Genomic DNA, 112,916 nt, shown 5'->3' on the forward strand with positions numbered 1-112,916 from the left:
GAGCCGCGCACCGCGCTGGCTGGTGCTGGCCACGCGGCAGATCGCGGCGCGGCCGGCCTTTGCGGTGCTGCAGGTCTCGGCCCTGGCCGTGGGCCTGCTGGCGCTGATGCTGCTGGTGCTGCTGCGCACCGACCTGATCGCCAGCTGGCGCCAGGCCACACCGCCCGACGCGCCCAACCGCTTCGTCATCAACATCCAACCCGACCAGGCCGAGGCCTTCCGCGGCACGCTGGACGGCGCGGGCGTGAAGAACTACGACTGGTACCCGATGATCCGCGGCCGGCTGGTGGCCATCAACGGCAAGCCGACCAAGGCCGACGACTACGCCGACGAACGCGCTGCGCGCCTGGTGGAGCGCGAGTTCAACCTGAGCCACAGCGCGCAGGCGCCGGCCGGCAATGCCGTGGTGGCCGGCCGCTGGGTGCCCGACGAAGCCGGCGGCCTGAGCGTGGAGGAGGGCCTGGCGCAGCAGCTGGGCCTGAAGCTGGGCGACACGCTGCGCTTCGACATCGCCGGCCAGTTCCGCGAGGGCCGCATCACCAGCCTGCGCAAGGTCGACTGGGGTTCGATGCGGGTCAACTTCTTCGTGATGTTCCCGCAGGGCCGCATGGACGACGTGCCGCTGACCTACATCAGCGCCTTCCGCGCGCCGGCCGCGGCGGCTCCCGCGGCGCCGGCCTCGGCACCCGCCGGCCCCAACTTCGACAGCCGCCTGAGCCGCGATTTCCCGAACATCACCAACGTCGATGTCTCGGCCAGCATCGCGCAGGTGCAGCGCGTGCTCGACCAGGTGGTGCGCGCGGTGGAGTTTCTCTTCGGCTTCACGCTGGTGGCGGGCCTGGTGGTGCTGTTCTCGGCCATCTCGGCCACGCGCGAGGCGCGCTCGCGCGAGTTCGCCATCATGCGGGCGATGGGGGCCGGCGGGCGCCTGCTGGCGCAGGTGCAGCGCACCGAACTGCTGGGGGTGGGTGCGCTGGCCGGGCTGCTGGCCTCGCTGGTGGCGATGGTGCTGGGCTGGGCACTGGCGAAATTCGCCTTCCAGTTCGCCTGGACGCCCTCGCCCTGGGTGCCCTTGATCGGCACTGCCGCGGGCGCAGTGCTGGCCCTGATGGCTGGCTGGTGGGGCTTGCGCGAAGTGCTGCGCCGGCCGGTGCTGGAAACCTTGCGCCGCGCTGGCGCGGTGTGAACGGGCCCGGCCTGCCGGGGCCGGCTCAGAAGGTTTCCCAGTCGCCGTCGTGAGCGGTGTCGGCGCGCGACGCGGGTGCCGGGGCCGGTGCCGCAGCGGGCGCCTTGGGCGCTGCCTTGACGGCGGCCGGGGCGAGGGGGGCAGCGGTCTGCAGCGCGGCGCTTTTCGCCTGGGCCTGCTTCACCACCGCACGCGCCAGTGCAGCGGGGGCCGCGGGGGCTGGCGCTGCTGCGGGGGCGGTCGCGGCCGCTTGCACGGCGGGGGACCTCACCGCAGGGGCAGCGGGGGCTGCCGGTGCCGCCGAAGCAGCCAAGGCCGGGGCTGCGGAGGCCGGCTCCGAACCGTTGCCCAGCGCGAAGCCCCCGACCACCGCCGCCAGTTTCTGCGCCTGCTCGCGCAGGCTCTCCGCGGCGGCGGCACTTTCCTCCACCAGCGCAGCGTTCTGCTGCGTCATGCGGTCGAGATCGGCCACCGCGCCGTTGATCTGGCCCAGGCCGCCGCTCTGCTCGTTGGTGGCGGCGCTGATCTCGCCAATGATGTCGGTCACGCGCTGCACGCTGGCCACGATCTCGGTCATGGTGCTGCCGGCGTCGGCCACCAGGCGCGTGCCCGATTCCACCTTGTCGACGCTGGCGCCGATCAGGCTCTTGATCTCCTTGGCCGCCTCGGCGCTGCGCTGGGCGAGGCTGCGCACCTCGGAAGCCACCACCGCGAATCCGCGGCCCTGCTCACCGGCGCGTGCGGCTTCCACCGCGGCGTTCAGCGCCAGGATGTTGGTCTGGAAGGCGATGCCGTCGATGGTGCCGATGATGTCGCTGATCTTGCGGCTGCTGGCGTTGATGTCTTCCATCGTGGCCACGACCTGTGAGACCACCTCGCCGCCGCGCTGCGCCACCGTGCTGGCCGAGCCGGCCAGCTGGTTGGCGGTGCGTGCGGCGTCGGCCGTCTGGCGCACGGTGCCGGTGAGTTGCTCCATCGAGCTGGCGCTCTGCTGCACGCGGCTGGCGGCCTGTTCGGTGCGGTGGCTGAGGTCGGTGTTGCCGCTCGCAATCTCGCGGGCGGCGGTGCCGATGTGGTCGGTGGCGGTGCGCACGGTCAGCAGCGAGCCGCGCAGCTTGTCCACCATCTGCCCCAGGCTGCGCACGAGATCGCCGATCTCGTCCTGGGCATCGCTGTGCATGCGGGTGTCCAGCCGGCCGGCCGCCACGCTCTCGCTGAGGCGCACGGCGCCTGAGAGCTCAGCGACCACGCGGCGTTGCAGCTTCCACGCGGCAAAGAGTGCGCCGCCGGTGGCCAAAAGCATCAGCAGGCCCAGGCCGATCGTGAGCCGCAGGTTGGCGGCGCGCGCAGCTTCGCCTCTAGCCTCTTGCAAGGTCTCGTTGCGTGCCACCAGGGTCTGCATGACCTTGCCGAGTTCGGCGTAGGTGTTCTCTGCCGCGCGCATGGCGCCGATGCCGATGTTGGGGTCGACCCCGCTGAGGTCGATGGCCTTGTCGGTCTGCTTTAAATACTGCTGCAGCAGTGGTGCTGCGGCCTTGACGCTCTCGGTCAGCGTGGCGTCGCTGCCGTCATTGGCGGGCATGGCCTCGATGACCCGCTGCACGCCAGTCACCTGCTGGCCGAGCTCGGTGCGTTTGGCCTTGACCTCGTCCTCGCTCATCGACGCGATCAGCGCCAGGGTGCGGAACACATCCGCCCGCACCTGCGACAGTTGCTCCGTGGCGTGGCCAACGGTCTTCAGGTTGTCGATGTCGGCCAAGCTGGCCTGGTGCAGCGCATCACGCTGGTGCCAGTCGATGGCAACGTAAAGACCACCGGCGCCCAGCGCCACAGCGGCGGTGATCAGCGGCGCGAGAAGGAGCTTGGAACCCAGTTTCATGTCGGTCTCGCGCTGGCTACAGGATCAGGGGTACACGCCCCCGCAGACGGCGGTCTCGCCGAGCTTCTCGCAGTACATCACCTTGGGCTCGACCTTCTTGCTCACCGGGTTGGTGAACTTGTACTCCTGCCACGCGCCCGTGGGCTTGGCCTTCACCATGGCCACGCGTTCCTTGACGAAGTACTTGCCGTCGATGTCGGTCAGGTCGATGAGATCGCGCCCGATCTGCTTCTCGTTGGCGCCGTGCGCCAGGCACTTGCCGTCCAGGCCGTAGACCACGAGATAGAGGTCGCGGTCGATGAACTGGCCCTTCTTGTTGCTGATCTCGGCGTAGCCCTTCTCGGTGCCGTTCGCCTTGATGAAGGCGATGCCCTTCTTCACCATCGCCACGGCGTCGGCCTTCGTGGCATCGCTGGCGTGGGCGCCGCCGGGGGCCAGGCACAGGGCCAGCAGCGTGCATGCAAGGATCTTGCGCATGTTCAGGGTCTCCGGGGTTCGTGAGGGGCGCGCAGGGGGTGCCGCGTCAGTCGTTGATGAGGCCCATGTCGGCGCTGCTCATCAGGCCTTCGATGTCCATCAGGATCAGCATGCGGTCGACTTCCTTCTCGCCGCTGCCGTTCTTCACGGTGCCGATGCCCGTGATGAAGCTGGCGTCGATGCTGGAGCTGAGCTCGGGCGCCGGCTTGATCTCGTCCTTCTTCAGTTCCAGCACGTCCGACACCGAGTCCACCACCGCGCCCACCACGCGGCCTCGCACGTTGAGCACCACCACCACGGTGAAGGTGTTGTACTCGGCACTGTCGCAACCCAGCTTCAGGCGCAGGTCGATGATGGGCACGATGACACCGCGCAGGTTCACCACGCCCTTGATGAAGGAGGGCGAGTTCGCGATGCGTGTGGGTTGTTCGTAGGAGCGGATCTCCTGCACGCGCAGGATGTCGATGCCGTACTCCTCGGCGCCGAGGCGGAACGTGAGGTACTCGCCGCCCTGCGAGTTGCGGCCGGCCAGCGCCGCGCTGACGGCGGCCGAGGCGGTGGCACGTTCGGCTTCGTGGCGTGCCACGTGGCTGGCTTCGGCGATCATCTCCATGGTGCTTCCTAAGGGTGTGGGGGCTGTACTGGGTTATCGGTGGCTACGAGCGGACCTGTAGGCTGGGCGCTGCCGGAAACAGTGATTTATGCGGCACGCAGCCGGAAGGTGGCCACCAGGCCGCCCAGGCGGCCAGCCTGGTCCTTGAGGCTCTCCGCCGCGGCGGCGCTCTCTTCCACCAGCGCGGCGTTCTGCTGCGTCATGCGGTCGAGATCGGCCACGGCGCCGTTGACCTGGCCCAGGCCGTTGCTCTGCTCGGCCGCGGCGGCGCTGATCTCGCTGATGATGTCGTTGACACGCTGCACGCTGGCCACGATCTCGGTCATGGTGCTGCCGGCGTCGGCCACCAGGCGCGTGCCCGATTCCACCTTGTCGACGCTGGCGCCGATCAGGCTCTTGATCTCGCGTGCCGCCTCGGCGCTGCGCTGCGCGAGGCTGCGCACCTCGGAAGCCACCACCGCGAAGCCGCGGCCCTGCTCACCGGCACGTGCGGCTTCCACGGCGGCGTTCAGCGCCAGGATGTTGGTCTGGAAGGCGATGCCGTCGATGGTGCCGATGATGTCGCTGATCTTGCGGCTGCTGGCGTTGATGTCTTCCATCGTCGAGACCACCTGCGCCACCACCTGGCCCCCGCGCTGCGCGACGGTGGCGGCCGATTGCGCCAGCTGGTCGGCGGTGCGGGCCGAATCGGCGGTCTGCCGCACGGTGGCGCTGATCTGCACCATCGAGCTGGCGGTCTGCTGAAGGGCGCCCGCGCCTTGTTCGGTGCGCTGGCTGAGGTCGCTGTTGCCGGCCGCGATCTCCTGCGCCGCGGTGCCGATGGACTCGGCGCTGAGCCGCACCTCGGAAATCGAGCGCTCGATCTGCTGCAGCGCGCTCACCAGCTTCTGCGCCTGCGCGTTGTCGGTCTGCACGTGCACGGCGCTGAAGTCGACGCTGCCGTCGGCGCGCACCAGCCGCTGGGCCATGCCGGCCAGCAACTCGCCCGCTGCAAAGTCGCGGCGTGCGCGCAGCGCCAGCATCACCAGCAGCACCGATTCGGCCACCACGTAGCCCGCGTGCTCGAGCACCTTGCCCAGACCCGGCTCCGTGAAGCAGACCGGGCCCCAGCCCCATTGCTGGAAGTAGTTGAAGCTGAGGTGGTGCACCGCGATGGTGGCCGCGGCCACGATGACGGGCAGCGCGTGGCGGTAGACCACCGTGCAGGCAAGAAAGGCGAACACCGCGAAGTGCGCCTCGGCGTGGCCGCGCGCGGCGTGGATGAGCAGGGCCACCATGGCCATGCCCAGCGCAGGCAGGCCGATCTGGCTCCAGCGGCCGCCCTGGCCCGTGAGTGCCACCCCGATGGCGGCGGCCATCAAGCCCCCGCCCACGAGCAGCGGAAGGCCCACGCCGGCGTTGGCCGCACCGTAGGCCAGCGCCGCCGCCAGCAGTGCGGCGGTGGCGAGCAGCATGCTCTTGTCGTTGTCGTTCAGGGCGCTCATGGGGGTTCCTTGGTCATCAGGGGCCGCCACGGGCTGGCCCCGGGGTTCAACTTCGTTGCAAACGGAAGGTGGCCACCAAATCGCCGAGGCGGCTGGCTTGGGCCTTCAGACTTTCGGCGGCGGCGGTGCTCTGCTCCACCAGCGCAGCGTTCTGCTGCGTCATGCGGTCGAGATCGGCCACGGCGCCGTTGACCTGGCCCAGGCCGCTGCTCTGCTCGGCCGCGGCGGCGCTGATCTCGCTGATGATGTCGTTGACACGCTGCACGCTGGCCACGATCTCGGTCATGGTGCTGCCGGCGTCGGCCACCAGGCGCGTGCCCGATTCCACCTTGTCGACGCTGGCGCCGATCAGGCTCTTGATCTCGCGTGCCGCCTCGGCGCTGCGCTGCGCGAGGCTGCGCACCTCGGAGGCCACCACCGCGAAGCCGCGGCCCTGCTCACCGGCACGTGCGGCTTCCACCGCGGCGTTCAGCGCCAGGATGTTGGTCTGGAAGGCGATGCCGTCGATGGTGCCGATGATGTCGCTGATCTTGCGGCTGCTGGCGTTGATGTCTTCCATCGTCGAGACCACCTGCGCCACCACCTGGCCGCCGCGCTGCGCGACGGTGGCGGCCGATTGCGCCAGCTGGTCGGCGGTGCGGGCCGAATCGGCGGTCTGCCGCACGGTGCCGGTGAGCTGCTCCATCGAGCTGGCTGCCTGCTGCAGGTTGCTGGCCGTCTGCTCGGTGCGGCCGCTCAAGTCGATGTTGCCGGTGGCGATCTCGCTGGAGGCGGTGCCGATGCTGTCGGTGGCCAGACGCACCTGGCCGATCAGGCCGGCCAAAGAGCGGTTCATGCCCTGCAGCGCGCGCGCCAGATCGCCGAACTCGTCGGCGCGGTCGACCGCGATCTGGGTCGTGAGGTCGCCCTGCGCGATGCGCTCGGCGGCCTGGATGGCGGCCGTCAGCGGCCGCTGGATCGAGCGGCCCAGCCACAGCGCGCCGCTGACCAGAGCCACCAGGATGAACAGCACGCCCAGTGCCGCCACCTTGATCGTGAACTGGCGTTCGGCGATGAAACCCTGCTTCAAGGCCGTGGCTTGGGTGTCCTGCAGCGTGACGAACTCGCGCAGCGAGGCGAGGTAGACATCGGCGGCGGGGTTGAACACCTTCAGCGCTTCGGTGCGGGCCGCCTCGGCATCGCCGGCGGCCTTGGCGGCGCGCACGCGCGCCAGCGAGTCGAGCACGGCCTTGCGCTCGCTGGCGATGCGCGCCATCAGCGCCTGATCGGCCGCGGTCAGCGGCAGCGCCTCGATGGACTTCTGCACCCGGCTGATGTCTTCGATGGTGCTGGCAATCAGCGGCTTGAACAGGGCCTCGACCTCGGCGTCGCTGCCCACGGCCGTGGCCTGCACGCGCGCGATGTTGGTGGAGAGCAGCGCCGACCAGCGCGCCGCCGCCTGCTGCTTGGCTTCCACCGGCTGCATCACCGCTTCGGAGCGCGCCGTCACGTTGGCCGACCGCCAGGCGGCATAGATCACCACCGCCAGCTGCGTGGCGATGATGAAGCCGACGAAGAGCCACAGGCGGGTGGTGATGCGGAGCTGTTGGAAGTTCATGGCGGTACTGCTTGGGGGGCTGTCGGCCCTCGGGCGGCTCAGGCGGCTTGCAGGCGGAAGGTGCCCACCAGCTTGGCCAGGCGCTCTGCTTCCTCGCGCAGCGATTCGGCGGCTGCCGCGCTCTCTTCCACGAGCGCCGCGTTCTGCTGGGTGGACTGGTCGAGTTGCGTCACCGCGCCGTTGACCTGGCCGATGCCCTGGCTCTGGTCGGCGGCGGCGGCGCTGATCTCGCCGATGATCTGGTTCACGCGCTGCACGCTCGCGACGATGTCGCCCATGGTGCGGCCGGCGTCGGCCACCTGGCGCGTGCCGGTCTCCACCCGCTCCACGCTGGCGCCGATGAGGCTCTTGATCTCGCGCGCGGCTGCGGCGCTGCGTTGCGCCAGGCTGCGCACCTCGCTGGCCACCACGGCGAAGCCGCGGCCTTGTTCACCGGCGCGTGCCGCTTCGACGGCCGCGTTCAGCGCGAGGATGTTGGTCTGGAAGGCGATGCCATCGATGGTGCCGATGATGTCGCCGATGCGCCGGCTGCTGGTGTTGATGTCTTCCATCGTGGCCACCACCTGCGCGACGGCTTCGCCACCGTGCTGCGCGACGCTGGAGGCTGACTGCGCCAGCTCGCTGGCCTGGCGCGCTGCGTCTGCACTCTGGCGCACGGTGGCCGTGAGCTGCTCCATGCTGCTGGCGGTCTGCTGCAGCGAGCCCGCCGCGTTCTCGGTGCGCTGGCTCAGATCGCCGTTGCCGCTGGCCACCTCGGCGCTGGCCAGTTGGATGATCTGCGACGAGGCGTGCACCTGGCTCACCACCGTGCGCAGGCTCTCCTGCATGCGGCTCAGCGCGGTGAGCAGGTCGCTGGCCTCGTCGCGGCCTTCCAGGCGGATGGGGCGCCGCAGGTCGCCCTCGGCGATGGCCTGCGCCACCGTGGCGGCGTAGGCGATGGGGCTGGTGATGGAGTGCGAGTTCAGCAGCGTCAGCGGCCACACCACCAGCACCACGATGGCCAGCGTGGCCAGGAAGGCCCACAGCACGTGCTTCATGGCGAGCAGGAACTCGTCCTGCGTGGCGCGCGCTTCGTTGCGCGTGATCTGGGCGATGGCGTCGATGTTCTTCTCGACCACGGCCACCTCGGCCTTGGCACGTTCGAGCATGCGGTCGGCCACGCGACCGGTGTCGTAGCCGCCGCCCTGGATGTTCTTCAGCACCGGCTCGCTGCGCTCGGCGTAGGCGGTCAGGCGTTCCAGGGCTTCGCGGGCGAGCTTGTTGTCCTCGTCCTCTTCGCCTTCCAGCAGCGACTTCATGGTCTTGGCGGTGGAGGCCACCTCGGTGCGCCAGGCCACGAGATGCTTCTCCACCGCCGCAGGGTCTTCGTAGTCGATGACCATCTGCTTTTCCAGCAGACGCACGCGAGAGATGTGCTGGCGCAGTTCACTCACGGTCTCGACCTCGTGGATCGAGTGCGACATGAAGTCTTCGTTCAGCGACTTGATCTTCCACCCCCCTGCGGTGCCCACCATCCCGATCAGCGCGAACATGCCGAGCACCATCGCGATGGCACCCCACATGCGTGTGCGGATCGAGAATTGCCGCAGGGTGTTGAGCACAAGCTTCATCGCCGGGATTCCTTGGGTACTGGGAAGCGTGTTGCCGACTGCGGGGATCTTTGCAGGGGCTTCGCCTTTCGCAGCTGGGCTGGTGGAGGAGCGGAGGGCTGGTTGCGCTTGCCGCTTCAGTGGCGCGAGCGGCGCACCAGCGAGCCGATGTCGAGGATCAGCGCCACGCGGCCGTCGCCCATGATCGTGGCGCCCGAGACGTCATCCACCTTGCGGTAGTTGCTCTCGAGGTTCTTCACCACCACCTGCTGCTGGCCGAGCAGTTCGTCCACCAGCAGGGCGACGCGGCCGCCCTCGGCTTCCACCACCACCATGATGTTGCTGACGTGCTCGAAGTCGAAGCGCGGCACCTGGAACACGCGTTCGAGGTCGACGACCGGCATGTACTCGTCGCGCACTTCCACCACGCGGCCGCTGCCGCCGATGGTCTTGATGGTGTTGGCCTGCACCTGGAAGCTTTCCACCACGCTGGACAGCGGCAGGATGTAGACCTCTTCGCCCACGCCCACGCTCATGCCGTCCATGATGGCCAGCGTGAGCGGCAGGCGCACGCGCACCGTCATGCCGTAGCCCTCGGCGCTGTCGATCTCCACCGTGCCGCCCAGCGCCGTGATGTTCTTCTTCACCACGTCCATGCCGACGCCGCGGCCCGAGACGTCGGTGACGACCTCGGCCGTGCTGAAGCCCGGCGCGAAGATGAGGCCGTAGACCTCGCTGTCGGTCATGGTGTCGGGCGCGTCGATGCCGCGCTCGCGGGCCTTGCTCAACAGCTTGGCGCGGTTCAGGCCCTTGCCGTCGTCGCGCACCTCGATGACGATGCTGCCGCCCTGGTGGCTGGCGATCAGCGTGATGGTGCCGTGCTCGGGCTTGCCCTTGGCCAGGCGCTCGGCCGGCATCTCGATGCCGTGGTCGCAGCTGTTGCGCACCAGGTGCGTCAGCGGGTCGGTGATCTTCTCCACCAGGCCCTTGTCGAGCTCGGTGGCCTCGCCCACCTGCACCATCTCGACCTTCTTGCCGAGCTTGGCCGCCAGGTCGCGCAGCATGCGCGGGAAGCGGTTGAAGACCATCGACATCGGAATCATCCGGATCGACATCACCGCTTCCTGCAGGTCGCGGGTGTTGCGCTCCAGGTCGGCCAGACCGGCGGCCAGCTGCTGGTAGAGCGCGGCGTCCACGCCCTTGCCGTTCTGCGCCAGCATGGCCTGCGTGATGACGAGCTCGCCCACCAGGTTGATGAGCTGGTCGACCTTGTCGACGCTGACGCGCAGCGTGCTGCTCTCGGCCGAGGCAGCCTTTTCGGCCTTCGGCGCGGCAGCCTTGGCCGGTGCCAGGGCTGCGGGCGCGGCCGCGGCAGGGGTGCTGGCCGCCGCGGCGGGGGCGGCGGCATTCGGCGCGCCCGGCGCGTCATCGAAGAAGCCGTAGCCCAGGTCGGCCTGCGGTGCGGCCTCGGCTGCCGGGGCGCCCGGGGCGCCTTCGTGGAAGCCATAGCCCGAGCTCAGCGGCTTCAGCGCGATGTGCTCACGCGCGATGTGGAAGCCGAAGAGGTCGATGAGGTCGTTGTCGCTGGAGCCCGTGGTCACCTTGAAGCGGCGCATGCCGTCGGCGGCGCGGCCGGCGTCCAGCGGCTCGATGGTGCCCAGGTCGGTGATCTCCTTGAACAGTTCCACCAGGTTCTCGGCCAGGCCCGGGTCGGGCAGCGGGCCGACGGTGAGCTCCAGAACGCGTTGGCCGGGCTTGGCCGGCGCTTGCGGTGCCGCTGCCACGGGGGCTGGCTTGGGCGCGGGTGCCGGGGCCGCGGCCGCGCGCGGCACGCCGGCGGTCACGGCTTCGCCTTCCACATGGCGGCGGATGGTGAAGAGCAGCTCGGTGGTGTCGATCGGCTCGGCGCCGTTGCCCTGGTGGCGCGCCAGCTGGGCCTTCAGCGCATCGCCAGAAGCGAGCAGCACGTCCACCATCGCGGCGTTCGGCGTCAGCTCGTGGCGGCGCAGCTTGTCCAGCAGCGTTTCCATCTGGTGCGTGAGCTCGGCCACATCGGAGAAACCGAAGGTGGCTGCGCCCCCCTTGACCGAGTGCGCGCAGCGGAAGATGGCGTTGAGCTCTTCGTCGTCGGGGTTCTCGATGTCCAGCGCGAGCAGCATCTGCTCCATGGAATCGAGGTTCTCACCGGCCTCTTCGAAAAAGACCTGGAAGAACTGGCTGAGGTCGATGCCGGCGGTGGCGCTGGCGTCGTTGGTCATTTCACCCATCGCGGTGACTCCTGCAGATTCGTGGGAAAGCGCCGCCGAGGCTTCAGCGGATCACCTTGCCGATGACTTCCACCAGCTTGGCCGGGTCGAAGGGCTTGACCAGCCAGCCCGTGGCACCGGCAGCGCGGCCGGCCTGCTTCATCTGGTCGCTGCTCTCGGTGGTGAGGATCAGGATGGGCGTGCTCTTGAACTTCGGGTTCTCGCGCAGCTTCTTGGTCAGGCTGATGCCGTCCATGCGGGGCATGTTCTGGTCGGTCAGCACGAGGTTGAAGTCGCGGCTGTTGGCCTTCTCGAAGGCGTCCTGCCCGTCCACGGCCTCGACGACGTTGAAGCCCGCGTTCTTCAGGGTGAAGGAAACCATTTGGCGCATGGAAGCGCTGTCGTCAACGGCAAGGATCGAGTGCATGGAAGGCTCTCCGGAGGTGCTTTTTGAAAGTGCGGGTGTGAGGGGGGCGGCGGGCGGGGTCAGAACAGCTCGACGGAGCCAGCGTCCATCTCGTCCTGGGTCACGGGGTTGGGGCGCAGCGGGGCTTCGGCGACGAGGGCTTCACCGTCCTCGTCGTCGCCCATGGTGTCGCGGGCCAGCCGGTCGGCGCAGTTGCGCAGGCGGCGGGTGGTGTGGTCCACCAGTTGCGAAGCCATGTCCTGGAACTGCATCGCGGTGATCGCGCCGGCCATGTGCTGCATCGCGTTGTGCAGTTCGGGCGCCTCGATCTCGGGGTGCTCGGCCACGCGGTGCAGCAATTGCTTGAGCTCGCCCGTGGCGCCGTAGAAGTGTGTGAGCAAGGACTCACATGCGTCGCCCAGAAGGCGCTGCAGGCGATCCATGTCGTTGCTGGCCACCATCAGGTGGTCCTGCAAATCGGCAGCGGCCATCAGGGGCATCGCGCCGGCAGCCTGAAAGGCATCGGGCGGGGCGTTCGACGGCGTCGGGGCGTCCTGAGCGAGCATCGGGGCTCCAAGGTGTTGGTCGGTATGGGGGCCTGCCGGGCCGACCTGGCCGCCGGGGCACGGGGCGCTGGGCGGGCCGGGAGGCCTGGCTTCCAACCCATTTTCGGCAGCGGGTGGCCGAACATTGAGCAGAAGATGAAGCCCTAACGGCGTCATTTCTGAGCATTGCGGCCGCGCACTGCCGGGCCTGCACCAGTGCGGGCAGCGCCTTTGCGATACTGGACGGCATGAATGGCACGCCTGCGGGCCCATCCCCCGACACCGACGCGCCCGCCATTGCCGGCAGCCCGGCGCGCGCCCGGCCCGGCGACACCCGCCCCTACCGCGTGCTGCACCTGGAAGACAGCGAGCCCGACCATGCGCTGGCCATCGCCTGCCTGCAGCGGGGCGGCACCCGCGTGCAGGCGCGCCGGGTGGAGACCCGCGCCGAGTTCCTGGCCGCACTCGATGAGCCCTGGGACGTGGTGCTGTCTGATTACCACCTGCCCGGCTTCACCGGTCTGGACGCGCTGCAGATGCTGTGCGAGCGCAGCGGCCCGGGGGCTCCGGCGCTGCCTTTCATCCTGGTGTCAGGCCAGATCGGCGAAGACACCGCGGTGGAAGCCATGCGCAACGGCGCGGCCGACTACCTGCTGAAGAACAACCTGGCGCGCCTGGCCCCGGCGGTGGAACACGCCGTCGCCGGCGCCCGCATGCGCCGCGCGCGCGAGGCGGCCGACCGCGAACTGGAGGTGTCGCGCCGGCGGCTGTCGGAACTGGCGCAACACCTGCAGACCAGCGTGGAGGCCGAGCGCCAGGCCATCGCGCGCGAGATCCACGACGATGTCGGTGGCTCGCTGACGGCGCTGAAGTTCGAACTCGACTGGATCCGCCGCCATGCCGAGAACCCGGCGATGCAGCAGCGCGCGTTGGCGGCGCTGGAGACGGTGACGCACGCCATCGAAAGCAGCCAGCGCATCATGCAGAACCTGCGCCCGGCCATCCTGGAGCAGGGCCTGGTGGCCGCGCTGCAGTGGATGACGAGCCAGTTCGAGAAGCGCCTGGGCATCGAGTGCGAGTTCCGCACCCACGCCGGCGACACCCGCGAGCCGCCCGCGCTGCCGCCCGGCGTGCCCCTGGTGGCCTACCGCACCGCCCAGGAGGCGCTCACGAACGTGAGCAAACACTCTCAAGCTTCGCGCGTGGTGGTGGACCTCTCGCTCACCGGCGGCGTGCTGAGCCTGGAGGTCAGCGACAACGGCCGCGGCCTCGGGCAGGCCGACCTGGCCAAGGCGCGCAGCTTCGGCATCCGGGGCCTGCACGAGCGCGCCTCCACCGTGGGCGGCTGGGTCGACCTCAGCAGCGGGCCCACGGGCACCTCGCTGATCCTCTCGGTGCCCCTGACGCCCCCCGGCACCGCTCCGGCCGGCCGGAGCGACAACACCGACCCCGACGACGCCGAAAACTCAGCCTGGACAGTGTTGTGAGGCCCCCAGGCTTGTCGCTACGCGCCTTCGCCACCCCCCAAGGGGGCTCTTGCTGCGGCCCGGCAGAGCCGGTTCCGCGCAAGGCCTTGATCGACCACCACCGCAGCTGCCCACACCCATGATCGAAGTGATCTTGTGCGACGACCACGCGCTCATCCGGCGCGGCATCCGCGACACGCTAAGCGATGCGCCCGACATCCGCGTGGTGGGCGAGGCCGGTGACTACGGCGAGCTGCGCGGCCTGATGCGCACGCTGGGCCAGGAAACCGGGCGCGAGGCCGGCAAGCCCTGTGACGTGCTGGTGCTCGACATCAACCTGCCCGGCCGCAGCGGGCTGGACGCCCTGCACGCGCTGAAGGAAGAGGGCAGCCCGGTGAAGGTGCTGGTGGTCAGCATGTACCCGGAAGACCAGTACGCCATCCGCGCTTTGCGCGCCGGGGCCTACGGCTACGTCAACAAGGGTGGCGACCCGCAGCTGCTGGTGCAGGCCGTGCGCACCGTCTCGCAGGGGCGCAAGTACGTCACGCCCGAGATCGCGCAGATGCTGGTGGAGAGCCTCACCGCGCCGGCCACCGAGAACCCGCACAACAAGCTGAGCGACCGCGAACTGCAGACGCTGGTGATGATCGCCAGCGGCAAGCGCCTGGCCGACATCGCCGAAGAGCTGACGCTGAGCCCGAAGACGGTCTCGGTCTACCGGGCCCGCGTGCTGGAGAAGCTGGCCCTGGCCAACAACGCCGAGCTCACGGTCTATGCCATCCGCAACGGGCTCGTCGGGCAGTAGCGCGCGCGGCGCCGAAAAGGCGCTGGACGACGCGGCGGGCATGCGCCGCGCCGGGCGCGAGCTGCTGTCTCTGGCGCTGCTGGACAGCCGCAACCACCTGCTGCAACGCCTGGCGCAGGATGAAAGCCCCGACGCGCTGCGCCTGGCGGTGCGTGCGGGCTGGTACCAGGAGCACTGGCTCTCGCGCCACGTGCAGCGTTCGCGCGGCGAGGCCTGCGACCCGGCCGGGCTGCGCCTGGCCGGCATCGAGCCGGCGGTGGACGGCTGGCTGCAGCCCGAGGGCCCGCTGCCCACGCCCGAGACCGTGCGCGCTTACCTCGCCGACACGCTGGAGCTCACGCTCGACCTGCTGGCCGCCCCTGGCGAAGCCGCCGAAGACGACGCCGCGCTGCACTTCTACCGCTGCAGCCTGCTGCACGAAGACCGACTGGGCGAGACCCTGGCGCAGCGCCTGCGCCCCGGGGCCCCGGCGGCGCGCCCCGCCCGCCCCGCGCTGTGGCTGCCGGCGCAGCGCTGGATGCTGGGCTCGGCACCCGGTGGTTTCGTGCCCCACCCCGAGCGCTGGGCCCACGAGGTGGCGGTGCCCGAATTCGAGATCGACGCGCAGGCGGTGGACTGGGCCGCCTATCTCGAGTTCGCCAGCGATGGCGGCTACGACCGCCCCGAGTTCTGGAGCGAAGCCGGCTGGAACTGGCTGCAGCGCGACGGCCGCCGCGCCCCGGGCCAGGTGGAGCAGATGCACGATGGCGTGCTGGTGGCGCGCGGCCATGGCGCCAGCGCCGGCTTGCGCCGCGTGGCGCTGCACCAGCCGGTGATGCACGTCAGCCGGCACGAGGCCGAGGCCTGGTGCCGCTGGGCCGGCCGCCGCCTGCCCACCGAACCCGAATGGGAACTCGCCGCCAGCCAGGGCGCCGGCCGCGGCTTCGTGTGGGGCGAGGTCTGGGAATGGGTGGCCGGCAGCGCGCGCCTTTGGCCCGGCGCCGGCAAGCCCGCACCGGGCTCGCCCGATGCAGCGCCGGCCGAAGGGCAGGGCGTGCTGCGCGGGGCGAGCTTCGTCACGCGCACGCGCTGGCGGCTGCCGAAGGCGCGGCGGTTCGCCGCGGTCGAAGACGACACGCTGTTCTGCGGCTTCCGCAGCTGCGCGCTGTAACGCGGCGGCTCGGCCTCAGCGCGGGCGCGCGGCGTCCAGTGTGGCGCCGAAGCTTCCGGGCGCCACGCCCGGCAACGCGTGGCAGCGCGGCGAGACGCGCGGGCTGCCCGCGGCGCAGGCTTGGTCGCGGTGCAGCGACCAGTGGTGCACGCCAGCCAGGCCCAGGCGCTGCGCAGCGGCTGCCACAGCCGCTGCATCGTCCACGCCCGTGACATTGCCAGCCACGTCGTTTTCGCCGGCCATCAGCGTCAGCGCGATCTGCGCATAGGGCACGCCGTGCGCACGGTGCAGGTTGTGCGCGGCCTGCAGCGCCGAGGCGGCCATGTCGCAGCGGCCTGCTTTCAGCACGCACCAGCGCGCGTCGGCCGGGCCGTAGTTCATCACCATCAGGTTGATCACCGCGCGGCTGCGCAGGCCGTGCGTGGCCACGGCGCGCATGACGTTTTCGCCGGTGGCGTTCAGGCCGCGGCCGTCGGCGCTGGCGTGCGTGGCGAGCGTGAAGCTCAGGCGCAGTTGCGGCCACTGCTGCGCGGCCCAGGCCACCTGCTGCACCAGCGCGTCGATCTGTTCGGCGGTCTGCTTCCCCTCGATGTCGAAATCCAGCCCCACCAGGCGCGGCGAGAGGTGGCGTTCCACGAAGCGGCGCATGCCGGCCTGTGTGCTGCAGGTGAAGATGCCGACCTCGCCGCCCGTGGAGACGGCGTGGTCGCGGCCCTCGGCCACGGCCTCGGCGATGCGGCGCTGCATCTCGCGCGCCTCTTCGGCCGCATCGGCGTGCAGGCTCCAGCGTTCCTGCCCGCATGCGCCGGTGGCAAAGGCCCAGGTGATCACGCGCCCTGGCGCTGGCGGCAGCCGCCAGGCCGGGGCGGGGCCCTGGCTCAGGTCTTGGTAAGGGCCGGCCCAGGGCGAAGGCGGGGGTGCGGAGGCTTGCGCGCCCGCGGCGCCGCAGGCGAACAGCAGCGCCGCCGCCAGCCCGCGCCGCAGCGCCCCACGCGCACTCACAGCTTCACGCGCAGCGTCAGGTAGTACTGGCGCCCGTTGTTGTAGACGGCGGTGGGCTGGCTGGTGTTGTCGGCGTAGTACTTGAGCACCGGGTTGTTGAGGTTCATGCCGTCCAGGCTGAGCGTGAAGCGCTCGTTGATCTTCCAGCCCAGGCTCGCCGAGAGCGTGGCCGTGTCGGCCTGGTTCTGCGCCGAGGCGCGGTCCAGCCCGTTGAAGAACTTCGAGCGGAAGTTGTAGGCCACACGGGCGTTGAAGGTGTCGTTCTCGAACCAGGCGCCGGCGTTCCAGGTGTGCTTGCTGTTGCCCACCAGCGGGCGGCCGCCTTGCTCTTCACCGTCGGCGTAGGTGTAGTTCAGGTTGGCACCGAAGCCCGCGCCAAAGCTCTGCTGCCAGCCGAACTCCAGCCCCTTCACGCGGCCCTTGCTGTTGACAGGCGAACTGATGCGGTAGGTGTCGAAGCGGCGGTTCTGTTCGTTGAAGTAGACGCCATCGCTCACGCCGAAGCCGACGTAGTTCTTCAGGTCCATCACGAAGAGCCCGGCCGAGAGCACCGAGCGTGGCGCGAAGTACCACTCCAGCGAGGCGTCGAGGTTCGTCGAGCGGATGGGCTCCAGGTTCGGGTTGCCGCCGCTGCCGGTGCGGTTGGTGTCGTCCAGACTCACCGAGCCGCCCAGGGCGCTGAAGTCAGGCCGCGCCAGCGTCTTGGCCAGTGCGAAGCGGCCCACGAGGTTCGGGCTCAGGTCCCACTTCAGGTTCAGGCTGGGCAGCACGTCGGTGTGCGTGTTCTCCACCAGCTTGCGGTAGAACGAGCCGAAGGCCGAGGTGGTGATGGCGCCGGGCACCGCGCAAGGCGCTTGAACCGCGCACACGCTGCCCGGGATGGCCACGTTGGTCAGCACGCCCACCTTGCTCTGCACCACGCGCACGCCGACGTTGCCCGACCAGCCCTCGCCGAGGAAGTTGCCCATCACGTAGGCGGCCAGGTTCTTCTCCTCCATCGCGAATTCGCCGGGGAAGTACTGGCGTTCCAGCGGGTCGCGGTTGGAGAAGCGGTTGCCCCAGGCTTCGAGCACACCGGGGTCGAGCTGCCACACGTTGCGCAGGAAGTTGCCGCTCAGGCCCTTGCCGAAATCAGACGGGTAGGTCTGCCCGTTCCAGGCCGGCAGGTTGGCCACGTTGAAGGGGTCGGCGCTCCACTTCGGGCCCTGGGCCACGAACTGGCTGTCGCGCTCGTGCTTGGTGCTGCGCAGGCCGGTCTTCACGCTGCTGAACAGGCCCTCGGTGAAGCGCCATTCGCCATCGAGCTGCGCCCAGTCTTCGTTGTCCTTCGTGCGCGCGGGGCTGGCGCCGAAGATCCAGTCCAGCCGCGTGCCGGTGAACACCGCCGGGTTGCCAGCGCGCACGCCGGAATCGGGCGCCCGGTCGATGCCGTTGAGCGTCCAGCTCGCGCCGGTGTTGAAGACGTCGCCTTCGAAGACGGCCTGGCTCGGCGTCTCGCCCTTGCCGCGGCTGCTGCCGAGCTTGCCGCTCACCGTCAGGTTGCCGGTCTTGAACTGGCCGTCGAGGTTGACGAAGCCGGTTTCCGAGCGTGCGTCGGGCCGCAGGATGTTGTCGACGATGACGTACTGGTTGCCGGGGATGGGCGTGAAGCTGGCCTTCACCAGCGTGCCGTCCTTCACCACGTAGCCGGCGTCGGGGGCCTGCGGTGCCTGGTTGCCGCCGCCGCCCAGGATGCGGCTGCCCCACACGAGGTAGTTGCGGTTGTAGTTGCGCGCCTTCATCTCCGAGGTGAAGGCCGTGAGGTCGAAGCCCAGTTCCTTGGTGGGCTGCACCTGCACGGTGATGAGGCCGCCGGTGCGTTCACGCGTCTGCTCGAAGAGCGCCGAGCCCACGGCATTCGGGTAGGCCACGCCGGCCAGATCGGGGTTGGTCTGCGCGATGGGGCTGGTGGCCGAGATGCGGCTGTAGCCCAGCGTCTCGATGCCGTCGCGGCGCAGGCTGCGCTTCTGCGAGAACACCTGCGCCATCACGCCCACGGTCTCGCCCTTCCAGTTGATCAGTGCGCTGAGCTGGGGGTCGGTCTTGCGCGGCAGGTCGGCATAGACCGCGCCCACGCTGGCTTCCAGCGTCAGGGCCTGGCGGAACTCCAGCGGCTTGCGCGTCTGGATGTCCACCGCGCCGGCCACGCCGCCTTCCACCAGGTCGGCCTGCGCGCTCTTGCGCACCACCACCTGCTTGACCAGTTCGCTCGGCAGCAGCGAGTAGCTGACGCTGCGGCCCACGGTGCCGGTCTGGTTGAGCACGAACCAGTCGCCCGAGCCGATGCCGTGGCCGTTGATCAGCGTCTGGGTCAGGCTGGGGTTGGTGCCGCGCAGGCTGACGCGGTCGTTCTCGTCGAAACCGCCTTCGCTGGCGCTGGCCGAGCTGATGGCCACGCCGGGCACGCGCTGCAGCGAATCGGCGATGTTCTTGTCGGGCATCTTGCCGATGTCTTCGGCGGTGATGACCTCGGCCACGCTGTCCAGGCCGCGCTTCTGGCGCAGCGCCGATTCCAGCGAGGCGCGGATGCCGGTGACGACGATGCGCTGGGCTTCGGCGGGGGCGGCGGCGGGCTTGGCGGCCGGGGCGGGTGTGGTCTGGGCCCCCGCGGGCGCAGCGCCCAGGGCGGCGGCGCCGAACAGCAGCGCCGAGACGGCGCGGGCAACCGGGGTGGTGTGGAGCTTCATGGCGGGTCCTCGGAAGGGCAGCAGGGTCGGTGTAGGGGACATGGGCAGGCGGTCCGTGCAGACCAGTTCAGCACCAGCGCCCGCCATGCAAACCACTTTATGCCACTTGAAGAACCAATGAAATACCACTTGTCTCGGTGGTTTCCCGGGTGGGTGACTGCCGAGCCTTTGTTTCACCCAGGGAGATGGTCGTTCTTCCCCGCGTTCAGAGAGTGGCAGGGGGTCATCGCAAAAATGCGACAGTCTCTCCGATTGGTATTTGATTGGTATCTTATGGGCTGAGGTCGACCCGAGCGCGACCAGGCGGCCCGCGTGAGGGGCTCCTGGGTCTGCATCGGCTGGCGTGGGCCGCACACCGCCAACCGGCGGGCCGCCAGCGGGCTCAGCGCGCGCTGGGGTTCAGCGTGCGGGGGTGGGCCTCCGGGGCTTCGCCCGGCTCTGGCGCCGCGTAGAGCGTGGTCGGGCCGCTGGGCGTTTGCCGCTCCACCTCGGCCTGCAGCTCGACATGGCGCCACAGGTGGGCCAAGGCGCCCTGCAGGTCGCCCTGCTTCTCCAGCAGTTGCGCCAACTGCCGGTGCGCCTGGCTCTGCTGCGGGCGCGACTGGATGCGCTCGGCCAGGGCCAGGCCGTGCAGCGTGCTGCGCACGGCGCCGGCTTCGTCGCCGCGGGCCAGCGCGATCTCGGTCCAGGTGCGGCTGGCGGCGGCCTCCAGCCAGTGGTGGCCCAGCCGCGCGGCCAGGCCCAGCGCCAGGCGGCAATCGGCCGTGGCCCAGGGCAGCTGGCCGCGGGCCAGTGCGGCGCGCGCCAGGTGCCAGTGCGCCTCGGCCTCGAACTCGCGGTGGCTGCCGCGCCGCGCCGCGGCCAGGCCGTGGGCGAAGTGGCGCTCCGCGTCTTCGAGCTGGCCGGTCTCGAAATGGCCCACGCCGATGTTCAGCGCCACCTTGGCCGCCAGGTAGCTGTCGCCCTGCGGCCCCAGGCGCGCCAGCGCGTCGCGGTGGAAACGCAGCCCCGTGGTCCAGGCGCCCATGGCGTAGTGGATCTGGCCCAGGCCGATGCGCGCGGCCACACCCTCGCGCCAGGCGCCGGCGGCTTCGGCGCGGTCGAGCGCGCGCGACCACTGCTCGGTGGCTTCGAGGTAAAGGCCCTGCTGGTAGGCGATGCGGCCCAGCGCCTCGGCCATCTGCGCCGCCTGTGCCGGCAGCGCGGCGGCCTCGGCCTGGCGTGCGGCGGCCTGCAGCGTCTCGCGCAGCGCCAGCGCCCGGCCGCTGCGCTCCAGCAGGCGGAAGCGCTGGGCCAGCGTGTCCAGTGCCGCCGCGGTGTGGCCCTGGGCCCGCAGCGCGGCTTCCAGCGCGAGCAGTTGGCGCTCGGCCGCCGCCGGGTGGCGCGCGGCCACGCGGTGCAGACGGGCCAGCGCGACGGCCAGCCGGTCGCTGCAGGGGTCTGCGGTGGGCGGGTGGGGCGGCTTCATGCGGTGTCGTCGGGCTGGGGCTTCAATTGGTATCTCTCCACTCTAATACCAATTGACGATCGCTCCTCGTGGTCTTAGAGTGGTATTTGTCATGCAGACCGATACCCCTCAGGCGCTTCTCTCTACCGCCGTGCTTCCGCCCAGCGCCTTCGGGGCGACTGGGGCGCCGGTGCGGGCGCCGGGCTGGCCGGCACCGATTCTGAGGCCGGGCGCCCCGGCGCCGCGCTGGTGGCTGGCGGTGGACGGCGGCGGCACGCACACCCGCCTGCGCCTGGCCGAGGCCGGCGGGCGCGTGCGCGCCGAAGGCCAGGCCGGCCCCTCGGCCCTGGGGCAAGGGGCTGCCGCGGCCTGGGGCGCCATGGAAGCCGCCCTCGCCAGCGCCGCAGCGCAGGCGGGCCTGCCGCCGCCGGCCTGGGCCGACTGCGCGCTGGCCGCCGGGCTCTCGGGCGCCGGCGTCGCCGGCTGGGCCCAGGCCTTCCGCGAGGCCGACCCTGGCTGCGCCGCCTTGCTGCTGGCCAGCGACGGCGAAGCCGCGCTGCAGGCCGCCTTCGCGGGCGGACCGGGTGTGCTGCTGATCGCGGGCACCGGCTCGGTCTGCGAGGTGCGCCGTGCCGATGGCCAGCGGGCCACCGTCGGCGGCTGGGGCTGGCGCTGCGGCGACGAAGGCAGCGGCGCCTGGCTGGGCCGGCAGGCCCTGGCGCACGCACAGCGTGCGGTGGACGGGCGCGCCGTCTGCGGTGCGCTGGCGCGCGCCGTGCTGGCTGCGGTGCAGGCGGCGGTGCCCTGCCAGGCTGGCGGGGCCGGCGCCGTGGGCGACGCTGCATCGCCGGCCGCGGCCCTGCAGGCCTATGGCGACCGCGCCCGGCAGGGCGATCTGGCCGCGCTGGCCCCGTGGGTCACGCAGGCGGCCGCGCAGGGCGACCCCGCCGCCGAGGCGCTGCTCGCACAGGCTGCGCGTGAACTCGAGGCCCTGGTGCAGGCCGCCGACCCCAGCGGCCGCCTCCCCGTGGTGCTGGCCGGCAGCGTCGCGCGGCACCTGCAGCCCCGCCTGCACAGCGACACTCGGGCGCGCTGCCAGCCCGCGCTGGCCGATGCCCCTGCCGGCGCGCTGCAATGGCTGCGTGCCGCCTTCCCCACCTCCAGCCCGAAACTGCCATGAGCCCCACGCCAGCGCTGCCCTTCCGCTTCAAGCCCGACACCTCGGCCGCCTCGCCGCTGTACCTGCAGCTGGCGCAGGCGCTGTCCAAGGCCATCGCCGAAGGCCTGTACCAGGCCGACGAGGCCCTGCCCTCGGAGCGCGTGCTGGCCGAGGCGCTGCAGGTCTCGCGCGTGACGGCGCGCAACGCCATCGAAAGGCTGGTGGAGCAGGGGCTGATCATCCGCAAGCGCGGCTCGGGCAACTACATCGCACCGCGGCTGGAGCAGCCTTTGACGCGCCTGTCGGGCTTCTCGGAAGAACTGCACCAGCGCGGCTTCATCCCGGGCTCGCGCTGGCTGTCGCGGGGCTTTGCCACCGCGGCGCCCGATGAGCAGCTCTCGCTCGAACTCAAGAGCGGCGAACGCGTGGCGCGCCTGGAGCGCCTGCGCCTGGCCGACACCACCGTGATGGCCTACGAACTGAGCGTGCTGCCCGCTTCGGTGCTGCCCGACCCCGAGGCCGTGAGCGCCTCGCTCTACAGCCACCTGGGCACGCACGGCCACGCGCCGGTGCGCGCCCTGCAGCACATCCGCGCGCTCAACACCGACGCCAAGCTCGCCGGCCTGCTGGAGGTGCCCACGGGTGCTGCGGTGCTCTACATCACGCGCGTGGGTTATGCCGCCAGTGGCAAGGCGGTGGAGCTCACGCACTCGTATTGCCGCAGCGACTACTACGACTTCGTGGCGGAAATGCGGCGGGAGTGAAGCCATGATCGAAACCCGCACCCTGATGCTGCAGGAGGCGCTGTCCTCGCCCGAGCGCGTGGCCGTGCTGCTCGACCACGATGCCGCGGTCTACGAAGCCCTCGCTACCCGGCTGCGCGCGCGCCCGGCCGATGCGTTGCTGACGCTGGCGCGCGGCAGCTCCGACCACGCGGCGCAGCACCTGGCCTACCTGGTGATGGCGCGGCTGGGGCGTCTGGTGACCTCGCTGCCGATGTCGCTGCTCACGCTCTACGGCGCCCGGCTGCCGGCGGGGTCGCTGCACAGCTTCGCCTTCTCGCAATCGGGCCAGAGCCCCGATCTGGTGGAGCCCACGCGCGCCCTGCGTGCGGGCGGTGCCGGCACTGTGGCCCTGGTCAACGACACCGCCTCGCCGCTGGCCGCTGCGGCCGAATTCGTGCTGCCGCTGCACGCCGGGCCCGAGCGCAGCGTGGCCGCCACCAAGAGCTACATCGCGCAGCTGGTGGCCGGCGCGCGCCTGGTGGCGCACTGGCAGCAAGACGCCGTGCTGCAGGCCGCGGTGGCGGCGTTGCCCGAAGCGCTGGCCCGCGCCGCCGCGCAAGACTGGCAGTCCGCGCTGCCCGTGCTGCAGGGCGCGAGCCAGCTGTTCGTCATCGGCCGCGGCCCGGGCTTGGCCGTGGCCCAGGAGGCGGCGCTGAAGTTCAAGGAAACCTGCGGCATGCAGGCCGAGGCCTTTTCGGGCGCCGAGGTGCAGCACGGCCCCATGGCGCTGGTGGGTGCGGGCTGGCCGGTGCTGGTGCTGGCCCCGCGCGGGCCGGCGCAGGCCGGGCTGCTGGACCTGGCCACGCGGCTGCAGGCCCGCAACGCGCACGTGATGCTGGCGCTGCCCGAAGCGCAGCGCGCTGCGGCCGAAGCCGCCGCCCCGGGCTTGCTGACGCTGCCGCTGGCCCTGACGGGCCACGAAGACCTCGACGCCCTCGCCGCCGTGCAGAGCTTCTACCCGCTGGTCGAAGCGCTCTCCCGCGCACGCGGCCGCAACCCCGACCAGCCGCCTTACCTGGCCAAGGTCACCAAGACCCACTGAGGCCTCGCGCCTTTCCCGAACCGACCGAGTCCCCGTGCCCATGACCTCCTTCCCCCCTGGCCGCCTGGTGATGGTGGACATTCCCGGCACACGGCTCGATGCCGACACCGCCGATTTCCTGGCGCGCCACCACATCGGCGGCGTGTGCCTCTTCCGCAAGAACCTGGGCACCGAGGCCGAGGTGCGCACCCTCACCGCCGCGCTGCGCGAGGTGATGGGCCCCGGCGCGCTGATCGGCATCGACCAGGAGGGCGGCGCCGTGGTGCGGGCCACCTTCCTGCCCCCGCCGCCGGCGGCCATGGCCCTGGGCGCGGCCGACAGCCCGGCGCTGGCCCAGGCCGTTGGCGCCGCCGTGGCGCGTGGGCTCAAGGGCCTGGGCATCAACTGGAATTTCGCGCCGGTGCTCGACATCAACAGCAACCCGGCCAACCCGGTGATCGCCGAGCGTGCCTTCGGCGACGACGCGGCCACGGTCGAGCGTCTGGCCGGGGCCTGGATGCGCGGCTCGCTGGCCGAAGGCGTGGCCTGCTGCGTGAAGCACTTTCCGGGGCACGGCGACACGCAGACCGATTCGCACCACGCGCTGCCCGTGGTGCACAAGAGCCGCGCCGAGCTCTACGCGCTGGAACTCGCGCCTTTTCGCGCGCTGTGCCCCGAGGCGCCGGCGGTGATGACGGCCCACATCGTCTACCCGCAGCTCGACGCCGAGCGCCCGGCGACGCTCTCGCCGGCCATCCTGCAAGGCATCCTGCGCGACGAGTGGGGCTACGACGGCGTGGTCATCACCGACGCGCTGATGATGCAGGCCGTGGCCGCGCGCTGGGGCCACGCCAGGGCCGCGGTGATGGCGCTGCAGGCGGGCGCCGATCTCGTGCTGGCCCAGGGCAGCCGGGAAGAGCAGCAGGCCACGCTGGACGCCCTGCAGGCCGCGTTCGCCGATGGTCGCCTGGCCTTGGCTTCGGGGGCACGTGCGGCCGCGCGCCTGAACCGCCTGGCGGTGCGTTTCCCGGCCACCCCCGGTGTGTACGACCCGGTCCGCCGCCAGGCCGACGAAGGGCTCATGCAGCAGGCCTGGACCTCGGGCCTCGCCACGCTGCTGGGGGCCACGGCCCCTGCGCTCGGTCAGGCGCTGCGCGTGGTCGTGCAAGCCGCCGTGCCCACCGACCAGGTTTCCGAGGCCGGCCCCGAGGCGGCTGCCGTGCTGGCGATGTTCGCCGGCTTCGCCGACGTGCAGCCGCTGGTGGTGCCCGACCTCGCCGCCTTCGACGGCACGGCGTTGCCCGCCGACGGCCGCCTGAACGTGCTGGTCTCCACCCGCCGCGACCGCCACGGCCCGCTGCCCGGCGGCTGGCAGCCCGACCTGCTGCTGCTGCTGTGGAACCCCTTCCAGGCGCTGGACACACCGGCGCCCACGCTGCTGGCCTGGGGCCACGCCGCCGGCGCGCTGGCGGCGGTGCGGGCCTGGCTGGAAGGCCGCGTGGTGGCCACGGGCCGTGCGCCCGCCAGCCTGCAGCCGCGGGCCGTGGAGAACCGCAAGCCATGAACACCGCCACCACCGCCGCCCCGGCTGCCGTGCCGGCCCTGCGCCCGCTGCGCTGGGTGCCCACGCTCTACTTCGTGCAGGGCCTGCAGTTCTTCGTCGTCAACCTCATCCTGGCGCTGATGCTGAAGAACCAGGGCGTGGCCAACGACCGCATCGCGGCCTGGACGGCGGCCCTCGGGCTGGCCTGGGCCTTCAAGCCGCTGTGGAGCCCCTTCCTGGAACTGGCGCGGCGCAAGAAGGCCGTGGTGGTGGCCATGCAGTACACCGGCGCGGCGCTGCTGGCGCTGGCGGCGCTGGCGTTGCAGTTCCCCTTCTGGTTCGCGCTGCTGATGGGCGCGATGTTCGTCTTCGCCTTCACCTCGGCCACGCACGACATCGCCTGCGACGGCCTCTACATGGCCGCGCTGGACAGCCGCGCACAGGCCCTGTACGTCGGCTGGCAGGGCGCGTTTTTCAACGCCTCGAAGTTCCTGGCCCTGGGCGGGCTGATGAAGCTGGCCGGCTGGCTGGAGGTGGGTGTGGGTGTCACGCAGGCCTGGACGCTGATCTTCCTGCTGCTGGGCGCCTTGCTGGCCGCGCTGGCGACCTGGAACGCGCGCGCCTTGCCCGACCCCGTCTCGCCGCTGCTCAGCACAGCCGCGGGCAGCCCCTGGCGCGAAGTGGCGGCCACGCAGAAGGCCGTGCTGCTGGGCTTCCTGGCCAAGCCGCAGATCGCGCTGGCCGTGGCCTTCATCGTGCTCTTCCGCTTCGGCGAAGGCCAGGTGCAGACCATCGGCCCGCTCTTCCTCATCGAGCCGCGCGCGCAGGGCGGCCTGGGCCTGACGACGGGGCAGGTGGGTGATCTCTACGGCATCGCCGGCACGGCGGCATTCCTGCTGGGCAGCATCCTCGGTGGCAGCTTCACGGCGTGGCTGGGTTTGAAGCGCGCCATGCCGCTGCTGATCGCGGCGATGGTGGTGCCCAACCTCGTGTTCTGGCAGCTCAGCGTGCACCTGCCCGAGAGCCTGTGGACCGTGGGCGCGGCCATCGCGCTGGAGTCCTTCTTCTACGGCTTCGGCTTCGTCGGCATGATCCTCTTCATCATGCAGGTGGTGGCCCCCGGGCCTTTCCAGACCGCGCACTACGCTTTAGGCACCGGCGTGATGCAGCTGGGCTTCATCTTCAGCAAGTTCATCAGCGGCAGCCTGCAACTGCAGATGGGTTACAGCGGCTTCTTCTTCTGGACCGTGGTGGCCGGCCTGCCGGTGCTGCTGCTGCTGTGGTGGGTGCGCTGGCCGGCGGCCGACGCGCCTGCGCAGCCGTGAAGCGCATCGCCGCGGCGGCGCTGTTGGCGTCAACGCTCGCCGGTGCGCAGCCGGCCGGGCCGATCTTCTTCGACGACTTCTCGCAGCCCGACACCGCCACGCTGCGCGCCCAGGGCTGGACGCTGCGCGACCGCGCCGGCCACCCCGGCGTGCCCGGCGCGCGCTGGGCGCCCGAGGCCTTGAGCCTGCAGCCCGACCCGGCCCAGGCTGGCAACCGCCTGCTGCGCTTGCAGGCGCAGACCGACGGCACGCCGGCCGGCACCGTGCAGGCCCAGGCCTGTCACCAGCGCCGGCTGCTGCACGGCACCTGGGCTGCGCGCGTGCGCTTCACCGATGCGCCGCTGCAAGGCGCCGATGGCGACCCCGTCATCCAGGCCTTCTACGCCATCGGCCCGCTGCGCCACGACCTCGACCCGCAGTTCAGCGAGGTCGACATCGAGTACCTGCCCAACGGCGGCTGGGGCAGCCCCGAGACGCGGCTGTACGCCATCAGCTGGCAGACGGTGCGCCTCGAACCCTGGCAGGCCTGGAACAGCACCCACGCCGAGCCCGGCGGCCATGCCGGCTGGCGCGTGCTGGTGGTGCAGAGCGAGCCGGGCGCGGTGCGCCAGTACCTGGACGGTCGCCTGATCGCCAGCCACACCGGCCGCCATCTGCCGGTGGAGGCGATGTCGCTGAACCTGAGCCTGTGGTTCTCGCCGGGCGGGCTGCTGCCGCCCACGGCCGCGCCGCGGCGCTGGGCGATGGACGTGGATTGGGTGCTGCACACGGCCGCACTGTGGTCGCCTGCCGCCGTGGTGCAGCAGGTGCAGGCGCTGCGTGCGGCCGGCGCGGCGCGGCGCGACGGCTGGCCGGCCGCAGCGCAGCCTGCGCCCTGCGACCTGTAGCGCCTCAGGCTGAGGGCGTCTGGGCGCTGGCCCTGGCAGACGCGGGCCGCTTGCGCCCATAGGTCAGGCGCGCCCACAGGGTCTCCATCGGGCCCCGTTCGTGGTGCTTCAGCCACCAAAGGCTCCAGGGCACCTGAATGCCGAAGAAGATCGCCAGCGAGAGCACGAAGCCCCAGGCCGGACCCACCTGGGCCCACAGGCCGAAGCCCCAGCCGTAGAAGAGCGTGGTGCACAGGGCGGTCTGCATCAGGTAGTTGGTCAGCGGCATGCGACCCGCGGCCTCGAAGGGCCTGAAGAGCGGGCGCAGCGCCGGCTTCTCGAACAACTGCACGATGGCCAGCACGTAGAACACCATCACCATCGGCCGCGAGACGTTGTAGCAAAGCCCGGCGAAGGTCTTCACGAGGCTGGGGCCCGGTGTGCGATGGAGTTCCCACAGGGTGATGGCCGTGGCCGACAGTGCCAGCCCCGCCACCAGCATCACCCAGGTGAGGCGCCGTATCTGCGGCATCAGCTCGGGGATGCGCTCGGCCCAGCGGCGGCGCCCGGCCAGCACGCCGAGCAGCATGGTGAGCGTCATGCTCACGTACCAGCCGAAGCTGCCCCACAGCGAGTACAGGTCGCCGTACTCGTGGGCCATGATGCGCATGTTCTCCCACGCCGTGTCGAGGAAGCTGCCGCTGCCGAAAGCGGTGTCGTTGGTGATTGCGAAGGCCTTGCCCAGGGCCACGCGGCTGGCGGTGAACTCCGGGGTCACGAAGGCCACGCGCAGCAGGCTCGCCACCAACGGGTAGACGATGCAGCCGGCCATGATCCACAGCAGGCCGCGGTCGCTGACGCGGCGCAGCCCCAACAGCAGCACGATGCCGAGGATGGCGTAGACGTGCAGCACGTCGCCGAACCAGAAGAGGTTGGCATGCAACAGGCCGATGGCCAGCAGCACCAGCAGCCGCTGCAGGTACAGGCGGTCGGCGTGCTGCGGGTCGGCCTGCTGCATGCGCGCGTACTGGATCGTGAAGCCCAGGCCGAAGAGCACGCTGAAGAGGCTGTTGAACTTGCCGGAGAAGAGCGCGTCGCGGATCTGCTCCGCGCGCTGGTCCCAAAGCAGCGGCCAGTAGTGCGAGCCATCGGCCTCGTGCCAGCCGCTGTAGCTGAAGCCGGGCATGTTCATGATCAGGATGCCCATCAGCGCAAAGCCGCGCAGCACGTCGACGATGGGCAGGCGCTCGCCCGTGGGCAGCGGCTTGGGGGTGTCGGTGGGCATGTTCGGGCGGGTGCAGCGAAGATGCAGCGCATCATGCGCTGGCTACCCCGCGCTGGGCATCCCCAGGAAGCCGCCGGGTGCCGAGAGCCTGAAGACCGGACGGCTCGCGCCGCCGGCACGCGCCGCAGACCCCGCGCCCCGGCACGCGGCGCCGGAGCGGCCTGTGCGCGGTGGCGGCAAGGCAGGCATCATCCAGGCCTGCCCCCACTGCGCTCACTGCCTTTGCTTCCCATGCCCGAGAGCCCCGACACCACCGTCAACGGTCGCGCCCAGACGCGGCCGTCCTCGCCTTCCACCCTGCTCGTGCACTGGCTGCGCGATGAACTGGGCCTGACTGGCACCCACGTCGGCTGCGACACCGCGCAGTGCGGCGCCTGCACCGTGCTGGTGGACGGGCAGGCCGTCAAGAGCTGCAGCGTGCTGGCGGTGCAGGCCGCAGGCCGCAGCGTCACCACCGTCGAAGGCCTGGCCGCCCCCGGCGGCGTCCTGCACGCGGTGCAGGACGCCTTCATCGCCTGCCACGGCCTGCAGTGCGGCTTCTGCACCCCGGGCATGGTGATGAGCGCCACCGCGCTGCTGGCCGAGAACCCGGCGCCCACCGAGGCCGAGATCGTGCACGCGCTGGAAGGCAACCTCTGCCGTTGCACCGGCTACGTCAACATCGTCGCGGCCGTGCAGCAGGCCGCACGCACGCTGCAGCAGGAGGCCGCATGAACGCGCCGGATTCGCCCTTCGCCGCCGCCCGCTTCGGCAGCGGCCACGCCGTGCGCCGCATCGAAGACCCGGCGCTGGTGCAAGGCCAGGGCCGTTTCACCGATGACGTGCAGCCGGCCGGCCAACTCTTCATCCGCTTCGTGCGCAGCCCTCATGCGCATGGCCGCATCACCGCCATCGACACCGCCACCGCGCGGGCCATGCCCGGCGTGGTGGCGGTCTACACCGGGGCCGATCTGGTGGCCGCGGGCGTCAAGCCCCTGGCTCCGGCCGGTGGCTTCAAGCGGCCCGACGGCCAGCCCATGAGCCCGCCGCCCAAGCACGCGCTGGCGGTGGACGTGGTGCGCTTCGTCGGTGAAGCCGTGGCCGCCGTGGTGGCCGAGAGCCGCGAGGCCGCACGCGCTGCCGCCGACGCGGTGGGCGTGGACATCGAGCCGCTGCCCGCCGTGGCCGATGCCGTGGCCGCGCTGGCCGAAGGCGCGCCGCAGGTGTGGGAAGGCGCCCCCGGCAACGTGCTGGCCGAAATGCAGCATGGCGATGCCGCGGCCACGGCCGCAGCCTTTGCCGGTGCCGCGCACCGCATCAGCCTGCCCATCGGCAACCAGCGCCTGGCACCCAGCCCGCTGGAGCCGCGCTCGGTGCTGGCGCAGATGGAAGACGGCCGCCTGAACGTGCGCCTGAGCAGCCAGATGCCCACCGGCGTGCGGGGCGGCCTGGTGCACTGCCTGGGGGCCTTGGCCGATGCGCCGGCCTCGCGCACCAACGAGAACGTGCGCGTGCTGGTGGGTGATGTCGGCGGCGGCTTCGGCATGAAAACCGCGCTCTACCCCGAAGACGTGGCCACGGCCTACGCCGCGCTGGCCCTGGGCCGTCCGGTGAAGTGGCAGGCCGAGCGCGTGGAAGAGTTCCTCACCGCCGTGCACGGCCGCGACCTGCTGAGCCGCGCCGAGATGGCACTGGATGCCGACGGCAAGGTGCTCGCGCTGCGCATCCGCTCCTGGGCCAACGTGGGCGCGCTGCCCACGGGCGCGGGCGTGGCCATCCAGCTGCTGGTGGGGCCGTGGGTGACGACGAGCATCTACGACATCCGCACCATCCACCTGCAGCTGAGTGCCGTGCTCACGCACACCGCGGCCACCGGCGCCTACCGCGGCGCGGGCCGGCCCGAGGCCATCTACACGCTGGAGCGCCTCTTCGATGCCGCCGCGCGTGAACTGCAGCTGGACCCGGCCGAGATCCGCCGTCGCAACATGATCCGGCCGGCGCAGCTGCCCTACAGCAACCCCATGGGGCAGACCTACGACAGCGGCCACTTCGAACAGCTGCTCGACCAGGGCCTGGCCCTGGCCGACTGGGCCGGCTTCGAGGCCCGCCGCGCCGAGAGCGCCGCGCGCGGCCGGCTGCGCGGCCGCGGCATCGCCACCTTCCTGGAATGGACGGGCGGCAACGCGCTGGAAGAAAACGCGCAGGTGCGCATCACCGGCGATGGGTTCATCGAGATCACCAGCGCCACCATGCCCATGGGCCAGGGCATCGCCACCAGCTACGCGCAACTGGCGGTGGACGTGTTCGGTGTTCCCATCGAACGCATCCGCATCCTGCAGGGCGACACCGACCGCGCCAACGGCTTCGGCAGCGCCGGCAGCCGCAGCCTCTTCACCGGCGGTGCCGCGGCCTTCGTGGCCGCGCAGCAGGCGGTGGAGGCCGGCAAGCCGCTGGCGGCCGAAGCGCTGGAAGCCGGCGTGGGCGACATCGAGTACGCCGCCGGCCGCTACACCGTGGCCGGCACCGACCTTGGCATTGGCCTTTTCGAGCTGGCGCAGCGCCAGCCCGGTGCCGTGCTGCGCGCCGAAGGCGGCGCCAAGGCCAGCGCGCCGAGCTGGCCCAACGGCTGCCACATCTGCGAGGTGGAGGTCGACCCCGCCACCGGCCACACCGCCGTGGTGGCCTACGCGAGCGTCAACGACATCGGCCGCATCGTCAGCCCCGTCATCGTGCGCGGGCAGATCGAGGGCGGCGCGGTGCAGGGCATCGGTCAGGCGCTGTGCGAGCAGGTGGTCTACGACGCGCAAGGCCAGCTGCTGAGCGCCAGCTTCATGGACTACGCGCTGCCCAAGGTGGACGGTTTCCTCGGCTTCAAGACCGCCTTCGACGAGCGCATGCCCTGCCTGACCAACCGTCTGGGCGCCAAGGGCGTGGGCGAGCTGGGCACCATCGGCGCCACGCCGGCGGTGGTGAACGCGGTGGTGGATGCGCTGGCGCGGGCCGGCCACGGGCGCGGCGCCGAAGCGCTGCAGATGCCGCTCACGGCTGAGACCGTGTGGCGCGGGCTGCAGGGCCGCAGCGTGCCGCTGGCGCTGCCGGCCGGCTGAGGCTCAGGCGCGCGGCTGCAGCCGCTTCGGCCGGCCCGCGCCGGCCAGCACCTGCGCCAGTTCGGCCAGGCTCTGCAGGTTGTGCGCGGGCAGGAACTCGTCCACCGAAGGCAGCATCGCGCGGATGCCCGCCGCGCGCGGCTGGAACTGCTCGAAGCGCAGGAGCGGGTTCAGCCAGATCAGCCGCCGGCAGCTCTTGTGCAGGCGCTCCATCTCGAAGCGCAGCGTCTCGCAGCGCGGGTCGTCGGGCGTGCCGTGCTCCAGGCCGTCGCTGATCAGCAGCACGGTGGCGCGGCCGCTCAACACACGCCGCGCCCACTGCTGGTTGAACTGGTGCAGGCAGGCGCTGATGCGCGTGCCGCCCGACCAGTCTTGCACCGCCTGCACCACGCGCGAGACGGCGAGATCGGGGTCGCGCTGGCGCAGCGCGCGCGTGGTGCGCGTGAGCCGCGTGCCGAAGACAAAGCTCTCCACGCGCGCATCGGCATGGCCCAGCGTGTGCGTGAAGTGCAGCAGCATGCGCGAGTAGCGGCTCATGCTGCCGGAGATGTCGGCCAGCACCACCAGCGGCGCGGGCTGCACACGCGGGCGGCGCCAGCGCAGCTGCATCAGGTCACCGCCGGTGCGGGCCAGCGCTTGCAGCGTGGCGCGGCCGTCCACGCGCGCGCCGGCGCCGGGGCCGCTGGCGCGTTCGGTGCGGCGGGTGGTGAGAGGCTCGAACAGCGGCGCCAGCTGCCGCAGCAGGCGCTGCGCGGCGCGCCACTCGTCGGCCGTCATGGTCTCGAAATCGGCCTTCTGCAGCAGCTCGCGCTCGTTCCACGTGAGCGTGGCGTCGACCTCGATCTTCTCGGGCGGCGGCGGCGGGTTGGGTTGGTTCGGCTGGTGCGGGAAGAGGGCTTCGCCCAGGCGCCGGTTTTCGGGCACCGAGGGCTGCTCGGTCTTGGTCTGCACCCGCGGCAGCAGCATGGCCATCATGCGGCCGGTGATGTCGGGGTCGCGCCAGAACAGCGTGAAGGCCTGGTCGAAGAGCTCGCGGTGTTCGATGCGGTCGAGCAGGCAGGCCTGCAGCGTGGCGTGGAAGTCGGTGCGGCTTTCCAGCCCGCCCACCTGCAGCGCGTTCAGCGCGAGCTGGATGCGGTCGGTGGGCACCGGCATGCCGGCCGTGCGCAGCACACGGCCGAAGTGCATGACGTTTTCGGCCAGTCGGCCCGGCAGGGCGTTGACGTTCGGGGCGCGCAGCATCGTGGCTGCATTCTCGCGGGTTCAGCCGATGCGCCGCCCGTCCGCGCCGAAAGCCAGCGCCCAGGCGGCGTCGGCGCGCAGGCCCACGGGCACCCCCGCCGCCAGGTGGCCGTGGCCGGCCCCGAGCTTGGCGTGCAGCGGCTCCGCCAGGCCTTCCACCTGCAGGTGCAGCACCGAGGTGTCGCCCAGGTGCTCGGCCATCAGCAGGCGCGCCGGCACGCCCTGGCCGGCCGGCAGCAGGTGCAGGTGCTCGGCGCGCAGGCCGATGCGCTGCACCTCGGGCTGCGCCGTGGTGGGGGTGGCCAGCGCGTCCCACAGCGCGCGGTGCGCCGCGCTGGCGCCCTCGGCCGGGCGCGGCACGAGGTTGATGCGCGGCGCGCCCAGAAAGCCGGCCACGAACTCGTTGGCCGGCTGCTCGTACAGCGTCAGCGGCGCGCCCAGCTGCTCGATGCGGCCGCCGTTGAACACGGCGATGCGCGTGCCCATGGTCATGGCCTCGACCTGGTCGTGGGTGACGTAGATCATCGTCGTGCCCAGCTCGGCGTGCAGGCGCATGAGCTCGATGCGCATGTTCACGCGCAGCGCCGCGTCCAGGTTGGACAGCGGCTCGTCGAAGAGAAAGACCTTGGGCTTGCGCACGATGGCGCGGCCGATGGCCACCCGCTGGCGCTGGCCGCCCGACAGCTCTTTCGGCGTGCGGCCCAGCAGTTCCGAGATGCGCAGCACCTCGGCCGCGCGCTGCACCTGCTGCTCGCGCTGCGCGCGGGGCACGCCGGCCATCTTCAGCGCGAAGCCCATGTTCTCGGCCACGGTCATGTGCGGGTAGAGCGCGTAGCTCTGGAACACCATGGCCGTGCCGCGGTCGGCCGGGCGCACTTCGTTCGCGCGCTGGCCGTCGATGAAGAGATCGCCTTCGCTGAAGTCTTCCAGCCCCGCGATCAACCGCAGCAGCGTCGACTTGCCGCAGCCCGAAGGGCCGACGAAGACAAGGAACTCGCCATCGTTGACTTCGAGGTCGATGCCGCGGATGACCGACACCGCGCCGAAGCGCTTGTGCACACCGCGCAGGCTGAGCGCGCCCATCGCCTCAGCCCCCGGCCGCGCACGCGGCGGATGTGCGCAGCGCATGGCACTGCGCCACGAAGCTGCGGTACCAGTGCGCGCTGTCCTTGGGCGTGCGCTGCAGCGTGGCGTAGTCCACGTGCACGATGCCGAAGCGCTTGGCGTAGCCGCTGGCCCACTCGAAGTTGTCCATCAGGCTCCACACCATGTAGCCCGCCATCGGCACGCCCTGCGCCAGCGCCGCGGCGGTGGCGGCGATGTGCGTGCGCAGGTAGTCGGTGCGGTCGGCGTCGTGCACCTGGCCGTTCACCACCGCATCGGGGAAGGCGCCGCCGTTCTCGGTGATGTAGACCGGCGGCAGCGTGTAGTCGCGGTGCAGCGTCAGCAGCACCTCGGTGAGGCCGCGCGGGTAGATCTCCCAGCCCATCTCGGTGAGCTTCAGGCCGCTCTTCGTCACGTCGAAGGGCCCGGCCGCGCTGGAGACGGTGCGCGAGTAGTAGTTGATGCCCAGGTAGTCCAGCGGCGTGGCGATGTGGTCCATGTCGCCGGGCTGCACCACGGGCGCGTCGGGGCCCAGCTCGTCCAGCACCTCCTGCGGGTAGCGGCCGAGGAACAGCGGGTCGGCATACCAGCGGCGGCCGCGCGCGTCTTCCAGGCGCGCCAGCGCGGCGTCTTCGGGGCTGCCGGTGGCGGGCTCGTGGTGGCCCAGGTTGAGCACGATGCCCAGCTTCGTGCGGCAGCCGTCGGCCCGCAGGGCCTGCAGCGCCAGGCCGTGGCTCAGCAGCAGGTGGTGGGCCACCTGGCTGGCCGTCTGCCGGTTCTTCACGCCGGGGGCGAACTGGCCCTTCTCGTGGCCGAGGACGGCCATCACCCAGGGCTCGTTGTGCGTGGTGAGGGTGGCCAGGCGGCTGCCCAGGCGGCGGTGGATGCCCCGCGCGTACGCCACGAAGTGGTGCACCGTGCTGCGCGCAGCCCAGCCGCCCTGGTCTTGCAGGGCCTGCGGCAGGTCCCAGTGGTTGAGCGTGAGGTGGGGCTGCACGCCGCGCCGCAGCAAGCCGTCCACCAGGCGTTCGTAGAAAGCCAGGCCGGCTTCGTTCCAGGCGCCGTGCCCCAGCGGCTGCACGCGCGGCCATGAGATGGAAAAGCGGTAGGCGTCCACACCCAGCGAGGCGATGAGGTCGAGGTCGCTCTCCAGCCGGTGGTAGTGGTCGCAGGCGGTGTCGCCGTTGCTGGCATCGGCGATGGTGCCGGGCTGGCGGCAGAAGCGGTCCCAGATCGATTCGCCCTTGCCGTCTTCGCGGGCGGCGCCCTCGATCTGGAAGGCGCTGGTGGCCACGCCCCACACGAAGTCGGGCGGGAACTGGCGGGGCAGGTCGGCGTCAGGGTTCATGGTGTCTTGGCGACGGAGAAGGCAACAGGCGTGAGGCTCACTTCACCGCGCCGCTGGTGAGGCCGGCGATCAGCTGGCGCGAGCACAGCACGAAGAGCACCAGCAGCGGCAGCGTGGCGATGGCCGAGCCCGTCATCAGCGCGCCCCATTCGGTGTTCACGGGGCTCTGCAGGCTGCGCAGGGCCAGCGGCAGGGTGTAGTTGTCGGCGTTGCGCATCACCACCAGCGGGCCGATGAAGTTGTTCCAGCTCGCGATGAAGCTCACCAGGCCCAGCGTGCCCAGCGCCGGCTTCATCAGCGGCAGCACGATGCGCCAGTAGATGCCGAATTCGCCGCAGCCGTCCAGGCGCGCGGCCTCGATCAGGTCTTTCGGCACCGAGGCCGCCGCGAACTGCCGCATCAGGAAGATGCCGAAGGCGCTGGCTGCGCCGGGGATGTAGAGCGCGCGGTGCTGGTCGATCCAGCCCAGGGCGTCCATGATCAGGAAGGTGGGGATCATGTTCATGAACGAGGGCAGCAGCATGGTGGCCATCACCAGCGTGAACAGCGCGTTCTTGAAGCGGAACTCCATCAGCGCGAAGGCGTAGCCGGCCATCGAGCAGAACAGCAGCGTGAGCGCCGTGGACGCGAGCGCGACGTACACGCTCCAGCCCAGGTTGCGCCAGAAGGGCAGGCGCTCGGTGAGGATCTGCAGGTTCAGCAGCAGGTCGTCGCCGAACCACAGCGGCGGCGGCAGGCTGTAGATCTCGCTGCGCGACTGCGTCGCGAAGACGAACATGAAATAGAAGGGCGCCAGCATCACCAGCGCGCCTGCGCCGACGGTGGCGTAGGCCGCCCAGGTGCCGATGGTCTTGGGCGCGTTCATGCGCTGCCCCCGCGTGGCTTGAAGGCGCGGTTGGTCAGCCAGGTCAGCAGCGCCACCACGATGAACAGCAGCCATGACATGGCGCTGGCGCCGCCGAAATCATTGAAATCGAAGGCCATGCGGTAGAGGTACACGGCCGAGGTCATGGCGCTCTGGTCGGCGCCGCCTTTGCCGCCGGTGAGGATGAAGGGCTCCTCGAAGAGCTGCAGCCCGCCGATGACGCTGAGCGTGACGCCGAAGAAGATCATCGGCCGCAGCTGCGGCAGCGTGATGCACCAGAACTGCTGCCAGCGGCTGGCGCCGTCCATGGTGGCGGCCTCGTACAGGTCTTTCGGGATGGTCTGCAGTGCGGCCAGGTACAGCACCACGTTGAAGCCCACGTAGCGCCAGAACACGATCAGCGCGATGGCCGGCTTGATGTGCTCGGGCCGGTTCAGCCAGTCGATCTTCTCCATGCCGAAGAGGCTGTGCAGGCCCGCGTTGACGAGCCCGAAATCGGTGGAGAAGAGCGAGCTGAACATGATGGCCACCGCCACCGTGGAGGTGATGTAGGGCAGAAAGTACGCCCCCACCGCCGCATCACGGAAGCGGATGAAGCGCGTGTGGATGAACACCGCCAGCGGGATGGCCACCAGGTGCTGCGGCGCGCCGGCGGCCACCGCCAGCCACAGCGTGTTCTTCAGCGACTTCCAGAACCACTCGTCGCCCAGGGCGAAGGTGAAGTTGGCCAGGCCCACCCACTCCATCGCGCCCAGGCCGCTGGTCGGTTCCCACGACTGGAAGGCCAGATACAGCGAGAAGCCCAGCGGGAAGACGCCGAACACCGCGAACAGCACCAGGAAGGGGCTGATGAGCACATAGGGGGCCCACTGGGGCGACAGGCGGAGCGAGGTGGGCCAGCGCATCATGTTCACCTGAATGCGCGGCGTTCCAGCAGCCGCGCCGCATCGGCCAGCGCCGCGGCGATGGGCTTGCCACGGTCGAGCACGTTGTCAAGCTCGGTGCCCACCACCTCGTCGGCGAAGTTGGCCTGCTTGTGTACCTGCGTGGCGGTGATGCGCCGGGCGGCATCGCGCCACAGCGTGCGCGCGCGCTGGCCGCCCAGAAAGGGCAGGGGCTGCTCGAAGAAGGGGTCGTCGAAGGTCTCCAGCAGCGCCGGGAAGGCGTCTTGCGACTTGAAGGCTGCGAACTGCAGCTCGCGGTTCAGCGTGAGCAGTTGCACCAGCTCCCAGGCCAGCGCGCGGTTCTCGGGCTTGGCCTGGCGCGGCAGCGCGTAGTAGCTGCCGCCGTAGCTGACGAAGGTGTTCTCGGGCAGCTGTGCCACGCGCCATCGCCCGCTGGTGCCGGGCGCCACCCAGTTGGCCATCTGGCCCACCATCCACGCGCCCGTCAGGTCGGTGGCCAGCGTGCCGCGGCGGAAGGCCTCGGCCCAGTCGTTCGACCAGGCGGCCACGCGTGCATCCAGCTTGTGCTGGCGCACCTTGCGCGCCAGCTCGAAGGCGCGCACGAAGCGCGGCGAGTTCACCAGCACGCGCGATTCACTGTCGAAGTACAGGCCCTCGCCCGGCTTCAGGCCGCTGCGGATGACGATGTCCTTGACGGTCTGCGCGTTGCTGACGAGGTAGGCGCCGGTGGCGGCCTTCAGCCGGATGCCGGCGTCGACATAGGCCTCCCAGCTGGGCGTGAGATCGGCTTCACCGAGGCCGGCCTGGGCGAAGAGGTCGGTGCGGTACATCAGGGTGCCGGGGCCGATGTCGGTGGGCAGGGCCAGCAGTTCGTTGCGGCGGTTGATCGCCTGCTCGAAGGCGTAGGGCACGAAACGCGGCCGCAGGCGCAGCCCGTCGAAGGGCGGCTGCGCCAGGTCGGCCAGGCCGCGGCCCTGGGCGTAGCGGCCCACGTAGCTGGCCTCCAGCGTCATCACGTCGGGCAGGTAGACCGAGGTCGACAGCGCCGTGGTCATGGCCGTGTGGTGGTCGGCATAGGGCCGGCTGACCACCTGCACGGCGACATCAGGGTGGCGCTGCTGCCACGCCGGCAGCGCGGCCTTGACGATGGCGTCCACCAGCGGGAAGGCGGCCACGGTCAGCGTGGTGCGGGCCCGGGCGCGTGCGCGCCAGGGCAGCGCCGCCGCGGCGCCTGCAATCAGCAGCTTGCGCCGCTTCAGCGAGTTGGGGGGCTTCACGCTCTGCAGTGCTGCGCGATGAACTCGGCCTGCGTCGGCATGGCCTTCACGCACTTGTCGATGACCACCGCCACGTGCTGCACGTAGGCCGCCACCTCGTCTTCGCTGCGCAGGTCGGCGAAGGGGTGGTGGGCCTTGGGCATGAGGCGCTGCCCCACCATCACCTGCAGCCAGCTCGATTCGGCGAAGAGCTCCAGCCCATCGCGTTGCACGCGCCCGTTGCTGCGGAAGAGATCCATCTTGCGCTGCAGCGTCTCGGGCACCGGCATCGTGCGGCAGTAGTTCCAGAACTCCGAGTCGTCGCGCTCGGTGGCCTTGTAGTGCAGCACCAGGAAATCGCGGATGCGCTCGTACTCCCAGTGCGTCTGCGCGTTGTATTCGGCGATGTCGGCCGCGTCGAAGCCGGCGTGCGGGAAGAAGCTGATGATGCGCGAGATGGCGGTGTGGATGAGGTGGATGCTGGTCGACTCCAGCGGCTCCAGGAAGCCGCTGGACAGGCCCACCGCCACGCAGTTGCGGTTCCAGAACTGGCGGCGCCGGCCGGTGGTGAACTTCAGCGGGCGCGGGTCGGCCAGGGGCTCGCCGTCCAGGTGCTTCAGCAGGATGTCGGTGGCTTCGTCCTGCCCCATGAAGCTGCTGCAGTAGATGTGGCCGTTGCCCGTGCGGTGCTGCAGCGGGATGCGCCACTGCCAGCCGGCGGGGTGCGCGGTGGAGCGGGTCATCGGCAGCAGCGGCCCGGCCGAGGCGCAGGGCACGGCCAGCGCGCGGTCCACCGGCAGCCAGTGCGACCAGTCCTCGAAGCCAGACTTCAGCGTCTGCTCGATGAGCAGGCCGCGCATGCCCGAGCAGTCGATGAAGAAGTCGCCCTCGATGCGTTCACCGCTTTCCATCACCACGGCGTCGATGAAGCCGTCGGGTTCGCGCTGCGAGACGCGGGCGATCTTGCCTTCGGTGCGCCGCACGCCGCGCCCTTCGGCCAGGCGGCGCAGGAAACGCGCGTAGAGCCCGGCGTCGAAGTGGAAGGCGTGCGAGATGTCGGCCACGGGCGAGCCGGGCATGTCCTTGCGCGCCCGCATGAACTTGCCCGCACGCGGCGCGGCGGTGTTGATGGAGTAGGCCTCCAGCGGCAGCGCGCGGCCCAGCTGCGCCATGCGCAGCCAGAAATGGTGGAAGGGCAGGGCCTGCGTGGCCTGCCCGACGAAGCCGAAGCCGTGCACGTAGCGGTCGCCGATGGCGCCCCAGTTCACGAACTCGATGCCGAGCTTGAAGGTGCCCTGCGTGGCGCGCAGGAACTCGTCTTCGTCGATGCCCAAGGCGCTGTTGAACTCGCCGATGTGCGGGATGGTGGCCTCGCCCACGCCGATGATGCCGATCTCGTCGGACTCCACCAGCCGGATCTGGTGGTGGCCTTCCAGCACCTTGGACAGCGCTGCGGCCGCCATCCAGCCGGCGGTGCCGCCGCCGACGATGACGATGTTGCGTACCGGTTCGAGGCTCATGGGGAACTGCCGGTGAAGTGGCGGGGGGCCATGATGGCCCCCCGCCGGGCTTCAGAACTTGTAGGCCGCGCCCAGCAGCGTCTGGCGGCCGAACTGGTAGGTGTAGTTCGGCACCAGTTGCGCCGCGTCGGGCACGTCCACGTTGCCCGGCGTCTTGTAGTTGCGGGTGTAGGTGTCGGTGAGGTTGTTCACCTGCAGCAGCAGCGACAAGCCCTTCAGCGGCCCGTTGTCGGAGAAGGCGTAGCCCAGCTGCATGTCCACCACCTTGTCCGAGCCTTGCGAACGCGTGGTCGGCCGGAAGAAGATGTCGCGCGTGGTGGCCGTGAAGGCCGAGCGGTAGCGCTGGCTCACCCGTGCCGAGAAGCCGTTTTGCTCGTAGTAGACCGTGAGGTTGTTCGAGCGGCCCGACAGCCCGTTGATGGAGGTCTTGGAGTTCAGCACCACGAGGTTGCTGTTCTGGTCGACCTTCTGGTCGCTGATGGAGCTGTTGAGCTTGGAGGCGCTGAACACCACGCCGAAACCTTCCAGCGCCGGGTGCAGCAGCGAAGCCTCCAGCGAGGCCGCGAACTCGAAGCCCTCCACGCGCCCGCCGTTGCCGTTGCGCGGCTTGATCTCCCCGCCCAGCCGTTGCACCGTCACGCCGGGTGCCGGGGTGAAGCCCGGGGGCAGCGGCGTGGTCGAACGGTCCACCGCCTGTTCCGACGAGAGCACGTAGCTCAGCAGGTTCTTGCGGAAGGCCGCGAACGAGACATAGCTGCGCTTGCCGAAGTACTTCTCCATCGAGAAATCGATGGCGCTCGATTTCCAGGGCTTGAGCTCGGGGTTGCCCGCGTAGGTGGTCTGCCAGGTGCCCTGGTTGGGGCCGGGGTCGGTGTTCAGGCGCGGCGTGCTGCCGCCGGCGCGCATGTCGTTGATGTTCGGGCGGGCCGTGGCCATGCCCAGGCCGAAACGCGCGATGAGGTCGGGCCGCAGTTCGGCCGCCAGGTTCAGGCTCGGCAGCACGTCGGTGTAGCTGGCGCCGCCCGTGCGGCGGAACAGCAGGTTGAGGTTGGGGTTGTTGTTGTCCAGCCCCAGGTACTCGTAGCCCTCCGAGCGCTGCTCTGAGCGTATGGCCTGCACGCCGAAGTTGCCGCGCAGCGGCACGCCGGCCAGCTGGCTGTCGATGTCGAGCTGCACGAAGGCGGTGGTGATCTTCTCGCCCACGAAAGCGTCGTTGCTCTTGAGCTGGAACTCGGCCGCCTTGCGCCCCAGCGCGCCAGAGCTCACGAGCGAAGGCACGTCCAGGCGCATGAACTGGTCCACGCCCATCCACGACATGTTCAGCGGTGCGCGCACCGAGGCCTGCGGGATGGTTCGGATGGGGTTGCCGCCGGCGTCCAGCGGCATCACCAGGCGCGTCTCGTTCTTCTCGATGCTCTTGTCGCGTTGCGTGTAGTTCAGGCCGCCGGTGAAGTTGCTGAAGATGCCGAAGAGGTCCATCGGCCGCTTGGCGCTCAGGCGCAGGGTCTTGATCTCGTCCTTGGCCTTCGGGTCGCGGATCACGCCCGTCCAGCGCGGCTCGCCGGGCACGTAGTCGAAGCCGGCCACGTCGCCGAAGCGCAGGTTCGCGGCATTGGCCAGGAAGCCCGACTGCACCGGCGTGAACGACTGTGCGCTGCCGTCCACCGGCACGTTCCAGCGGTAGGGGCCGTAGGCCCAGTTGTTGGTGGCGTTGTTCCAGGGGCCGGCGTAGACCTCCTGGTAGACCTCGTCACGCGAGTTCTTGGAGTAGCTCAGGTCGGCGATGGCCGTCCAGTTCTCGCCCATGCGCAGCGAGGTGTTCCAGCCGATGGCGGCGATCTTGTCGCGGCGCGTGGTGTCCCAGTTCGTGGTGGTGGTGGGCAGCGCGCTGAAGGTGCCGCTGGTGGCGTAGGTGTTCTGGCCCACCTGCGTGGTGCCGACGTTGGACACCGAACTCGGCACGCCCACGCCGAAGACCTGGCCCCAGCTGGCGAAGAGGTTGGAGGTGAGCTTGCCGCCGACCTCGTGGGTGTCGAACTTCGAGTAGTACAGGTCCAGTTGGCTGCGCAGGTCCTTGTTCGGCTTGTATTCCAGCACCGCGAGCAGGCCGTCGCGCACGTTCTTCTTCGTGGTTTGCGAGCCGGTCCAGAACATCGGCAGCAGCGCCTTGCTCTCCGGGCCCCAGCTCACGCTGGGGGCCTGGAACAGCGAGCGCGGGATGCCCGTGACGGGCAGGTCGTAGACCGCGTAGTCGCCGTACTGGTCGAGCTCCGTCACGCGGGATTGCGTGGTCGATTCCAAGCGCGCGAAACCGACCGCCAGGCCGAGCGTGTTGTCGGCGAACTGGTCGACGAAGGAGAAGCTGAAGCGCTTGCCGGTGGGGCTGGCCACGCCGGGCACCTGGGTGTCCAGCGAGTTGCGCTCCAGGCGCAGGTTCAGCGCCATCTCACGCCCGCGCGTGTCGAGCGGGCGGCGCGACATCAGGTCGACCGTGCCCGAGAGGCCCTGGCCGATGAGGCTGGCGCTGGGCGTCTTGTAGACCGTGGCCGAGCCGATGAGTTCGGACGGGAACTGGTCGTACTCCACCGCGCGGCCGTCGTTGGAGCTGACGATCTCGCGGCCGTTGAGCAGCGCGCCCGAGAACGCCGGCGAAAGGCCGCGGATGGAGATGACGTTGACGCGGCCGTCGGTGCCGCGCTGGCCGGTCAGGCCGGGCAGGCGCGCCAGCGATTCGGCGATGCTGGCGTCGGGCAGCTTGCCGATGTCTTCCGACGACACGGCTTCGACGATGCTGTCGGAACTGCGCTTGGTGGCGATGGACGACTCGATGGAGCGCCGCAGGCCGGTGACCACGATGGTTTCCTTGACGGCGGCGGCAGAAGCCGCTGCAGCCGGCGCGGGCGCCTGCTGCGCCTGCACGCCACCGGCGGCGGCCAGCAGCGCGCAGGCGGCGGCGACAGGGCGCAAGCCCCAGCCAGGGCGCGCGATGTTCGAGCGGTGCGTGGAATTTCGGCTGTGCATCACTGTCTCCGGTGTGTTTTGGTGTGCGCAGGCACTGGGTGCCCAGCCCGCTTGAAAGCGGTTTCTTGATTCTGCGGATTCCGGACCCTCAGCCGATTCAGAGGAAACCCGGAAACGGCTGGTCTCGTGCGCACAGCGTGGTTCTTCGCCTACGAACAAGGCGTTCGGCGCCCGGCTGGCGGCCTCAGCCCAGGGCGAAAGAAACCGGTTTCATGATCTGCTGCGCTGCAGCGCCGAAGGGGCCCGGGCCGGGCCGCAGGAACGCCGGGCTCAGCGGAACGCCGGGCTCAGCGCTGCAGGCGCCGCGTGGATTCGCGCGGCACCAGCTGCGGTGCCGGCAGCACCACCTGGGGCGCTTCGCCACGCAGCATCTGCAGCATCGCCACGGCCGACTGGCTGCCCATCTCGTACACCGACTGCCGCACGGTGGTGAGCGGCGGCACCGAGAACTTGGCCGGGGCCAGGTCGTCGAAACCCACCAGCGACACGTCGTCGGGCACGCGCACGTTGCGGCGGTACAGGCCCAGCGCAGCGCCGATGGCGGTCTGGTCGTTGGCCGCGAAGATGGCGGTGAAGGCCAGCCGGCTGTCGAGCAGCCGGTTCACCGCCAGCAGGCCGCTCGATTCGGTGAAGTCGGCCGGCATCACCAGCGCCGGGTCGTAGGCGATGCCGGCTTCCTCCAGCGCACGGCGGTAGCCGGCCTGGCGGTCCAGCGCGTCTTGATGGGCCGGGTCGCCGGCGATGAAGGCGATGCGCCGGTGCCCGCACTCGATGAGGTGCCGCGTGGCCAGCAGGGCGCCGGTGAGGTTGTCGAAGTTCAGGCTGAACAGGCGCGGCCCGCCCAGTTCGCGGCCCACCACCACCATGGGCACCTGCTGGGCGTGGGCCTGCAGTTCCGCGTCGGGCAGGCGGCCAGCGAGCACGATGATGCCGTCCACGCGGCGCGAGAGCAGCGCTTCCAGCGCCTTGCGCTCGCCGGCCTCGTGCCAGTGGCCGCTGACGAAGATGGGGATGTAGCCCGCACGCTCGAGTTCGTCTTCGATGCCGTGCAGCGCCTCGCCGTAGAAGGGGCTGCTGATGGTCTGCGTGACGACGCCGATGCTCAGCGTGCGCCCGCCGGCCAGGCCGCGCGCCACGGGGTTGGGCCGGAAGCCCAGCGCGACGATGGCCGCCTGCACGGCCTGCATCTTGTCGGCGTGCACCTTGGCCGTGCCATTGAGGATGCGCGACACCGTGCTGGCAGAGACACCGGCGGCCTGGGCCACCTGGTGCAGCGTGACGGCCGCCTCGCCGCCCGGCGTGGTGGACGGTGCCGGGCCGGCCTTGCCGCGACGGGGAGGAGAGCTGGGCATTGAAGAAGGCGCGCAGGCCACAGAAACGCGCGGGATTGTTGCACCCGTGCCGGCCTTGCCGGGGCTGTGGCTTGCCCGGAGACCGCGCCGCGCCGGGCCTGCAGCGTCAGCGGCCGGGCTGCGCCTCGCTGCGCAGTTGCGCGAGCAGCCGCGCCGCCTCGCTGCCCTGCACCTTGGCGATGTCGTCCTGGTACTTCAGCAGCACGCCCAAGGTGTGGTTGATGGTCTCGGGGTCGAGCACCAGCGCGTCCAGCTCCATCAGCGCGCGCGTCCACTCGATGGTCTCGGCGATGCCGGGCAGCTTGTAGAGCTCGATGGCGCGCAGCTTCTGCACGAAGGCCACGATCTCGGCTGCCAGCTTCTGCGGCGCGCCGGGCACGCGGCGCGCGAGGATCTCGGCCTCGCGCTTGGTGTCTGGGAAGCCCACCCAGTGGTAGAGGCAGCGGCGCTTGACGGCATCGTGGATCTCGCGCGTGCGGTTGCTCGTCAGCACCACGATGGGCGGCTGCACGGCCTTCACGGTGCCGTACTCGGGGATGGTGATCTGGAAGTCGGAGAGCACTTCCAGCAGAAAGGCCTCGAAAGGTTCGTCGGCGCGGTCGAGTTCGTCGATCAGCAGCACCGGCGGCACCGGCTGCGCGGGGTCGATGGCCTGCAGCAGCGCGCGGCGGATGAGGAAGCGGTCGCTGAAGAGCTGCCGGGCCAGTTCGTCGCGCTGGGCGCCGCTGCCCTCGGCCATGCGGATCTCCAGCATCTGCCGCGCGTAGTTCCACTCGTAGGCCGCGCCGGCGAGGTCCAGGCCTTCGTGGCACTGCAGGCGGATGAGCGGCCGGCCCAGCATGGCCGCCAGCGTCTTGGCGATCTCGGTCTTGCCGGTGCCGGGTTCGCCTTCCAGGAAAAGCGGGCGCTGCAGCTTCAGCGCAAGAAAGACGGTGGTGGCCAGCGCGCGCTCGGGCACGTAGTCCAGCGCCAGCAGGCGCGCCGCGGTGTCGTCGATGCTGGTGGGCAGGTCGGTGGTGCTCAAGGGGCGGGTCCGAGAAAGGCAGGAAAGTGGGACTGTAGAAACAGGAACGCCGCACGCAAAGGTGCGGCGTTCGCGGCGCTGCGGGCGCCTCAGCCCACGGCGCGGGCCGCCAGCACCGGGATCAGCGCGGCGCGGTACTCGGCGCTGCCGTGCAGGTCGCTGTTCAGCTCGTCGGCCGGCACGGTGGCGCCGGTCAGCGCGGCGGCGCTGTAGTTGGCAGCCAGCAGCGCTTCCAGGCCGCTGGCGCGGAACACGCCATTGGCACCGGCGCCCGTGACGGCCACGCGCACGCCCCCGGCCGTCTTGGCCACGAACACGCCCACCAGGCTGAAGCGGCTGGCTGGCTGCTTGAACTTCTGCCAGCCCGCCTTCTCGGGGATGGGAAAGCTCACACCGGTGATGATCTCGCCGTCGTTCAGCGCCGTGGTGTAGACGCCCACGAAGAAGTCGTCGGCCGCGATCTTGCGCTGGTTGGTGTGCACGGTGGCACCCAGGCCCAGCACGGCCGCGGGGTAGCAGGCCGCCGGGTCGTTGTTGGCCAGGCTGCCACCCAGCGTGCCGCGGTTGCGCACCTGGCGGTCGCCGATGTGGCCGGCCAGATCGGCCAGCGCGGGGATGGCCTGCTGCACCTCTTTCGAGGCCGCCACGTCGGCGTGCGTGGTGCCGGCGCCGATGACGATGGCGTTGCCGTCGCGGCAGATGCCCTTCATGTCGGCGATGGCGCCCAGGTCGATCAGGGCCGAAGGCGCGATCAGCCCGAGCTTCATCGACTGCAGCAGCGTCTGGCCGCCGGCGATGTACTTGCTGTCTTCCAGGGCCGCGGCCTTGACCGCATCGGCCACGCTGCCGGGGGTGTTGTAGGCGAAAGCTTGCATGGTGTCTTCTCCTCGATCAGCGGCTGGCCTGGATGGCTTTCCACACATTGTGCGGGCTGGCCGGCATGGGCACGTCCTTCACGCCGATGGCGTGGCAGATGGCGTTGATCAGCGCCGGCGGGCTGCCGATGGCGCCGGCCTCGCCGCAGCCCTTCACGCCCAGCGGGTTGTGCGTGCAGGGCGTGCCCTTCACCGTCTCCACCGTGAACTGGCAGAAGTCGTCGGCGCGCGGCATGGCGTAATCCATGTAGCTGCCGGTGAGCAACTGGCCGCTCTCGGGGTCGTAGACGCAGTCTTCGCGCAGCGCCTGGCCGATGCCTTGCGCCAGACCGCCGTGCACCTGGCCCTCGACGATCATCGGGTTGATGACGTTGCCGAAGTCGTCGCAGGCGGTGAAGCGGTCGATGCGCACCACGCCCGTGGCGGGGTCGACCTCCACCTCGCAGATGTAGGTGCCGGCGGGGTAGGTGAAGTTGCTGGGGTCGTAGAAGGCGTTTTCGTTGAGGCCCGGCTCCAGCTTGTCGTGCGGGAAGTTGTGCGGCACGTAGGCCGTGAGGCTGACGCTGGCGAACGGCACGCTCTTGTCGGTGCCTTCCACCTTGAACACGCCGTTCTCGAAGACCACGTCGGTGTCGGCCGCTTCCATCAGGTGGGCGGCGATCTTCTTGCCCTTGGCGATGACCTTGTCCAGCGCCTTCACGATGGCCGTGCCGCCCACCGCCAGCGAGCGGCTGCCGTAGGTGCCCATGCCGAAGAGCACCTTGCCGGTGTCGCCGTGCTCGATGTTCACGTCTTCCAGCGGGATGCCCAGCTTGTCGGCCACCACCTGCGCGAAGGTCGTCTCGTGGCCCTGGCCGTGGCTGTGGCTGCCGGTGAAGATGGTGACCTTGCCGGTGGGGTGCACACGCACCTCGCCGGCTTCGAACAGGCCCGCGCGCGCGCCCAGCGCACCCGCCACCGAAGACGGCGCGATGCCGCAGGCCTCGATGTAGGCGCTGTAGCCGATGCCGCGCTTCAGGCCCTTGGCTTCACTCGCCGCCTTGCGCGCGGCGAAGCCCTTCACGTCGGCCAGCTCTTCGGCGCGGTTCATCGTGGCGTCGTAGTCGCCGATGTCGTAGGTCAGGCCCACGGGCGTGGCGTAGGGGAAGCTGCGGATGAAGTTCTTGCGGCGCAGCTCACCCGGGTCGATGCCGAGTTCACGCGCGGCGGTCTCGACGATGCGCTCCACCGTGTAGGTGGCCTCGGGCCGGCCGGCGCCGCGGTAGGCGTCCACCGGCGCGGTGTTGGTGAACATCGCCGTCACCGTGCAGCTGATCTTGGGCGTGGCGTACTGGCCGGCCAGCAGCGTGGCGTAGAGGATGGTGGGCACCGCGCTGGCAAAGGTCGACAGGTAGGCGCCCAGGTTGGCCGTGGTGTCGATCTTGAAGCCGATGAACTTGTAGTCCTTGTCCAGCGCCAGCTTGGCGGTGGTGAGGTGGTCGCGGCCGTGGGCGTCGGACAGGAAGGCCTCGGAACGACTGGCCGTCCACTTGATGGGGCGCTTGATCTGCTTGCTGGCCCACACCAGCGCCGTCTCTTCGCCGTAGAGGAAGATCTTGCTGCCGAAGCCGCCGCCCACGTCGGGCGCGACCACGCGCATCTTGTGCTCGGGGATGCCCAGCACGAAGGCGCACATCAGCAGCCGCTCGACGTGCGGGTTCTGGTTGCTGACGTAGAGCGTGTACTCCTCGCTGCTCGGGTTGTAGCTGGCGTTGGCGGCACGCGGCTCGATGGCGTTGGGCACCAGGCGGTTGTTGCGGAAGCTCAGGGTCACGACGTGGGCCGCGTTCTTCAGCGCCTCGTCCACGCCGGCGGCGTCGCCGATGTGCCACTGGTAGCAGCGGTTGTCGGGCGCCTCGGCGTGCAGCGCGGCTGCGGCGGGCTGGGCCATGTCGATGTAGGCCGGCAGCACGTCGTAGTCGACCTCGATCAGCGCCATCGCCGCTTCGGCCTGGGCCTGCGTCTCGGCCACCACCAGGGCCACGCGGTCACCGACGTAGCGCACCTTGCCGTCGGCCAGCACCGGGTGCTTGGGCTCCTTCATCGGCGTGCCGTCGATGTTGTTGATCAGCCAGCCGCAGGGCAGGCCACCCACGGCCTTGAAGTGCTCGCCGGTGAAGATGCCCAGCACGCCCGGCGCCTTGGCGGCGGCGCTGGTGTCCAGGCTCTTGATGGTGGCGTGCGCGTGCGGGCTGCGCAGGAAGACGCCGTAGGTCTGGCCCTGCAGCGTGATGTCGTCGGTGTACTGGCCGCGGCCGGTGAGGAAGCGCCCGTCTTCACGGCGGACGACGCTCTGGCCGATGAAACCTTGTCTTGCGTTCATGCGTGTGTCTCCGGGCTCAGGCGGTGGCGGTCATGGCGGCAGCACCCTGCTGCACGGCCTTGACGATGTTCTGGTAGCCGGTGCAGCGGCAGAGGTTGCCTTCCAGGCCCTCGCGGATCTGGGCTTCGCTGCCGTGGGCGTGGTGCTTCACCAGGTCCACGGCGCTCATCACCATGCCGGGCGTGCAGAAGCCGCACTGCAGGCCGTGGCACTGGTTGAACGCGGTCTGCATCGGGTGCAGGGTGCCGTCGGCGCCGGCCAGACCCTCGATGGTGGTGAGTTCCATGCCGGCGGCCGAAACGGCCAGCACCGAGCAGGCCTTCACCGCGCGGCCGTTCAGGTGCACCGTGCAGGCGCCGCACTGGCCGGTGTCGCAGCCCTGGTGGGTGCCGGTCAGGCGCAGGCCTTCGCGGATGAATTCGACCAGCAGGGTCTGAGGGGGCACCTCGCGCGACACCTCGCTGCCGTTGACCTTCAGGGTGATGGTGGGCATGGAGTCTCCTTGGGGTTGTTGGCGTGGCGCCGGCAGCGCCCGCAAGCACAGCGGAAAAAGGCAGAGAACGGCGCATGCTAGGCAGCCGCGCCGGCTTTGGCGTGCTGCCGCAAACACCTAGGAACTTTCCCGTAGCCGCGGGCCCGAAAGGCGGGTTGAAAGCCCCGTCCGGCCCCGGCCCGGCCCGCGACTGTCGCGTTTTGGTGCAACGCACCCGGCCGGTGGCGGCACTTCGCGGCGCCGCCGCCGCACTTCGTCACCCCGCGCCCCAGGGCTGGCGTGGCCGGCCCTAGCATGCCGGCCATGGCTGCCGCCCCCACCTCCGCACACCCCGCAGCGCCCCACGTCGCCGGTGCGGCGGCCGGCCCGGGCGAAGGCCGGCTCTGGGGGGTCTACGCCGGCCTGTGCCTGTTGAGCTGGCTGCTTTATGCCGTGGCCGGTGGCGAGGCCCAGCGCGGCGACTGGCGCTGGCTGGAAGGCGCCTACGAGGCCACCTGGAACCTGGGCCCGCCCATGGTGCTGGGTCTGGCCGGGCTGCCCTGGGCGCGGTGGCTGGCGGCGCGCCGCGCCGGGCCGCTGGCGGCCTTCGGCTGGCACGTGCTGGGCGCGCTGCTCTTCGTGGCCGGGTGGCAGCTGCTGGACTTCGCGGGCGCCTGGTTCTTCTTCGGCATCGAGCACGCGCAGGCCACCTTCGAGCAGCGCGTGCTCTGGCGTGCAGCGTGGGGCGTGTTCATCTACGTGGCGCTGGTGCTGGGCTTTGGCGGCGCACTGGCCGCACGCAGCGCGCACCGCGCCGCGCTGGCCGCCGCCCGCGCCGAGGCGGCGCTGGTGCGGGCCGAACTCGCGGCCATCAGCGGCAAGCTCAACCCGCACTTCCTCTTCAACACGCTGAACTCGCTGCTGATGCTGACGCGCCGTGACGCCGCCGCGGCCGAGCAGACCCTGCTGCGCTTCAGCCGCATGATGCGCTACGTGCTGGAGACGCACCGCGGCGCCGCCGACCGCGTGACGCTGCAGGAAGAGCTGGATTTCGTGCGCGACTACCTCGAGCTCGAAGCCCTGCGCCTGGGTGAGCGCCTGCGTGTCGACTGGCAGGTCGACCCCGCGCTCTTGAACGAGCCCATCCCGCCGCTGACGCTGCAGCCGCTGGTGGAGAACTGCATCGTGCACGGCATCGCGCCGCAGCGTGCCGGCGGCACGGTGCGCATCGAGGCCCTGCGCGTGCCGGCGCAAGGGGGCAACGAGGCCCACCTGGCCCTGCGCGTGGCCGACGATGGCGCCGGCTGCACCTGGCCACCGCCGCCTGGCACCGTGCCGCGCAGCGGCGTGGGCCTGAGTGCGCTGCGGCGCCGTTTCGAACTCGACTTCGGCGGCCGGGCCCGCCTGGCCGTGCAGTCGGCCCCGGGCGCCGGCTTCCGCGTCGAGATCCTCATCCCCTGCAGCGAGCTGCACGCCTGAGCGGCCGCTGTTCCTTCCACGAAGAGCCTGTCCGATGAAACGTCACAAGACCCTCATCGCCGAAGACGAACCGCTGGCCCGCGACGGCCTGGCCGACTGGGTGCGTGCGCTGCCGCAACTGGAGCTGGTGGCCTGCTGCCCTGACGGGGAAAGCGCACTCGCGGGCATCCGCGAGCACGCGCCCGCGCTGGTGCTGATGGACATCCAGATGCCCGGCCTCACGGGCCTGCAGGTGCTGCGCGCGCTGGCCGCCGAGCGTGGCAGCGAACGCACCGCGATGCCGGCCGTGATCTTCACCACCGCCTACGACGAGCACGCGCTCGCAGCCTTCGAACTGCATGCGGTGGACTACCTGCTCAAGCCCTTCGCGCACGAGCGTTTCGTCGAAGCCGTGGAGCACGCCATCGGCCTGCTGGGCGGCGGCGACGTGCCGCCTGTGGAAGAAGCCGCCCGGGCCGCCGAGCCCGGCAGCAACGAGCCGCTCACGCGCGTGCTGGTGCGCGACCAGGGCAAGATCTTCCCGCTGCATGTCGACGCCATCGAGCACCTGCGCTCCGACACCAAGTACACGGCCATCACCAGCAAGGGCCGCAGCTACCTGGTGCGCCTGCCCATCACCAGCTTCGAGAAGCGGCTGGACCCGGGCCGTTTCCTGAAGGTGAACCGCTCGTGCATCGTGAACCTCGACTTCGTCGAGACCATGACGCCCGACGACAGCTCGCAGTTCATCGTGCAGTTGCGCGATGGCACCCGCGTCACCGCCAGCCGCGAGGTGAGCAAGCAACTGAGGGCCGATTCGATATGAGCACCCTTGCTTTTGAACCCGCGGCCTGGGCCGGCCTGCTGCTGTGCGCTTTGGGCGTGGCGCTGGCGCCTGCCACCGCGCAAACCCCGCCACCCAGCCCGCCGACGTCGGCCGCACCGGCCGCCCCGGCAGCGCCGGCGGCCCCTGCCGCGCCGGCGTGGCCCGCCGCCGCGGCCGAGCCTCCGGCGGTGGAAGGCCGCGCCTACACGCCGGGCGACTTCGATGCCATCGAGATCAGCGGCGCCGCGCACGTGCGCTTCCGCCAGGGCGAAAGCGAGAGCGTCTTCGTCGAAGGCGACGAGGCCGCGCAGAAGGCCGTGACGGTGGAGGTGCGCGGCGGCCAGCTCTTCATCCGCCCGGCCGGCAGCTGGAAGTTCTGGACCTCCCGCCGCATCCAGGTGAACGTGACGGCGCGTGACCTGAAGCGCGTGAGCATCTCCGGCGCTGCCGACCTCCTGGCCACGCTGCCGGTGGCGCTGGGCCAGCTGCAGATCAGCATCTCCGGCGCCGGGCTGGCGCGCTTCGACCAGCTCAAGGCCGAGCAGCTGAGCTTCCATGTCTCGGGCTCGGGCGACGGCCAGATGGCCGGCCAGGTGGAGCAACTGGACGTGCGTGTCTCCGGCCGCAGCGACTTCCGCGGCGCCGACCTGATGGCGCAGCGTGCGCGCGTGCGCGTCAGCGGCCTGGCCGACGTGAAGGTCTGGGCGGTGCAGGAACTGGCCGTGACGGTGTCGGGTGTCGGCACGGTGGACTACTTCGGCAACCCGGCAGTGCAGCGCAACACCTCGGGCATCGCGCGCCTGAATGCGCGCGGCCCGAAGACGCCGCCCTGATCAGGCGCCGGGCGTGTCGCGCAGCTTGCGGTAGAGCGTGCTGCGGCTGATGCCCAGCAAGCGCGCGGCCTGCGTGACGTTGCCGCCGGCCTGGGCCAGGGCTTCGCGCACGGCGGCGCTGGTCAGCGCATCCAGGCTCTGCACCGGGGCCGTGACCTGCGGCGGCGCCGCAGCCGGTTCCGCCGGCTCGGCCAGCCCCTGGGCCCAGCCGCGCGCGTTGAAGCGCGCCACCGCGAACAGTGGGGCCGGCGCTTCGGCCGCCGCTTGGGCGGTGTGCAGGCCCAGCGGCGTGGCCAGGGGTGAGCGGAAGTGGTCGGCCAGTTGCCCCAGCGTCAGCCCGAACAGCGAGCCCAGCGTGTGCCGGCGCAGGGCCGGGCCGGTCAGGCGCAGCAGTTCCAGCGCCGCGCGGTTGGCGCCGGCGATGCGCCCATCGGCCGCCACCGCGACGATGCCCTCCATCAGGCTGCCGATGAGCTCGGCGCGCGGGTGCAGGTGCAGGCGCAGCACGTGGCGCGGGTCGTCGGCGAGCCAGGCGTTCTCCACCATGCGGGCCGACATCTTCACCAGCGCCATCGTGTGCGGGTGGTAGCTGCGGTGCTCGCCCGAACAGTCCAGCACGCCCAGCACCTGGCCGCGCGCGTCGAGGATGGGCGCCGCCGTGCAGGTGAGGAAGTGGTTGGCCCGCACGTAGTGCTCGTGGGCGTGCACGAGCACCGGCGCCTCTTCCACCAGCGCCGTGCCGATGGCGTTGGTGCCCTTGGCGGCCTCGGACCACAGCGCGCCGGGCTGCAGCGCCACGCGCGCGGCGCGCTGCAGGAAGCTGTCGTCGCCGATGGAATGGATCACCACGCCCGCCGCATCGGTCAGCACCACCATGCTCTGCGAGTGCACCACGTGTTCGTAGAGCATCTCCATGACCGGCGCGGCATGGTCGAAGAGGCGCCGGTTGCGCTCGCGCGCGATAGCCAGGTCGGCAGCGGGCAGCGGCGTGTGTTCGGGCGCCGCACCCGGGCGCACGCCCAGCGCCGCACTGCGGGCGTGCGACTGCGCGATGGTCAGCCGGTGGGCTTCGTCCTGGCGCAGGGCACTGCCGGCGGCCGCAAGGGGCAGCGTCGGCAGGGCTGAGGGCAGGGCGGAGGGCGGGGCGGGCATGAGCGGCCCGCAAGTTAACACGGCCCCGGGTGGGGCCGCGTTGCAAGGTCCGGGTTGCAGCCCGTCTGCCGGTCCGCCGGTCTGCCGGGCTCAGTGCGCCCCGGCCAGCCGGAAGGCGGCCACCGCCTGTGCCAGGCGTGCCGATTGCTCGCGCATGCTGGCAGCGGCCGCGGCGCTCTGCTCCACCAGCGCGGCGTTCTGCTGCGTCATGTGGTCGAGTTCCGTCACGGCGGTGTTGACCTCGCCGATGCCGTTGCTCTGCTCGGCGGCCGCACCGCTGATCTCGCCGATGACATCGGTGACGCGCTTGACGCCACTGACGATCTCCGACATGGCGCCGCCGGCGTCCTGCACCAGGCGCGCGCCCGACTCCACCTTCTCCGACGAAGCGCCGATCAGGCTCTTGATCTCGCGGGCCGCGCCGGCGCTGCGCTGCGCCAGGCTGCGCACCTCGGCGGCCACCACCGCAAAGCCCCGGCCCTGCTCGCCGGCCCGAGCCGCTTCCACCGCGGCGTTCAGCGCCAGGATGTTGGTCTGGAAGGCGATGCCGTCGATGGTGCCGATGATCTCGTTGATGCGCCGCGAGGCGGCATCGATCTCGCTCATGCTGGCCACCACCTGCTGCACGATGTCGCCACCGCGGCGGGCCGCCTCGGCGGCGTTGCCGGCCAGGCCGTTGGCCTGCTGCGCCGACTCGGCGCTCAGGCGCACGCTGTCGTTGAGTTGCACCACCGAGCTGGCCGTGGCCTGCAGGTTGGAGGCGGTGAGCTCGGTGCGGCTGCTCAGGTCCTGGCTGCCAGCGGCGATTTCGTTGGCCGAGGTGGCGATCGAATCGGCCGCCTGCCGGATGGTGCCCACCGTCTGGCTCAGGCTGTTGGCCATCTGCAGCAGCGTGGCGTTGAGCGAGCTGTGGTCGCCCGCCTGCGGGCGCAGTTGCACCTGCAGGTTGCCCTCGGCGATGGCCTGCACGGCGGCCTTCAGGCGGCTGGGTTCTTCACCCAGGTCGCGCCAGACCGAGTTGACGATCAGCCACGAGGCCAGGCCCAGCACGGCCAGCACCACCAGCCCGGTGGCGAGCGTCACCCACTGGGCCTGCCGGATGCCGGCTTCGGCGGCCGCCTGCGAGGCGGCCGTGGCCTTGGCCGTGGCTTCCAGCGTCGTGTTGAGCAGCTTCTCCATCGCGGCTTGCGTGTCCTGCATGCGCTTGACGGAGTCGCCCAGGTCGCCCTTTTCCAGCATGGCGCGCGTGGCGCCGAGGGCGGCGCCCTGGTAGGCCTCGAAGGCCTGGCCCAGTTCGGTGGCACGCGCCTGCTGGGTGGAAATGGCGGCGAGCTTGGCGATGACGGCCCGCGTCTTGTCCACCTCGGCCTGCACGTCCTTCAGCTTCTCGGCGTCGCCTTCGACGACGGCCGATTGCAGCAGCAGGCGGAAGGCCTCGACGCCGCGGTCCAGGCGCTGCACCTGTTCGCGGGCCGGGGTGTCGATCTGGCCCAGTTGGCCCAGCGCGCCCGAGGTTCGGGCACCGACGATGAAGCTCACCGCGATGCCAACCAGGAACACCGCTGCCGCTGCCAGGGGCAGCATCCAGATCTTGTGGCGGAAGTTCATGAGACTGCTTTCTTCGGGGCCGGGGCGGCCCCTTCAGGGGTTCAATCCAGGGCCAGGAGGACCTTGACGCTGCCGTCGACGGCCGACTTCTCGATGTAGCCCACGGCCTTGGGGTCGGCGGCCACGGCCTTCTTCACCGCGGCGGCATCGGGCAACTGCTTGGGCGGCTGGCCTTTGCCGGTGAAGACCACGCGCGACCACGTCGACTTGACCTGCGCCACCTCGCGGCCGGTGGCCTTGCGGTAGAAGGCCGCGTACAGCGGCGAGCTGTCGTTCAGGTCCAGCGGCGTGAGCGCCTGGCTCTTGCCGAGGAAGAGATCGGCCACCTGGTCCTTGCTCAAGGCGGCGGCGCTGGGGTGGCCGACGACGACCATGTCCTGGGCGTTGGCCAGGCCGGCGAGTGCGAAGCTGGCGGCGGCCAGCAGTGTGCGGATGTTCATGCTGTGGGCCTCCTCAGAAGACGAAGTCCACGGCCAGCGACAGCACCTGCACCGGGTCGGCCGGGCGCGGCCCGCCGACGTTGCGGAACAGGCCGTAGCCCCCCTTGGTGTCCACGCGCTCGTACTGCGCCTTCACCGCCACGTTGCGGTAGGCGTCCCAGCGCACACCCACGGCCGTCGTGGCCTGGGTGATGTTCACGCCGTCCATCAGCCCGTCGACCGTGAGTGCCAGCGTCGTGAGCTGCACGTTGACGTTACGCGGGATGTTGTTGACGACGTTGCGGTCGTTCAGGCGCAGCTCGGACACCACCGCGTAGGGCGTGAAGCTGCCGAAGCGGTAGCCGGCCATCACGTGCCAGCCGGTGGTGTCGGGCACGTAGCAACTGGTCTTGCGCTGGGTGTACTCGGTGGCACCGACCCAGTTGCCCTTCTCCACGCTCAGACCCACGCCGGTGAAGCTGGCCTTGCGGTCGGTGCAGTCGATCTGCTGGCCCACGCTGGCGAAGGGCGTGGCGCCCAGCACCCCCACCAGCTGCTTCATCGTGCTGCTCTGCACCGTGAGCTTGCCGCTGATGTGGCCCAGGCGCAGCGTGACGCCGTCGGCCAGCTCGGCCGTGAGGTTCACGCCGACCTGGTTCTTGAAGTCGATGTCGGTGCGCTCGTAGGCGAGCGTGGTCTTGCCCACCAGCACCTGCGCGGTGACGGGCACGCCGGCCACGTCGCCCGCGTAAAGCAGGTCGGCGCCGTCGAAGCTGCGGAAGAAGACCTGGCCGTAGACGTCCGAGGGCGTGCGCAGCCAGGTGTTGGCGTAGCCCACTTCACGGAAGTCGGAGACGGCGAAGTACGGTGCGCCGATGCGGCCGGCGCGCACGGTGAAGCCGCCGCCCAGCTTGGCCTTGCCGAAGGCCCATTCGACGCGCGGCTGGTCGTCGCCCTGGCCGCTGTGCTTGGCCAGCAGCTGCAGCGTGGCCGAGAAGGTGGGGTTGACGCTGCCGTCGAACTGCACGCCCAGGCGGCTGTCAGGCTTGAACGAGGCCGACTCGCCGGCGCCGCTGGTCTGGCCGACCTGGCGGAACTCGATGCCCGGCTGGTCCACCTGGACGACCCCGACGGTGCCGAATCCGCTGACGCGGAAGTCTGGCCCCGAGGCCAGGGCTTGCTGGCTGGCCGCAGCCAGCAAAGTCAGGCTGAGAACGGTCAGCCCGTGTTTGGTACGCATGGAGGTCTCCGACAATCTAGGGTGCGGTCGCAACGAATTCGCTGACCGCGGATTTGTTGTCGGCAGGATTTCTGGACACTTGAGCCCGCCCTGTTCGCCTTTGTCCGGAGCGGTCCTGGACAAAAGGGCAGGTGGCCGGCCCGGCGCGCCGGTCGCTCAGGAATTGGCCCGCACTTCCTCGATCACGGTCACACCGGCCAGCACCTTCTCGATGCCGTCCTGGCGCAGCGTGCGCATGCCTTCGCTGAGCGCCTGGCGCTGCAGGTCGTCGGCACGCTGGCCGTTCTGGATCAGGCTGCGCAGCGAGCGGCTCACGATCATCAGTTCGTGCAAGGCCGCGCGGCCGCGGAAGCCGGTGCCGCCGCATTTCTCGCAGCCGGCAGCCTGGCAATGCATCAGCTTGCCGTTCGTGCCGAAGCGCTGGCGCCAGTCGGCCAGCACGTCTTCGGCCAGCGGGCGCGGCTCCATGGGGCCGAAGGCGTGCAGGTAGTCGTGCAGCAGTTCCTCTTCTTCTTCGCTGCTGGCCGGCCGGGTGGTGGTGCAGTGCTTGCACAAGCGGCGTACCAGTCGCTGCGCCAGCACGCCCAGCAGGGCGTCGGCAAAGTTGAAGGGGTCCATGCCCATGTCGAGCAGGCGTGTCACGGTCTCGGGCGCGCTGTTGGTGTGCAGCGTGCTCATCACCAGGTGGCCCGTGAGGCTGGCCTCGATGGCCACCTGCGCGGTTTCGCTGTCGCGGATCTCGCCGACCATGATGACGTCGGGGTCGGCGCGCAGGAAGGCGCGCAGCGCCTTGGCAAAGGTCCACTCGATGCGCGGGTTCACCTGCACCTGGCGCAGGCCGGCCTGGGTGATTTCCACCGGGTCTTCGGCCGTCCAGATCTTGCGCTCCGGTGTGTTGATGGCGGCCAGCACCGAGTGCAGCGTCGTCGTCTTGCCGCTGCCCGTGGGGCCCACGCACAGCAGCATGCCGTAGGGCCGGCGTGAGGCCGCCTGCAGGCGCTGCAGGTTCAGCGGCGTCAGGCCCAGGGCTTCCAGCGGCAGCGGCTTGGTGCTGGTCAGCAGGCGCAGCACCGCGTCTTCGAGGTTGTTCTGCGTGGGGATGGTGGCCACGCGCAGTTCCAGCTTCACGCCCTGCGCGAACTTCGAGAAATTGATCTTGCCGTCCTGCGGCTTGCGGCGCTCGCTGATGTCGAGGTCGCACATGATCTTCAACCGCGCCAGCAGCGCGCTGCGGTAGGTGTGCGGCAGCTCCAGGTAGTTGCGCAGCATGCCGTCCTTGCGGAAGCGGATGCGCACTTTCTCCTTGCCCGGCGCGCACTCGACATGGATGTCCGAGACGCCCTGCGTGTGCGCTTCCAGGATCATCTGGTTGATCAGCCGCACGAGCGTGTTGTCGCTCTGCTCCAGCGGCTTCTCTTCGCTCTCTTCCTGCGGCGCTTCCACCTTCTCCATCGACGCGAGCAGCTTGCTGGCGTCGCCGGCATCGAAATCGATGGGCTTGTCGGGGTCGTAGTAGCGGCCCGGGGCGAATTCGGCGGCGCCCACCTTCTCGTAGGTGCGGTCGATGGCGCCCAGCAGCACGCCGGCGCGTGAGAGCACCGGCACCAGCTTGCACTGCGCGGCGAACTCCAGCTCGTCGATGCGCTGGCGGTCGCTGGGGTCTTCCATCGCCACCACGAGGCGGCCGGCGCGCATCATCAGCGGCATGGCGAGCAGCCGCACGGCCACGGGGTAGGGCACGCGCGTCACGGCCTCGGCGTCGGCCGGGAACTGCAGCACGTCCACCAGCGGGTAGCCCATCTTGCGGGCCAGGGCAGTCTGCAGGTCGGCGCGCGTGACCATGCCTTTGCGCACCAGCATCTCGCCCAGCGGCACGGTGCGGTCTTCGCGCTGCAGCACCAGGGCTTCGTCGAGCTGGGCCTGGGTGATGAAGCCCAGGGCGGTGAGCGCCTCGCCGATGCGCACCATGGGCATGCGGGCCTGGGCTTCCACCGCCGCGGCGAGTTCCTCGCGGGTGATGATCTGGCGCACCACCAGCATGTCGCCGAGCTTGCGGCCGCGCAGCGCTTCCTGCTCGGCCAGCGCCTCGCGGATCTGGTCGGGCGTGGCCGAGTGCTGCTCCACCAGCGCTTCACCGATGCGCGGGCCGATTTCTGCGCTGTCGTAGGCCGAACGGGGCACGAACCAGCGCCGCAATTGCCCGGTGTCGCCCACGGGTTCGAAGAGAAAGAGGCCGGCCGCGTCTTCGCATTGGCCGATGGTGATGCCGCTCCAGGGCTCGCGACCCTTGATCTGGATGCTGAAGGGCAGGCGCGGCAGCTCGCCAGCCATGGCGCCCAGGTCGGCTGGGGCCAGCAGATCCAGCAGTTGCAGGCGCCTGAACTGGTCCAGCCGCAGCGGCAGCGCCTTGCGCTGGCCGGGCATGCGCAGCTGCAGCACGCCGCGCTCCAGGTCGAAGAGGCTGAGGTAGCCCTCGATCAGCTTGCCGTTCAGGCCTTCCAGCACGCAGGGCGGCGCGGCCAGCGGCAGCGTGGGCGCCGGGTAGGCGGCCAACGCCGGCGTCGGCCAGGCGAAGGGGCTGAACTCGAAGTTCAGCGCGGACAGGGGCGGCTGCGAGAGGTCGGACACGGCATGCACCGGTTGCGGTTGGTCCCAGGCGCGGTGGCGTCAGGCCACAGCCCTTCCTGGTGGTGGCAGCTTAGGCAGCGGTGGCGGCCTTGAAGCCCCGATAAGCACCGCTTTGGGGCGCTTGATCTCGTCGTCCGGCCCGCCGAGCGGTGCCCCCGGGTTCACCCGCCGGCCCACTTGCGGCGAATGGGATTAAAGTAAAACGTCGATAAAACCTCAATGAAATGAAGACGATGGTGCGTGCAGGCTCGGGGCAGGCGGATTCGGCAGACGCGGCAGCTTCCAAGACCGGCGGCCGGCGGCGCCGCGCGGCGCCCCGTGGCGCTGGCATCGTCTCGTCGTCTCACCTGGTTTCGCCGAAGGCCATGGAGCTCTCGGAGTTCGAGTTCGGCCTCATCGTGGCCTGGCATGCCTTCTCGCGCTGGTGCGTGCGCTGCATGGCTGCGGCCGGCGGCGCCGAGCTGGGCTTCACCGACGTGGTGCTGTTGCACCACCTGTGCCACCGGGCGCGCGAGAAGAAGCTGGCCGACATCTGCTTCGTGCTGAACTACGAAGACACGCACGTCGTGGCCTACGGCCTGAAGAAGCTGGTGGCCGCCGGCCTGGCCCAGGCGGCCAGGCAGGGCAAGGAGGTCTTCTACAGCCCCACGCCCGAGGGCGAAGCCCTGGTGCAGCAGTACCGCGCCGTGCGCGAGAACTGCCTGGTGCAGAGCCTGGACACCGAACTCAACGCCGACATCGGCGAGCTGGCCCGCCTGCTGCGCACGATGTCGGGCATGTACGACCAGGCGGCGCGCGCTGCAACGTCGCTGTGACCCACCCCCGAAGCGGCTGCGCCGCTCCCCCTCAAGGGGGCGACCCCAGCGGCCCGGCGAAGCCGGTTCCGCGGCGTCCGCTTGATTGAACCGGAGAGACCCCGTGAATGCTCGACAAGACCCCCGCTGGCAGTTCTGGATCGACCGCGGCGGCACCTTCACCGACGTGGTGGGCCGCGCGCCCGATGGCGCCCTGCACACGCTGAAGCTGCTGAGCGAGAACCCCGAGCAGTACCGCGACGCCGCGGTCGAGGGCATCCGCCGCCTGCTGCAGCTGCCCGCCGGCGCGCCCATCACGGCCGAACTGGTGGACTGCGTGAAGATGGGCACCACGGTGGCCACCAACGCGCTGCTGGAGCGCCAGGGCGAACGCACGCTGCTCGTCACCACGCGCGGCTTCCGCGACGCGCTGCGCATCGCCTACCAGGCGCGGCCCAAGCTCTTCGAGCGCCACATCCAGCTGCCCGAGCTGCTGTACGAAAGGGTGATCGAGGCACAGGAACGCGTGGCCGTGGACGGCACCGTGCTGCAGCCGCTGGACGAAGCCCACCTGCGTGAACGCCTGTGGGCCGCCTTCGACGCCGGCATCCGCGCCGTGGCCGTGGTGTTCATGCACGGCTACCGCCACACCGCGCACGAGAAGGCGGCGGCGCGCATCGCGCGCGAACTCGGCTTCACGCAGGTGAGCGCCAGCCACGAGGTCAGCCCGCTGATGAAGCTGGTCTCGCGCGGCGACACCACCGTGGTGGACGCCTACCTCAGCCCCATCCTGCGCCGCTACGTGGAGCAGGTGGCCGCGCAGATGCCCGGCGTGCGGCTCTTCTTCATGCAGAGCAGCGGCGGCTTGACGGAAGCGCAGCGCTTCCAGGGCAAGGACGCCATCCTGAGCGGCCCGGCCGGCGGCATCGTCGGCATGGTGCGCACGGCCACTGTGGCGGGGCACGCCAAGGTCATCGGCTTCGACATGGGCGGCACCAGCACCGACGTCAGCCACTACGCCGGCGAGTTCGAACGCGCTTTCGAGACCCAGGTGGCCGGCGTGCGCATGCGCGCGCCGATGATGAGCATCCACACCGTGGCCGCCGGCGGCGGCAGCCTGCTGCAGTTCGACGGTGCGCGTTTGCGCGTGGGCCCGCAGAGCGCGGGCGCCAACCCCGGCCCGGCCAGCTACCGCCGCGGTGGCCCGCTGGCCACGACGGATGCCAACGTGCTGCTGGGCAAGATCCAGCCGGCGTGGTTCCCGAAGGTCTTCGGCCCCAAGGCCGACGAGGCGCTGGACGCCGACGGCGTGGCGCAGAAGTTCGGCACCCTGGCCGCGCAGGTGCAGCAGGCCACGGGCCGCCCCACCACGCCCGAGAGCCTGGCCGAAGGATTCCTGCAGATCGCCGTGCAGAACATGGCCAACGCCATCAAGCGCATCAGCGTGGCGCGGGGTTACGACGTCACGCAGTACACGCTGCAGTGTTTCGGTGGCGCGGGTGGCCAGCACGCCTGCCTGGTGGCCGACGCCTTGGGCATGCAGCGCGTGTTCGTGCACCCGCTGGCCGGTGTGCTGAGTGCCTACGGCATGGGCCTGGCCGACCAGATCGCGATGCGCGAGGCGTCCATCGAGCAGCCGCTGCACGCGGCCGGCCTGGCCGAGGCCGAAACACGCCTGCACGCGCTGGCCGAGACGGCCGCGGAAGAACTGGTGGCGCAGGGCGTGCCGCGCGCGGCGGTGCAACTGCGCCGCAAGGTGCACCTGCGTTACCAGGGCACCGACACCGCGCTGGTGGTGCCGCTGGCGAGCGGCCCGGACGCCATCGCCGAATTGACCGCGGCATTCGAGGCCGCCTACCGCCAGCGTTTCGCCTTCCTGATGCCGGGGCGCGCGCTGGTCATCGAAGCCGTGTCGGTGGAAGCCGTGGGCGAAGGCGAACGGCACGACACCCCGGCCGACGCAGCGACCGCCGCGCCGGCGCACACGCCCGCGCCTGCCGCCAACGTGCGCCTCTACAGCGGCGGCCAGTGGCACGAAGCCGCGCTGCACGTGCGCGAAAGCCTGCAGCCCGGCGCCACGCTGGCCGGCCCCGCCATCGTGGCCGAGAAGAACGCCACCACGGTGGTCGAGCCGGGCTGGCAGGCCGTGCTGATGCCCGCCGGCACGCTGGAGTTGCAGCGTGTGCAGGCGCGCGCCACGCAGCACGCCATCGGTACCGAGGCCGACCCGGTGATGCTGGAGGTCTTCAACAACCTCTTCATGAACATCGCCGAGCAGATGGGCCTGCGGCTGCAGAACACGGCCTACAGCGTGAACATCAAGGAGCGGCTGGATTTCAGCTGCGCGCTCTTCAGCGCCGCGGGCGAACTCATCGCCAACGCGCCGCACATGCCGGTGCACCTCGGGTCGATGAGCGAGAGCATCAAGACCGTGATCGCGCGCAACCCGGCGATGCAGCGCGGCGATGTGTATGTGCTGAACGACCCGTACCACGGCGGCACGCACCTGCCCGATGTGACGGTCGTGACCCCGGTCTATCTCGACGGCGATGCCGACGCAGCCCCGTCGTTCTACGTGGCCAGCCGCGGCCACCACGCCGACATCGGCGGCATCACGCCCGGCAGCATGCCGCCCTTCAGCCAGAGCATCGCCGAAGAGGGCGTGCTGCTCGACAACTTCCTGCTCGTGCGCGGCGGCGTGCTGCGCGAGGTCGAGCTTCGCGCCGCGCTGTCTTCCGGCCCCTACCCGGCGCGCAACCCCGAGCAGACCATCGCCGACCTGCGCGCGCAGATCGCCGCCAACCAGAAGGGCGTGGAAGAGCTCGCGGCCATGGTGGCGCAGTTCGGCCGCGGCACCGTGGCGGCCTACATGCAGCATGTGCAGGACAACGCCGAGGAGAGCGTGCGCCGCGTGATCACGGCGCTGAAAGACGGGCACTACACGCTGCCGCTGGACAACGGCGCGCAGATCTCGGTGAAGGTGACCGTGCACGCCGCCGCGCGCGAAGCCACCATCGATTTCACCGGCACCAGCGCGCAGCTGCCCAACAACTTCAACGCCCCCAAGGCGGTGACGATGGCCGCGGTGCTCTACGTCTTCCGCACGCTGGTGGACGACGACATCCCGCTCAACGCCGGCTGCCTGAAGCCGCTGCGCGTGATCGTGCCCGAGGGCTGCATGCTCAACCCGCGGCCGCCGGCGGCGGTGGTGGCGGGCAACGTGGAGACCAGCACCTGCGTCACCAACGCGCTCTACGGCGCCCTGGGCGTGATGGCGGCGGGCCAGTGCACGATGAACAACTTCACCTTCGGCAACGCGCGCCACCAGTACTACGAGACCATCAGTGGCGGCAGCGGCGCCGGCTACACGCTGGACGCGGCGGGCCACGTCACGGGCGGCTTCGCGGGCACCAGCGTCGTGCAGACGCACATGACCAATTCCCGCCTCACCGACCCCGAGGTGCTGGAGTTCCGCTTCCCCGTGCGCCTGGAGAGCTACGCACTGCGCAGCGGCAGCGGCGGCGCGGGCCGCTGGCGGGGCGGCGACGGCGGCGTGCGCCGCATGCGCTTCCTGGAGGCCATGACCGCCAGCATCCTGAGCAACGGCCGCACGGTGCCGGCCTTCGGCATCGGCGGCGGACAGCCGGGCGCCCTGGGCATCAACCGCATCGAGCGCGCCGACGGGCGCGTGGAACTGCTCGGCCACATCGGCAGCGCCGAGATGGCGCCGGGCGATGTGTTCGTGGTGGAGACGCCGGGCGGCGGGGGGTGTGGCGCGGTTGGCTGAAGAAGCGCAGCCGCAGCCGGCGCGCTGGCTTCAGCGCGCGGCCCGCGTCCAGCGGGTGTCTTCCTGCCGGCTGCCCCAGTTGCAAGGGCCGGCCAGCGCGGCGGCCTGAGGGTCGAAGCTCAGCGTGCATTGCGCCTTGGCCTGCAGGTTGAGCGCGAGATGCCGCTGCACTTCCACCGTTGCCACGCTACCGGCATGGGTGCCCGTCACGCGGCCTGCGACCTGGCCGTCCTGGAGCAGATCACCCTCAATGCGCCCACCCTGCTGGCGCAGCACGACGGTGAGGGTTTCTGCGTTGCTCTTGCGCCAGGCCCAGCGGCCCGACAAGCCGCTGGCCGCCAGCGTGGCGGGCACGGCGACGGGCTTGCCGAGCACCACCCCCAGCGGCACGGTGCGCGCGCCCGCTGGCGAACTGGCCGCCGACGCGGCCGGCGGCGCAGGGACGGGGGTGCCCAGCACCAGCACGGGGGCCGGTTTCTGCGGCTCTGGCGCGAAGAGCTCGCGCAACGCGCTCCAGTTCAACGCGACCAGCACGGTCACCCCGCCCAGCACGGTCAACGCACCGCCCCACCGCTTGCCGCCGTGGGGGGGCGCGGTGGGGGCTGCTGCGGTCGGGCTGGTTTTCGCGGCGGCCCCGGCGCTGGCCTCGCGTGCGGGGACCGCCTTCTTCTTCGGTGCGGGTTTCGCGGGGGTGGGGGGCGGCGGCGTCGGGGCGGCTGCCCGTTGCAGCCCGGGCACCTTGAGCAAGGCGTGGACGATCTCTTCCACGTCGCGCGGCCAGCGCGTGTCGGCCAATTCCAGGAAGCGCCGCTTCGGCAAGGCCTGCAGGTCTGCAGGCAACTGCTCGGGCAGGGGCAGCACCGTGCCCTGCAGCAGCACAGGGATCACGGGGATGCCGCGCTGCAGCGCCGTGGCCACCTCGGTGCGCACCCAGTCGCCATCCTGTTCCAGCCTGCGCCGCCCCTGGGCGTCGGTGATGCCGAGCCAGCGCGGGCCGATGACCACCAGCATCACCGCGCAGGACGTCAGCGCGGTGTTCAGGGCCACTTCGAAATCCTGCCCCGGCGCGATGCTCTCGATGTCACGGAACAGGTTCTCTGGCCCGAACACCCCGGCGAGGTCATCGGCCAGGCGGCCGGCGGCGTAGCGGTCGTCGTCGCGGCGGTAGCTGATGAAGATGCCGGCCATCGGGAAAAGGGCTCCGTGCGTGGAAGTGCCTCGCGAGTCTAGGCGCGCTGGCACACTGCGCCGCATGAACACGCCCATTGTCCTGCTCACCGGCTTCGAGCCCTTCGGCGGCGAAGCCGTGAACCCTTCAGCGCAGGTCGCGCAGGCGCTGCACGGCCAGGTGCTGCAAGCCGGCGGCATGCTGGCGCGGGTGGAGGCTGTGGTGCTGCCCTGCGTGTTCGGTACCGCGCTGCAGGCGCTGGAAGCGGCGCTGCGGGAGCACCGCCCGCATCTCGTGCTGTCGCTGGGGCAGGCGGCGGGCCGATGTGAACTCACGCCCGAGCGCGTGGCCATCAACGTCGACGACGCGCGCATCGCCGACAACGCCGGCGCGCAGCCCGTCGACCAGCCCGTGGTGCCCGGCGGCCCTGCGGCCTACTTCAGCACCTTGCCCATCAAGGCGATGGTTTCGATGCTGCGCTCGGCCGGGGTGCCGGCATCCGTGTCGCAGACGGCGGGCACCTTCGTCTGCAACCATGTCTTCTACGGGCTCATGCACGCGCTGCAGCACCGCCCCGGCGTCCGGGGCGGCTTCATGCACGTGCCTTTGCTGCCCGAGCAGGTGGCACGCACCCATGGCCAGCCCAGCCTGGCATTGCCGCTGCAGATCGAAGGCGTGCGCCTGGCGCTGCAGGCGGCGCTGACCCACGCGCAAGACCTGCGCGTGGCTGGCGGCACGCTCAACTGAGCGTCGCGAAGGGGCGCTCAGCGCGTGCGGCGGCGGGCCAGCCCGGCACCCAGCAGGCCCAGCGCTGCCAGCGCCAGCGTGGCGGGTTCGGGCACGCCCTGCGTGGTGGGCGCCACCAGCTGCACGTTGTCCAGACCGAAGTACTCGGAACCGGAGTTGTTGCCGAAGGCAAAGGTGTTGCCCACCCAGCGGATCATGTTCGTGCCGGCGGCCAGGCTGATGCTGTTCAGCGTCACCTGCTGCGTGTTGGTGGCTGCGCTGGCGATGAAGTCAGACCCGATGTCGGTCCAGGTGGTGCCGCCGTCGCTGCTCAGCTGCACGTCGAACTGGTAGCTCGGCGTGGTCGGGAAGCCCGGGTTGTGGTTGTGATAGTGGTTGAACGAGAACGAGCCGGTGAAGGCCGACGCCAGCGTGAAGGTCAAGGACGGAAAGACCGTCGCGCCGAAGGTCCGCGTCATCGACAACTGGCCGTTGGCGCCGCAGCAGTTCTCGACACCGTTGTTGCCGGTGTTGAAGTTGGCGGCCGTCACCCCCGGCGCCACAGTCGAGGCTGCGATGTTCTGGGCGCCCAGCGAAGCGTTCTCGAAGTTCCAGCCCACCACCACGGTGGCTTGCGCGTTCGCGGAGAAGAGGGCCGCGGCGGCAGCGAAGGCCAGCAGGGCGACCTTGGAGCCGGGCATGGCTGCCTTGGTGCGGGTGGTCATGCGGTGGTGGATGTTCAAGGCTTGCCTCTCAGGGTGATGGCACAAAGGGAAGGTGGGCTGGCGCAACAGACCCGGCGGGGCACTTGCGCTGCTGACACGGCTGCTGGAGCAAACCTCGGGCCACTTGCCGAAAAGCCTTGTGCATCAGGGAGATGCGGCGGCAGCACCCTCCGTGCGGGGGAGGCTTGTAACGAATCCCGACAGGCCTGCACCCCATGCGCAGCGCTGGCCGGCTCGCGCTGGCGGCCGGCGGGCACGGTCGAGCCTTCAGCGCCGCATCTCGCGCGGAATGGACGACAGCGGCGGCACCGCGGCCACGGCGCGGCCCGTGGTCGGCCCCAGCGTGATCACGCGGCGCGGGCCTTCCACCTCGTCGGCCGTGCCCAGGGCGCCGGCATTGGCGCGCTGCCAGTCGTCTTCGCTGCGGATGATGGTGGGCTTGATCAGCACCACCAGCTCCTTCTTGCGCGCGCTGTCGCCGCGGTTGCTGGCCACCACGCGGCCCACGGCGTTGCTGCTGGCGCCGGGCAGGCCCGAGCTGCTGCGGCGGCTCTCGGCCGACATCAGCCCGCCGATGGCGACGATGTTGCCGTCGGTCACGCGCACCACGGTGTCGGTCTCGTTGACGGTGCTGCTGGCCAGCGGCAGCCGGTAGTTGCCGATGGTGCCCAGGTCGATCTGCTTGGTGCGCTCGGTCACCGAGGTCACCGAGGGCCGGATGTGCAGCGTGATGGTGTTGGCCTCGTCGATCTGCGGCGTCACGTCCAGCGCGATGCCGCTGAAGAAGGGCGTGAGCGTCAGCGCCGGCAGCGTGGTGGTGCCGCCATTGCTGCCGCCGCTGTTGGTGACGCTGCCGCCGGAGACGTTGGTGACGAAGTACTCGTCCACGCCCACCTTCAGCACCGCCTTCTGGTTGTTCAGCGTGGCCACGCGCGGGCTGGAGAGGATCTGCAGCTCGCCCTGGCTCTCCAGGAAGCCCAGCACCGCCTGGAAGCCCTTGGTGGCCAGGCTCAGGCCCAGCGTGCCGCCGGCGGCGGCCGGCAGCGAAACGCTGTCCAGCAGCACCGCCGCGGCGGCCTGCTCCAGCGTGGGCAGGCCGTTGCCATTGCCCAGCAGCGGGTTGCCGGCGTAGCCGCTGGTCTGGCCGCCGGTGCCGCGCGAGCCCAGCACCGACCAGTCGATGCCGCTCTGGAAGCCCTCGCGCAGTTCCACCTCCACGATCTTGGCCTCCAGCATCACCTGGCGTTCCACCGCCAGGCGCGAGGCGCGCAGGAACTGCTCCACGTGGCGCAGTTCGTCGGGCATGGCGCGCACGGCGATGGTGCTGGCCTGCGGGCTCACGATGACCTGCCGGCCCTCGCCCTTGCCCAGCAGCAGGCGCAGCGCCTCGGCCGTCTCGCTCCAGATGTCGTTCTGGCTCGTGGTGGTGATCTGGCTGCTGTCGCCCAGCGTGTTCACCTGCGCAGGGCCCGTGGTGTTGTTGCCGTTGTTGCTGCCGTTGCCGTTGTTGTTCTGGGCCGGCGCGCCGCTGCCGCTGACGCGCACCTCGCTGCGGCCCTGGCGGCGCGTCTGCAGGTAGTTCACGCTGAAGATGCGCGTCTGCAGTGAAGGCGGGTAGATGGTGATGCGCCGGCCGTCGATGCGGTGGTCGTAGCCGTAGACCTCGCGGATGGACTCCAGCGCCTCGCGCAGCGTCACGCCGCGCAGCGTGACCGAGAGCGTGCCCGCCACGTCGGGGTGCATCAGCATGCTGTAGCGCGTTTCCGCCACCATCGACAGGAACACGTCGCGGGCGTTGGCGCCGTTGACGATGAGGTCGAAGCGCGGTTCGGGCGGCGCGGCGGGCACGTTGGCCGCCGGCCGTGCAGGGGCGGGCGCTGCCGAGGCCGCCGGTGCCGTGGCCGGGGCGGCAGCCGCCGGCGCGGTGGGCCGCGCGGGGGTGGCGGCCTGGCGCTGTGCCAGCAGCTCGGCGCGCACGTCCTGCACGGCGGGGCCGTGGCGCAGCAGCGGCGGCAGGGCGCAGCCGCTCAGGGCCAGGGCGGCGCACAGGCTGGCGGGCAGGCCCGTCAGCAAGCGGGCCGGTCGGGCCAGGGTGGGGCGGTGGGGCTTCATCACGGGGCACCTCGGGGGGCGGGGCGGGAATTGGGGGCAGCGCGCGGGCGTTCGCGGCCGGGGCGTTGCGGGGCAGGGGCGGCCGAGGCCGACGCTGCAGCGGCACTGGCCGCGTCTTCGATCGCGGGCACGCGGCGCACGGGTCCGTGCACGGGCAGTCGCGTCAGCGTGCCGCCTTCGCGCACCCACACAGCGCTGTCGTCGATGCGTTCGATGCGGGCGCTGCCGAGCAGCTCACCCACGCCGTGGCGGCGCGTGCCGAAGACGACGTAGCGGCGGCCGTCCACGCTCATCAGCTGGCGCGGGCTGGCCGGCGTGCCGGCGTTGGCGCTGGCACCCGGTGTGGCGTCGGACGCCGTGGCGCGGGCCTCGGGCGGTGGCTGCAGAGGGTCGCGCTGGGCCACGGCCGGGCCGGCCGGGCCGGCCAGAGCGCCAGCCAGCGCCAGAAAGAGGGCGGCTGGAACGGGGCGGCGGCGCTGGACAAGGGGGGCTTGCATCGTGGTTGCTCCGGTCAGCGCACTTCGCTGGGCAGCCAGAGCTGCAGGGTCAGCGTGGCGAGCTTCGGGCCCGCTTTGCCGGCCTGGGCTTCGGCTTCGGCTTCGCCGCTGCCCTCCAGCCGCACCGGGCCCCAGCGCAGGCCCGGCAGCGTGGCTTCGATCTCGGCCAGGTAGGCCGCCAGCGCCAGGTAGGGGCCGGCGAGCACGAGGTCCACGGCCTGCACGTCGGGGCGCGGCAGCGCGGTGCCGGCCTGCGGTGCTGCAGGGCCCGTGTCGGCGGGCGCAACGGCCAGGCGCACGAGGCTCAGCCCCTCGTGGCGGCGCAGCACCCGGGGCAGCAGGTCGGCCAGGCGTGCCGGCGGTGGGCTGGCCTGGGCGCTGCGCGCGCCGGAAGCCGCCGGGCTGTGGGCTTGCGCGGCCAGCCGCAGGCGCTCTTGGTGCGCCGCCTGCACGGCCGCCTGCAGGCGCGCGACGGGGCTGTCCGCCCCTGCCGGCGCGGTGGCGCTGGCCAGCTGCGCGCGCAGCTGCGCGAGTTCGGCGTTCTGCCTTCCGAGCAGCGCAGCGCGCTCGCGCTGCAGGGCGAGCTGCGGCGAGATCACCAGCGTGTCGGCCACCGCCACCACCACGATGGCGGCCGACAGGAACAGAAAGACCCGCTCGCGCAGCGACAGCGCGTCGATGCGGCGTGCCAGGGCCTGCAGGTGCTGCTTCATGGCCTTCCCTCGGTGCGCGCCGGTTCGGCGCTGGTGCCCTGCGCCGGGGTCACGCTGAACTGCCAGCGCTCGGCGCCCGCGGCCGCGCCGCTGCCGGCCGGTGCCGCAGCCTGCTTCTCGACGCGCGCCACGCCCAGCTGCTGCGGGGCGGTGAGCGGGTGCGCGCCCAGCTGGGCGAGCCAGGGGCGCAGGGCCTCGGGTTGCAGGGTGTGGCCGCTGAAGCGCAGGGCGCCGTCATCGATGTGCACCGAGCTCAGCCACACCGGTGCGGGCACGGTGCGCGCCAGCAGCTGCAGCAGCGCGGCCGGGCTGCGTCCTTCGCGAACCCGGCCGCGTTGCGCAGCCTCGTGTTCCAGGCGGGCTTGCGCAAGCAGCGCTTCTTCGCGCGCCAGTTCCTGCTGCAGCGCGGCGCCGTCCTGCGGCAACACCCGGCGGCCGGCCAGCAGCGTGTTCAGGCGCTGGCTCTCGGTGCGGGTGAAGGCCTCGCTGGCCTGCAGTTCGGCGCGCTGCTGTTCGCTGCGCAGCATCAGCCAGGCGCACAGCGCGCCCACTCCCAGCACCAGCACGGCCAGCGCGCGGGCCATGGCCGCGGCCGAGAAGTGCCGGCGCGGCGCCAGCAGGATGGGGCTGTAGAGGTTGACCTGGTGCGGCATGGCAGGGTGGGCGGTGGGTGGGGCGGCGGTGGCAGGCGTCAGGCGGTCGGGCTGTCGTCGCGCAGCAGCGCGCCCAGCAGCGGCAGCAGGCTCGTCTGCAACTCGGCATCGGGCGCGGCCGCGGCCAGGCCGGGCAGCAGGGTCTCGGGCTGCAACGGCAGCACGCGCAGGCCCAGGGCCGGCGCGAGCGCCTGGCACAGCGCCTCGGTGCCCGGGCCGGTGGCCAGCCACAGCGCGGCCAGCGGCTGGGTGGGGTGGCTGCGTTCCCAGACGTCGAAGGAGCGCTGCAGCTCGCCGAGCAGGCGCTCGTGCGTCTGCACCGTCGCGCCGGCATCCGGCACGGCGCCGTAGTCGACGTAGTCCCAGTCGGCCGGCAGCGGCGCTGCGGGGTCGTCCACCAAGGGGCCGCTGCCGCCGCCGAGGCCGGCCGCGGTGTCGTCCAGCAACTCGGCGGCAAGGCGGCGCGCCTCGAAGAGATCGCCGTCCACGCACAGCGTCAGCAGGCATTGCGTGCCGTGGCGCAGCAGGGCTGCGGTGGCGCGGCCGGTCAGGCCTTCGGCGGCGGCCGCGGCGGTCTGCAGGTTGCGCTGCGTGGTCTCGGCCACATCCACCACGGCCAGGGGCAGGTCGGCCTCCTGTGCCCACTCGGTGGTGCGCCGCACCGCGGCGTTGCGAGCGGCCGCCACGAACAGCGCCTTGGCGCCGCGGGCCGGGCCGCTGCCCACGGGCATGACGTCGATGGTGTAGTCGTCCAGCGCGCCTTCCACCAGGTCCTTGATGCGCCAGCGGGCGGCGGCGCGCAGCTCTTCAGGGGGCACGGCCGGGGCCTCCACCTGCAGCAGCTGGCTGGCGTTCAGGGGCATCACGGCGATCAGCGTGGCCGCCGGCCGGCCGCGCAGCGGACCGGGGTCGCCGTCGGCCGTCAAGGTGGCGAGGCCGGCGCCAAGCACGCGGCCTGGCTTGCCGGGTGCGCCTTCGGCATGCACCCAGGCCAGGGTGTCGCCATCGACCGTGCAGGCCAGCGTGCCGCGCTGTGCGGCCGCGCGTTGCCAGGGCCAGCGTCTCATGGGTTCTCCTGACGGTAGACGAGGTGCTCGGCCCCGCTGGCGCGGCCGAAGCTGGCGCGCGCGGCGGGGTCCTTGTCGGTGGCGCTGCCGCACCAGGCCCCGCGCAGGTGCGCGAGCTGGGCGCCCGCGCTGGCGCTGTCGCCGCTGCCGGGGGCCCAGGGCTGCAGGCACGAGGCGTCGGTGGCGCTGCTGCCCAGGCTGATGGCCACGCTGTAGCTGCCGCGGCGGCCGCCCGTGGGGGCGGCCAGGCGCAGCTGGCCGCGGCCCTGGTTGAGCGTGACGCTGCTGGCGCCGCCGGCCGCGGCGGTGTCGGCGGTGGTCAGCGTGCCGCTCAGGCCGCCGAAGCTCAGCGCGGCCACGGGCACCGCGGTGCAGCTGTCCAGCGTGTTGGGCGCCCAGGCGCTGCCGTCCCAGTGCTGCGCGGCCAGGGGCAGGGCCAGCACGCGGTCGGCCGGGCCGATGTGGCTGCTCAGGCGCAGGCGGCCGTGGCGCAGCGCCACGGTGGCGAGCTCGGCGCGGTCGTTGCTGCTGAAGGGCGAGGTGGTGGCGAGATCCAGGCCCGCGGTGGCCACGCCGTCGCTGTCGCTCGGGGCGATGCCGAAGCGCGCGGCGTGCGGCCCGTCGGGGCTGCTGGCACGCGTGACCTGGGCGGTGAGCGTGGCCGTCAGCACGCCAGCCGTCCAGGTGCCGCTGGCCGTGCCCAGCGCCAGGCGGCCGTTGCCGGTGTTGAAGGCGGTGCTGCCGCTCACGCCGGCCAGGTTCCAGGCGCTGGCGCTGGTGGCGTCGAACTTGGCGTAGCTGCCGGTGTAGTTGGTGGTGGTGCCGCCGCTGCTGTTCTGTGCCGTCAGCGTGGCCGCCAGGCGGAAGTTCTCGCCCAGGTAGCTGAAGGCCGAGGCCGGGCTGCAGGCCAGCCCGCTGCGGTGCGTGACGCCGCCGCCGCTGACCGCGAAGCGCGCCGGCACGAAGCGCCCCACGTTGCCGCTGGCGGTGCCGCTGACCGCGCCGGCGCCGAGGTAGTCGCCGTCGGCCACCGCGGGCGTGAGCGTGACGATGCCCACCTCGCTGTAGGCCAGCGTGGTGGCGGTGGCCACCCCGCTGCTGAAGCTGGCGCCTGCGACCGTGGCGTTGCTCAGCGTGCCCGGCGTGCCGCCGCCGGGTTGCACCAGCGTGGCGCTGAGCGTCACGCCCTCGGCCGGGCTCTCGCGGCCGAAGCTGGGCGCGGTGGCGCCGGCGCTGGTCTGTGCGGTGACGGTGGCGCTGAAGGCCTCGCCGGCGGCGATGAAACGTGCGCCGCTGGCGTTGCTGGCGCCCGGGTTGGCGGTGTTGGGGCTGGCCGTCTGGCGGATGTTGCTCAGCGCAAAGCGCGCCGGCTTCACGACCAGGCTGTTGCTGCTGCCGCTGAGCGTGGCGCCGCCCACGGCCCGGCTGGCATGCAGGCGCAGCTGGCCCACATCGGCGTGCGTGAAGGTGAAGGGCGCGTTGCCGGCGCTGTCGAAGGTCATCGCCACGGCGGTGCGGCTGCTGCTGCTGCCGCTGTTGTTGCGTGCCACCGTGGTGGCCGTGCCGCCGTTGACCTGCAGCAGGTTGCTGGTGGCGCAGGTGCCGGGGTTCAGGCACTCGTAGCCCCAGTCCACGCTCTGCGCGCCGGTGAGTGCGGCTTCGCAGGCCTGGGTGCTGGTGCCGGTGCGCACCGCGCGCAGGAAGTAGGTGGCCGACGCCGTGCCGGCGGTCTGCGCCGGCAGCGTGGTGCTGGCGCCGCCCGCCGTGGCGGCGAACAGGAAGCCGGCGGTGCTGAAGGTGGTGGCGCAGCTGTTGGCGTTGCTGCAGCTGGCACCATCGGGGCAGCACTGGCGGGGGTTGCTGGCGGCCGTGCTCTCGGCCGAGAGCGTGACGCTGACACTGGCGCCGTTGCTCGCGCCGGGGTGGCTGAGCGTGGTGCTGGCCACGCCCGCGCTGTTGAAGCTCAAGGCCGTGCTGGCCAGCGTGCCGGCGCTGGTGGCCAGGGTGGCCGTCTGCCCGGCCAGGCCCGTGGCGGCGTTGGTGCAGGGGCTGCTCGCGTCGGCGCAGGCCGTCACGGTGACGGTGCTGGCGGCGCAGCTCACGCTGCTGGCAGGCAGCACCACCTGGTAGTGGTGCACGGCAGGCGCGACCGGCGGGCCCAGCACGCTGGCCTGGCCGGTGCTGTCATAGGCCAGCCACATGTCGTCTTCGCTGTTGCTGTCCACCACGATCTTCAGTTCCAGCCGACGGTCGCTGGCCAGCGTGGTGTTCGGCGTGCCGAAGTTCAGCGTGCGCTGCACCCAGGTGCTGCTGCCACCGGCCCAGGGGCTGACGCTGATCGAGCTGCTCGCGAAAGACTGGCAATCCGTGCCCGTGCTGCTGCACGAGCGCAGGTAGGCGTTCAGGCGCCCGCCCTTGGCGGTGTTGAAGTCCTTCATCGCCGTCCACAGGCGCAGTTCCAGTGCGCTGTTCAGCGTGATGCCGCCCGTGGCGCTGAGCCAGCGCTGGTACTTCGTGGTGTCGGTCTCGGCGGCACCGATGCCGCCCTTGGACAGCAAGAGGCCCGCGAAGTTGTCGCGCCCCGCGTCGTGGTTGGCCAGCGTGGTGGCGGTGGGGGCGGTGCCGCTGAGGCTGCTGTCGGGCACGCCGGTGGCGCGCAGGTAGAGCGGCAGCGTCACGGGCACAGAGGCGGGCGCGGGCTTCAGGGCCAGCAGCACGCCCACGCTCTGCAGCGAGACGTTGCCGCTGGAGGTCTTGCTGCCGGTGCTGCCCGCGCTGGCCTGCAGGCCGAAGGCCATGCCGACGGAGATGCCGTCGGTGCCGCCACCGCTCTGGCCGCCGGGGGCTGGCGACAGGCCGCTGGGCGTGGCGATGGGGATCTCGCCACTGGGCACCGCGAACAGCGCCACCAGCATGGCGTTGGCGCTGGTCGTGGTGAGGCTGGGGGTGGCGTGGTTGGCGCTGGCGGCGTTGAGCTGGCCGCTGTGGGCTTCCAGTGGTGTGCTGCTGTCCACGCCACGGAAGACCATGAGGCCGCCCGCGCCACGGCCATTGCGGTCGAAGCGCCAGCTGTAGCTGCTGGCCTCCGAAGCCCCCGCCACCTTGTAGTAGACCGTGGTGCCGAAGCTGCTGGTGTTGTCGCGCGTCAGCACCACCGTCCAGCCGGCGGGCACGCTCCTGACCTGGGTGTCCAGCGGCAGGTCGCTGGTGCGCTGCGACACCCAGGCGATCATCAGGTCGCCCGCGGCCACGCTGCCCGGGCGCGTGAGCGTGAGGATGTCGCTCGTGGCGCTGCCGTTGATGCTGCTGGCGCTGCCGATGTGCACGATGCCGGCGCTGCAGGCTGCGGGCATGGCATAGCTGCTGTTGTTGGTGACGCAGGCCGTGCCGCAGGTGGCGCCGCAGCACACGCTTTGCACCACGCTTTCGTAGCCCAGCGTGATGGCTGCCGAGTTGGTGCTGCGCACGCAGGCCGCTGCCTCCGCCGTGCCGCCCAGCGCGATGCTGCCGCTGGTGCTGGTGACGGCCCCTTGCACGCTGCTGCCGTAGCCCAGGCTCAGGTTGCCGGCGGCGCCGTTGACGCGGCCGCCCAGCACCACCGCGTCGGCCGCGGTCACGCTGCCGGCGGTGGTGATGTCGCCGGTGACCTGTGTCTGGTAGGCCAGCGACACCGCCCCGGTGTTGCTGGTGATGGACCCGTTGATGGTGACTTCGGTGCCGGTGCTCACCTGCCCGGCCACGGTGCGCAAGGAGCCGTTGATCACCGTGCGGTAGGCCAGGGTGATGTCGCCGGTGAGCGCGGTGAGCGAGCCGGTGATCTGCACCTCGGTCGCATCGGTGCCGTTGAAGGCGTTGGCGATGGCATGGGCCTTGATCTGCGCCTGGTAGCCCAGCGTCACCGTGCCGTTGACGACCACCAGCAGGTCGTTGGCCGTGCCGCCGACGTTGATCTGCGCGTTGCTGGTGCTGAGGTTGCCGTTGATGGTGATGCGCGCCGGCCTGGTGCCGCCGATCGTGACGGTGTCGCCGAAGCCCAGGGCCAGGTTGCCGCTGCAGGTGTAGTTGCTGCCGCTGGCCGTGCAACCCGGGGGCAGCGCCCCGGGAAAGCTGTAGTTCGCGGCCAGCACCGGCCCCGAGGCCAGCATCAGCAAGCCCGCCAGACCCCGCAGCCAGCCGGCGCGCAACCCGTGTTTCATCGCACCAGGCGCCAGCTGAGCTGGCGTTCCACGTAGCCGGCCGGGGGCGTGGCCGTGGTCGGGCAGTTGCCGGCCGTCGGCGCGTTGCAGGCGTTGGCCACCATGTCGTAGAAGCTCAGGGCGGTGGCGCCGTCGCTGGCCGTGCTGAGCGTGCAGCGCACGGTGACGGTGAGGCCGCCCAGCCCCGCCGGCACGAAGCTGGTGGTGGCCGGGCAGGCTGGCGCCGCGGCCGGCGGTGCCGGGTTGCGCAGCACCTGGAAGGCGGCCCACTCCAGGCCGGCGCGTGCCGCCTGCAGCGCGCGCGCGGCGTCCAGCTCGCCGGCCGAGCCCAGGTGCTGGCGCTGGCTCATCGTGGCCAGGGCCGCGCCCAGCGCCGTCAGCACCACGAGGATGAAGACCACCGAGACGAGCGTGAAGCCGCGAGCCATGGCGTGCCCTCAGGGCAGGTTCGAGACGTGCACCGCGTGGTGCAGCGTCACGGTTTCGCTACCCGCCGAAGTGAGGGTAGACAGTGCCAGGCGCAGGCTGACCAGCGCCGCGCGGGCGGCCACCACCGTGCCGTCGTGGCTGAATTGGCAGGCACTCACGCCAGTGGCCAGCACCGCGCTGCTGCCACCGCTGGGCGGCAGCGGCTGGCTGGCCTGGAAGCCGTAGCCCTGGTGGCGCACGAGGCGGCCGCTGCCGAGGTCGCAGCGGTAGCTCACGGGGCTGTCCACCGCGTACACGCGGTAGGGCGGCGCGAAGTTGCCCACGGGCAGCCCGGCCAGCGAGCTGATCGTCACGGTGCTGGCCGCACCGGCGGCATTGGTGGCCAGTCGGCGGTTGGCACCGGCCTGCGTCAGCGCGCTGTCGTTGGTGGCATAGGCATCGGCGCCGTCCACCCCGGGCCCGAGGTTGTAGAAGACGAGCTGCTGTGCCGCGTTCATCTGCAAGGGCGGGCCCACGATGCCGAAGCTGGTGTCCACCTCGCCGAAGCTCAGCGCGCCGCTGCCCTCGGTGGCGTAGCGCGCGGCAGCGGTGGTGGGGATGAGCTCCAGCGTCTGCCCGTCGGCCGAGACGCGCACGCTGTTGGGCAGCGCGCCGCGCAGGTCGCGGCCGATGCGGCGCAGCGCGAGGTCGGCGTTGTCCACGAGCTCGCCGCGCGCCTTCACGGCCAGGTAGGCCCGCACCGGCGGCACGATGAACTGCGCCACCACCGCGGCCAGCCCGCCGGTGAGCGCGATGACCATCACCGCCTCGATGAGCGTGAAGCCGCTGCAGCGCCGCAGGCTGCGCGGGCGCAGGGCGTCAAAGCGAGGCGTTCGGCGCATGGCGTGTCCGGTAGCCGTCGAGCACCACGCTCACGCCGCCCGGCGCGTTCACGGTGACGGTGATGCGCAGCGCGTCGCCGCTGCCGCTGGTGATGTCGTTCAGCGCCGCCGCCGCCACGCTGACATTGGCGCTGTAGCCCGCCAGCCCTGCTACGGCGCTGCCGCTGATGTCGGTGATGCCGTTCATCGCCAGGCCGTTGTAGTCGTTGACGTTGTCGAAGCTGGGCACGCCGGTGCGGCTTTCGCCCGCCTCGGGGCCGATGGCGTCGGCGGCGCCCGCGCAGCCGCTGGCGCTGCTGGTGGTGCTGACGTTGGCGTCGTCGCCGTCGCACCAGGTGTAGGGCATCAGCGTCACCTCTTCCAGCAGCGATTCCGCGATGGCCAGCGCCTGGCGGCGCAGCAGGGGGTCGGCACTGCTGGCGCTGCTTTGCATGAAGACGCGCAGCAGCCCGGCCAGCGCCGCGCTGACCACCACGATGAACATCAGCAGCTCGATGAGCGTGAGCCCGCGCGTGCGCGCCCGTACCGCGGCGCGTTCGGCGCAGCGGGCAGCCTGGACAGCAGCGGTGTTCAGCGGGGGTGGTGTGAGCATGTCGGCCACAAGACGCCGCCGCTCGTGAGAGATGATCGAGCGGCGTGCACGATCCTAGGCAGGCCCGGCCCCGGGCAAAGGCTCAAGGAGCGGGGCGAAACAGGCCTGTTTCGTGTTCGATCACGAAGCCGCGGCTGCTGCCGCCGTGCGACACGGTCACCGGCAGTGCGGCGCCGCTGCTGCTGACGGCGCGGCCGCTGTTGCCGCTGTTGAAGGTGATGCTGCGCGGGCCGCTTTCGGCCAGGCAGGGGCTGGCCGTGGCCGGGCAGGCCAGGCTGCGCAAGGTGCCGCCGCTGGCGTAGGCGAAGACCACGCCGGTGGTGTTGATCGTGGCCACGATGGGCCGGCGCTGCTGCAGCGCCAGGCGCTGCATGGCGGCCATCTCGCTGGCCAGTTCATCGCCGTAGGCCTGCAGGCGCCAGGCGCCCAGGTCCAGCAGGCGGGGCAGCGCCACCACGGCCAGCGCGCCGACGACCAGGATGACCATCACCAGCTCCACCAGCGTGAAGCCGGCGTGCTGGCGGCGGCCGCCCATGGCCGGGCTCAGTTGATGCCGATGATGGTGAAGGGGGCCGAGGCCGAACCCGGGCCGGTGAGCACGCAGGTGGCGTTGTTCTCGGCCGTGACGGCCGCGGCGGCGATGCTGTAGCCGGCCGGCAGCACGCCGCCTTGCAGCAGGGCTGCGGCGTCGTTGCAGTTGTCCACGGCCGTGCCGTTGGCCGAGTTGGCCTTGCGCGCCGCGTAGTTGGTGGCCGCCGCCGAGCTCAGCGCGCCGGCCACGCCTTGCGTGGCGGCCGCGTTGGCCTCGGTGTTCAGGTTGTAGAACTTGGGCAGCGCCACGGCCGCCAGCACACCGATGATCACGATGACCATCACCAGTTCGATGAGCGTGAAGCCCGCTTGACGTCTTTGCATGGTGTCCTCAAAGGTGGATAGGCAGACAGGGTTGGCGTGAGCCCACTTGTGGGCGCGGAGGTGATTTCAGGTGCTTATCGGGCCCCTGACCAGGAACTTGAGGGGTGCGGCCGCGGCATGGCAAGGAAGTCACGCCCCGGCCCTCGCGGCCTGGCCCAGGTCCCACAGCGGCAGGAAAACGCCCAGCGCCAGCACCAGCACCATGCTGCCGATGACGGCCAGCAGCAGCGGCTCGATGTGCGCCGACAGGCCCTTGATGGCGTAGTCGGTCTCGCGTTCGTACATCTCGGCCACTTCCAGCAGCAGGGTGTCGAGCGCGCCGGTTTCCTCGCCCACGGCCACCATCTGCAGCACCACGGGGGTGAAGATGCCGGCCGCGGCGGCGCAGCGCGAGAGCGTCTCGCCGCGTTCGATGCCGTCGCGCATCTGCTCGATGCGTTCGGCCATGTAGGCGTTGTTGGCGGTCTGCGCCACCACCGTCATCGCACGGCTGATGGGCACGCCGCTGCCGTAGGCGATGGCGAAGCTGCGTGCAAAGCGCCCCAGCGTGGCCTTCAGCACGATGGAGCCCACCACGGGCAGGCGCAGCTTGAGGCGGTCCCAGCGGTAGCGGCCGGCCGGCGTGGCCAGCACCGCGCGCACGCCCCACAGCGCCGCCACGGCGGCGGCCAGCAGCAGTTCCCACCAGGCCACGGTGAAGGCCGAGACGCCCAGCAGCACGCGCGTCATCAGCGGCAGCTCGACCTTGTAGTTCGCGAAGACGCCGGCAAAGGCCGGGATCACGAAGATGTTGACGATGACCATGGCCACCACGATGGCGCCCACCACCATGGTGGGGTAACGCAGCGCCTGCTTCACGCGGGCGCGCACGTCGAGCTCGAACTCCACGTGCTGGGCCAGGCGCTGGAAGCTCTCGGTCAGGCGGCCGGTCATCTCGCCCACGCGCACCATCGCGATGAAGAAGTTGTCGAACACCGAAGGGTGGCGGGCCAGTGCGGTGGCCAGCTCGCGGCCCTGGTCGAGGCTGGCGCGCACATCGGCCAGCAGCGCCACGAGCGCGGGCTTCTGCGTGCTGGCCTGCAGGCCTGCCAGCGCGCGCAGGATGGGCACGCCGGCCTTCTGCAAGGTGTGCATCTGGCGCGCGAAGAGCAGCACGTCTTCGCCTGTCACCGGCGAACTGCCCAGCACCTGCCACACGCTGCGCGGGGTGGCCGGGCCGGCGCCGGGGGTGTGGCCAGGGTCGATCTGCACCGGCGTCACGCCGCCGGCCAGCAGCTGGTCGGCCACGGCCGCGGGGCTGTCGGCCTCGATCACGCCGCTGATCTGTTCACCGCGGCGGTTGCGGCCGCGCCAGGCCCAGGTGCTCATGGGCGGATGCCGGCGTTCATGCCAGGTCGTTGGCCAGGCGCATGGCCTCGGCCACGTTCACGCGGCCGGTCTGCACCAGCTGCAGCGCGCGGTGCGCCATCGAGCGCTGGGCCAGCTGCTGGCGCGCCTTCAGCGTGAAGGCGCCGGGGTCGGCCTGCAGGGTGTCGTGCGCGAGGCCGGCGTCCATCTCCAGCATCTCGTACACGCCCAGCCGGCCGCTGTGGCCGCTGCCGTTGCACTGCGGGCAGCCGCGTCCGCGCATGGGCGGCGTGGCCAGGGCGGCGGGGCCGCCCACGGCCTCCATCCACGCCGCCTCTTGCGGGCTGGGCGTGTGCGGGGCGGCGCAGTGCTCGCAGTTGGTCCGCACCAGGCGCTGCGCGATCACCGCCTGCAGCGCGCTGGCCACCATGAAGGGCGGCGCGCCCATGTCGAGCAGGCGGAAGGGTGCGCTCATCGCGTCGCGCGTGTGCAGCGAGCTCAGCACCATGTGGCCGGTGATGGCCGCGCGCAGGCCGATCTCGGCGGTCTCGGCGTCGCGGATCTCGCCCACCAGGATGACGTCGGGGTCCTGCCGCAGCGTGGCGCGCAGCACGCGGGCGAAATCGAGCTCGATCTTGTCGTTGACCTGCACCTGCGTCAGGCCGGGCAGGCGGTACTCGATGGGGTCTTCCACCGTGATGATCTTCTGCTGCTCGGCGTCCAGCTCCGACAGCGCGGCGTACAGCGTGGTGGTCTTGCCCGAGCCCGTGGGCCCGGTGACGAGCACCATGCCCGAGTGGCGGTTGAGGATCTCGCGGAAGCGCAGCAGCATGTCGCGCGGCATGCCGATTTCATCCAGCCGGCGCATGGCCTCGCCCTGGCCGAGCAGGCGCATCACCACCGATTCGCCGTAGTGCGTGGGCATGGTGCTGATGCGCACGTCGAGCGTGCGCTCGCGCAGGCGCAGCGAGAAGCGGCCGTCCTGCGGCAGGCGCTTCTCGGCGATGTCCAGGCCGGCCATCAGCTTCAGGCGCTGCGTCAGCGCCGGGGCGATGCGCTTGTCGGCCTGGGTCTGGGTCTGCAGCAGGCCGTCCACGCGGCTGCGGATGGCCAGGCCGTTTTCCTGCGGCTCGATGTGCACGTCGGAGGCGCCGGCCTGCAGCGCGTCTTCGAACACGCTCTGCAGCAGGCGCACCACGGGCGCGCCTTCCTGGCCCACGCTGGCCTGCAGGGTGCCGAAGTCGACGGTGTCGCCGATGTCCTTTTCCAGCGCCTTGGCCAGGCCGGAGATCTCTTCGTGGCGGCGGTAGTGCTTGTCCAGCGCCGGCGCGAACTGGCTCTCGGCCACCACGGCCAGCTGCACCTGGCGCTTCAGGCGGCGCGAGATCTCGTCGTAGGCGAAGAGGTCCAGCGGGTCGACGAAGCCGACCAGCAGCGCTTCGCCGCGTTCTTCCAGCACCACGGCGCGGTGGCGGCGCGCCACGCTCTCGGGCAGCAGGCGCACCGTCTCGCTCTTCAGCGGGAAGGTCTTGAGGTTGACCATGGCCACGCGCAGCTGGCGGGCCAGGGCGTGGGCAAGCGCCTCTTCGGTGATGACGCCGGCGTCGATGAGCACGCGCCCCAGGCGCTTGCCGGTGCTGCGCTGCTCGTCCAGGGCCTGCGCGAGCTGGTCTTCGCTGAGCAGCTTCTGCTGCACCAGCACGTCGCCCAGGCGCAGCTTGTCGCGGCGCTGCGCAGCGTTGGCCGTGGCTTCTGCCGTGAGGTGGGGGGTGGTCGGGGCGTTCATGGGGGCGCGCCGGCATGCTGGCAGGCCGCGCGCCTGTGCGGTGCCGCGAAAAGGCGGCCGGGAAGCCGTCATTTCCGCGCTGTAATCTCCAGCAGGCCCCCGCCGACCCATGCAGGCCCGCCGGTGTCGGCCGGGCGCTGCCGCCCCCTTTTGGAGATTCACCCCATGAACCAGCGTCTGATCGTCTCGTCTGCCCTTGCTGCGGCCCTGGCCGCGGCCGGGCCTGCCCTGGCCCACGAAGGCGGCCCCAACCAGGAACGTTGCTACGGCATCGCCAAGGCCGGGCAGAACGACTGCGCCAACCTCGCGGGCACGCACGGCTGCGCCGGCCTGAGCAAGGTCGACAACGACCCGGGCGAGTGGAAGTACGTGGCCAAGGGCACCTGCAAGAACCTCAAGGGCCTGACGGAAGCAGAGGCCAAGGCGAAGTTCAAGGCCAAGAAGTAAGCCGGCCCGGATGACCGCGCCGGCCCGCAGCGGCATCGGCCTGCGCCAGCCGCACGGCACCGCGCTGCTCGAGGCCCCGCCGCCGCTGGGTTTCGTGGAAGTGCACGCCGAGAACTATTTCGGCGCGGGCGGTGCGGCCTTGGCCCAGTTGCAGGCCGCCCGCGAGCGCTGGCCGCTCAGCCTGCATGGCGTGGGGCTGGGGCTGGGCTCGGCCGCCGGGCTGGATGCCGCGCACCTGCAGCAGCTGGCCGCGCTGGTGCGGCGCTTCGAGCCCGTGCTGGTCAGCGAGCACGCCTGCTTCGCCCGCGCGCCGCGCCGGTCTGGCGGGCCCGTGGTGCACGGCAACGACCTGCTGCCCATCGCCTTCAACGCCGGCTCGCTGGCCCTCCTGGCGGCCAACGTGCAGCAGGCGCAGGACGCGCTGCGCCGGCCGCTGCTGCTGGAGAACCTCTCGGCCTACGTGCACTGGGCCGATGACACCCTGGCCGAGCCCGAGTTCTTCAACGAACTGGCGCGCCGCACCGGCTGCGGCATGCTGCTGGACGTGAACAACCTCGTCGTCAACGCGCTGAACCAGGGCCTGGACGAAGCGGGTGCCGCCGAGGCGGCCTGCCGCTGGGTGGACGCGCTCACGCCCGGCATCGTGGGCGAGATCCACCTCGCGGGTTATGCCGTGGCCGAGGGCATCGTCATCGACGACCACGGCAGCCGCGTGCACGCGCCGGTGTGGCAGGCCTACCGCCACGCCCTGCGGCGCCTGGGCTGGCGGCCCACGCTGGTGGAATGGGACACCGACCTGCCGGCGCTGCCTGTGCTGCTGGCCGAGGCGGCCGCCGCCGACGCGGCCTGGGCCGAGGTGGCCGGCCCGGTGCAGGCTGCCTGAAGCGCGGCCCATGGACGCCCACGCCAAGGAAGCCCTGCGCCAGCAGATGCTGTTGCGCACCCTGCTGGGCGACGCCCGCCCCGGCGTGGTGGCCGGCTGGCTGCGCACGGTGCCCGGCGGGCCCGACGTGAACCGCGGCCTGGCTGCCTACCGCGCCCACGCCAGCGCCCTGGCCGAGCGCGCGCTGGCCGCGGCCTTCCCCACCGTGCAGCAGCTGTTGGGCGAAGAGAGCTTCGCGCTGATGGCGCGCGACTTCTGGCGCCGGCAGCCGCCCGAGGGCGGCGACTTGGCCTGCTGGGGCGAGGGGCTGGCCGGCTTCATCGTGCAGGCGCCCACCCTGGCCGACGAGCCCTACCTGCCCGACATGGCCCGGCTGGAATGGGCGCTGCACCGCCTGCAGACGGCCCCCGACGCCCCGCCGCCCGACCCCCAAGGCACCCCGCCGGGCCTGGGCCTGCTGGCCACGGACGAACCGGCGGCACTGCGCCTGTGCCTGCCCCCGGGCAGCACGCTGCAAGCCTCGCGCTGGCCGGTCTTCAGCCTCTGGCAGGCCCACCGCGCGGCGGACCGCGACGCCGCCTTCGCGCTGGTGCGCCAGGCCCTGGCCGAGGGGCGCGGTGAGCAGGGCCTGCTCACGCGCCAGGGCTGGGCGCCGCGCCTGCAGCGGCTGCCACCCGCGGAAGCCGCTTTCGTGGGGGCGGTGCTGGCGGGGCAGACGCTGGCCACGGCCTTGCAGGCTGCCGGCGAGGGTTTCGACTTCGAGGCCTGGCTGATCGCCGCGCTGCAGCAGCGGCTGCTCGTGGCGGTGATGGCCCTGCCCGCAGCGGCGCTGTGCCCGCCGTGCTGACTGCCAGAATGCGCGGCGCTGGCCTGGCGGCTGCCCAGGGTGTCTTGTCTCTTGATAGCCTCTTGATGTTGTCGAAGTCTTTGCTCCCGGTCCGTGCGCTGCCGCTGGCCCTCGTGTTGATCACCGCCGGGGGCGCCCCGGCGCCGGCCCGGGCGCAGGGCGAGCCGCTGCCGCGCGACGAGCGCGAGCGCGCCTGCTGGCTGCAGCACACGCGCGAACGCACGCAGGTGCGGCTGAACGAGCCCACCGCGGTGGAAGTGGTGAACCTGCGTGACGGGGATGTCGTTCGTTCGCCCTTCCGCGTGGATTTCGCGATCCGCGGCATGGGCGTCATCCCGGCGGGCAAGGCCCACCCCAAGGCCGGCCACCACCACATGCTGCTCAACACGCCGCTGCCGCTGGTGCCGGGCGAGAAGATCCCCTTCAACGACTTCCACCGCCACTTCGGCAAGGGGCAGACCGGCGCCGTGCTGGCGCTGCCGCCGGGCAAGCACACGCTGCGCCTGCTCTTCGCGGACCACGACCACCGGCCCTATTACGTGTTCAGCCCCGAACTGCGCATCACCGTGACCGGCCCGCGCGAAGGCCCGCCGCTGCGCATCAACCCGGGCGACCTCGCCGCGAGCTGCAAGGCCTGGTACCAGGACGAGCTGTCGCGCCCCCGGCCCGAAGGGCAGCGCGCGCTGATCGCCAACCTGCGCGATGGCGAGCCCGTGAGCAGCCCCTTCACCGTGCGCCTGGCGGTGGACGGCTTCGGCGTGGCGCCCAAGGGCCACGGCGGCCCGGGGCTGGGCCACTTCCTGCTCGACGTGCGTGCCGCCGATGGCCGCGTGGTGCAGGCGCTCGACCTCGCCCACGGTGCCACGCAGGTGGCGCTGTTCCTGGCGCCGGGCAGCTACCAGCTGCGGCTGCGTTTCGTGGACGACAGCGGCAAGCGCGATCTCGTGCCCGTGAGCGAAACCGCGGTGCAGGTCACCACGCAGGAGAAGCTTTGAACCGTCCCAGGCCGGTGGGCGACCGCGGCAGGTGCTGGGGGGCTGGAGTGGCTGCGGCGTTCGGGCTGGCTGGGGCCGCCGCCCTGACCGGGCCGGCGGCCGCGCAGGGCGCTGCGCCAGCACCGCCGCTGCCGCCGCTGGTGGCCGCCGGCAAGATCGGCGCCGGCTGGCAGGTGGCCAACCTGCCCGACCAGAAACCGCCGCCCACGCGCTACAGCGCCGAGACCCTGGGCGACAGGCTGGTGCTGCGCCTGGAAGCCCAGGGCTCCTACGGCAACCTGCTGCACGCCCTGCCCGGCGTGGTGGCGCCGGCGCGGCTGGCCTGGTCGTGGCGCGTGGCTGAACCCAATGCGGGCACCGCGCTGCGCAGCAAGACGGGCGACGACGTGGCGGCCAAGGTCTGCCTCAGCTTCGATGCGCCCCTGGCCCAGGTGCCCTTTGGAGAACGCACGCTGCTGCGCATCGCGCGTTCACGCACCGGGCAAGACCTGCCGGCGGCCACGCTGTGCTGGGTGTGGGGCGGGCCCGAGGCCGTGGGCAGCGTGATCGACAACGCCTACTCGCGCCGCGTGCGCTACCTGGTGCTGCGCAACGCGCCCGAGGCGGGCGAGCGCTGGTTCGACGAATCGCGCGACATCGCGGCCGATTTCCAGCGCGCCTTCGGTGCGGAGATCCCCACCTTGCCGCCGCTGGTGGCCGTGCTGGTGGGCGCCGACGCCGACAACACCGGCGGCCGTTCGGTGGCGCACGTCACGGCGCTGCGTTTCGCGGCACCCTGAGCCGGCACGGCCGGCTTCAGCCCCCGCGCCTCACTCGCGCGGGCGGAAGTTGATGATCAGCCGCGAAGGCACGCGCCCGTCGGCATCGCGCGGCAGCCGCGCGGTGCGGTCGATGGCGCGCAGCACGGCCTCGTCCCATTCCTTGTGGCCGCTGCTCTTGACGAGCGTGCGCGAGATGATGGCGCCGCCGGCCCCGGCCGTGACCTCGACCTCGGCCGCGTTGTTGTCGGGCGTGGTGCCGGTGAAGACCAGGTTGCCGCGGATCAGCGCCACCAGCCGGCCCGTGTAGGCCGCCGAAGGCGCGGCGCTCTGCGCGGCGGTGCCGGTGGACGTGGCCGGCCCCGTGCCGCCGGCCTGGGCCATCATGCGCCGCAGGTTCTCTTCGCGCTGCTTGGCCAGGCGCTCCTCGGCGGCCTTGGCCTCGCGCGCCTCGGCCTCGGCCAGTTCGCGCTTCTTCTTCTCTTCGTCGGCCTTGCGGCGCTCGGCGGCCAGGCGCTTCTTGTCCTCTTCGGCGGCCTGCTTGCGCTCGCGTTCCTTCTTCTCGCGTTCCTTCTCGGCGGCCAGTTCGGCCTTGCGCTTGGTTTCTTCGGCACGGCGGCGCTCGGCGCGCTCGGTGGCGATGTCGGGCTCGGCCGGCTTGGGGGCTGCGGCCGGCGGTGGCGGCGACGGGGCGGGTACCGGGGCTGGCGGCGGCGGTGCCGGCGTGGGCTCGGGCACCGGCGCGGGCGGGGGGGCTGGGGCCGGCGCTTCAGCCGCGGGGGCGGCGATCTGCGGCACGCTCGCCCAGAGTTCGGCGCTCACCACCTCGGGCGGCTTGGCGCGCCAGTCGACGCTGACGGTCAGCGCCGCCACCAGGCCGGCATGCACCAGCAGGGCCAGCGCTGCGCCGCTGCCCGTGCCGCCAGGCGGGCGGGGCAGCAGGTCGTCGTGGCTGCGGCCGGGGCCCGGGCCGTTACCGAGAGCGGCGGCGCTCATCGCCTCAGCTGGACCCCTGCTTCACCGACAGGCCCACGCGCTTGACGCCGGCGCGCTGCAGCGTGTCCATCACGCGCACCACGCTTTCGTAGCGCACGCTCTTGTCGGCGCTGATGACCACCGGCACCTCGGCATTGCCTGCTTGCTTTTCCCGCACGCGCGCGGCCAGCTGCGGCAGCGCCACGCCCACCGGGTCTTGCTGGTCCACACGCAGGCGCAGCTTCTCGTCGGTGCCGACGATGACCTCGATCACGCTGCCCACGCGCTGCTGGCTCTTGCCCACGCTGGGCAGGTCGACCACGCCGGTGGTGATGAGCGGCGCGGTGACCATGAAGATGATCAGCAGCACCAGCATCACGTCGATGAACGGGACCATGTTGATCTCGTTCATCGAGCGGCGCCCGCGGCCGCCGTTGCGTTGCACGACGCCGGGCATCAGCGCCGCCCGGCCGCCCGAAGGCGCTGAACATCCCCTCGGGGGACGCGAACGAAGTGAGCAAGGGGCTGCATGTCAGCGCTGCCCGCTGCCAGCGATGGTGGTGGTGGCGCCGCTCTGTCCCGCGTTGCGCTGCAGGATGTTGCTGAACTCCTCGATGAAGGTTTCCAGCTGGATGGCGATGCGGTCGATGTCGCGCGCGAAGCGGTTGTAGGCCACCACCGCGGGAATGGCCGCGAACAGGCCGATGGCCGTGGCCACCAGCGCTTCCGCGATGCCGGGTGCCACGGTGGCCAGCGTCACCTGCGTCATGTTCGACAGCCCGACGAAGGCGTGCATGATCCCCCACACCGTGCCGAAGAGGCCCACGTACGGCGAGACCGAGCCCACGCTGGCCAGGAAGCTGAGGTTGCTCTCGATCACGTCGAGCTCGCGCTGGAAGCTCGCGCGCATGGCGCGGCGCGCGCCGTCGAGCTGCGCGCCGGGGTCCAGGCGCTTCTCGCGCAGCTTCAGGAACTCGCGCATGCCGCTGGCGAAGATGCGCTCCATGGGCGCCGTCTCGGCCTTGCCCGCCACGGCGGTGTTCAGCTCGGTGAGGCTGCGGCCGCTCCAGAACTCGCGCTCGAACTCCTCGTTGCTGTTGCGCACGCGCTTCAGCCCGAAGACCTTGCCAAAGATGACCGTCCAGCTCGCCAGCGAGGTGAGGGCCAGGCCGGCCATCACCAGTTGCACGACGAGGCTGGCCTGCAGGATGAGGGCGGTGATGGAGAGGTCTTGGCTCATGTCAGCGTGGAGAGGACTTCGTTCGGAATGCGGCGGGGGCGGAAGGTTCCCTCATCGACACAGCCGATGCGGATGCGGCCTTCGCACAGCAGCGTGTCGCCGCGCCAGGCCTGCTGCTGGATGTGCAGCGAGGCGTGGCCGCGCTGCTGCAGGTGCACCGTCACGCGCAGAGCATCGTCCAGCCGGGCGGGCGCGATGTAACGGAGCTGCGTCTCGGCGACGATGAAGATGGCGCCGGTGGCCTCGCGCAGCGCCTGCTGGCCCACGCCCAGGCTGCGCAGCCACTCGGTGCGCGCGCGCTCGAAGAACTTCAGGTAGTTGGCGTAGAACACCACGCCGCCGGCGTCGGTGTCTTCCCAGTACACACGCAAGCTGTGTTCGAAGGGGGCCGCAACCGGCGTGTTGGAAGGGGAGGGCGGCATCGGCGGCGATTATGTCGCCCGCCTGCCGCCCCGCCGCGCGCCCTCAGGGCAGCGTCTTGCGGTAGACCGGGCCCCAGAGCGGATGGCCGGCTTCCGAGCGGCTGAGCACGAAGGCCGGGTCGGCCGCGCGGGCGGCGCGGAAGGCCGCTTCGCACTCGGCCAAACGCTCGCTGGTGCAGGTGATGAAGGCCAGCAGCTTGTGCGCGCTGGCCTGGTCGCGCCCGCTGCGCAGGCCGGCTTCCAGCGCCTTGCGCAGCGCGGCTTCGGCCTGCGGGTACTGGCCGTCGTCGTAGGCGCGGATGCCTTCGAAGAGCAGGCGCTCGCCCGGTCGTTCCATCAATTCAGCGAGGCCGCCGGTGGGCGGGGGGGGCGGGGCGGGCGGGGCGGCGCAGGCGGTGATCAGCGCGGCCGCAGTCAGGGCAGCCGCCCGGTGGAGGCGCGAACGAAGGGCGCTGGTGGGCTTCATCTTCATTGTCCAAAGCGATGCCGCACCACGACCGGCTTGTCGGCCAGCACCTGCACGGTGACGGTGTGGGGCGGGAAGTCTTCGTTGCGCACGGTGATGCTGTGCGTGCCTTCGTTCAGGGTCAGCCGGGTCAGCGGCGGCGCGGTGCCGGCCGGCTGGCCGTTCACCTCCACCTGGCCCCAGGGGCTGATGGCGAGTTGCACGGTGCCGGTCACCGGGGGCGCGGGTGCGGCAGCCGGGGCGGCTGGAGCGCTGCGGTCCTTGGCAGCTGCGCCGTTGTTCGGCCGGGGGCGTGCCGGCGCGGGGCGCTGGGCCGCTGCGGGCGGGCTGGCGGCAGGCACATCGGCGGCGGCCGAGGGGCTTGCGAGCGCGGCCGATGCCGCGGCTTCGGCCTCGGGCGGGGGCGCGACCACCGGCGGCACAACCGCCGCTGGGGCGGCCGGTGCCGCAGCCACGGGGGCCGGGCCGGGCACCGCCTCTGCACCCGAGCGGCTGAGCGCCAGCGTGAGCGCGGCCGTGCCCACGATCACGGCCAGCAACAGCAGCACCAGGGCCGAGCGGGGCGCACCGGCACTGCCCTTGCGTTGCGGGCGTGTGTGCCCGGGGTCGGGGCCGGGCGCGGGTGCCGGCACCATGTCCTGGCTGCTGTGGCGGTCGATCCAGCGGCGCAGTTCCAGCGCCATCTCGGCGGCGCTGGCGTAGCGCTCGGCCGGCTCGCGCGCCATCGCCTTGGCCGCGATGGCCGACAACGTGCGCGGCACGCCGCTGCGCAGCTCGTGCGCCGGCGCGGGGTGGTTGGTGAGCACGGCCGTGGTGATCTGCTCGACGCTGTCGCCGGTGTAGGCCTTGCGCAGCGTGAGCAGTTCGTAGAACACCACGCCCAGGGCGTGCACGTCGGTGCGCGCGTCGACGGCGCCGCCCGTGAGCTGCTCGGGCGCCAGGTAGTGCGGCGAGCCGGCCACGGCGCCTTCCAGGGCCTCGGGCGCGGCGCCATGCGCCACGCGCGCAATGCCGAAATCCAGCACCTTGGGCTTGTCGCGGTGGTTCAGGAAGATGTTGGCCGGCTTGATGTCGCAATGCACCACGCCGCGCGTGTGCGCGTAGGCCAGGGCCTCGGCGACGCGGCGCACGAGTTGCGCGGCCTCGCCCGGCGTGGGCTGCCAGCCGCCGGCCAGGCGCTGGCGCAGGTCGCAGCCGTGCAGGCGCTCCATGGCGATGTAGACGCCCTGGGCGCTCAGCCCGGCGTCGTGCACCGTCACGATGTTGGGGTGCGAGAGCCCGGCTACGGCGCGGGCCTCGTTCAGGAACAGGCCGTCCAGGGCCACGCGCTCGGGCGTGGCCACGTCGAACTGCAGCGTCTTGACGGCCACCGTGCGCGAGAGCAGCGGGTCCCAGGCCTCGTGCACCTGGCCCAGGCCGCCGTGGCCGAGCAGGCCCTTCAAGGCGTAGCGTCCGATGTGCGAGAGCGTGGGCTGCTGCTCGATATGGGCGTCGGCGGGCGCGGGCAGGCTGTCGCCGCCCAGGTCGCTGGGGGGGGACACGCCGTTGGTGTCGGGGGGCCGCGAGTCCAGATCGGCGAGATCCGAACCCCGTTGCGGTGCCGCCGGCGGTGGCAGTTCGGGCTCGGGGGGCCCGGATTGCACCGTCGCGGCAAACTCCGAAACCACCGGTTCGCCAGGGGCGCGCCGCTGAAAGAGGTTGTAGGCCACGGAGCGGCAGCTTAAGCACCTTCGGCCGTGGCACTGCCCCGATAAGGCCCGGTTTTCGCGCGTGTTACCGCGCTGTCACACCTGCGGGGGCCTTTTTCAGGCCCGCAGCACGCGCTGCAGCCGGGCCACGGCGGCTTCGAGCTGGGGCAGGGCGCTGGCAAAGGACAGGCGCACATAACGCTCGGCCTGTGCGGGGCCGAAATCGCGCCCGGGCGTCAAGGCCACATGGGCGCTGTGCATCAGCTCGAAGCAGAAATCCCAGCTGCTGGCGCTGTAGCGCGAGCAGTCGAACCAGACGTAGAAGGCGCCATCGGGCTGCACGGGCACCTTCAAGCCCAGGGCCTCCAGGGCGGGCACGATGAAGTCGCGCCGGCGGCGGAACTCTTCGCGCCGCTGCTCGAAGGCTTCCAGCGCCTCGGGCTCGAAGCAGGCCAGCGCCGCATGCTGGGCGATGGTGCTGGGGCAGATGTAGAGGTTCTGCGCCAGCTTCTCCACCGGCGCCACCAGTTCGGGCGGCAGCACCATCCAGCCCAGGCGCCAGCCCGTCATGCCGAAGTACTTGCTGAAACTGTTGACGCTGACGATCTGTTCGCCCAGCGCATCGGCCAAGGCCAGCGCGCTGTGGCCGAAGGCCGGCTCGTAGCTGAGCCCGAGATAGATCTCGTCGACGATGCTCACGCCGCCGCGTTCACGCACGGTGGCGGCGATCGCCCCCATCTCGCTGGCGCTGATCGAGGTGCCCGTGGGGTTGCTGGGTGAAGCCAGCAGCACGCCGCGCGTGTTCGGCCCCCAGGCCGCGGCCACCGAGGCGGCCTCCAGCTGGAAGCGCGCCGCCGCCGTGGTGGGCAGCAGCACCGGCTTTGCTCCCGCCGCCGTGACGAAGTGGCGGTTGCAAGGGTAGCTGGGGTCGGGCATCAGCACCTCGTCGCCGGGCTCGAAGAGCGCCAGCGTGGCGAGTTGCAGGGCCGCCGAGGCGCCGGCCGTCACGACGATGCGGCTGGGGGCCACGGCCACGCCGAAACGGCTGCCGTACCAGCCGGCGATGCGCTCGCGCAGGGTCTGCAGCCCGGTGGCGTGCGTGTACTGCGTGCGACCGCGTTCGATGGCGGCCGTGGCTGCGCGCTGCACGCCGGGCACGGCGGTGAAGTCGGGCTCGCCGATGTTCAGGTAGATCATCGGCTCGCCGCCAAGCGCGGGGTCGCAGGCCGGGCTGCGCGCGATGGCGTCGGCAGCCTTGGCGCACTCCATCACCCAGAAGGGTTCGATCTGCGCCAGGCGGCTGGCGGTGCGGATCGGGCAAGTGGCGGCGGGCATGCCGGCGGGCGGCGGGCTCAACGCCGCGCCGGGCGCGCTTCGTTCGGGCGCAGCTCGGCGGCGCACTTATCGAGCACGCCGTTGACGTACTTGTGGCCGTCGGTGCCGCCGAAGGACTTGGCCAGTTCCACGGCCTCGTTGATGGCCACGCGGTAGGGGATGTCCAGGCAGTGCATCAGCTCGTAGACGCCGATCATCAGCACCGCATGCTCGATGGGGCTGAGCATCGTCGTCTTGCGGTCGACGTGGCGCGAGAGCACGGCGTCCAGCGCCGAAGCTTGCTCGATACCGCCGTGCAGCAGCGCGTCGAAGTGCGCGCGGTCCATCTTCTCGAAGCCGTCTTGCTCGCGCACGTCGGCTTCGGCAGCGGCGCCATCGCCCCCGGCGATCAGCCAGCGGTACAGGCCCTGCAGCGCGAACTCTCGCGAGCGGCGGCGCGCCGACTTCGGGGCAGCGCGCTTGGCCGCCGGTTTGGCGGCAGGCTGGGCCTCGGGGGCCGGGTCGGCCTGGGGCGTGGTCATGACAGGTCTTCCAGCAGGTTGGCCATCTCCACGGCCACGCGGGCGGCGTCGCGGCCCTTGTCTTCGGCGCGGGCCCAGGCCTGGGCTTCGTTCTCGACGGTGAGGATGGCGTTGGCGATGGGAATCTGGTGGTCGAGGCTGACGCGCGTGACACCCGCGCCGCTCTCGTTGGCCACCAGTTCGAAGTGGTAGGTCTCGCCGCGGATGATGCAGCCCAGCGCCACGAGGGCGTCGAACTCGCCGCTTCCGGCCATGGCCTTCAGCGCCACCGGAATCTCCAGCGCGCCCGGCACGGTGACGTGGGTGATGTCGCCGCTGTCGACGTCGAGCCGCTCCAGCTCGGTCAGGCAGGCCTGGGCCAGCTTGCGGGTCAGTGCGTCGTTGAAGCGGGCCTGCACGATGCCGATGCGCAGGCCTTCGCCCAGCAGTTCACCGGCATCGCCTTGATCGGCGTCTTTCATGGGGAATGTCCTTGGGGCCGTTCCAGGCTGCGTGGGTGGACCCGGGTGGGTGTGGCGCTGTCTCTCAGGCCGGCGCCGAGGTGAAACCGGTGATTTCCAGGCCGTAGCCCGTCATGCTGGGCATGCGGCGCGGGTTGCCCAGCAGGCGCATGCGTTGCACGCCCAGCTGGCGCAGGATCTGCGCGCCCACGCCGTAGGTGCGCAGGTCCATCTGCGCGCGGGCGGGGGCGGCGGCGCGGCGCTCCGGCAGCACCTGCGGCAGCAGGCTGGCGGCATCGCCCGAGCAGTTCAGCAGCACGGCCACGCCGCAGGGCTGGGCCTTCAGCGCCGACAGCGCGGCGGGAAGCGGCCAGGAGTGGTGGCCGCCACTGGCGTCGAGCAGGTCGAGTGCGGTGAAGGGCTCGTGCACGCGCACGGGCACTTCGGTGCCGGGTTCCCAGCGCCCGTGGGTCAGCGCCAGGTGCAGGCCGCCGCTCTTGTCGTGGAAGGCGCTGCAGTGGAACTCGCCCTGGGGCGTGGTGAGCGTGCGCGAGCCGATGCGCTCGATGAGCGTCTCGTTGCGGCTGCGGTAGCCGATGAGGTCGGCGATGGTGCCGATCTTCAGGCCGTGCTGCTGCGCAAAGACCTGCAAGTCGGGCAGGCGCGCCATCGTGCCGTCGTCCTTCATGATCTCGCAGATGACGGCAGCGGGCGTGAGGCCGGCCATGCCCGCGAGGTCGCAACCGGCTTCGGTGTGGCCGGCGCGCATGAGCACGCCACCATCCTGCGCCTGCAGCGGGAAGATGTGGCCCGGCTGCACCAGATCGGCTGCCGTGGTGCCGCGCGCCACGGCCACCTGCACCGTGCGCGCGCGGTCGGCCGCCGAGATGCCGGTGGTGACGCCGGTGGCCGCCTCGATGGACACCGTGAAGGCCGTGCCGTGCTTGGTGCCGTTGCGGCTGGCCATGGGCGGCAGCTGCAGGTGTTCGCAGCGCTCGCGCGTGAGCGTCAGGCAGATCAGCCCGCGCGCAAAACGCGCCATGAAGTTGATGGCCTCGGGCGTGACGTGCTCGGCCGCCAGCACCAGATCGCCTTCGTTTTCACGGTCTTCCTCGTCGACGAGGATGACCATGCGGCCCGCGGCCAGCTCGGCGACGAGCTCGGGAATGGGGGAAATCGGCATGGGGGGATTGTAGGTGCCGGCCTTGCGCGGCACGGCTCGGGGCCGCGACATGAAAAAACCGGCCCTGGGGCCGGTTTCGGGGGTGCGCGGGTTGCAGAGCCACTCAGGCGCGGCGACGGCCCTTGCGCGCGATGCCGGCAGCCAGCAGGGCCAGCCCTGCCAGGGCCAGCGAGCCCGGCTCGGGCATGCCGGTCGGCGTGTTGAACTGGCCGGCGTCGGCGACGAAGAAGTCGTCGAAGCCGAAGTAGTCGCCGGTCTCGACGTCGCCCACCGACTGGAAGCTGATGCTGGTGTAGCGCAGGTTGGCGCCAGCGAAGCCGAAGAACAGCAGGTTGCCGCCAGCGTCTTCGTTCTTCTTGCCGTCGCCAGCACGCACGAGCAGGGTCTCGGTGGCGCCGGATTCGGTGCGCAGCAGCAGGCTCAGGCTGCCGCCGAAGTCACCGATGTCGGTGCCGAAGAAGCCAAAGGCCGAAATGGCGCGGCTGAAGTTCAGCGTGAGCGTGCCGGCGTTGTCGGAGTTGACGCGCAGGTGCTGCTGACCGTTCGTGGTGGTGTTGAAGCGGCCGCTCTGTTCGCCCACGTACACCTGGCCCGAAGTGCTCAGGCCTGCGGTGATGGTGGTGTTGTTCGAGCCGCTGAAGACGGCCTGTACAGGAGGGTCGCCCAGTTCGCCATTCACCCGCGGCACTTCGAAGCCGAAGGACGACAGGGTGACGTTGAAGTTGTTCAGGAAGCGCTGACGCTCTGCGAACACCAGCGGCGAGTCGAGCACGCCACCCGTGAACGGCATCGGATCCTCCAGCCGGTAGATCTGCGACGGCGTGGGCGCGGCCTGCGCAGCGACCGCTGACACCAAGCTCAAAGCCAGGACAGCGCTTGGCAAGTGAAATCTCATGGACGAATCCCCAACATGAAGTAGCCTTTGGAACATGACTGAGCAAGATCCAGACCCGCGCCGAATTCTCTTGGTGTGGCGGGCACTTAGGTGAGCGTGTCTCTCTCGGTGATGGGCATCGTTGTAAAGCGAGTCGACAGCTCTTTCAGGGCGCCGCGCAGGCCGATTCCGGCCAGCCGGCCGAGCGCCTGATCCTCAACCGCAGATCCTCGCCCACCTGCTGCATGTCATGCCAGCGATAGCGTGTGGCTGCCTCCAGATCGGCCAGCGCAGGCCCGGCCGCCATGGGCATGCCCGGGCCCAGCAGCATCGGCGCCATGTAGACCAGCCACTCGTCGATCAGGTCGTCAGCCCAGAACGCACCGGTGAGCGTGGGGCCGGCCTCGAGGTGGAGTTCGTTGATGCCTCGTGCGGCCAGGCGGCGCAACAAGGCCGTCAAGCCGGGCGGGTGGTTGTCCTGCCCATCGAACCAGACCTCGACCCCGCGTTCGCGCAGGGCGGCGGCTGCCACCCCCAACCCGGTCTCGGGGCCCGCCACGACCAGCACGGGGCCCGCGGTGCGCAACAGGGTGGCTTCCAGCGGCATCCGGAGTTGGCGGTCGAGCACGATGCGCAGCGGTTGCCGCTCCGTGGATTCGAGGCGGACGTTCATCTGTGGGTCGTCGGCCAGCACGGTGCCGATGCCGGTGAGCACGGCCGAAGCCCGGCGCCGCCAGTGCTGGCCGTCTGTGCGGGCGGCAGGGCCCGTGATCCACTTCGACCTGCCGTCGGGCAGGGCCACCCGACCATCCAGCGTCACGGCCGACTTCGCGCGCACCCAAGGCAGGCCCCGCTCGATGCGGCTGAAGAAGCCGATGTTCAGTTCGTGGGCTTCGCGTGCCAGCGGGTCTGCCGCATCCAGCAGCAGCACGTCGATGCCGGCCGCGCGCATCCGCGCCAGGCCCGCCCCCGCCACCGCGGGAAAGGGATCGCGCAGGGTGACGACGCATCGGGCGATGCCGGCTTCAACCAGGGCCTCGGCGCAGGGGCCGGTGCGCCCCCGGTGGGCGCAAGGTTCCAGGGTGACCCAGGCCGTGGCGCCGCGCACGCTCTGCCCGGTGGCTTCGGCGTCACGAAGTGCCATCACTTCGGCGTGGGCTGCTCCAGGCGGCTGGGTGGCGCCCCGGCCCGCGACACGGCCGTCGGCCCAGCCGATGACGCAGCCGACCCGGGGGTTGGGGTCGGTTCGGCCGATGGCCGTGGTGGCCAGCGCCAGCGCTTCGCCGAGCCGCTGGCGATCCAGCGGCGTGGGTGCCGCGCCGGGTGCGGTGCTCAAGGGGCGGGCTGGTGCGGCCAGGTGCGCGGCGCGCCTGTTTCCGGGCACTGGTAGGCAGTGGAACCGTCGCCCGCCCGGATGATGACGAAGTTCTGGTTCAGCAGCGCACCCGTGACGCCGGTGTAGGTGGCACGCTCGTGGTAGCGGCAGACCTTGTATTCGTCGTCGTCGGCTTCGTTGGTGCTGTCGGCGATGTCGAAGTCGTCGAAGCGGAAATAGCCACCCCAGCTCGGCGCGTCGGCGGTGATGCGGACGGCGCACTCGTACTGCACCTGGTAGTCGACCAGGGGTTGCAGGAAACACTGGATTTCGCTGTTGGGGTTGGCCCCTGCCGTCTGCTCGATGATCAGTTCGAAGTCGCCTACCCCAGGCCCTGTCGGGTCGGCCATCGAAGTGCTGGAAGCCGCAGGGTTGCCGGTGGTGGCAAATCGCACCGTGCCGCTGACCAGCAACGCCGTCCCGCCGTTGCAGGAAGTGTTGCCGCTCACGCCCACGCTGCTGAGCGTGATGCCGCTCGAACTGGTGGCCGACGTGCTGCACAGTTGCAGCACGCCGGTGGTGTTGTTGAAGACCCAGGCCACGCGCGAGTCTGCCTGCCCGTTCTGCCCGGGCGGCAGGTAGGCGCTGCGCCCCACGCCCACCGGCACTGCGCTCGGCGGAATGGCGCGGTGCCTGCCCAGCGGCTGCAGGGCTCTCTCCGGCACGGCACCCAGCACCAGAGAGGCCGAGAGTTCCGGCTCGATGCCCGCGATGCTGGAGACCAGCCGCACCGATTGGGTATCGCCCCGCCTGTCGACCCAGTCCACATCCACGGTCAACTGCCGGCGGGCCGGCGTGACCGTTCCCGTCACGCCCGACTCCAGGGAGACCGATCGCTTCAGCACGTAGGTGGCGTTGGCACCGGCGGGCGATACCGTGAGATCGGGTTGCGTGGTGATGTCTGCGTAGGCGGTTCGGTTGGCGGTGGTGACCAAGGTGGTGAAGCCTCGCCATTCCTCGATGGCGTCCTGGGCGATGCGCACGGCCTCTGCACGCTGGCGGGCCAGGTCGCCGTTGCTGCGCAAGGTGGCCTGCATGCCCACCACCGCCAACATCCCGAAAGACATCACACCGAAGGAGACCAAGGCCTCGATCAGCGAAACGCCCCGCTGCAGCCTGCGGTTGGAAAGTCGCATCAGAAGTCCCTCCAGGCACCGGGTACCTTGACGTAGGTGCCGTAACTCACCTGCAACTGGCGCAGCAAGGCCGGGGCGTAGTTCAAGGTGAGTCCGCCCGAACTGGTGCCGAGGCTGAGATCGCCCTCGACCACCACGGCACCTTCCACGGTGGAGTTGCCCGACAGCGCCCAGTTCGAGGCTGCGCCGCCCGCCTTGGCGCGTTGGTAGATGAGGCCCTGCACCGTCACGCCCGAGGCCAGTTCGATGTCACCGTCGACGATGAGCAGTGCCGGCGTGCCGGCAGCACCGACGTTGGCATCGAGCGTCACCGTGCCGGCGCCGCGCAGCCACACGGCCCTGCCGGGGTTGCGCAGCAGCAGCGAGTTGATCGCGCTCGCGTTGCAACCGGAGGTGCAGTCGAGCGTGGGAAGACCCGGTTGCCGGAAGTAGGTCGAAGGACGCATGCCGAAAAAGAGGGCGAAGCGCCGGTCGTCGGCGGTGAAGTCGCCCTGCGCGGCGGGGGCCAGCGTGGCGTCGCCTGCCACCATGGTGTTCGCCGGGCGCACCCCCGGCAGACCCACGCGCACCACGCCCGTGCTCGGCACGCTGCCGGCGGCGCCGGCGGTGTGCAGCGTCACGCCATTGCTGGCCGTGTCGAGGTTGCGGAGGGTCAGCGTTGCCCCACTGGGCAACGCAGACAGGGTGCCGCCCAGCGTGAGCGTGGCCGCCGGCACGGAAGTGATGGCGTTGCGCAGCGTCACCAAGGTGCGAACCGCAGCGACACCATCGCCCGTTGCGCCCCGCAGAACGCTGAACTGCAGGCAGCCGCTGGGGTCGGGATCCGCCCGCGTGCAACTGTTGGACTGCAGTTCGACCACCTGGGGCCGGCCTGCAGCCAGGGCCGTCGGTTGCTGGAACTGCACGATGAAGGCCGGCTTGACGCCCGACGCGGTGACGGTGGGCAGCGCGGTGGCGGTCTGGTTGGGCAGCGAGCAGGCGCATGTCCAGCGCGTCCCGTTGAACACGCAGCCTGCGCGAACGGCCTCCAGCATGGCCACATCCGCCAGCCTGGGCGTCAGGGTGCCGGTTCCTGCGTCAACGGTGAGGTGACGCTCTCGGAAGCTGAGGTGGGTTGCTTCCGTGTCCGAGGTGCTGGGTGTGCAACTGGCATCCACGCGGCCCGCGTTCAACTGCGCGACGGCCCATTCAAGCCCGGCCTCTGCCGCTTCCAGCGCCTGGGTCGACCGGTACTGATTGCTGGCGGTTCGCTGCTCGAAGATCAGGTTGCGGCTCGTGTAGGCCGCCACCAGCGAGATGACGAAAAACAGCAGCATCACGACGATGAGCGCTGCCGCGCCGCGTTGGTGGCGGGCTCGGTGCTTGAGAGGCTTGCGAGTCATGGAGTGCCTCCGCTCAACTGATCGGGCACGAGCGATTGCCGGGTGCTTCGCTCGACAGCGCCACGGCATCGTTGCGGACCCGGACGCTGGTGGTGAGGGTGCGACTGATGGCCGGGTCGGTGCGCGAGGCCCCAGTGATCGTGACCGTCAACTCGCGCACACCAACGCGCGGCCAGCAATCGGTGGTGCCATCGGCACAGAGGCTGGGACAAGGCAGTGTCATGGCGGCGCCGTTGGCAGTTCGGGCGCGCAGGCCCTCCCTGACGGTGCTGATGGTGAAGTCGGTGATGCTCACCGTTGCGGCGTCGGTCAGGTCCTGCCAGGCCGCCTCGCAGTTCACGGCGGTTTCACCCTGGCAGGCCTTGATGACGCCGTCTTGCAGCTTGAAGCCGAAGGATTCGCTGCCGGAAGACCGGCGATAGCGGTAATTGACGGCAGCAGACGCGGCCGGGTCGACCGCCAGGGCCAGGTAGCCGTTCGGGGAGACCGCGCTGTTGCTCTGTGACGGCACCTGGGATTCCGCACTCTGCCAATAGCCACTGCGCCGCAGTTCGCGGGTGATGATGTCCGCCGTGGCGCGCAGGTCTTGTTGCAGCTGGGTCTCCAGCAAGAGACGACGGTTGTCCGTGAGCTGGGTGCTGACCAGCAATGCCGCGGCTGCCACCACGAACAGGCTCACGGCCACGCCGACCATCAACTCGACCAGCGACAAGCCTCGCGAGAGGCGGCGCGGTGGGCGCCTTGGGGTGGTCAAGTGCATGCGGGCACTCCGGAGATCCGCCCTGAAGGCGAGCACACGGTCGGGCGGCCGGTGGCTTCCAGGGAAGTCACGAGGGCCCCGACGCCCGGCAAGGTGACCTCGACCTTGAACGGTGCCGAGGGGGGTGTGGGGACGTCGGCCGTGTACACCGAGATCCGGCCCGTGGCTGGGTCGAAGCCGACGGTGCGCTGTGCCTGCCCGCTGGGCACCTGGATCACAGGCCCCAGCGAACGCTGAACCTGCACGGTGCGGATTTCACGCGTGAACGTCCCCGTGCAGGCCGGCGTGTTGCGACAGTTGCAGTTGGTGTTGCTGCCGACCAGGATGACGTAGCAGGTCAAGGGGCTGCCGTTGGCGCTGGTGGTGGTGTCGAAGCGGACGAGCACGTTCTGGTTGCGGCTGGCCGCCTCGCTGCGCGCGAACTGCAGATCCGTGACCAGCGTGGCGTTGATGCTGCGCAGACGCTGCATCTCGATCATCCGCTTGAACGGCGGCGCGGTGAGCACGACCAGCGTGGCGGCGACCGCCAGGACGATCATCAGCTCGATCAAGGTCAGCCCGTTCGGGCGGGCGTTGCCGCTGTGCCGCATCATCGGTTGAAGCAGGGATGGGTGGCCGCAAAGTCCGCGTCGGCAAAGCTGCTGCAGGTGCCACAGCCTGCAAAGCGCAGGTTCCCCTCGAGCAGGCGGATGGCCATGCGCGCGCACTGGGCGTCGCTGGCCTGCCGCCCCTGGCCCACGGCGGTGACGATGTAGCCGCGGGCGATGCTGCCGGCGGTTGAATTGGGCACCGACAGGCTCAGGGTGTAGAGCGCGGGAGAGGTGACCCCCAGGTCCGTGAGGCTGGTGCTGTAGGCCGGGTTGTTTCCGCGCCAGCGCTCCTGGGCCTGCTGCACGCTGGAAAACGCCGTCATCGCGTCAGCGCGGCGGCTCTTGGTGATGGAGGCCTGGTAAGCAGGCAGGGCGATCGCCGTGATGATGGCGACGATGGCCACCGCGATCATCAGTTCGATCAACGTGAAGCCTTGCGTCTTGCTGCGGGCTTGGAAGGGCGCAATCGTCATGGCGATATTCTGAAATCGTCCGTTGCCCTGGGGCGCACCGCTCGTCTCTTCTCGGCCGCCGCTCGTCGAGCGTCCCGCGAACGGGGGGGCAGCCCTCCGCCGCGAATCTCGCGGCTCAGCAGACCGGATGACCCCGGACGGTGCCCGCAGGGCTGCAGGTCCTTGCACGCCCCATGATGTTGACCACCATGTGCACGGCCCGCCCTTCGCTGCCCTGCAGGCGCAGCGTGCCGGTGGGAGACACCGTGCCCTTGGTGGGGTCCAGCACCATGGAGGCCACGTTGCTTCGCAGCCGAATGCCATCACCCGCGTGAAACTGAACGCTCCGCAGGGCTTCCGCGGTGCCTGTGCAGACAGGCGCAGTCCCGGCGGTGCAGGTGCAGGCGCCTGCGGGGCCGGTGTGCACCACGTAGCAACTGGTCTCGGCCTGTTGCGCGTAGCTGATGCGCAGGCTCCGGTTGCGCGCCACGGCTTCGCTGCGCGCCAGCTGCAAGTCGGTGTGCAGCTGGGCCGCCGCGCCGTCCAGGCGACGCAACTCGAGCGCGTCACGAAAGCCGGGTAGCGTGGCCCCTGTGATCACGGCTGCGATGGCCACGGCCATGAGCGATTCGATGAGCGACAGGCCACGGTTGCGCTGGCGCTGCGGGGCGGTGCGAGGGTTCATGGCGGCTCCAGGGCGTTTGGACATGCCGCGCACTCTAGAAACCGCCGCACCGTCGCGCGTCCCCATGCGGTGTGCCTGGCCCGGGCCCCTGGAGTGGGCCCCCAGGCCGTGGTTTCAGGCCCCTCCCCCCGCCGGGGGTCCTGCCTCAGATGTCCCGGATCAACTGTCGGAAGGCATCCACATCCTCGAACTCGCGGTAGACCGAGGCGAAGCGCACGTAGGCCACCTTGTCGATGCGCTTGAGTTCGCGCATCACCAACTCCCCCAGCCGGGTGCTGGGCAGTTCACGCGCACCGCTGGCCAGCAGCTTGTCCTGGATGCGCTCCAGCGCCGCATCCACCTGTTCCACGCTCACGGGGCGCTTGCGCAGCGCCAGCATCATGCTGGCCCGCACCTTGGCGGGGTCGAACTCCACGCGCGCGCCGTCCTTCTTCACCACGGCCGGCATCGCGATCTCGCTGCGTTCGTAGGTGGTGAAGCGCTTCTCGCAAGCGAGGCAGCGACGACGGCGACGGATGACGTCGCCTTCGTCGCTCTCGCGGGTTTCGACGACCTGGGTCTCGTCGTGGCTGCAGAACGGGCAGCGCATGGGGCCTCAGGCGCTGCCGGGCTTCAGCGGTAGACCGGGAAGTCGCGCGCGAGCGCGGCCACTTTGGCGCGCACGGTGGCGAGGTTGGCTTCGTCGTGCGGATTGTCCAGAACGTCCGCGATCAGGTGCGCGGTCTGGCGCGCCTGTTCTTCCTTGAAGCCGCGCGTGGTCATGGCTGGCGTGCCCAGGCGGATGCCGCTCGTCACCATGGGCTTCTGCGGGTCGTTGGGAATGCCGTTCTTGTTGCACGTCATGTGCGCGCTGCCCAGGATGGCCTCGGCTTCCTTGCCCGTCAGGCCCTTGGGGCGCAGGTCGACCAGCATCACGTGGCTTTCGGTGCGGCCGCTGACGATGCGCAGGCCGCGCTCGATCAGCGTCTCGGCCAGCACCTTGGCGTTGGTGATCACCTGCGCCTGGTAGGCCTTGAATTCGGGCGTCAGCGCTTCCTTGAAAGCCACCGCCTTGCCGGCGATCACATGCATCAGCGGCCCGCCCTGGATGCCGGGGAAGATGGCGCTGTTGATCTTCTTCGCGATGGCCTCGTCGTTCATCAGGATGATGCCGCCGCGCGGGCCGCGCAGGCTCTTGTGCGTGGTGCTGGTGACGACGTCGGCGTGCGGCAGCGGGTTGGGGTAGACGCCTGCGGCGATCAGCCCGGCGTAGTGCGCCATGTCCACCATGAAGTAGGCCCCCACGGCCTTGGCCACCTTGGCGAAGCGCTCGAAATCGATGCGCAGGCTGTAGGCGCTGGCGCCGGCGATGATGATCTTGGGCTTGTGCTCGTGAGCCAGACGCTCCATCGCCTCGTAGTCGATGGCTTCGTTCGCATCCAGGCCGTAGCTCACCACCTTGAACCACTTGCCGCTCATGTTCAAGGGCATGCCGTGCGTGAGGTGGCCGCCTTCGGCCAGGCTCATGCCCATGATGGTGTCGCCGGGCTGCAGCAGGCCGAAGAACACGGCCTGGTTGGCCTGGCTGCCGCTGTTGGCTTGCACGTTCGCGAAGTTGGCGCCGAAGAGCTGCTTGGCGCGCTCGATGGCCAGGGTCTCGGCCACGTCGACGTTCTCGCAGCCGCCGTAGTAGCGCTTGCCGGGGTAGCCCTCGGCGTACTTGTTGGTCAGTTGGCTGCCCTGCGCCTGCATGACGGCGGGGCTGGTGTAGTTCTCGCTCGCGATGAGCTCGATGTGCTCTTCCTGCCGGTGGTTCTCGGCTTGCACGGCCGCCCAGAGTTCGGGGTCGACGAGGGCGAGGGTGGAGGTGGAACGGTCGAACATGGCGGTCCTGTGGCGGGGGGGTCCCGTGTTGGTGGGCCATCGAGAGCCACAGACGGCACCCGGGCCGGCCGGATGTGCTGCGGTCGAGGGCTGCCCAGGCGCACGGCGTGCACTGCGGCACAGGGCCTGCAGCCTGCGCTTCCCGGTGGTCGTCCACCTCAGCCGCCGGCAAGGTGCCGGTGCCTATCGCCAGTCGCGCAGAGCCGGCAGTGTAGCGTTGGCCGGGAAAACCCGGCAGCGTTCAGCGCAGCAGCGCCACCTGCTCGTCGGCGGCAGGCTTGGCTGGCGTGGTGGCGATCTCGCCTTCCTTGGGTGATGCGGACGACGCCGGGATGTTGCTCACGTTCACCGGCACGTTGCGGCCCTGCACCACGCTGCGCATGTGGGTCTGCTCCAGCAGCACGCGGCCGACGTAGCCGCCGTCGGTGTCCAGCAGGGCGGCGCCCACGTAGAACTTCAGGCCTTCCTCCAGGCTGCCGGCGCGGCGGATGCACTCCTGCAGCACCTGCACGCCCACACGCAGGTTGCTGATGGGGTCGAAGGCCGCGTGCTTGCCGCCGAAGCTCTCGTACTTGTCGTCATGCACGCGCGTCAGCACCTGCATCAGGCCCTGGGCGCCCACCGGGCTCTGCGCGAAGGGGTTGAAGCTCGACTCCACGGCCATGATCGCGAGGATGAGCGTGGGGTCCAGGCTGGCGCGGCGGCCGATCTCCCAGGCTTCCTGCACGAGTGCGCCCACCGGCTCGGGGGCCACCTTGTATCGGCGCGAGATCCACGTGGCCAGGGTGGCTTGCTGCCGGGTCAGCTCGGTCAGGTCGGCGGCCGTGGCGCGGTTCACGGCTTCGGGCTCGGCCACGGCAGCCAGCAGGTTACCGCTGGCGTGTTCGCGCGCCTCGTGGCGCGTCTGCAGCCACTCCAGGGCCACCACTTCCAACTGGCTGCGCACATCGGCCCGGCCGAGGGCGAACACCGCGGCGGCGATGGCCACCAGGCCCACCAGGGCCAAGGTGTTGTGGCTGATCTCCAGCAGGCCGCGGCCCACATCGCCAGCAAACAACTTCACCGATCGGGCAGCGGCACGCGGCGTCTGGCGCAGCATCTCTGAAGCTCGCATCGTCGTATCTCCAGTCGACCGGGGGACAAGGGCCCGCAACATCGGCGGGCCGGGGCCCCGGTGAATAATCAGCCGCCCCGGGGTTCGGGCCTGGGGGCAGCCGCGACGAAGGTCGGAAAGTGGCTGCCGGGCAGGGGCGGGACGGTGTCAACGCGCGGGCTGTGTGCGCTGGGCAAGCGCCGCGGGTTAACCCTTAAGGTTTGGATCTGGGCGGATTCTAGGAACGCCCTCATACCCGGTCAAGAATATGAAACAGGTCTCTAATAACCAGAACCCATGAAATACCGAGACCTCCGCGACTTCATCCAACAGCTCGAACGCCTGGGCGAGCTGCGAAAACTGGCCGAACCGGTGTCTCCACATCTGGAAATGACGGCAATTGGCGACAAGCTGCTGCGAGCCGGTGGCCCCGCCGTGCTGTGCACCCAGCCCGCCGGTTACAAGATTCCTTGTCTGATCAACCTCTTCGGCACCCCCCGGAGGGTGGCTTTGGGCATGGGCGCCGAGAGCCTGGGCGACCTGCGCGACGTGGGCCGGCTGCTGGCCGGGCTGAAGGAGCCGGAGCCACCCAAGGGCCTGAAGGACGCGGGCAAGCTGCTGGCCATGGGCAAGGCGCTGTGGGACATGAAGCCCTCGGTGCAGCGCAGCGCGCCCTGCCAGGACGTGGTGCTGGAGGGCAGTGACGTCAACCTGGCCACGCTGCCGGTGCAGACCTGCTGGCCGGGCGACGCCGGCCCGCTCATCACCTGGGGCCTGGTGGTCACGCGCGGCCCGCAAGGCTTGGCCAACCCGCGCAGCCGCCAGAACCTGGGCATCTACCGCCAGCAGGTGATCGGCCGCAACGAGGTGATCATGCGTTGGCTCGCCCACCGCGGCGGCGCGCTGGACTTCCGCGAGTTCGCGCGCGCCAACCCCGGCCAGCCTTTCCCGATGGCGGTGGCACTGGGGGCCGACCCGGCCACCATCCTGGGCGCGGTGACGCCCGTGCCTGACACGCTCGGCGAGTACCAGTTCGCCGGCCTGCTGCGCGGCAGCCGCACCGAGCTGGTGGCCACCCAAGTGGGCGAGGGCGCGCTCAAGCTCAACGTGCCGTCCAGCGCCGAGATCGTGTTCGAGGGCCACATCCCGCCCGCGCCCGCCGGTTTTGAAGGCGTGTCAGACCTGGGTGTGAAGCTGAAGGAAAAGGGCGGCTACCTGCACGCGCTGGAAGGCCCCTTCGGCGACCACACGGGCTACTACAACGAACAGGACTGGTTCCCCGTCTTCCGCATCGACCGCATCACGCACCGCCGCGACCCGATCTACCACTCCACCTACACCGGCAAGCCGCCCGACGAGCCGGCCATCCTGGGCGTGGCGCTGAACGAGGTGTTCGTGCCCATCCTGCAGAAGCAGTTCCCGGAGATCGTCGACTTCTACCTGCCGCCCGAGGGCTGCAGCTACCGCATGGCGATCATCTCGATCAAGAAGGCCTACCCGGGCCACGCCAAGCGCGTGATGTTCGGGCTTTGGAGCTTCCTGCGGCAGTTCATGTACACGAAGTTCATCGTGGTGACGGACGACGACGTCGACATCCGCAACTGGCAGGAAGTGATCTGGGCCATCACCACGCGCATGGACCCGGTGCGCGACACCACGCTGGTGGAGCACACGCCCATCGACTACCTCGATTTCGCCAGCCCCGTCAGCGGCCTGGGCGGCAAGATGGGGCTGGATGCCACCAACAAGTGGCCCGGCGAAACCCCGCGCGAGTGGGGCCGCACCATCACGATGGACGCCGCTGTCACGCAACGCGTGGAGCGGATCGTCGCGGGGTTGATGCCGAACTGAGGCCGGGCGCCCGAGCCCGGGCGCCGGTGTTCAGGCGGCGGCCTTGATGAGGTCGGCCGCCTTCTCCGCGATCATCACCGTAGGCGCGGTGGTGTTGCCCGAGACGATGCGCGGCATGATGGATGCGTCCACCACGCGCAGGCCTTGCAAGCCGTGCACACGCAGTTGCGCATCCACCACGTCGTCAGGCCCCGGGCCCATGCGGCAGCTGCCCACCGGGTGGTAGATGGTGTCGGCGTGGTTGCGCACGAACTGCTCGATCTGCGCGTCGGTCTGCGCCGCGGCGCTGGCCGGCAGCTCGCGCCCGCCCAGGGCGGCCAGCGCCGGCTGCGCGAGGATGCTGCGCATCAGCTTGAAGCCGCGCACCAGGCGATCGACATCGTCACGCTCGGTGAGGAAGCCCAGATCGATGGCCGGCGGCGCGTGCACGTCGGCGCTGGCCAGCGTGAGGCGGCCGCGGCTGACGGGGCGCAGCAGGCATACATGGCATGAGAAACCATGCCCGAACACCGTCTTGCGGCCGTGGTCGACCAGCTTGCCGATGACGAAGTGGAACTGCAGGTCCGGCGTGGCCTCTTCGGGGCTGCTCTTGATGAAGCCGCCGGCCTCGCCGAAGTTGGTGGTGAGGATGCCGCGGCGCGCCGTGCGCCACTGCCACAGGCCCTGCAGCGCGTGCCAGGCGCCGGTGAGCGAGAGGCCGAAAAGGTCCTTCGCACGCGGGGCGGCATGCACCTGCGTCACGTCGATGTGGTCGTGCAGGTGGCGGCCCACGCCCGGCAAGTGGTGCAGCGTGGTGACGCCGTGCTGCTGCAGTTCGGCGCCATCGCCCACGCCCGAACGCAGCAGGATCTGCGGGCTCTGCAGCGCGCCGGCGCAGAGCAGCACCTCGCGGCGCGCCTGCAGCGTGCGCGTGGCGGCGCCCTGCACGAGTTCGATGCCCGTGGCGCGGCGGCCCTCGAAGGTGACACGCGCCACCGTGGCATCGGTGACCACCTGCAGGTTGCTGCGGCCCAGTGCGGGCGTGAGGTAAGCCTTGGCGGCGCTCATGCGCTCGCCACCTTTCTGCATCACCTGGTACAGGCCCACGCCTTCCTGCACTTCAGCATTGAAGTCGGGGTTGCCTGGATAGCCGGCCTGCTGTCCGGCCTGCACGAAGAGCGACGACACCCGGTTGGGCTGCATCAGGTCGGCCACGTTCAGCGGGCCGCCACGACCATGCCAGGCATCGGCCCCGCGTTCGTTGTGCTCGGCGCGAAGGAAGTAGGGCAGCACCTCGCTCCAGCCCCAGCCGGGGTTGCCGAGTTCGGCCCAGTGGTCGAAGTCTTCGCGCTGGCCCCGGATGTAGATCATCGCGTTGATCGAGCTCGAGCCGCCCAGCACCTTGCCGCGTGGCTGGTAGCCGCGGCGGCCATTCAGGCCGGGTTGCGGCACGCTTTCGAAAGACCAGTTGGCCACGCCCGTCTGCGCCATCAGCGCGAAGCCGGCAGGGCAGTGGATGAAGGCGCTGCGGTCCACGGGGCCTGCTTCCACGAGGCAGACGCTGGTCTGCGGGTCTTCGCTCAGCCGTGCGGCGAGCACCGATCCGGCGGCGCCGCCGCCGACGATGATGTAGTCGAACATGGGGTCTGGGGGTCTCCTCGATTCATCATAGCCAGCGGCCCCTGCCCGAATTGGTGGGGTGCCTCTAGCCCGGCCCCGCCTCGATAATCCGCCGCTTTGCGCCGGCGCCCTGCCGCGCCTGGGAGCCTTCACCCGTGTTCGGACGATTCGAAAAGCTCGTGCATCCCTACCCGGATGCCCTGCCGCCCCCGCCGCCGCGCAGCTTCTTCGCCTTCTTGTGGACTTGCTCCAAGGGCGTGCGCCCCTGGCTGCTGATGGTGACGCTGTTCACCGCGGCCATCGGCGCCTTCGAGGCGCTGCTCTTCAGCATGATGGCCCACGTGGTGGACCTGCTTGCCAAGGTGCAGCCCACGCAGCTGTGGGCCGAGCACGGCCGCACGCTCACGCTGCTGGCGGTGGTGCTGGGCGCCAGCGTGGTCTTCGCGGCGCTGCAGGCCCTGTTCAAGTACCAGGGCGTGTTCGGCAACTTCCCGATGCGCCTGCGCTGGAACTTCCACCGCCTGATGCTCGAGCAGAGCATGGGCTTCTACCAGGACGAGTTCGCCGGCCGCATCGCCACCAAGGTGATGCAGACCTCGCTGGCCGTGCGCGACACCTGGCTGATCGTCACCGACATCATGGTCTACGTGGTGATCTACTTCGTCACGCTGCTGGCGGTGGTGGGTGCCTTCGACCTCTGGCTGGTGGCGCCTTTCCTGGGCTGGCTGGTGCTGTACGTCGCGGCGCTGTGGTACTTCGTGCCACGCCTCGGCCAGGTGGCGCAGGCGCAGGCCGACGCGCGGAGCCTGATGACGGGCCGCATCACCGACGCCTACACCAACATCGCCACCGTCAAGCTCTTCAGCCACGCGCAGCGCGAGGCGCAGTTCGCGCGCGGCGCGATGCAGGAGTTCATGAGCACCGCCTACGCGCAGATGCGGCTGGTGACGGGCTTCGAGACGGTCAACCAGATCCTCAGCGTGGGCCTGATCGCCGCCACGGCCTTCGTGAGCCTGGCGCTGTGGTCGGGTTCGCTGGTGGGCGTGGGCGCGGTGGCCGCGGCCACGGCCATGGCTTTCCGCCTGAACGGCATCTCGCACTGGGTGATGTGGGAACTGGCCACATTGTTCGAGCACATCGGCACCGTGCAGGACGGCATGGCCACGCTCTCGCGCGTGCAGAGCGTGGTGGACAAGCCCGATGCGAAGGCGCTGGTCGTGCCGCGCGGCGAGGTGGTGTTCGAGAACGTGGTTTTCGCCTACGGCGGCAAGAAGCGCGTGGTCGACGGCCTGAACCTGCACATCCGCCCGGGCGAGAAGATCGGTCTGGTGGGCCGCTCGGGCGCGGGCAAGAGCACGGTGGTGAACCTGCTGCTGCGCCTGTACGACCTGGAATCGGGCCGCATCCTCGTGGACGGGCAGGACATCGCCGGTGTCACCCAGGCCAGCCTGCGCCGGCACGTGGGCATGGTGACCCAGGACACCTCGCTGCTGCACCGCAGCGTGCGCGACAACATCGTCTACGGCCGGCCTGACGCCACCGAGGCCGAGATGGTGCGCGCCGCCGAACGCGCCGAAGCCGCCGACTTCATCGCCGGCCTGAGCGACGCCAAGGGCCGCAAGGGCTACGACGCCCATGTCGGCGAGCGCGGCGTCAAGCTCAGCGGCGGGCAGCGCCAGCGCATCGCCATCGCGCGGGTGATGCTGAAGGATGCACCCATCCTGCTGCTCGACGAAGCCACCAGCGCGCTCGACAGCGAGGTGGAAGCCGCCATCCAGGAAAGCCTTTACCGGCTGATGGAGGGCAAGACGGTGGTGGCGATTGCGCACCGCTTGAGCACCATCGCGGCCATGGACCGCCTGGTGGTGATGGACCAGGGCCGCATCGTCGAGGTGGGCGACCACGCCACTTTGCTGGCCGCCGGCGGCATCTACGCCCGGCTGTGGGAACACCAGAGCGGTGGTTTCCTCGGCGAAGAACTCGACGAAGACGGCACGCCCGCCCCGGTCACGGCGGGCTGACGGCCTTCGCTTCGGCCGCCGGCGCCGTGGCGGCGCTCAGCACCATCGGTTCGGTCTCGACCCACGCGCTGGCTTCGGCACCGGGCGCGGCCGCCGGGGCTGGGCTGGCCATGCGCTGCAAGGCGCCGTCCAGCGCCGCCTGACGCTCGGCGGTGTCGCCGGGCGGGGGGGCGGTCAGCGTGTCCAGCGGCACGTCCACCGTCACCGCACGCGGGGGCGGCGTCTCGGGCGGGGCGGCGGGGTGCCGGGTGTTGCGCACCAGGTGTTCCCACCAGGCCACAAGCACGGCGACGGCGAAGAGCGCACCCAGGGCGGCGCCAACCCAGCTGAAGAAGGCTTCCATCACGGGGTTTTCGGCCATGCCGTCCGGTGCTTGAGCCCGCCAGGGCCGACAATTGCGGGTTGTCCGGCCCAGCCGACGCCTACACGAGACGGAGCGCCCCGTGCCCGCCCTGGCCCCCACCCCCACCCGCCCTGCCGACAAGGCCCCTGCCGAGGCCAAGCCCCTGGCCAGCTACCGGCCCTTCTGGGCCAAGCGTTTCGGCACCGCGCCTTTCCTGCCCATGAGCCGCGCCGAGATGGAGCAGCTCGGCTGGGACAGCTGCGACATCGTCATCGTCACCGGCGACGCCTACGTCGACCACCCCAGCTTCGGCATGGCCGTGATCGGCCGCACCCTGGAGGCCCAGGGCTTCCGCGTCGGCATCATCGCCCAGCCCGATTGGCAGAGCGCCGATGCCTTCAAGGCCTTGGGCAAACCGAACCTGTTCTTCGGCGTGGCCGCCGGGAACATGGATTCGATGATCAACCGCTACACGGCCGACCGGAAGATCCGCAGCGACGACGCCTACACGCCCGGCGGCGTGGGCGGCAAGCGGCCCGACCGCGCCACGCTGGTCTACACGCAGCGCTGCAAGGAGGCCTGGAGCGAGGTGCCGGTGATCATCGGCGGCATCGAGGCTTCGCTGCGCCGCATCGCGCACTACGACTACTGGCAGGACAAGGTGCGCCGCAGCATCCTGGTCGACAGCAAGGCCGACCTGCTGCTCTACGGCAACGCCGAGCGCGCCATCATCGAGGTGGCGCACCGCCTGGCCCAGCGCAAGCCGGTGGAGAGCCTGACCGACATCCGCGGCACCGCCTTCATGGTGCGCACCACGCCCGATGCGAACGGGCAACGCTTCGGCGCCGAGTGGTTCGAGCTCGACAGCACCGAGGTCGACCGCCCGGGCCGCGTCGACGAGCACATCAACCCCTACCTGACGACCGAAGAGGCCGCGGCCTCGGTGGGCGAAACCTGCGCCAAGCAGGAAGGCAGTGGCGAGGTGGCCGCGGCCGCGCCCGCCGTGCCCGCGGTGGCCACCATCGCCATGCCGGTCAGCCGCAAGACCGGCAACCTCAAGCTGCCGCCGCGCGAGAAGACCGTGGTGCGCCTGCCTTCGTACGAGCAGGTCAAGAGCGACCCCGTGCTCTACGCCCACGCCAACCGCGTGCTGCACCTGGAAACCAACCCCGGCAACGCACGCGCACTGGTGCAGCGGCATGGCGACCGCGACGTGTGGGTCAACCCGCCGCCCATTCCGCTCAGCACCAGCGAGATGGACCTCGTCTTCGATCTCCCCTACGCGCGCAGCCCGCACCCGGCCTACGCCGACGAGAACGGCGGGCACGACGGCCCGACCAAGATCCCGGCCTGGGAGATGATCCGCTTCAGCGTGAACATCATGCGGGGCTGCTTCGGCGGCTGCACCTTCTGCAGCATCACCGAGCACGAAGGCCGCATCATCCAGAGCCGCAGCGAAGACAGCGTGATCCGCGAGATCGAGGAGATCCGCGACAAGGTCAAGGGCTTCACCGGCGTCATCAGCGACCTGGGCGGCCCCACGGCCAACATGTACCGCATCGGCTGCAAGAGCCGCGAGATCGAGGCCGCCTGCCGCAAGCCGAGCTGCGTGTACCCCGGCATCTGCCCGAACCTGAACACCGACCACGGCCCGCTGGTGAAGATGTACCGCCGCGCGCGGCAGCTGCGCGGCATCAAGAAGATCTTGATCGGCAGCGGCCTGCGCTACGACCTGGCGGTGCAGAGCCCCGAGTACGTGAAGGAGCTGGTGCAGCACCACGTGGGCGGCTATCTCAAGATCGCGCCCGAGCACACCGAAGGCGGGCCGCTGTCGAAGATGATGAAGCCCGGCATCGGCAGCTACGACCGCTTCAAGCAGATGTTCGAGCAGTACAGCGCCGAGGCGGGCAAGAAGCAGTACCTCATCCCGTACTTCATCGCGGCGCACCCGGGCACCAGCGACGAGGACATGATGAACCTGGCCATCTGGCTCAAGCGCAACGGCTTCAAGGCCGACCAGGTGCAGACCTTCTACCCTTCGCCCATGGCCACGGCGACGGCGATGTACCACACCGACCTGAACCCGCTGAAGGGCATCAGCCGCCACACCGAAGGCCCCGGCGCGCGCGCCGAGAAGGTGGACATCGTGCGCGGCGAGAAGCGCCGCCGCCTGCACAAGGCCTTCCTGCGCTGGCACGACCCCAACAACTGGCCGCTGCTGCGCGAGGCGCTCAAGAAGATGGGCCGCGCCGACCTCATCGGCAACGGCAAGCACCACCTGATCCCCAGCTTCCAGCCTGCGGCCGGCACCGGTTACGTGAGCGCACGCCGCAAGAACAGCACACCGGCCGGCGCACGCACCTCGGCCGTCACGCAGGGCCGGCTGCTCACGCAGCACACGGGCCTGCCGCCGCGTGAGACCGGCGCTGCGCCGGCAGCCAAGCCCACCGGCACGCGCCGCAAGCCGCGCTGAGCCTGCGGGCTGCGGGTTCCCGAGGCCCCCTCACTCGCGGGGACAAGGTGCTGCACCCCGGGCATCCCGCGATGGCCGGCCGTGGGCGCGGTGGTACTTTCTCGGCCCCTGATACGCATTGCCCGAAGGTGCCCGCCTTGAACACACGCCGTCTCCCCGCCTTGGTGGCCTTGGCCTCCTTCCTCGCCATGGGTGCCGCGCCCGCGCTGGCCCAGAGCAGTACTGGCGTTGCCGTCCCGACGCCCTTCACGGCCGTCTACGTGTTCGGCGACAGCCTCTCCGACGGCGGCAACAACAACCTCGTCTTCGGCGGCCTCACCGGCCCCAACCCGACCAGCGCCACCTTCATCCCTTCGCTGCCTTACGCGTCGGCCCCGGGCCAGCGGCCCACCTACAGCAACGGCCCGGTCTGGTTCAACAGCTTCGCCGCCGGCCTGGGCCTGGCTGGTTTTGCCCAGCCTTCACTGGCCGGTGGAGGCAACTACGCCTTCGGCGGCGCGCGCACTACGGTCGACGGCACGGGCGTGCCGCCATTCATTCCCGCACCGTTTCCGGCCAGCCTGCAGACGCAGCTGAACAGCCACCTCGCCACCACCCCGGTGTCGTCCACCGCGCTGTACGTCATTGCCGGCG

General features: G+C 70.9%; 96 protein-coding genes and 1 riboswitch (2 of these 97 cut by a window edge). Of the genes, 27 read left to right on the plus strand and 69 right to left on the minus strand.

The window, feature by feature from the left end:
- Window positions 1-1,186 carry the final stretch of an ABC transporter permease gene (locus tag EOE66_RS17060; protein ID WP_128229932.1) on the plus strand. 1,412 nt of this gene lie to the left of the window's left edge, so 1,186 of the gene's 2,598 nt are visible here — the last part of the coding sequence; its start codon lies beyond the left edge, outside the window; it ends in the stop codon at window positions 1,184-1,186.
- 25 nt (window positions 1,187-1,211) lie between these two features.
- Here EOE66_RS17060 and EOE66_RS17065 read toward each other — a convergent pair whose 3' ends face one another.
- From EOE66_RS17065 to EOE66_RS17105, 9 genes are all read right to left on the minus strand, one after another.
- The gene (locus EOE66_RS17065) at window positions 1,212-3,065 is read right to left on the minus strand and encodes a methyl-accepting chemotaxis protein (protein WP_128229933.1); all 1,854 of its coding nucleotides are present in this window, start codon (window positions 3,063-3,065) and stop codon (window positions 1,212-1,214) included.
- Window positions 3,066-3,089: 24 nt separating this feature from the next.
- On the minus strand, window positions 3,090-3,542 hold the full coding sequence (locus EOE66_RS17070) for a cache domain-containing protein (RefSeq protein ID WP_128229934.1): 453 nt from the start codon (window positions 3,540-3,542) through the stop codon (window positions 3,090-3,092).
- 46 nt (window positions 3,543-3,588) lie between these two features.
- Window positions 3,589-4,155 carry a chemotaxis protein CheW gene (locus EOE66_RS17075; protein ID WP_128229935.1) on the minus strand — a complete coding sequence of 189 codons (567 nt, stop codon included), beginning with the start codon at window positions 4,153-4,155 and terminating at the stop codon, window positions 3,589-3,591.
- Between the two features lie 86 nt (window positions 4,156-4,241).
- Entirely contained in the window at window positions 4,242-5,639 is a 1,398-nt protein-coding gene (locus EOE66_RS22385) for a methyl-accepting chemotaxis protein (protein WP_128229936.1), read from the minus strand.
- A gap of 46 nt (window positions 5,640-5,685) precedes the next feature.
- On the minus strand, window positions 5,686-7,236 hold the full coding sequence (locus tag EOE66_RS22390) for a methyl-accepting chemotaxis protein (protein WP_128229937.1): 1,551 nt from the start codon (window positions 7,234-7,236) through the stop codon (window positions 5,686-5,688).
- Between the two features lie 38 nt (window positions 7,237-7,274).
- Entirely contained in the window at window positions 7,275-8,846 is a 1,572-nt protein-coding gene (locus tag EOE66_RS17090; protein ID WP_128229938.1) for a methyl-accepting chemotaxis protein, read from the minus strand.
- A 116-nt stretch (window positions 8,847-8,962) separates the two neighbouring features.
- Window positions 8,963-11,092, minus strand: coding sequence for a chemotaxis protein CheA (locus EOE66_RS17095; protein WP_128229939.1), 2,130 nt, complete (start codon window positions 11,090-11,092; stop codon window positions 8,963-8,965).
- A 43-nt stretch (window positions 11,093-11,135) separates the two neighbouring features.
- A complete protein-coding gene (locus EOE66_RS17100; RefSeq protein ID WP_054139514.1) occupies window positions 11,136-11,498 on the minus strand; it encodes a response regulator in 363 nt (120 codons plus the stop codon).
- Between the two features lie 59 nt (window positions 11,499-11,557).
- Window positions 11,558-12,043 (minus strand): hypothetical protein, encoded by a 486-nt coding sequence (locus tag EOE66_RS17105; RefSeq protein WP_375137488.1) that lies wholly within the window; start codon window positions 12,041-12,043, stop codon window positions 11,558-11,560.
- A gap of 227 nt (window positions 12,044-12,270) precedes the next feature.
- On the opposite strand from EOE66_RS17105, the gene EOE66_RS17110 reads away from it, so the two are divergent.
- The 3 genes from EOE66_RS17110 to EOE66_RS17120 all read left to right on the plus strand — a co-directional run bounded on the left by EOE66_RS17110 (window position 12,271) and on the right by EOE66_RS17120 (window position 15,443).
- Window positions 12,271-13,509, plus strand: a complete 1,239-nt coding sequence (locus EOE66_RS17110) for a hybrid sensor histidine kinase/response regulator (RefSeq protein ID WP_128229940.1) — start codon at window positions 12,271-12,273, stop codon at window positions 13,507-13,509.
- A 118-nt stretch (window positions 13,510-13,627) separates the two neighbouring features.
- Entirely contained in the window at window positions 13,628-14,293 is a 666-nt protein-coding gene (locus EOE66_RS17115) for a response regulator (protein ID WP_128229941.1), read from the plus strand.
- Window positions 14,262-15,443 carry an SUMF1/EgtB/PvdO family nonheme iron enzyme gene (locus tag EOE66_RS17120; protein ID WP_245479084.1) on the plus strand — a complete coding sequence of 394 codons (1,182 nt, stop codon included), beginning with the start codon at window positions 14,262-14,264 and terminating at the stop codon, window positions 15,441-15,443. The genes EOE66_RS17115 and EOE66_RS17120 overlap by 32 nt, the downstream gene beginning before the upstream one ends.
- A 15-nt stretch (window positions 15,444-15,458) precedes the next feature.
- On the opposite strand, the gene EOE66_RS17125 is transcribed toward EOE66_RS17120, so the two are convergent.
- The 3 genes from EOE66_RS17125 to EOE66_RS17135 all read right to left on the minus strand — a co-directional run bounded on the left by EOE66_RS17125 (window position 15,459) and on the right by EOE66_RS17135 (window position 20,639).
- Window positions 15,459-16,445, minus strand: a complete 987-nt coding sequence (locus EOE66_RS17125) for a glycoside hydrolase family 18 protein (RefSeq protein ID WP_128229942.1) — start codon at window positions 16,443-16,445, stop codon at window positions 15,459-15,461.
- Window positions 16,442-19,171 (minus strand): TonB-dependent receptor, encoded by a 2,730-nt coding sequence (locus EOE66_RS17130; RefSeq protein WP_128229943.1) that lies wholly within the window; start codon window positions 19,169-19,171, stop codon window positions 16,442-16,444. Before EOE66_RS17130 ends, EOE66_RS17125 begins: the two co-directional genes overlap by 4 nt.
- A 382-nt stretch (window positions 19,172-19,553) precedes the next feature.
- The gene (locus tag EOE66_RS17135; protein ID WP_128229944.1) at window positions 19,554-20,639 is read right to left on the minus strand and encodes a tetratricopeptide repeat protein; all 1,086 of its coding nucleotides are present in this window, start codon (window positions 20,637-20,639) and stop codon (window positions 19,554-19,556) included.
- Window positions 20,640-20,769: 130 nt separating this feature from the next.
- On the opposite strand from EOE66_RS17135, the gene EOE66_RS17140 reads away from it, so the two are divergent.
- The 6 genes from EOE66_RS17140 to EOE66_RS17165 are packed head-to-tail and all read left to right on the plus strand — an operon-like array spanning window position 20,770 to window position 27,338.
- Window positions 20,770-21,798 carry a glucosamine kinase nucleotide-binding domain-containing protein gene (locus EOE66_RS17140; protein WP_164885140.1) on the plus strand — a complete coding sequence of 343 codons (1,029 nt, stop codon included), beginning with the start codon at window positions 20,770-20,772 and terminating at the stop codon, window positions 21,796-21,798.
- Window positions 21,795-22,541 (plus strand): GntR family transcriptional regulator, encoded by a 747-nt coding sequence (locus EOE66_RS17145; protein WP_128229946.1) that lies wholly within the window; start codon window positions 21,795-21,797, stop codon window positions 22,539-22,541. Before EOE66_RS17140 ends, EOE66_RS17145 begins: the two co-directional genes overlap by 4 nt.
- Window positions 22,542-22,545: 4 nt before the next feature.
- A complete protein-coding gene (locus EOE66_RS17150; RefSeq protein WP_245479085.1) occupies window positions 22,546-23,604 on the plus strand; it encodes an SIS domain-containing protein in 1,059 nt (352 codons plus the stop codon).
- A 40-nt stretch (window positions 23,605-23,644) separates the two neighbouring features.
- The gene (gene nagZ, locus EOE66_RS17155) at window positions 23,645-25,147 is read left to right on the plus strand and encodes a beta-N-acetylhexosaminidase (RefSeq protein ID WP_128229947.1); all 1,503 of its coding nucleotides are present in this window, start codon (window positions 23,645-23,647) and stop codon (window positions 25,145-25,147) included.
- Window positions 25,144-26,451, plus strand: a complete 1,308-nt coding sequence (locus EOE66_RS17160) for an MFS transporter (RefSeq protein WP_128229948.1) — start codon at window positions 25,144-25,146, stop codon at window positions 26,449-26,451. Before nagZ ends, EOE66_RS17160 begins: the two co-directional genes overlap by 4 nt.
- Window positions 26,448-27,338 carry a glycoside hydrolase family 16 protein gene (locus EOE66_RS17165; protein WP_128229949.1) on the plus strand — a complete coding sequence of 297 codons (891 nt, stop codon included), beginning with the start codon at window positions 26,448-26,450 and terminating at the stop codon, window positions 27,336-27,338. The genes EOE66_RS17160 and EOE66_RS17165 overlap by 4 nt, the downstream gene beginning before the upstream one ends.
- A 4-nt stretch (window positions 27,339-27,342) precedes the next feature.
- Here EOE66_RS17165 and EOE66_RS17170 read toward each other — a convergent pair whose 3' ends face one another.
- Window positions 27,343-28,602: a DUF418 domain-containing protein gene (locus EOE66_RS17170; protein WP_128229950.1), complete on the minus strand. Its 1,260-nt coding sequence runs from the start codon at window positions 28,600-28,602 to the stop codon at window positions 27,343-27,345.
- A 231-nt stretch (window positions 28,603-28,833) separates the two neighbouring features.
- Between EOE66_RS17170 and EOE66_RS17175 the strand changes: the two genes are divergently transcribed.
- Together EOE66_RS17175 and EOE66_RS17180 are read left to right on the plus strand one after the other, a co-directional pair.
- Window positions 28,834-29,316 carry a (2Fe-2S)-binding protein gene (locus EOE66_RS17175; protein WP_128229951.1) on the plus strand — a complete coding sequence of 161 codons (483 nt, stop codon included), beginning with the start codon at window positions 28,834-28,836 and terminating at the stop codon, window positions 29,314-29,316.
- A complete protein-coding gene (locus tag EOE66_RS17180) occupies window positions 29,313-31,688 on the plus strand; it encodes a xanthine dehydrogenase family protein molybdopterin-binding subunit (protein WP_128229952.1) in 2,376 nt (791 codons plus the stop codon). Before EOE66_RS17175 ends, EOE66_RS17180 begins: the two co-directional genes overlap by 4 nt.
- Window positions 31,689-31,691: 3 nt before the next feature.
- Here EOE66_RS17180 and EOE66_RS17185 read toward each other — a convergent pair whose 3' ends face one another.
- From EOE66_RS17185 to EOE66_RS17245, 13 genes are all read right to left on the minus strand, one after another.
- Window positions 31,692-32,930 carry a vWA domain-containing protein gene (locus EOE66_RS17185; RefSeq protein ID WP_128229953.1) on the minus strand — a complete coding sequence of 413 codons (1,239 nt, stop codon included), beginning with the start codon at window positions 32,928-32,930 and terminating at the stop codon, window positions 31,692-31,694.
- Window positions 32,931-32,951: 21 nt separating this feature from the next.
- A complete protein-coding gene (locus EOE66_RS17190; RefSeq protein WP_128229954.1) occupies window positions 32,952-34,013 on the minus strand; it encodes an ABC transporter ATP-binding protein in 1,062 nt (353 codons plus the stop codon).
- A gap of 4 nt (window positions 34,014-34,017) precedes the next feature.
- Window positions 34,018-35,382 (minus strand): GH1 family beta-glucosidase, encoded by a 1,365-nt coding sequence (locus EOE66_RS17195; protein ID WP_128229955.1) that lies wholly within the window; start codon window positions 35,380-35,382, stop codon window positions 34,018-34,020.
- A gap of 37 nt (window positions 35,383-35,419) precedes the next feature.
- Complete coding sequence (locus tag EOE66_RS17200; RefSeq protein WP_128229956.1) at window positions 35,420-36,247, minus strand: carbohydrate ABC transporter permease; 828 nt, start codon at window positions 36,245-36,247, stop codon at window positions 35,420-35,422.
- A complete protein-coding gene (locus EOE66_RS17205; RefSeq protein ID WP_128230229.1) occupies window positions 36,244-37,152 on the minus strand; it encodes a carbohydrate ABC transporter permease in 909 nt (302 codons plus the stop codon). Before EOE66_RS17205 ends, EOE66_RS17200 begins: the two co-directional genes overlap by 4 nt.
- 5 nt (window positions 37,153-37,157) lie before the next feature.
- Complete coding sequence (locus tag EOE66_RS17210; RefSeq protein WP_205702726.1) at window positions 37,158-38,429, minus strand: ABC transporter substrate-binding protein; 1,272 nt, start codon at window positions 38,427-38,429, stop codon at window positions 37,158-37,160.
- A complete protein-coding gene (locus EOE66_RS17215; RefSeq protein ID WP_128229957.1) occupies window positions 38,426-39,928 on the minus strand; it encodes a tryptophan halogenase family protein in 1,503 nt (500 codons plus the stop codon). The genes EOE66_RS17210 and EOE66_RS17215 overlap by 4 nt, the downstream gene beginning before the upstream one ends.
- 51 nt (window positions 39,929-39,979) lie before the next feature.
- The gene (locus tag EOE66_RS17220; protein WP_128229958.1) at window positions 39,980-42,949 is read right to left on the minus strand and encodes a TonB-dependent receptor; all 2,970 of its coding nucleotides are present in this window, start codon (window positions 42,947-42,949) and stop codon (window positions 39,980-39,982) included.
- Window positions 42,950-43,236: 287 nt separating this feature from the next.
- Window positions 43,237-44,301: a LacI family DNA-binding transcriptional regulator gene (locus tag EOE66_RS17225; RefSeq protein WP_128229959.1), complete on the minus strand. Its 1,065-nt coding sequence runs from the start codon at window positions 44,299-44,301 to the stop codon at window positions 43,237-43,239.
- Between the two features lie 106 nt (window positions 44,302-44,407).
- On the minus strand, window positions 44,408-45,325 hold the full coding sequence (locus tag EOE66_RS17230) for an AAA family ATPase (RefSeq protein WP_128229960.1): 918 nt from the start codon (window positions 45,323-45,325) through the stop codon (window positions 44,408-44,410).
- Window positions 45,326-45,414: 89 nt separating this feature from the next.
- On the minus strand, window positions 45,415-46,200 hold the full coding sequence (locus tag EOE66_RS17235; protein WP_128229961.1) for an FAD binding domain-containing protein: 786 nt from the start codon (window positions 46,198-46,200) through the stop codon (window positions 45,415-45,417).
- Between the two features lie 16 nt (window positions 46,201-46,216).
- Entirely contained in the window at window positions 46,217-48,562 is a 2,346-nt protein-coding gene (locus EOE66_RS17240) for a xanthine dehydrogenase family protein molybdopterin-binding subunit (RefSeq protein WP_128229962.1), read from the minus strand.
- Window positions 48,563-48,578: 16 nt separating this feature from the next.
- Window positions 48,579-49,055, minus strand: a complete 477-nt coding sequence (locus EOE66_RS17245) for a (2Fe-2S)-binding protein (protein ID WP_128229963.1) — start codon at window positions 49,053-49,055, stop codon at window positions 48,579-48,581.
- A gap of 303 nt (window positions 49,056-49,358) precedes the next feature.
- On the opposite strand from EOE66_RS17245, the gene EOE66_RS17250 reads away from it, so the two are divergent.
- The 3 genes from EOE66_RS17250 to EOE66_RS17260 are packed head-to-tail and all read left to right on the plus strand — an operon-like array spanning window position 49,359 to window position 52,151.
- Window positions 49,359-50,513: a sensor histidine kinase gene (locus tag EOE66_RS17250; protein ID WP_164885142.1), complete on the plus strand. Its 1,155-nt coding sequence runs from the start codon at window positions 49,359-49,361 to the stop codon at window positions 50,511-50,513.
- 34 nt (window positions 50,514-50,547) lie between these two features.
- Entirely contained in the window at window positions 50,548-51,318 is a 771-nt protein-coding gene (locus tag EOE66_RS17255; protein WP_128229965.1) for a LytR/AlgR family response regulator transcription factor, read from the plus strand.
- Window positions 51,315-52,151 carry a head GIN domain-containing protein gene (locus EOE66_RS17260; RefSeq protein WP_128229966.1) on the plus strand — a complete coding sequence of 279 codons (837 nt, stop codon included), beginning with the start codon at window positions 51,315-51,317 and terminating at the stop codon, window positions 52,149-52,151. Before EOE66_RS17255 ends, EOE66_RS17260 begins: the two co-directional genes overlap by 4 nt.
- Here EOE66_RS17260 and EOE66_RS21975 read toward each other — a convergent pair whose 3' ends face one another.
- The 5 genes from EOE66_RS21975 to EOE66_RS17280 form a co-directional block, all read right to left on the minus strand.
- Window positions 52,152-53,303: a sigma-54-dependent Fis family transcriptional regulator gene (locus tag EOE66_RS21975; protein WP_205702727.1), complete on the minus strand. Its 1,152-nt coding sequence runs from the start codon at window positions 53,301-53,303 to the stop codon at window positions 52,152-52,154. It abuts the gene before it with no gap.
- 90 nt (window positions 53,304-53,393) lie between these two features.
- Window positions 53,394-54,911: a methyl-accepting chemotaxis protein gene (locus tag EOE66_RS22395; protein WP_205702728.1), complete on the minus strand. Its 1,518-nt coding sequence runs from the start codon at window positions 54,909-54,911 to the stop codon at window positions 53,394-53,396.
- 41 nt (window positions 54,912-54,952) lie between these two features.
- Window positions 54,953-55,351, minus strand: coding sequence for a hypothetical protein (locus EOE66_RS17270; RefSeq protein WP_128229967.1), 399 nt, complete (start codon window positions 55,349-55,351; stop codon window positions 54,953-54,955).
- A 13-nt stretch (window positions 55,352-55,364) separates the two neighbouring features.
- Complete coding sequence (locus tag EOE66_RS17275; protein ID WP_128229968.1) at window positions 55,365-56,570, minus strand: hypothetical protein; 1,206 nt, start codon at window positions 56,568-56,570, stop codon at window positions 55,365-55,367.
- A 156-nt stretch (window positions 56,571-56,726) separates the two neighbouring features.
- Window positions 56,727-59,198, minus strand: a complete 2,472-nt coding sequence (locus EOE66_RS17280) for a GspE/PulE family protein (RefSeq protein WP_375137489.1) — start codon at window positions 59,196-59,198, stop codon at window positions 56,727-56,729.
- 224 nt (window positions 59,199-59,422) lie between these two features.
- Here EOE66_RS17280 and EOE66_RS17285 point away from each other — a divergent pair, with 224 nt between their 5' ends.
- Both EOE66_RS17285 and EOE66_RS17290 read left to right on the plus strand, forming a co-directional pair.
- Window positions 59,423-60,013, plus strand: a complete 591-nt coding sequence (locus EOE66_RS17285) for a winged helix DNA-binding protein (RefSeq protein ID WP_375137490.1) — start codon at window positions 59,423-59,425, stop codon at window positions 60,011-60,013.
- 103 nt (window positions 60,014-60,116) lie between these two features.
- Window positions 60,117-63,779 carry a hydantoinase B/oxoprolinase family protein gene (locus EOE66_RS17290; protein ID WP_128229969.1) on the plus strand — a complete coding sequence of 1,221 codons (3,663 nt, stop codon included), beginning with the start codon at window positions 60,117-60,119 and terminating at the stop codon, window positions 63,777-63,779.
- Window positions 63,780-63,809: 30 nt separating this feature from the next.
- On the opposite strand, the gene EOE66_RS17295 is transcribed toward EOE66_RS17290, so the two are convergent.
- Window positions 63,810-64,967, minus strand: coding sequence for a toll/interleukin-1 receptor domain-containing protein (locus EOE66_RS17295; protein ID WP_164885143.1), 1,158 nt, complete (start codon window positions 64,965-64,967; stop codon window positions 63,810-63,812).
- A gap of 64 nt (window positions 64,968-65,031) precedes the next feature.
- On the opposite strand from EOE66_RS17295, the gene pcp reads away from it, so the two are divergent.
- Window positions 65,032-65,694, plus strand: a complete 663-nt coding sequence (gene pcp / locus EOE66_RS17300) for a pyroglutamyl-peptidase I (RefSeq protein WP_128229971.1) — start codon at window positions 65,032-65,034, stop codon at window positions 65,692-65,694.
- 17 nt (window positions 65,695-65,711) lie between these two features.
- On the opposite strand, the gene EOE66_RS21985 is transcribed toward pcp, so the two are convergent.
- From EOE66_RS21985 to EOE66_RS17365, 14 genes are all read right to left on the minus strand, one after another.
- On the minus strand, window positions 65,712-66,416 hold the full coding sequence (locus EOE66_RS21985; RefSeq protein ID WP_205702729.1) for a PEP-CTERM sorting domain-containing protein: 705 nt from the start codon (window positions 66,414-66,416) through the stop codon (window positions 65,712-65,714).
- 249 nt (window positions 66,417-66,665) lie between these two features.
- On the minus strand, window positions 66,666-68,510 hold the full coding sequence (locus EOE66_RS17310; protein ID WP_128229972.1) for a pilus (MSHA type) biogenesis protein MshL: 1,845 nt from the start codon (window positions 68,508-68,510) through the stop codon (window positions 66,666-66,668).
- The gene (locus tag EOE66_RS17315) at window positions 68,510-69,007 is read right to left on the minus strand and encodes a hypothetical protein (RefSeq protein WP_128229973.1); all 498 of its coding nucleotides are present in this window, start codon (window positions 69,005-69,007) and stop codon (window positions 68,510-68,512) included. The genes EOE66_RS17310 and EOE66_RS17315 overlap by 1 nt, the downstream gene beginning before the upstream one ends.
- Before the next feature lie 14 nt (window positions 69,008-69,021).
- Entirely contained in the window at window positions 69,022-69,720 is a 699-nt protein-coding gene (locus tag EOE66_RS17320; RefSeq protein WP_128229974.1) for a hypothetical protein, read from the minus strand.
- A complete protein-coding gene (locus EOE66_RS21845; RefSeq protein WP_164885144.1) occupies window positions 69,717-70,373 on the minus strand; it encodes a PilN domain-containing protein in 657 nt (218 codons plus the stop codon). The genes EOE66_RS17320 and EOE66_RS21845 overlap by 4 nt, the downstream gene beginning before the upstream one ends.
- Before the next feature lie 38 nt (window positions 70,374-70,411).
- Window positions 70,412-71,440 carry a hypothetical protein gene (locus EOE66_RS21850; RefSeq protein ID WP_164885145.1) on the minus strand — a complete coding sequence of 343 codons (1,029 nt, stop codon included), beginning with the start codon at window positions 71,438-71,440 and terminating at the stop codon, window positions 70,412-70,414.
- Window positions 71,437-75,636, minus strand: a complete 4,200-nt coding sequence (locus EOE66_RS17330) for a DUF6701 domain-containing protein (protein WP_128229976.1) — start codon at window positions 75,634-75,636, stop codon at window positions 71,437-71,439. Before EOE66_RS17330 ends, EOE66_RS21850 begins: the two co-directional genes overlap by 4 nt.
- Window positions 75,633-76,064: an agglutinin biogenesis protein MshP gene (locus EOE66_RS17335; RefSeq protein WP_205702730.1), complete on the minus strand. Its 432-nt coding sequence runs from the start codon at window positions 76,062-76,064 to the stop codon at window positions 75,633-75,635. The genes EOE66_RS17330 and EOE66_RS17335 overlap by 4 nt, the downstream gene beginning before the upstream one ends.
- A gap of 9 nt (window positions 76,065-76,073) precedes the next feature.
- The gene (locus EOE66_RS17340; protein WP_128229977.1) at window positions 76,074-76,946 is read right to left on the minus strand and encodes a PulJ/GspJ family protein; all 873 of its coding nucleotides are present in this window, start codon (window positions 76,944-76,946) and stop codon (window positions 76,074-76,076) included.
- Complete coding sequence (locus EOE66_RS17345) at window positions 76,924-77,538, minus strand: type IV pilus modification PilV family protein (protein WP_128229978.1); 615 nt, start codon at window positions 77,536-77,538, stop codon at window positions 76,924-76,926. Before EOE66_RS17345 ends, EOE66_RS17340 begins: the two co-directional genes overlap by 23 nt.
- Before the next feature lie 82 nt (window positions 77,539-77,620).
- A complete protein-coding gene (locus EOE66_RS22400; protein ID WP_128229979.1) occupies window positions 77,621-78,073 on the minus strand; it encodes a pilus assembly FimT family protein in 453 nt (150 codons plus the stop codon).
- 8 nt (window positions 78,074-78,081) lie between these two features.
- Window positions 78,082-78,453 carry a type II secretion system protein gene (locus EOE66_RS22405; RefSeq protein WP_128229980.1) on the minus strand — a complete coding sequence of 124 codons (372 nt, stop codon included), beginning with the start codon at window positions 78,451-78,453 and terminating at the stop codon, window positions 78,082-78,084.
- 129 nt (window positions 78,454-78,582) lie between these two features.
- The gene (locus EOE66_RS17360) at window positions 78,583-79,821 is read right to left on the minus strand and encodes a type II secretion system F family protein (protein ID WP_128229981.1); all 1,239 of its coding nucleotides are present in this window, start codon (window positions 79,819-79,821) and stop codon (window positions 78,583-78,585) included.
- Window positions 79,822-79,837: 16 nt separating this feature from the next.
- A complete protein-coding gene (locus EOE66_RS17365) occupies window positions 79,838-81,586 on the minus strand; it encodes a GspE/PulE family protein (RefSeq protein ID WP_128229982.1) in 1,749 nt (582 codons plus the stop codon).
- Between the two features lie 165 nt (window positions 81,587-81,751).
- Here EOE66_RS17365 and EOE66_RS17370 point away from each other — a divergent pair, with 165 nt between their 5' ends.
- From EOE66_RS17370 to EOE66_RS17390, 5 genes are all read left to right on the plus strand, one after another.
- A complete protein-coding gene (locus tag EOE66_RS17370) occupies window positions 81,752-82,033 on the plus strand; it encodes a BufA1 family periplasmic bufferin-type metallophore (protein ID WP_128229983.1) in 282 nt (93 codons plus the stop codon).
- A 10-nt stretch (window positions 82,034-82,043) separates the two neighbouring features.
- Window positions 82,044-82,916: an MbnB/TglH/ChrH family RiPP precursor modification enzyme gene (locus tag EOE66_RS17375; RefSeq protein WP_128229984.1), complete on the plus strand. Its 873-nt coding sequence runs from the start codon at window positions 82,044-82,046 to the stop codon at window positions 82,914-82,916.
- A 10-nt stretch (window positions 82,917-82,926) separates the two neighbouring features.
- On the plus strand, window positions 82,927-83,763 hold the full coding sequence (locus EOE66_RS17380) for an HvfC/BufC N-terminal domain-containing protein (RefSeq protein ID WP_128229985.1): 837 nt from the start codon (window positions 82,927-82,929) through the stop codon (window positions 83,761-83,763).
- A gap of 65 nt (window positions 83,764-83,828) precedes the next feature.
- On the plus strand, window positions 83,829-84,758 hold the full coding sequence (locus EOE66_RS17385) for a DUF4399 domain-containing protein (protein ID WP_164885146.1): 930 nt from the start codon (window positions 83,829-83,831) through the stop codon (window positions 84,756-84,758).
- A 47-nt stretch (window positions 84,759-84,805) separates the two neighbouring features.
- Window positions 84,806-85,537, plus strand: a complete 732-nt coding sequence (locus EOE66_RS17390; protein ID WP_164885147.1) for a DUF3047 domain-containing protein — start codon at window positions 84,806-84,808, stop codon at window positions 85,535-85,537.
- Between the two features lie 30 nt (window positions 85,538-85,567).
- On the opposite strand, the gene tolA is transcribed toward EOE66_RS17390, so the two are convergent.
- The 21 genes from tolA to EOE66_RS17490 form a co-directional block, all read right to left on the minus strand.
- Entirely contained in the window at window positions 85,568-86,512 is a 945-nt protein-coding gene (gene tolA, locus EOE66_RS17395; RefSeq protein ID WP_128229988.1) for a cell envelope integrity protein TolA, read from the minus strand.
- Between the two features lie 4 nt (window positions 86,513-86,516).
- A complete protein-coding gene (locus EOE66_RS17400; protein ID WP_128229989.1) occupies window positions 86,517-86,948 on the minus strand; it encodes an ExbD/TolR family protein in 432 nt (143 codons plus the stop codon).
- Window positions 86,949-87,023: 75 nt separating this feature from the next.
- Window positions 87,024-87,731, minus strand: coding sequence for a protein TolQ (gene tolQ / locus EOE66_RS17405; RefSeq protein WP_128229990.1), 708 nt, complete (start codon window positions 87,729-87,731; stop codon window positions 87,024-87,026).
- The gene (gene ybgC, locus EOE66_RS17410) at window positions 87,728-88,153 is read right to left on the minus strand and encodes a tol-pal system-associated acyl-CoA thioesterase (RefSeq protein WP_128229991.1); all 426 of its coding nucleotides are present in this window, start codon (window positions 88,151-88,153) and stop codon (window positions 87,728-87,730) included. Before ybgC ends, tolQ begins: the two co-directional genes overlap by 4 nt.
- A 43-nt stretch (window positions 88,154-88,196) precedes the next feature.
- Window positions 88,197-88,490 (minus strand): TssQ family T6SS-associated lipoprotein, encoded by a 294-nt coding sequence (locus tag EOE66_RS17415; protein ID WP_128229992.1) that lies wholly within the window; start codon window positions 88,488-88,490, stop codon window positions 88,197-88,199.
- Between the two features lie 131 nt (window positions 88,491-88,621).
- Entirely contained in the window at window positions 88,622-90,160 is a 1,539-nt protein-coding gene (locus EOE66_RS17420) for a serine/threonine-protein kinase (RefSeq protein WP_164885149.1), read from the minus strand.
- Between the two features lie 264 nt (window positions 90,161-90,424).
- Window positions 90,425-91,621 carry a pyridoxal phosphate-dependent aminotransferase gene (locus EOE66_RS17425; RefSeq protein ID WP_128230234.1) on the minus strand — a complete coding sequence of 399 codons (1,197 nt, stop codon included), beginning with the start codon at window positions 91,619-91,621 and terminating at the stop codon, window positions 90,425-90,427.
- A 38-nt stretch (window positions 91,622-91,659) separates the two neighbouring features.
- Window positions 91,660-92,163: a transcription antitermination factor NusB gene (gene nusB / locus EOE66_RS17430; protein ID WP_128229994.1), complete on the minus strand. Its 504-nt coding sequence runs from the start codon at window positions 92,161-92,163 to the stop codon at window positions 91,660-91,662.
- Window positions 92,160-92,624, minus strand: a complete 465-nt coding sequence (gene ribH / locus EOE66_RS17435) for a 6,7-dimethyl-8-ribityllumazine synthase (RefSeq protein WP_128229995.1) — start codon at window positions 92,622-92,624, stop codon at window positions 92,160-92,162. The genes nusB and ribH overlap by 4 nt, the downstream gene beginning before the upstream one ends.
- A gap of 64 nt (window positions 92,625-92,688) precedes the next feature.
- Window positions 92,689-93,786, minus strand: coding sequence for a bifunctional 3,4-dihydroxy-2-butanone-4-phosphate synthase/GTP cyclohydrolase II (ribBA, locus tag EOE66_RS17440; RefSeq protein WP_128229996.1), 1,098 nt, complete (start codon window positions 93,784-93,786; stop codon window positions 92,689-92,691).
- 103 nt (window positions 93,787-93,889) lie between these two features.
- The gene (locus tag EOE66_RS17445; protein ID WP_128229997.1) at window positions 93,890-94,639 is read right to left on the minus strand and encodes a hypothetical protein; all 750 of its coding nucleotides are present in this window, start codon (window positions 94,637-94,639) and stop codon (window positions 93,890-93,892) included.
- 187 nt (window positions 94,640-94,826) lie between these two features.
- Window positions 94,827-95,996: a bifunctional diaminohydroxyphosphoribosylaminopyrimidine deaminase/5-amino-6-(5-phosphoribosylamino)uracil reductase RibD gene (gene ribD, locus EOE66_RS22200; RefSeq protein WP_245479086.1), complete on the minus strand. Its 1,170-nt coding sequence runs from the start codon at window positions 95,994-95,996 to the stop codon at window positions 94,827-94,829.
- Window positions 95,993-97,171 (minus strand): type IV pilus modification PilV family protein, encoded by a 1,179-nt coding sequence (locus EOE66_RS22205; RefSeq protein ID WP_245479087.1) that lies wholly within the window; start codon window positions 97,169-97,171, stop codon window positions 95,993-95,995. The genes ribD and EOE66_RS22205 overlap by 4 nt, the downstream gene beginning before the upstream one ends.
- On the minus strand, window positions 97,171-98,553 hold the full coding sequence (locus EOE66_RS17455) for a pilus assembly PilX family protein (protein WP_164885150.1): 1,383 nt from the start codon (window positions 98,551-98,553) through the stop codon (window positions 97,171-97,173). The genes EOE66_RS22205 and EOE66_RS17455 overlap by 1 nt, the downstream gene beginning before the upstream one ends.
- A gap of 13 nt (window positions 98,554-98,566) precedes the next feature.
- The gene (locus EOE66_RS17460) at window positions 98,567-99,313 is read right to left on the minus strand and encodes a prepilin-type N-terminal cleavage/methylation domain-containing protein (RefSeq protein WP_128229999.1); all 747 of its coding nucleotides are present in this window, start codon (window positions 99,311-99,313) and stop codon (window positions 98,567-98,569) included.
- Entirely contained in the window at window positions 99,304-99,906 is a 603-nt protein-coding gene (locus EOE66_RS17465; protein WP_128230000.1) for a GspH/FimT family pseudopilin, read from the minus strand. Before EOE66_RS17465 ends, EOE66_RS17460 begins: the two co-directional genes overlap by 10 nt.
- Window positions 99,903-100,376: a type IV pilin protein gene (locus EOE66_RS17470; protein ID WP_128230001.1), complete on the minus strand. Its 474-nt coding sequence runs from the start codon at window positions 100,374-100,376 to the stop codon at window positions 99,903-99,905. Before EOE66_RS17470 ends, EOE66_RS17465 begins: the two co-directional genes overlap by 4 nt.
- 115 nt (window positions 100,377-100,491) lie before the next feature.
- Window positions 100,492-101,040: a GspH/FimT family pseudopilin gene (locus EOE66_RS17475; RefSeq protein ID WP_164885163.1), complete on the minus strand. Its 549-nt coding sequence runs from the start codon at window positions 101,038-101,040 to the stop codon at window positions 100,492-100,494.
- 145 nt (window positions 101,041-101,185) lie between these two features.
- Entirely contained in the window at window positions 101,186-101,629 is a 444-nt protein-coding gene (gene nrdR / locus EOE66_RS17480; protein WP_128230003.1) for a transcriptional regulator NrdR, read from the minus strand.
- Window positions 101,630-101,652: 23 nt separating this feature from the next.
- A complete protein-coding gene (gene glyA / locus EOE66_RS17485; RefSeq protein ID WP_128230004.1) occupies window positions 101,653-102,903 on the minus strand; it encodes a serine hydroxymethyltransferase in 1,251 nt (416 codons plus the stop codon).
- Window positions 102,904-102,988: 85 nt separating this feature from the next.
- Window positions 102,989-103,110: riboswitch (ZMP/ZTP riboswitch) on the minus strand.
- 34 nt (window positions 103,111-103,144) lie between these two features.
- Complete coding sequence (locus EOE66_RS17490; protein WP_128230005.1) at window positions 103,145-104,017, minus strand: lytic transglycosylase domain-containing protein; 873 nt, start codon at window positions 104,015-104,017, stop codon at window positions 103,145-103,147.
- A 276-nt stretch (window positions 104,018-104,293) separates the two neighbouring features.
- Between EOE66_RS17490 and EOE66_RS17495 the strand changes: the two genes are divergently transcribed.
- Window positions 104,294-105,847, plus strand: coding sequence for a UbiD family decarboxylase (locus EOE66_RS17495; RefSeq protein ID WP_128230006.1), 1,554 nt, complete (start codon window positions 104,294-104,296; stop codon window positions 105,845-105,847).
- Between the two features lie 30 nt (window positions 105,848-105,877).
- Here EOE66_RS17495 and EOE66_RS17500 read toward each other — a convergent pair whose 3' ends face one another.
- Complete coding sequence (locus EOE66_RS17500; protein ID WP_128230007.1) at window positions 105,878-107,467, minus strand: GMC family oxidoreductase; 1,590 nt, start codon at window positions 107,465-107,467, stop codon at window positions 105,878-105,880.
- A gap of 134 nt (window positions 107,468-107,601) precedes the next feature.
- Here EOE66_RS17500 and EOE66_RS17505 point away from each other — a divergent pair, with 134 nt between their 5' ends.
- Window positions 107,602-109,467, plus strand: a complete 1,866-nt coding sequence (locus EOE66_RS17505) for an ABC transporter ATP-binding protein (protein ID WP_128230008.1) — start codon at window positions 107,602-107,604, stop codon at window positions 109,465-109,467.
- Here the strand turns inward: EOE66_RS17505 and EOE66_RS17510 are convergent.
- The gene (locus EOE66_RS17510; protein ID WP_128230009.1) at window positions 109,454-109,828 is read right to left on the minus strand and encodes a hypothetical protein; all 375 of its coding nucleotides are present in this window, start codon (window positions 109,826-109,828) and stop codon (window positions 109,454-109,456) included. The genes EOE66_RS17505 and EOE66_RS17510 overlap by 14 nt on opposite strands.
- Before the next feature lie 82 nt (window positions 109,829-109,910).
- Between EOE66_RS17510 and EOE66_RS17515 the strand changes: the two genes are divergently transcribed.
- Window positions 109,911-112,283: a YgiQ family radical SAM protein gene (locus tag EOE66_RS17515; RefSeq protein WP_245479088.1), complete on the plus strand. Its 2,373-nt coding sequence runs from the start codon at window positions 109,911-109,913 to the stop codon at window positions 112,281-112,283.
- Window positions 112,284-112,420: 137 nt separating this feature from the next.
- A protein-coding gene (locus EOE66_RS17520) for an SGNH/GDSL hydrolase family protein (RefSeq protein WP_164885152.1) crosses the window boundary here: on the plus strand, window positions 112,421-112,916 show its beginning. It continues 551 nt past the right edge of the window; only the first 496 of its 1,047 coding nucleotides appear in the window; its start codon is at window positions 112,421-112,423; its stop codon lies off the right edge, out of view.

Source organism: Rubrivivax rivuli (assembly GCF_004016505.1).
GTDB classification, from domain to species: Bacteria; Pseudomonadota; Gammaproteobacteria; order Burkholderiales; family Burkholderiaceae_C; genus Rubrivivax; species Rubrivivax rivuli.

What these genes read in the sequence shown, in the direction of transcription:
- EOE66_RS17365 (WP_128229982.1), bottom strand. Translation starts at nt 81,586, where the DNA reads ATGAACGCCCCGACCACCCCCCACCTCACGGCAGAAGCCACGGCCAAC.
- EOE66_RS21975 (WP_205702727.1), bottom strand. Translation starts at nt 53,303, where the DNA reads ATGCCCGCCCCGCCCTCCGCCCTGCCCTCAGCCCTGCCGACGCTGCCC.
- EOE66_RS17065 (WP_128229933.1), bottom strand. Translation starts at nt 3,065, where the DNA reads ATGAAACTGGGTTCCAAGCTCCTTCTCGCGCCGCTGATCACCGCCGCT.
- EOE66_RS17345 (WP_128229978.1), bottom strand. Translation starts at nt 77,538, where the DNA reads ATGCTCACACCACCCCCGCTGAACACCGCTGCTGTCCAGGCTGCCCGC.
- EOE66_RS17250 (WP_164885142.1), top strand. Translation starts at nt 49,359, where the DNA reads ATGGCTGCCGCCCCCACCTCCGCACACCCCGCAGCGCCCCACGTCGCC.
- EOE66_RS17150 (WP_245479085.1), top strand. Translation starts at nt 22,546, where the DNA reads ATGATCGAAACCCGCACCCTGATGCTGCAGGAGGCGCTGTCCTCGCCC.
- EOE66_RS17470 (WP_128230001.1), bottom strand. Translation starts at nt 100,376, where the DNA reads ATGACGATTGCGCCCTTCCAAGCCCGCAGCAAGACGCAAGGCTTCACG.
- EOE66_RS17500 (WP_128230007.1), bottom strand. Translation starts at nt 107,467, where the DNA reads ATGTTCGACTACATCATCGTCGGCGGCGGCGCCGCCGGATCGGTGCTC.
- EOE66_RS17255 (WP_128229965.1), top strand. Translation starts at nt 50,548, where the DNA reads ATGAAACGTCACAAGACCCTCATCGCCGAAGACGAACCGCTGGCCCGC.
- EOE66_RS17185 (WP_128229953.1), bottom strand. Translation starts at nt 32,930, where the DNA reads ATGCTGCGCGCCCCGAACGTCAACGCCCTGCCGGGCCGACTGGCCGAA.
- EOE66_RS17295 (WP_164885143.1), bottom strand. Translation starts at nt 64,967, where the DNA reads ATGGCCGGCATCTTCATCAGCTACCGCCGCGACGACGACCGCTACGCC.
- EOE66_RS17240 (WP_128229962.1), bottom strand. Translation starts at nt 48,562, where the DNA reads ATGAACGCAAGACAAGGTTTCATCGGCCAGAGCGTCGTCCGCCGTGAA.
- EOE66_RS17335 (WP_205702730.1), bottom strand. Translation starts at nt 76,064, where the DNA reads ATGGCTCGCGGCTTCACGCTCGTCTCGGTGGTCTTCATCCTCGTGGTG.
- EOE66_RS17375 (WP_128229984.1), top strand. Translation starts at nt 82,044, where the DNA reads ATGACCGCGCCGGCCCGCAGCGGCATCGGCCTGCGCCAGCCGCACGGC.
- EOE66_RS17120 (WP_245479084.1), top strand. Translation starts at nt 14,262, where the DNA reads ATGCCATCCGCAACGGGCTCGTCGGGCAGTAGCGCGCGCGGCGCCGAA.
- EOE66_RS17320 (WP_128229974.1), bottom strand. Translation starts at nt 69,720, where the DNA reads ATGAAGCAGCACCTGCAGGCCCTGGCACGCCGCATCGACGCGCTGTCG.
- EOE66_RS17075 (WP_128229935.1), bottom strand. Translation starts at nt 4,155, where the DNA reads ATGGAGATGATCGCCGAAGCCAGCCACGTGGCACGCCACGAAGCCGAA.
- EOE66_RS21850 (WP_164885145.1), bottom strand. Translation starts at nt 71,440, where the DNA reads ATGAGACGCTGGCCCTGGCAACGCGCGGCCGCACAGCGCGGCACGCTG.
- EOE66_RS17160 (WP_128229948.1), top strand. Translation starts at nt 25,144, where the DNA reads ATGAACACCGCCACCACCGCCGCCCCGGCTGCCGTGCCGGCCCTGCGC.
- EOE66_RS17380 (WP_128229985.1), top strand. Translation starts at nt 82,927, where the DNA reads ATGGACGCCCACGCCAAGGAAGCCCTGCGCCAGCAGATGCTGTTGCGC.
- EOE66_RS17100 (WP_054139514.1), bottom strand. Translation starts at nt 11,498, where the DNA reads ATGCACTCGATCCTTGCCGTTGACGACAGCGCTTCCATGCGCCAAATG.
- EOE66_RS22395 (WP_205702728.1), bottom strand. Translation starts at nt 54,911, where the DNA reads ATGAACTTCCGCCACAAGATCTGGATGCTGCCCCTGGCAGCGGCAGCG.
- EOE66_RS17095 (WP_128229939.1), bottom strand. Translation starts at nt 11,092, where the DNA reads ATGGGTGAAATGACCAACGACGCCAGCGCCACCGCCGGCATCGACCTC.
- EOE66_RS17105 (WP_375137488.1), bottom strand. Translation starts at nt 12,043, where the DNA reads ATGCTCGCTCAGGACGCCCCGACGCCGTCGAACGCCCCGCCCGATGCC.
- EOE66_RS17110 (WP_128229940.1), top strand. Translation starts at nt 12,271, where the DNA reads ATGAATGGCACGCCTGCGGGCCCATCCCCCGACACCGACGCGCCCGCC.
- ribBA (WP_128229996.1), bottom strand. Translation starts at nt 93,786, where the DNA reads ATGCCGATTTCCCCCATTCCCGAGCTCGTCGCCGAGCTGGCCGCGGGC.
- EOE66_RS17475 (WP_164885163.1), bottom strand. Translation starts at nt 101,040, where the DNA reads ATGAACCCTCGCACCGCCCCGCAGCGCCAGCGCAACCGTGGCCTGTCG.
- tolQ (WP_128229990.1), bottom strand. Translation starts at nt 87,731, where the DNA reads ATGAGCCAAGACCTCTCCATCACCGCCCTCATCCTGCAGGCCAGCCTC.
- EOE66_RS17360 (WP_128229981.1), bottom strand. Translation starts at nt 79,821, where the DNA reads ATGAGCACCTGGGCCTGGCGCGGCCGCAACCGCCGCGGTGAACAGATC.
- EOE66_RS22205 (WP_245479087.1), bottom strand. Translation starts at nt 97,171, where the DNA reads ATGCGACTTTCCAACCGCAGGCTGCAGCGGGGCGTTTCGCTGATCGAG.
- EOE66_RS17270 (WP_128229967.1), bottom strand. Translation starts at nt 55,351, where the DNA reads ATGAACATCCGCACACTGCTGGCCGCCGCCAGCTTCGCACTCGCCGGC.
- EOE66_RS17175 (WP_128229951.1), top strand. Translation starts at nt 28,834, where the DNA reads ATGCCCGAGAGCCCCGACACCACCGTCAACGGTCGCGCCCAGACGCGG.
- EOE66_RS17275 (WP_128229968.1), bottom strand. Translation starts at nt 56,570, where the DNA reads ATGCGTACCAAACACGGGCTGACCGTTCTCAGCCTGACTTTGCTGGCT.
- EOE66_RS17310 (WP_128229972.1), bottom strand. Translation starts at nt 68,510, where the DNA reads ATGAAGCCCCACCGCCCCACCCTGGCCCGACCGGCCCGCTTGCTGACG.
- nagZ (WP_128229947.1), top strand. Translation starts at nt 23,645, where the DNA reads ATGACCTCCTTCCCCCCTGGCCGCCTGGTGATGGTGGACATTCCCGGC.
- EOE66_RS22390 (WP_128229937.1), bottom strand. Translation starts at nt 7,236, where the DNA reads ATGAACTTCCAACAGCTCCGCATCACCACCCGCCTGTGGCTCTTCGTC.
- EOE66_RS17285 (WP_375137490.1), top strand. Translation starts at nt 59,423, where the DNA reads ATGAAGACGATGGTGCGTGCAGGCTCGGGGCAGGCGGATTCGGCAGAC.
- EOE66_RS17510 (WP_128230009.1), bottom strand. Translation starts at nt 109,828, where the DNA reads ATGGCCGAAAACCCCGTGATGGAAGCCTTCTTCAGCTGGGTTGGCGCC.
- EOE66_RS17400 (WP_128229989.1), bottom strand. Translation starts at nt 86,948, where the DNA reads ATGCCCGGCGTCGTGCAACGCAACGGCGGCCGCGGGCGCCGCTCGATG.
- EOE66_RS17190 (WP_128229954.1), bottom strand. Translation starts at nt 34,013, where the DNA reads ATGGGCGCGCTCAGCCTGCGCGGTGTGCACAAGCGCTTCGGCGCGGTG.
- EOE66_RS17495 (WP_128230006.1), top strand. Translation starts at nt 104,294, where the DNA reads ATGAAATACCGAGACCTCCGCGACTTCATCCAACAGCTCGAACGCCTG.
- EOE66_RS17330 (WP_128229976.1), bottom strand. Translation starts at nt 75,636, where the DNA reads ATGAAACACGGGTTGCGCGCCGGCTGGCTGCGGGGTCTGGCGGGCTTG.
- EOE66_RS21845 (WP_164885144.1), bottom strand. Translation starts at nt 70,373, where the DNA reads ATGCCGCACCAGGTCAACCTCTACAGCCCCATCCTGCTGGCGCCGCGC.
- EOE66_RS17260 (WP_128229966.1), top strand. Translation starts at nt 51,315, where the DNA reads ATGAGCACCCTTGCTTTTGAACCCGCGGCCTGGGCCGGCCTGCTGCTG.
- EOE66_RS17340 (WP_128229977.1), bottom strand. Translation starts at nt 76,946, where the DNA reads ATGCGCCGAACGCCTCGCTTTGACGCCCTGCGCCCGCGCAGCCTGCGG.
- EOE66_RS17245 (WP_128229963.1), bottom strand. Translation starts at nt 49,055, where the DNA reads ATGCCCACCATCACCCTGAAGGTCAACGGCAGCGAGGTGTCGCGCGAG.
- pcp (WP_128229971.1), top strand. Translation starts at nt 65,032, where the DNA reads ATGAACACGCCCATTGTCCTGCTCACCGGCTTCGAGCCCTTCGGCGGC.
- EOE66_RS17460 (WP_128229999.1), bottom strand. Translation starts at nt 99,313, where the DNA reads ATGCACTTGACCACCCCAAGGCGCCCACCGCGCCGCCTCTCGCGAGGC.
- EOE66_RS17415 (WP_128229992.1), bottom strand. Translation starts at nt 88,490, where the DNA reads ATGGAACGACCGGGCGAGCGCCTGCTCTTCGAAGGCATCCGCGCCTAC.
- EOE66_RS22400 (WP_128229979.1), bottom strand. Translation starts at nt 78,073, where the DNA reads ATGGGCGGCCGCCGCCAGCACGCCGGCTTCACGCTGGTGGAGCTGGTG.
- EOE66_RS17455 (WP_164885150.1), bottom strand. Translation starts at nt 98,553, where the DNA reads ATGACTCGCAAGCCTCTCAAGCACCGAGCCCGCCACCAACGCGGCGCG.
- EOE66_RS17220 (WP_128229958.1), bottom strand. Translation starts at nt 42,949, where the DNA reads ATGCACAGCCGAAATTCCACGCACCGCTCGAACATCGCGCGCCCTGGC.
- glyA (WP_128230004.1), bottom strand. Translation starts at nt 102,903, where the DNA reads ATGTTCGACCGTTCCACCTCCACCCTCGCCCTCGTCGACCCCGAACTC.
- EOE66_RS22405 (WP_128229980.1), bottom strand. Translation starts at nt 78,453, where the DNA reads ATGCAAAGACGTCAAGCGGGCTTCACGCTCATCGAACTGGTGATGGTC.
- EOE66_RS17235 (WP_128229961.1), bottom strand. Translation starts at nt 46,200, where the DNA reads ATGCAAGCTTTCGCCTACAACACCCCCGGCAGCGTGGCCGATGCGGTC.
- EOE66_RS17115 (WP_128229941.1), top strand. Translation starts at nt 13,628, where the DNA reads ATGATCGAAGTGATCTTGTGCGACGACCACGCGCTCATCCGGCGCGGC.
- nrdR (WP_128230003.1), bottom strand. Translation starts at nt 101,629, where the DNA reads ATGCGCTGCCCGTTCTGCAGCCACGACGAGACCCAGGTCGTCGAAACC.
- EOE66_RS17170 (WP_128229950.1), bottom strand. Translation starts at nt 28,602, where the DNA reads ATGCCCACCGACACCCCCAAGCCGCTGCCCACGGGCGAGCGCCTGCCC.
- EOE66_RS17370 (WP_128229983.1), top strand. Translation starts at nt 81,752, where the DNA reads ATGAACCAGCGTCTGATCGTCTCGTCTGCCCTTGCTGCGGCCCTGGCC.
- EOE66_RS17490 (WP_128230005.1), bottom strand. Translation starts at nt 104,017, where the DNA reads ATGCGAGCTTCAGAGATGCTGCGCCAGACGCCGCGTGCCGCTGCCCGA.
- EOE66_RS17145 (WP_128229946.1), top strand. Translation starts at nt 21,795, where the DNA reads ATGAGCCCCACGCCAGCGCTGCCCTTCCGCTTCAAGCCCGACACCTCG.
- EOE66_RS17070 (WP_128229934.1), bottom strand. Translation starts at nt 3,542, where the DNA reads ATGCGCAAGATCCTTGCATGCACGCTGCTGGCCCTGTGCCTGGCCCCC.
- tolA (WP_128229988.1), bottom strand. Translation starts at nt 86,512, where the DNA reads ATGAGCGCCGCCGCTCTCGGTAACGGCCCGGGCCCCGGCCGCAGCCAC.
- EOE66_RS17465 (WP_128230000.1), bottom strand. Translation starts at nt 99,906, where the DNA reads ATGATGCGGCACAGCGGCAACGCCCGCCCGAACGGGCTGACCTTGATC.
- EOE66_RS17205 (WP_128230229.1), bottom strand. Translation starts at nt 37,152, where the DNA reads ATGCGCTGGCCCACCTCGCTCCGCCTGTCGCCCCAGTGGGCCCCCTAT.
- ybgC (WP_128229991.1), bottom strand. Translation starts at nt 88,153, where the DNA reads ATGCCGCCCTCCCCTTCCAACACGCCGGTTGCGGCCCCCTTCGAACAC.
- EOE66_RS17180 (WP_128229952.1), top strand. Translation starts at nt 29,313, where the DNA reads ATGAACGCGCCGGATTCGCCCTTCGCCGCCGCCCGCTTCGGCAGCGGC.
- nusB (WP_128229994.1), bottom strand. Translation starts at nt 92,163, where the DNA reads ATGACCACGCCCCAGGCCGACCCGGCCCCCGAGGCCCAGCCTGCCGCC.
- EOE66_RS17090 (WP_128229938.1), bottom strand. Translation starts at nt 8,846, where the DNA reads ATGAAGCTTGTGCTCAACACCCTGCGGCAATTCTCGATCCGCACACGC.
- EOE66_RS17130 (WP_128229943.1), bottom strand. Translation starts at nt 19,171, where the DNA reads ATGAAGCTCCACACCACCCCGGTTGCCCGCGCCGTCTCGGCGCTGCTG.
- EOE66_RS17385 (WP_164885146.1), top strand. Translation starts at nt 83,829, where the DNA reads ATGTTGTCGAAGTCTTTGCTCCCGGTCCGTGCGCTGCCGCTGGCCCTC.
- EOE66_RS17135 (WP_128229944.1), bottom strand. Translation starts at nt 20,639, where the DNA reads ATGAAGCCGCCCCACCCGCCCACCGCAGACCCCTGCAGCGACCGGCTG.
- EOE66_RS22385 (WP_128229936.1), bottom strand. Translation starts at nt 5,639, where the DNA reads ATGAGCGCCCTGAACGACAACGACAAGAGCATGCTGCTCGCCACCGCC.
- ribH (WP_128229995.1), bottom strand. Translation starts at nt 92,624, where the DNA reads ATGAAAGACGCCGATCAAGGCGATGCCGGTGAACTGCTGGGCGAAGGC.
- EOE66_RS17315 (WP_128229973.1), bottom strand. Translation starts at nt 69,007, where the DNA reads ATGCAAGCCCCCCTTGTCCAGCGCCGCCGCCCCGTTCCAGCCGCCCTC.
- EOE66_RS17215 (WP_128229957.1), bottom strand. Translation starts at nt 39,928, where the DNA reads ATGAGCCTCGAACCGGTACGCAACATCGTCATCGTCGGCGGCGGCACC.
- EOE66_RS17200 (WP_128229956.1), bottom strand. Translation starts at nt 36,247, where the DNA reads ATGAACGCGCCCAAGACCATCGGCACCTGGGCGGCCTACGCCACCGTC.
- EOE66_RS17195 (WP_128229955.1), bottom strand. Translation starts at nt 35,382, where the DNA reads ATGAACCCTGACGCCGACCTGCCCCGCCAGTTCCCGCCCGACTTCGTG.
- EOE66_RS17225 (WP_128229959.1), bottom strand. Translation starts at nt 44,301, where the DNA reads ATGCCCAGCTCTCCTCCCCGTCGCGGCAAGGCCGGCCCGGCACCGTCC.